The following is a 113,883-nucleotide window of genomic DNA, read 5'->3' on the forward strand; positions in this document are numbered from 1 at the left end:
CGGGTCCATCCCGCGCTCGCGGGCAATCCAGAGTTGCGCGAACGAAATGCCTGGATAGACCAGATGCGCCAGCACAAAACCGGCAACGGTGTAACGCACGACACGGTTGCTGCGCAGCTCACCGAACACAGCGGCCATCTGAGTCTTGAGCGGGGCTCCGCGCTCTTGCACCGTGTTGTTGCTGCGCTTGTCGCTCATCAGCATCAAAGGCAAGCCGATGACTAACCCGGCGACACCCAGGAAATAGAACGTGGTGCGCCAGCCATGGGCGGCGCCGAGAGTGCCCGCCAGCAAAAAGCTGCAGCCAATGCCCAGCGGAATACCAAGGAAGAACAGCCCCATCGCCGTGCCCCGGCGTTTCTCCGAAAACAGTTCCATCAGCAGCGCCGTGGCGGCGGGCACCAACGCCGCTTCACCGGTGGCCACCAGAAAACGCGCCGCCACCATTTGTTCGAAGTTCTGGACAAAACCGGAGGCCACCGTGCAGGCGCTCCAGACGAGCATGCCTGCACCGATTACCCGCGGCCGACTGTGACGGTCGGCCAGCGCACCGAGAAACACCGCCATCACGCCATAGCTCAGCACCCAGACCGCGCCGACGAGAAAGCCGTATTGCGCATTATTGATCGCCAGCTCGCCGGTGATTTGCGGTGCGAAGCCAAGCAGAATATTTCGATCCACTTGAGCTAACAGGTGAATCACCATCAGCGTTGCCAAAACGGCGCAAGGACTCTTTTTCCAGAACATCGTCTGTACCTTTGAGTTGTTTTTATGAAGGTAAGGCCGGATGCCGCTCGTCCTGTCAGGACTAGCGCATGGTCCGCCGCTTCGGCCCGAGGGAAAGTGCAGTGATGCGATACGCATCACCCACCCAGTTACACAGCAGCGGACGGGTACTGTCCGGCTCGATAATGTCGATCACGCCAAAGCGCTCGGCCGTGCGCAGCGGTGAAGCCAGGGCCTGGTAATGGGCCTCGAGCTCCTTGCGCCGCGCCAGCGGATCATCGGCGGCAGCGATTTCTTGCTTGTAGGCGGCGGCGACTCCACCTTCGATCGGAATCGAACCCCACTGCGCCGAAGGCCAGGCAAACCGATGCGGCAATGCGGTGCCCGTCGGACCGTGCCACGGACTGACCATGGCACCGGCGAGTCCGACACAGCGGCGCAGCACGATGGTGATGACGGGCACACTGGCCTGCTCGATCGCATGCACGGCCTGCATCGCGGCACTTAAGGTGCCCTGCATTTCTGCCTCCTGCCCGGTCATGACACCCGGCTGGTCCACGAGGTAGATGAGCGGCAAATGGAAGGTGTCGCACAGGTCGATGAATCGGGTTTGCTTGAGCGCCGCCGCACGGGTCAGCGCACCGCCGCCGACGCGCGGATTGTTGCAAATAATCCCCACCGAATAACCGTTGAGTCGGGCGAACGCGGTGATGGTCGACGCGCCGAAATCCGGGGACATCTCGAACAGACTGTCTTTATCGACCAGCGACTTGAGGATCTTGTGCGGGTTGAAGATCTTGCGCCGGTCATGGGGAATGGCATCGTTGAGCCAGGCGTCGCGCCGACCGGGAACGTCCGTCGATGTCGCCCGCGGCGGCTGCTCCCAGACATTGCCCGGCAGATAGGACAAGAAGCGCTTGGCCAGTTCCAGCGCCTCGGCGTCGGTGTTGGCGGCCAGATTGATCATGCCGCTGTGACGATGCACCTGGTCGTAACCGCCCAGATCATTCTTGTCGATATCGATGCCGAACGCCTGCTTCACAACCGGAGGGCCAGCCGCAAACACCTGGGCCTGGCCCCGCACCATGATCGCCAGGTGTGAGGCGGCAACACGCAGCGCACCAAGACCGGCGCAGGCACCGTGGGCAATGCCGACAACCGGCACAGCGCCCAATAGATTGGTGATCGGCAACAGGGCATAACCCGGAATCTTGGTATGACCGAGCTTATCGAGTAGCTTCACACTGCCGCCGGCGCTGTCGATCATACGAATGATCGGCAGCTTGTATTCCCAGGCATAGCGATCGGCATAGATCCACTTCTCAGCGACCGCTGCCTCCGACGAACCACCACGAATGGTGAAATCATCCCCCGCCACCACCGTGCGTCGCTGTTCGATCGTGCCCACGCCAACGACTGCTGTGCTTGGCGTGGCGGAGGCGATCTTGCCTTCCGGCGTGTACTTCACGGCGCCGGCCAGGATGCCGAATTCCTCAAAGCTGTCGCCGTCCAGCAGGTGACCGATGCGTTCACGTGCCGTGAGCTTGCCTTGGGCATGGTGTTTTTCCACCGCTTCCGGGCCACCCAATGCATAGGCGACTTCTCGACGCGCGCGGATGTCGGCGAGTTCCAGCGACCATTCAGGGGCGACAGGCGTGTTCATGATGATTTCCTCTCCAGGCGCGCAAGATAGTCATCGCGCAGAATGTTCTTCACTACTTTGCCGGCGTTGTTGCGCGGCAGAGCATCAACGAATTCGATGAGACGTGGCTTCTTGTAGCCAGCGATCAGTGAAACGCAATGGCTGCCAAGTGCCTCGCTGTCGACCGTTGCGCCTTCGCGTCTGACGACAAAGGCCGCGATACGCTCACCCCACTCCGAATCGGGTAAACCAAGAACCGCCACTTCGACGACCTGCGGATGGCTTTCCAGCGCATCCTCGACTTCCCGTGCGTAGACGTTGAAGCCACCGGAAATGATCATGTCCTTGTTGCGCCCGACGATATAAAGAAAGCCCTGCGCATCGAGGTAACCGAGATCGCCCGAGTAGTACCAGCCATCGCGGATGGCCTCGGCTTCCAGGTCAGGGCGACGCCAGAACGCCACTTCGCCGATACCGTCGGTGGCGATGGCGATCTCGCCGATTTCACCCGCTGCCAGCTCTTGACCGTAAACATCGCGCACGGTGATCTGCACATTCGCCGTCGGTTTGCCGCAAGAGCGCAGCACACCGTCTTCAGCGTGTTCGTGCGGATACAACACGGTCAGCGGCTGTACCGCCTCGGTCATTCCATACTGCTGGCGCATCACCGGACCGAACCGCGCAATCGCTCGGCGAATCAGGTCCACGGAGGTTGGCGCCGTTCCGTAATGGATGCACTTGAGCGACGACAGATCGGCTTCGATGCCGCTGTCGAGCGTGTCGAGCAGACGCGTAAGCATGGTCGGCACACACATCATTTGCGTGATGCGATGGCGCTCGATTTGCTGCAACGTTTCCAGCGGTTCGAATTTCTCCAGAATCACGTTGCGCGCACCTCGCAAGTAGCAGGGCAACAAGTGAACGCCGGCGGCATGGGTCAAGGGGCCGACGTGCAACATCGCATCGTTCACGCCCAGGCTGTATTCCATGGCGTAGAAGTGATTAGTCAGGCGTTCGTACCAGCGCTTGACGGTATAGGTCACGCCCTTGGGCTTGCCGGTGGTGCCCGAGGTATAGGCGATACGCAGCTGCGTATCCGCGGAGACCTGAACGCTGGGCGCATTGGTGGGCATTGAGGCGAGCACTTGCCGATAATCCAGAACCTGTGGTGCCTGCCAATCAAGCGCTATCACATGACGCAAACTGGCGATGCTATCGCGAACACCTTCGCCAATCTCACGAAACTCCGGCCCCACCACCAGCAGACACGCGTCGGCGTCGTTCAAGATGGCGATCTGTTCGGCCAGCGTATGCCGGGCATTCAGCGCGACATACACCAGGCCTGCTTTCTCGACAGCAAAAACACTCTCGATCGCCTCAGGCGAGTTGTTAAGCAAAACAGCCACACGCTCCCCGACCTGCAACCCGAGCGAGATCAAGGCGTGGGCCAGACGGTTACTACCGGCCTCAACGTCGTCATAGCTCAGACAGTCGTCCCCGAAAATCAGGGCGGTGCGGCCACGGTGCTGTCGGGCGGCCCAACTCAGCATTAATCCTGCGGTACGTTTCTTTGTCATGATCTTTTTTGTCTTATTGTCGACAATTTGACACAGCACTCGGGAGTGTTGTGCCCCCGTGTTAGTTATTCAAGCTGATTCAATGCGGCTTGATGGGAAGCACTGATCAGTTCAACCATCAGTTGCCCGGCGACCGTATTGCTGTTTTGCCTGAGTGCTTCGACCAATTCACGCCAATGAACGACGGAAATCTGCCGGCGCTCTGGCGAACGCAACCCCAACCGGGTGTAGCGTGCGGTCTGGATACCCAGCGCCCCCATCAGTTCTGCCAACTGCTTGTTGCCGCAGGACTGGAACAACAGTGTGGTCAGGCGATAACTGCCCTGCGCATATTCGTCCAGCGCATCCGATTGCGCAGCGATCAGCTCAAGCCGGGTGACGATGGCCTCCATCTGATTCACGACAGACGCATCAAGATCCACCAGGTACTTGGCCAACAGTCCGGCCAACACGGCGCGGATCTCGAACAGGTTGTCGATCTCCTGCCGGCTCAATGCAGTCACATGCGCGCCACGCTGCGGCACGATGGTCACAACGCCCACTTTCTCGAGAATGCGCAGGGCCTCGCGGATCGGACCCCGGCTAACCTGGAAGTGGTCAGCCAGTTCCTGCTCGCGCACCGAATCTCCCGGCCCGTATTCACCTCGCAGAATCGCAAGCGTAATGCTCTCGGCAATCTGCTCCGGCATCGTCAACACGCGCTGGCGACCAGCCCGCATGATGCCTATTGCACTACCGCCCTTGGCGGTCGACGCCGAACCTGCATTCATTGACATAGAATTCAATCGCACTCCATAAGCAAAACATCCTGGCCATCTTTCACGACGTCGCCCTCGGCAACGAGAACGCTCACCACTCGACCCGTTTCTACAGCCATCAAGGGGATTTCCATTTTCATGGACTCCATGATGATCAACGTCTGATCTTCTTCAACGGTATCGCCTTCGCGGACATGGATCTGCCACACCGTTCCAGCGACATCCGATTTAACCGCGATTGTACTCATTCTCGCCCCCTCCAAAACACTACTGTTTTCTGAAATCGCTGAGCCCCGGGCTGCCCGCACGCTACGCTTTTTTATCAAGACCTGCGCAAACGCCCTGGGTGATGATCAGTAAATTACATCATTGTCTGATTGTTGACAATCCTACGTTTCGATGTTTTTATTCGTCAAGGCAATTCGAACAACAAGAGGCCTGAGCCATGTCGCTCACACATAAAGAAGCACGAAGAATCCTTGAAATACTGGATCACACGACGCACCTGGACTTCCTTGAAATCCGCATCGGTGACACCACGCTGACTGCCAGCAAGTCCGGCACGATTCAACGGTCGCTGGAGCCAGTCCAAGGCGCCACGTCCGCAAAACCTGCACAACCCGTTCCTGCTGTAACGGCCGCGAGCGAACCCGAAGTCGCCGAGGGTCAAGTGGCCGTGCGAGCGACCATGATGGGCACCTTCTATCGCAAGCCCAGCCCCGACCAACCGTCCTTTGTGGTGGAGAACGACACTATCGAGGTGGGCGCTCCTCTATGCCTGGTCGAAGCCATGAAACTCTTCAACACCCTCGCCTCCCCGGTGACAGGCCGCGTCGTGCGCATCGTCGCCCAAGACCTGCAGATGGTTCAGCGGGACCAGTTATTGATGATTATCGAACCGGAGACTCGCTGATGAGCAGCATTCCCGTGGCAACCCGTGACATTCGCCGGGTATTGATCGCCAATCGTGGCGAAATCGCCGTACGCATCGTGCGCGCCTGCAAAACTTTAGGTATCGAATCGGTCGCGGCCGTCTCTGAAGCTGACCAGGATAGCCTGGCTGCACGTCTGGCCGACCAGTACGTCATCATTGGCCCACCGCCGGCTGCACAAAGTTATCTGTGCGCCGATCTGCTGGTGCGCACAGCGCTCGAACACCGCTGCGACGCCATTCACCCCGGGTATGGCTTTCTTTCCGAGCGCTCGCATTTCGCCCAAGCCTGCGAAGACGCGGGGTTGGTGTTCATCGGTCCCTCGGCCGAAATCATTGATTCGATGGGCGACAAAATCACTGCCGTCGGTCTGGCGGAAAAAGCCGAAGTGCCGCGTGTACCGGGCTCGGACGCCGTGGCCGATGCCGACACCGCACGCACCATCGCCAGCGAGATTGGCTATCCCGTGCTCTTCAAGGCAACAGCCGGAGGCGGCGGGCGTGGCATGCGGATCGTGCGCAGCGATGAAGAAGCCGAGGCGGCTTTCCGCTCGGCCTCCTCGGAAGCGCAAGCAGCCTTTGGCGATCCGACCCTTTATGTCGAGAAGTTCATCGAACTGGCGCGCCATATCGAAATCCAGATCATGGGTGATCGTCATGGCAACGTGGTGCACCTGGGCGAGCGGGAATGCTCGACCCAGCGCCGTCACCAGAAGCTGATCGAAGAAGCACCTTCCCCCAGCCTTGCCCCGCAAACTCGGGAGCAAATGGGTGAATGCGCCGTACGTCTGGCGAAAAATGTCGGCTACTTCGGCGCGGGTACGATCGAATTCGTGGTCGATGACCGCGACGGCAAATTCTATTTTCTGGAAATGAATACCCGCATCCAGGTCGAGCACCCGGTGACGGAGATGATCACCGGATTCGACCTGGTCGCCGAGCAGATTCGCATCGCCGCAGGCCTGCCACTGTCGTTCAGTCAGGACGACGTGAAACTCGTCGGCCATGCGATCGAATGCCGGATCAACGCCGAAGACCCGGACCGCAATTTCCTGCCGAGCCCGGGTCTGGTGAGCGAATGGCTGCCACCCAAAGGCAAAGGCGTCCGGGTCGATACCCACTGCTACAGCGGCGCGACTGTGCCGCCTTTTTATGACTCCCTGCTCGCGAAACTGATCGTGCATGCGCCGACGCGCAGCGAAGCCATCGTGCTGATGCGCAAGGCACTGGAGGACATGAAGGTCGTCGGACTGTCGACCACTGCCAGCTTCCATCATGCCGTGCTCGACCACCCGGACTTCGTCGCCGGCCTCGTCACCACACGTTGGGTTGAAGACGTCTTCGTACCGGCTCGCAAACAGGCGTTGAAACAAGCCAAGGAGCGCGCATGAACATGACAACATTGGTCGATGTCAGCCTGAGCGATGGTCAGACTGCCGCCTGGGGCGGTGCCGCCAGCACCGCGATGCTGTTGGGTACGATGAACTCGCTTGGGCACGCTCGGCTGGCTGCGATCGAGGTATTGAGCCCGGCCGTGATCGCGCAATGCATAAGCCGAGATGAAAACCCGCTGCAACGCGTCGCCGCGCTGCGCGAGCGCGCCAATGGCACGCCCCTGCGCGCAACGGTGAACCTGCTGCCTGCCCATGGCCATATCGATGTGCTTTCTGGCGAAGCACTGAACACTTGGCTGCGCCTGCTTGCCAGTCATGGCATTAGCGAGGTCGTATTGATCGATCCGCAGCTGGATTTCCAGCGCTTGGGTAACGCCGTGCAAATGGCATTGGCGAACCGCCTGACGGTAATCGCCGCCCTGCCCTATGTAGATGATCATGAGCATAGCGACGCCCACTATTCGGCTGTTGCTGCGCGGCTGGCCCAGACCGGTGCACAGCGCATCATGTTGCGCGACGAAGCCGGCCTGCTGCATGTCGATCGCCTGCCTGGATTGCTCTTGGCCCTGCGCAGTGGTGTTGATGGCAAACCTCTGGATCTGCACACACGCTGCCACACGGGCCTCGGCCCGCAGGTTGCGTTGGAGGCGATGCGACTCGGCATCGACCGCCTCGACGCTGCGCTGCCAGCTGTCGCCAACGGCGCATCGGCGCCTTCGCTGCCGCTGTTGGTCCGTTCTGCGGCTTTGCTTGAACTGCCTCTGCAAAACCCGAATCAGGATCGTTTAAAAGAAGCCCAGGCTCAGCTCGCTGCCGTGGCGGATCAAGAGGGTTTTGCCGAGAGCCTGCCCTGGGCCTTCGACCTGGCCCCTTACGAGCATCAGTTGCCAGGAGAAATCGCCGCCGAAGCTCTTCAAGCGTTGCGCGAGCGCGGACGTCTGGCTGATCTGTTCGAGTTTTCCCGCGAATGCACACGCATTCGCCAGGAACTGGGCAATCCGCCGATGCTGCAACCTTTCGCACAAGCCATCGCGCGACAGGCACTCGAACATCTCGATGCCGCCCCACGCTTCTCCACGTTGCAGCCCGCACTGCGCCGCTGGCTGCAAGGCTGTTACGGCCCAATCAACACGTCGCTGCTCGGCCTGCAACAACGCATCGGCGCTGTCGTGAACCCTTGCCGTCCGGTCAACTTGCCCGCCACTGAACAAGCACTGGCTGCACTGGTGTGTGGCTGCCCTGCGCTGCCACCGTTGCAGAAACTTCACTATGAAGTTCGCTCGCCTGAGCAAGCCCTGACACACGGGCTGCTGCAACGCTGGCCCGATTACACCGTATTGAGTGTCACAGGTCCCGGCCTGTCCATCCATCTCGAACACAGCAAGGGGTGACATGTGCTGAATCAACTACGCGAAAAAGTGAACGCGGAATTCGCCCGTACCGGCAAACGTCGTCGTATCCAGCTGGTCGATGCCACCCTGCGTGACGCGCACCAGTGCCTGTGGGCCACCCGCATGCGCACCGAGCACATGCTGCCGATGGCCGAGCGCCTGGATGCTTTGGGTTTCGACGTGATAGAAGCCATTGCCCTGGTGCAGTTCGACGCCAGCGTACTGTTCCTCAACCAGAATCCGTTGGAGCGGCTGCGCCTGTTGTCCGAGCGCATCCATCACACGCCGCTGCGGGGCGTCGTGCGCAGCAACATGCTGCGCAGTTTCTACCCCGAGCCGGACGACCTGAGCGAGCTGTACGTCGAACGCCTGGTCGCCAACGGTGCGCGCGACATCGCCTTTCTCGACTCCCTGCACTGCTGGGATAATCTCGTACCCGCGATCACCACGGCCAAGCGACTGGGCGCCACAACGACCCTGGCCATGATTTACAACCTGGCACCGGGCTACGACGCGCCGTTCTATGCCGCCAAGGCGCGCGAGGCCATCGAGCGCTTCGACATCGACGCCTTCGCCTTCGGCGATGCCGGCGGCAGCATGACGGTGGAACAGGTACGCAGCATTGTGCCGGCGATCAAGGCTGCGATCGGCAATCGGCCGCTCGAAGTACTCACCCATTGCCTTAACGCCACGGGTTCGCTGGTAGCGCTGGAAGCAGCAGTGCACGGAGCCGACCGTCTGCTGTGCTCGATCGATCCGCTGGCCAACGGCAATGCCGGGCCATCGGCACAGATGTTGGCGCGAAACCTGCGCGAGATCGGCTTCGAGGTTAGTTTCGACGACCGTGCGGCTGACGAAATCGGCGATTACCTCGCGGGAGTCGCCGAAGAGAACGGTTTCCCCGTGGGAGTCCCGGCGGAATACGACCCGGCTCACTTTGTCACCCAATACGCTGGCGGCGCCATGTCGAATTTGCAGTCGCAACTTCAACTGGCGGGGATCGCCGACAAGCTGCCGGTTGTGCTCGAGGAGATCGCCCGCATTCGCGTGGAGCTGGGCTCGCCGGTGATGGCTACGCCCTTCCCCGCCATGATCGCCGCACAGGCGGTGATGAATGTATTGAGCGGCGATCGTTACAAGGTGGTGCCGGACGAAGTGAAAAAGTACGTGTGCGGCTATTTCGGCGCCCTGCCGCTGCCGGTAGACCCCGACATAAAAGACCGCGTGCTCGCCAACGGCTCCCGTGAGATTGCCATCACACCGCCGGTGCTGGCGCCACGAGTTCCCGAACTGCGTCGCCGCTACCCCGGCCTGTCCGATGATGAACTGCTGCTGCGGGCCATGTACGGCGATGAAAAAATCACCGGGCTCGTGCCGACCGTGATCGACGACACCTTCAGTGTGCGCCGTCCGCTGCACGAACTGATCGCCGGCCTGGCCAGGCTCCCGGAACAACGTCATGTGCATATCGCCATGGCCGGTTTCGAATTGCGTACTCGCTGAGGCTGCCATGTCGACTCCTCTCTCTGCACGGCCACTGCCGCAACCCACCAGCGAAACGGCCGCCTATTGGGCGGCCGCGCAGGAACAGCGACTGGTGATTCAGCGTTGCGGCAGCTGCGGCCAATGCCAGTTTTATCCGCGGGCGTTCTGCATCAGCTGCCTGTCCGACAACATCGAATGGATCAATGCCAGCGGTCAGGGCCGCATCTACAGCTACACGGTCTGCCGGATCGCGCCCTCGCAGGTCTTCGAGGCTCGGCTGCCCTATGTCGTTGCGTTGATCGACCTCGATGAAGGCGTGCGCATGCTGGCCAACATCCTGGACGCCGACCTTGAGCACGTCACCATCGGCGCGCGCGTCAGCGTCTGTTTCGAGTCCGTCAGCGAATCCTGCACGCTGCCCCAGTTCACTCTTTTGGATTAGCCGTCACCATGGAAATGATTACCGACCACTTCGATGCCGGCGCCAATCGCCACCCGGATAATGTCTGCCTGCAAGGCACAGGTTTCAGCCTCACCTACGCCGAGGTGCAGGCCGACTCCCATGCCATCGGCCATGCCCTGTCGCTGCTGAACCTGAGTTCAGCCCATGTCGGCGTACTGGCGCCCAATCATCCGCTGAGCTTCGTCGCCATGCTGGGCGCCTTGCGCGCCGGCGCTACGTTCATTCCCCTGAATGCTCGTGACTCGATCGACAGCCTGATCTGGTTCATGAGTTTCACAAAGCTGTCTGTGCTGGTGCTGCACTCCCAGTACGCCGAGCATGCCGAGCGCATCCGCGCTGGTGTGCCGACGCTGACAACCCTGATTGGCCTGGATGAACCCATCGCCGGGCTGAGCATTGCCAATTGGTGCCGCGAACACACCGGCCGACGCTGCACAGTCCGCCAGTCCCTCGACGACACCGCCCTAATCAAGTCCTCGGGGGGCACGACGGGTCGGCCGAAGGCAATCATGCAAAGCCATCGCGCGCTGCTGGCCTGCTACCGCATCAGCAATCAGTTCATGCCGCCGGCGAAAAGTCCGGCGCATCTGGTCGTGGCACCGCTGACCCATGCTGCTGGTGCGACCGCCATGGCACTGTCGAGTTTCGGTACGCGCAACGTGATCGCGCCGTCCGCCGATCCGGGCGCCGTCCTCGAAACCATTGAACGGGAACGCATCACCCACCTGTTCCTGCCGCCGACCCTGATCTACCGACTGCTGTCGCATCCGGATGCCAGGACGCGCGACTGCTCGTCGCTTGAATACGTGATCTACGGCGCCGCGCCAATGTCCGTGGACAAACTCCGTGAAGGCATCGCGTTGTGGGGACCGGTGTTCGTTCAGGCCTACGGCCAATCCGAAGTGCCGGGCGTCATCACGATACTGACCCGCGAAGACCACATGTGTGACGGTAAGCATCTGGGTTCCGCCGGCCGTCCTACCGGTGCCTGCGAAGTGGTGCTGATGGATGAGGAAGGACGGATTGTCGAGTCCGGCGAGCGCGGGGAGATTGTCGTCCGCGGTGAGTTGGTCGCCCCGGGTTACTACGACAACCCGCAAGCCAACGAAGAGGCACGCCGGTTCGGCTGGCATCACACCGGTGACATCGGCGTGTTTGACGAAGGCGGTTACCTGTACATCGTCGATCGCACCAAGGACATGATCATCTCCGGCGGCTTCAACATCTATCCGAGCGAGATCGAGCAGGTGATCTGGGCACATCCGGCGGTCATGGATTGCGCCGTGGTCGGCATACCCGATCCCGACTGGGGCGAGAAAGTCATCGCCGTCATCGAACTCAAGGCTGGCGCAAGTGCCACCGCCGAAGAGTTCATCGCAATCTGCCGCGAAAAACTCGGCAGTCTGAAGACGCCCAAACACGTGTTGTTCTGGGACAGCCTGCCGCGCAGCCCGGTCGGCAAGGTGTTGAAGAAAGATGTACGTGCGCAGCTCATCGCCCAGGAGCCGCAACCATGACGCTCGACGCTTCCTGCCTCGCCGGCCGTTACGCCATCGTCGGCGTGGGCGAGGCCGGTCTTGGCAAGGCTCAGCCGGGAGACACCGCGTTATCACTGCAATGCCGATCGGCACGCGAGGCCTTGCTGGATGCCGGGCTGACGCTGGCCGACGTCGATGGGGTTTTCGCCCATTGGGACGACCGCGCCAACGCGCTGCTGGTGAGCGAGTACATGGGGATCACGCCGCGCTATGTCGACAGCACGGTGGTGGGCGGCGGTTCACCGCTCACCCACTTGATCCACGCCATGGCCGCGATCGATGCCGGCCTGTGCTCGGTGGCGCTGGTCACCTACGGCAGCACCCAGCGACTGGATCACAGCCGCAACCGTGGTGGCGCGATTACTGAGCCGCGCTCCCCGTCGGGGCAATTTGTTGCGCCTTACGGTGTACTGAGTCCGATCAGTTGGTACGCGATGCTCGCGCAGCAGTATTTGCATCGCTATCAGGCGAGCGCAGAGGACCTCGGCGAAGTAGCGATCAACGCCCGGCGCTGGGCGCAATTGAATCCCCAGGCCACGCTGCGCAAACCACTGACGATGGAGGAGTATCTGGCTTCGCCGCTGATCTCGGACCCTTTGCGCAAGGCCGATATCTGCCTGGTCAGCGACGGTGCCGGTGCGTTGATCCTCACCAAAGCCGAACACGCTCGCACGCTGGCCAAGCCCCCCGTCTTCATCCGCGGTTTCGCCGATACCTATCGGCACCACGTGACGCCGCTCAGCCCGACCGACTGGCTCGACCATGGCGTCATCGGCGGCTGCGCCGAGCGTGCGCTGCACATGTCCGGCATCGCGCGCAGCGAATTGAGCATGGTGCAGATCTATGACGCCTTCACCATCAACGTACTGGTCGCGCTTGAAGCCATGGGTTTCTGCCCGCCGGGCCAGGCGGGCTCGTTCCTGCGCAGCGGCATTGCCGCGCCCGGCGGCGCCTTACCGGTGAATACCTCCGGCGGTGGGCTGGCCTTCAATCACTCCGGTCAGTTCGGCATGCAGTTGATGATCGAATCGGTGCGCCAGCTGCGTGGCGAATGCGCTGAGCGTCAGGTCGCCAATGCCAGCAGCTGTCTGGTCCAGGCCAGCGGGCTCTTGATGTCGGCATTCATGTCCATGGTGCTGGCAAATGGACCCGGTGATTGAACATGAGTACGCCAATCCCCATACGCACCATGCAAGCCTTTCGCATGTTCGACTGGCACGACGGCGGTCGCCTGTGCGACGTGCCTGTGCCGATTCCCGGTCCCGGTGAAGTACGTCTGCGGGTCGGAGGCAATGGCCTCTGCCAGTCGGATCTGCATGCACTGGACGATCTGTGCTGCTCACCCCCGCACCTGGATGTGCAACTGCCGATGACCCTCGGCCACGAGATCGCCGGTTGGATCGACGTGCTCGGGCCGGGCGTCAGCTGTTGGGCGGTCGGTCAGGCGTGCGCCGTGAGCATTCCCGGCTGCGGTCATTGCCGTGCGTGCACTGACGGCTGGAACAACTATTGCTCCGCCTCGCGGCGCATCTACGGCGGCGGCTATGACGGCGGGCTCGCCGAATACGTCGTGGTCCACCAGGACTGCCTGGTCGATATCGGCACGCTCGAACCCTGGAAAGCCGCACCGCTGACCGATGCGGGGCTCAGTTCCTATCATGCGGTCAAGCGCGTCGCACCGCTACTGCGACCTGGCAGTAGCGTACTGGTCATTGGTGTCGGCGGCCTGGGGCATATCGCTATCGCCGCGCTGGGTGCGATCACTGCGGCCCAGGTTGTCGCCATTGATACCCGCGCCGAGGCCCTGGAGCTGGCTGTCAGCCAAGGGGGGGTTCAGGTGCTGGATGCCACCGGCCTAACACCCGAGCTATTTCTCAATCGTATCGGCCGGGTCGATGCGGTCCTGGATTTTGTCGGCAGCGGCGACACCCTCCGTCTGGCTGCCGGCGTGATTCGCCCCCTCGGGCACATCGTGGTGGTCGGGCGCGGACGTGGTGCGTTCGAGTTGCGCGATGGCTCACTGCCCTATGGCGCGATGATCAGCACCACCTTCGGTGGCAGCAAGTCCGAACTGATCGAACTCATCGCGCTGGCGTCCACCGGTCGACTACCGATCCACCTGAACCGTCATCGGCTGGATGAAGTGCCACACGTTCTACGCAAAATGCGCCGCGGCGAAATCGTCGGACGTGCCGTCATCGTTCCCAATGAGACTTACCAATGACTCGCGAACACACATCACCCGAACAAGAACTGCACTCGCGCCGCGCAAGCACCCTGAAAATGGGCGGTGAAGCCAAGCTTCAGGCACGCCGCGACGCTGGCGTGCTCAACGCACGGGAACGCCTGACGGGCCTGCTGGACGCCGAGTCGTTCAGCGAAATCGGCATGTTGGCCCACTCTTCCCGCCCCGAAGATCGGGACAGCACACCCGCCGACGGCAAGATCACCGGTTTCGGCCGCATCGACTCGCGCCGGGTAGCCGTCGTGTCCAACGACATGACGGTCAAAGGCGCGTCGTCCTCGTGGATCAATGCGCGCAAGATCGCTTACATGAAGGAATGTGCCACCCGCAACGGCATGCCGCTGATCTTCCTCGGCGAATCGTCGGGCCAGCGCATGCAAGACGCGATGGGCGCGGGCAGCATGGCCGGAGGCGGTCAGGATGCCCAGCAATACTGCCGGCGTCGCGAGACCCCGTGGGTCAGCGCGGTGCTCGGCGCCTGTTTTGGATCGGCGAGTTGGTACTCGTGCTTGTCCGACTTCACGGTGATGCGCAAAGGTGCATTGCTCGCCGTCTCCAGCCCCAAGGTCACCTCAGTGGCAATCGGTGAGTCTTCAGACACCGAAGAACTCGGCGGCTGGCGCATGCACGCCGAGATCACCGGGCTGGCCGACATGGTGGTCAACAATGACCAGGAAGCACTGACCGCTATCCGGCGTTTCCTCAGCTACCTTCCCTCCCATTCGAATGAGACGCCGGCCGTGCTGCCCTGTGGGCCCGAGGACCGCCCGGATGCCTCGGGACCTGAAAGCATCGTCCCGGTCGAGCGCACCAAGACCTACGACATGCGCAAACTGCTCGCTATGCTGGTCGATCGCGACAGTCTGTTTCCACTCAAGGACCGCTTCGGTCGCTCGGTAGTCACCGCCCTCGCCCGCCTTGAAGGCGCCAGCATTGGCATCGTCGCTTCCAACCCGCAATTCAAAGGCGGGGCGCTGGATGCCGATGCCTGCCGCAAGGCCACCGGCTTCATCGCCATGTGCGATTCATTCAACATCCCACTGGTGTTTCTTGTCGATACCCCCGGTTTCCTGGTGGGTATCGAAGGCGAGAAACGCAGCGCACCCGCACACATCATGAACATGATTCACGCCGTGCAACTCTGCTCGGTACCGAAGCTCTCGGTGATCGTGCGCAAGAGTTTCGGTCAGGCCTATCTGAATTTCGGCGGTGGCCGCAACAGCGACCAGTCGGCCGCCTGGTGCATGGCCGACGTCAGTTTCGTCGACCCCGGCGTTGCGGTCAGCGTCGTGCATGACGTGACACGCGAGTCCGACCCCGAGCGCTATGCCCAACTACACGCTGAATTCTCAAAAGACACGTCGGCCTTCGCACTGGCCGGTGCGATGGGCACGCACGAGGTGATTGCACCGGGAGAAACCCGACGCTTTCTCGTCGAGGCACTGGCGGCTCAACGGCGCGGCTTCAATAACGGCGTTGGACGCCATGAAATGCGTACGTGGCCGACGTACTTTTGATCAGCGCACACCTAGCACTGTCAGCAACTTAATGAGCACTGACATGTGGCGGGAGTTCCTCCCGCCCGAATGACATCGCCTGAATTTCAAGGAATCGCCATGAACGTTTTAATCGTGCATGCCCACCCCGAGCCAAAATCCTTTACCACTGCGCTACGCGACCGAGCGGTGGAGACCTTGCGAGCGCAAGGACATCAGGTCCAGGTCTCGGACCTGTATGCAATGAATTGGAACCCGGTGGCCAGTGCCGAGGATTTCTCCGCCAGGGAAAACCCCGAGTACCTCGTTTACGCACTTGAACAACGACGCAACAGCAAAGAACAGACACTCGCCGCCGATATACAGCAGGAGTTGGACAAGCTGTTGTGGTCGGACCTGCTGATTCTCAACTTCCCGATTTACTGGTTCTCGACGCCGGCCATCCTCAAGGGCTGGATTGATCGGGTGCTGATATCCGGCATCTGCTACGGCGGCAAACGTTTCTACGATCAAGGCGGCCTGCGCGGCAAGAAAGCACTGATGACAGTAACCCTGGGTGGGCGTGAACACATGCTCGGTGAAGGCGCCATCCACGGTCCTTTGGAGGATATGTTGCGCCCTCTCATGCGCGGGACATTGGCTTATGTCGGGTTGGAGGTGCTGCAGCCTTTCGTCGGTTGGCATGTACCATATATCAGTGCTGAAGCTCGACATGATTTCCTGGCAAGCTATCGCCAACGACTAGAAAATATTAGCGAGGATAAGCCCGTTGAGTTCCCACGTCTGAGTCAGTTCGATGATCGGTTTTATCCACTTGGACTCCCCCTGTAACACCGGACACAAACTTCCCGCGAAGAGCGATTTCAGTGCGCTGTGCGGGGGGTGGCAGAGAAGTCCAGGCCTAACACAAAACTGCAGAACCAGGCCGAACGGCATCCACTTCGCACCTCAAGGCCTGCTCGCCGAGGTCAGCTGCACAACAATCTGCTCAATTCATGACCAGAACGTTGCAAACCCTGTAATCCGCAGTCCCCGGGTCATTATCCACAGATATACCCACGCCTTTTGTGGATAGTTTTGACGTGGATACGCACACGCCTAAGAAAAGCAGAGGCACTCTGTGACTTGCGCAACTGTAATGGCCATGCGATCCCGGTATGGCCAAGCAGAACTATCGGCACACGGAAAGGCTTCGCTGGGCTTATAGAGACTACGTCGTCCTAAATACCGCTACAGAGTGCCAAAGCTGGCTTCAACCTCATATAAAAGCGATTAGGATTCCACCGAGAGCCAGTCGTTTTGTAGGGGTAAAAACGCCTAAAAATAAAAAGGGGTCGCGAGATAAAATCTCGCAACCCCTTGATTTATATGGTCGGGACGGAGTGATTCGAACACTCGACCCCTAGCACCCCATGCTAGTGCGCTACCGGACTGCGCTACGCCCCGACTAGGCGTTAAACCCGTTCCTCTTCTCGAAGAACGCTCAAGAATATATCGCAAGCTTTTGAAAACTGGAAGTATTTAAAAGCAGGAATTTATTTCTTGAGCACAACCAGTACATCTTCCAATTCAGCGATCATCTGCCGAATCATTTGCTTGTATTGAGTGGTGTCATCTTTGGCTTCATCGCCGGACAAACGCAGGCGTGCGCCGCCGATGGTGAATCCCTGATCGTAAAGAAGCGCGCGGATCTGCCGGATCATCAGCACGTCTTGTCGCTGATAATACCGGCGGTTTCCGCGGCGTTTGACGGGGTTGAGTTGAGGAAACTCCTGCTCCCAGTAACGCAGCACGTGTGGTTTTACCGCACACAGCTCGCTGACTTCACCAATGGTGAAGTAGCGTTTGCCTGGGATGACGGGTAGCTCGTCGTTATGACTTGGTTCCAGCATAAGCCTCAACTCGGGCCTTCAACTTCTGCCCTGGACGAAAGGTGACCACACGGCGAGCCGTGATCGGGATTTCTTCACCCGTTTTCGGATTGCGGCCAGGCCGCTGGCGTTTGTCCCGAAGGTCGAAATTGCCGAAACCGGACAATTTGACTTGTTCGTTGTCTTCAAGAGCGTGCCTGATTTCCTCAAAAAACAGTTCGACCAATTCCTTGGCCTCCCGTTTGTTCAGGCCCAGCTCTTCATACAGACGTTCCGCCATCTCAGCTTTCGTCAGAGCCCCCATACGTCACTTCCTTAACGTGGCGTTCAACCTTTGTTCGAGCGAGGTGAGGATGTTTTGCGTCGTGGTATTCACCTCATCGTCATTAAGAGTGCGCGATGGATGCTGCCAGGTCAAGCCAACGGCAAGGCTTTTTCTATCAGGATCAATGCCTTTACCCTGATACACGTCAAATAGCCTTAGGTCTGTCAGCCATTCGCCTGCATTTTCACGGATTACGTCCAGTACAGCACTGGCCGAGACGTCCTTGGCCGCAATCAGTGCCAGGTCACGACGCACTTCAGGAAAGCGCGATAACTCCTGGAATTTAGGCATTTTGCCCAACGCTACTTCGGCCAAAACCAGCTCGAATACGAAGACTGGACGGTCGAGACCGAGGGCTTTCGACAATTCAGGGTGAATAGCGCCGACGAAACCGACCAATCGACCTTCACGCTCGATGCGCGCGGTTTGACCCGGGTGCAGCGCTGGGTGTTTGCCCGGCACGAAAGTGAAAGAACCCAGTGCACCGGCGAAGCCCAACACAGCTTCCACGTCAGCTTTGACGTCGAAGAAGTCCACAACATCGCGACCTTGTGCCCAGCCTTCCGGCAGACGACTACCGCAAACAACACCCGCCAGCATCGGCTCTTGCTTCAGGCCTTCCAGCTGACCGACGAAACGCAGGCCGCTTTCGAACAAACGAACCCGATCCTGCTGACGGTTCAGGTTGTGCTGAAGCGCCTTGACCAGGCCTGGCCACAGGGACGAGCGCATGGCGGCCATGTCGTTCGAAATCGGGTTGGCCAACAACAGCGGTTCGACACCTGGATTAAACAGCTCAAACTGTTTCGGATCGATGAAGCTGTAGGTGATCGCTTCCTGATAGCCACGGGCTACCAGCAGACGGCGCAGCTCAGGCAGATCGCTCCGCGCCTCAGCCTTGGCCTGCGGCGCCAGACGAGCTTGCGGGTAACGAACCGGCAGACGGTTGTAACCATACAGACGAGCCAGTTCTTCGATCAGATCGACTTCCAGGCTGATGTCGAAGCGATGGCTTGGCACTTCAACGCGCCACTGCCCTGCCCCATCGGCAGAAATCTTCAGACCCAAGCCGCTGAGCAGACGCTCGACTTCGGCCGACTCCATTTCCATGCCCAGCATCTGGGTGATGCGTTGCGCACGCAGAGTAACTGGCGCAATCGACGGCAGGTGTTGTTCGCTGACGGTTTCGATGATCGGACCAGCTTCGCCGCCAGTGATTTCCAGCAGCAGGCCAGTGGCGCGCTCCATGGCTTCACGGGCCAGCTGCCAGTCCACGCCACGCTCGTAGCGGTGCGAAGCATCGGTGTGCAGGCCATAGGAACGGGCCTTGCCGGCTACAGCAATCTGGTCGAAGAACGCGCTTTCGAGGAAGACATCGCGAGTGGTCGCGGTGTTGACGCCGCTGTGCTCGCCACCCATGACGCCGGCGATTGCCAGGGCGCGGGTGTGGTCGGCAATCACCAGCGTATCGCTACGCAGGCTGACTTCCTGACCGTCAAGCAGAACCAGCTTCTCGCCTTCCTCAGCCATACGCACGCGAATGCCGCCATTGATTTCGGCGAGATCAAAAGCGTGCAGCGGTTGACCCAGCTCCAGCATCACGTAGTTGGTGATGTCGACGGCAGCATCGATGCTGCGCACATCGGCACGGCGTAGACGCTCAACCATCCACAACGGCGTAGGCTTGGACAGGTCGACGTTACGGATCACACGACCCAGGTAACGTGGGCAAGCGGCTGGTGCCAGCACTTCAACCGAACGCACTTCGTCGTGCGCGGCTGGAACGGTCGCAACGATCGGACGAGTGACTTCGGCGGCGTACAACGCGCCGACTTCACGGGCCAGACCGGCCAGGGACAGGCAGTCGCCGCGGTTCGGGGTCAGGTCGACCTCGATGCTGGCGTCGTCCAGGCTAAGGTATTCACGAATGTCCTGACCGACCGGCGCATCGGCCGGCAATTCCATCAGGCCATCGTTACCTTCACCAATTTGCAGCTCGGCTTGCGAGCACAACATGCCATTGGATTCAACGCCACGCAGCTTGGCTTTCTTGATTTTGAAGTCGCCCGGTAGTTCGGCACCGATCATGGCGAACGGGATCTTCAGGCCCGGGCGCACGTTGGGCGCACCGCAAACGACCTGGAAGGTCTCCGACCCATTGCTGACCTGGCAAACGCGCAGCTTGTCGGCATCCGGGTGCTGCTCGGTGCTCAGCACCTCGCCCACCACCACACCACTGAATTCACCGGCGGCCAGCGTAACGCTATCGACCTCAAGACCGGCCATCGACAGACGAGCAACCAGCTCGTCACGACTTACCTGCGGGCTTACCCAGCCACGCAGCCATTGTTCACTGAATTTCATCCTGCTCTCCTAAGAATTCGTTACGACTAGCGAAATTGCGCGAGGAACCGCAAGTCGTTGTCGAAGAACAGACGCAAGTCGTTCACGCCGTAACGCAGCATGGCCAAACGCTCAACACCCATGCCGAAGGCGAAGCCCGAAAACTCTTCCGGGTCGATCCCGGACATCCGCAGCACATTCGGGTGAACCATGCCGCAGCCCATGACTTCCAGCCAGCCAGTCTGTTTGCAGACACGGCAGCCTTTACCGCTGCACATCACGCATTCCATGTCGACTTCGGCGGATGGCTCGGTGAACGGGAAATACGAAGGGCGGAAACGCACGGCCAGTTCTTTTTCGAAGAACACGCGCAGGAACTCTTCGATAGTCCCTTTCAGGTCGGCGAAGTTGATATCGCGGTCGACCAGCAGGCCTTCGACCTGGTGGAACATCGGGGAGTGGGTGATATCGGAGTCGCTACGGTACACACGGCCTGGGCAGACGATGCGGATCGGCGGCTGTTTCGATTCCATGGTGCGGACCTGTACCGGCGAGGTATGGGTGCGTAGCAACATGTTGGCATTGAAATAGAAGGTGTCATGCATCGACCGGGCCGGGTGATGGCCTGGGATGTTGAGCGCTTCGAAGTTGTGGTAGTCGTCTTCGACCTCAGGGCCTTCGGCGATGCCGTAGCCAATGTGAGTGAAGAACTGTTCGATACGTTCCAGAGTGCGAGTAACCGGATGCAGACCACCCGAGGTCTGGCCACGGCCAGGCAGGGTCACGTCAATGGACTCGGCGGACAGTTTGGCGGCCAGGTCGGCCTCTTCAAACAGTGCCTTGCGCGCATTGAGAACCTCTGTGACACGCTCCTTGGCAACGTTGATCAGGGCGCCGACTTGCGGACGCTCTTCTGCCGGCAAATTCCCCAGGGTCTTCATCACCTGAGTCAATTCGCCCTTTTTGCCAAGGTAGTGAACCCGGATTTGCTCCAGGGCATTGATATCTTCAGCGCTTTGCACAGCCTCTAGTGCTTGAGAGACGAGCGCATCCAGGTTTTCCATGTACAGACTCCAGATACAAAATAGGGGAAGAGCTTGAAGGCTCTTCCCCTATTTATGACGTTTAACACCTGACCCCACAGAGGTGAGGCCGGGTGACTGTCGGGGGTACTTAAGCCAAGGTGGCTTTAGCTTTCTCGACAATCGCAGCAAACGCCGCTTTTTCGTTCACTGCCAGATCAGCCAGAACCTTACGGTCGATCTCGATGGACGCTTTTTTCAGGCCGGCGATGAAACGGCTGTAGGACAGACCGTTGATACGTGCACCAGCGTTGATACGAGCGATCCACAGAGCGCGGAACTGACGTTTTTTCTGACGACGGTCACGGTAGGCGTATTGGCCTGCCTTGATTACCGCTTGCTTGGCAACACGGAATACGCGCGAGCGAGCGCCGTAGTAGCCTTTAGCAAGTTTCAGAATTTTTTTGTGACGTTTACGGGCAATGACGCCACGCTTTACACGAGCCATGAGTTACTTCCTCTATTCTTGACTAAATTAACGAAGGCGCAGCATGCGCTCGACTTTTGCCACGTCACACGGTGCCAGCAAGCTGCTACCGCGCAGTTGACGCTTACGCTTGGTCGACATTTTAGTCAGGATGTGGCTCTTGAAAGCGTGCTTGTGCTTGATACCGTTAGCAGTTTTCAGAAACCGCTTAGCAGCACCACTTTTAGTTTTCATTTTTGGCATGTTCGGATACTCCGCATTCAGTTGATAAACATAATCAGAAGGCCTGCCGTGCCCTATTGATTACTTCTTCTTTTTCGGGGCGATGACCATGATCAGTTGGCGTCCTTCCATCTTAGGATGCTGTTCGACCGAACCGTACTCGAGCAAGTCACCTTCAACTCGCTTGAGGAGTTCCATCCCCAGCTCCTGGTGGGCCATCTCACGGCCGCGGAATCGCAAGGATACCTTGGCCCTGTCCCCATCACTCAGGAAACGTACCAGGTTGCGCAGTTTTACCTGGTAATCCCCTTCCTCCGTCCCTGGACGAAACTTGATTTCTTTAACCTGAATCTGCTTCTGGTTTTTCTTGGCCGCGGCAATCTGCTTCTTCTTTTCGAAGATCGATTTGCCGTAGTCCATCAGTTTGCAAACAGGGGGTACTGCATCGGCGGAAATCTCCACCAGATCCAGTTTGGCCTCTTCAGCCTTAAGAAGCGCGTCTTCAATTGACACAATCCCAAGCTGTTCACCTTCAGCTCCAATTAACCGAACCTCGCGTGCCGAGATATTCTCGTTGATCGGGGCCTTCGGTGCAGCTCGTTTATCTTGTCTCATTTCACGCTTAATAGTAATTACTCCGAATCTGGGCGACCACGCCGGGAAACCGCTTGAGCGAGGAACTCGGCGAACTGGGCGACGGGCATCGAGCCCAGGTCAGCACCTTCACGAGTACGCACAGCGACAGTCTGCATCTCGACTTCCCGATCTCCGATAACCAAGAGATAAGGAACCTTGAGCAAAGTATGCTCGCGGATTTTAAAGCCGATCTTTTCATTTCTCAAGTCAGACTTGGCACGAAATCCGCTTTCGTTGAGAGTTTTTTCAACCTCAGCGGCGAAATCAGCCTGTTTATCAGTGATATTCATGATCACTGCCTGGGTCGGAGCCAGCCACGCGGGGAATGCACCCTCGTAGTGCTCGATCAGGACTCCGACGAAACGTTCGAAGGAGCCAAGGATCGCCCGGTGCAACATCACCGGGTGCTTGCGACTGTTGTCTTCAGAGACGTATTCGGCTCCCAGACGGACAGGCAGGTTAAAATCGAGCTGAAGGGTACCACACTGCCAGACGCGGCCAAGGCAATCTTTCAGCGAGAACTCAATCTTCGGACCGTAGAACGCACCCTCGCCCGGCTGCAGATCGTACGGCAGGCCAGCGCTATCAAGGGCTGCAGCCAGGGCCGCTTCGGCGCGATCCCAAAGCTCGTCGGAACCGACGCGTTTTTCCGGACGAGTGGACAGCTTCATCTCGACGTCTTTAAAGCCGAAGTCGGCATAAACGTCCATGGTCAGCTTGATGAACGCAGCGGATTCAGCCTGCATCTGCTCTTCAGTGCAGAAGATGTGGGCGTCGTCCTGAGTGAACGCCCGCACACGCATGATGCCGTGCAGCGCACCCGATGGCTCGTTACGGTGGCAAGCACCGAATTCGGCCAAGCGCATTGGCAACTCACGGTAGCTTTTCAAGCCTTGGTTGAACACTTGCACGTGGCAAGGGCAGTTCATCGGCTTGATGGCGTAGTCGCGGTTTTCCGACTGCGTGGTGAACATGTTGTCGGCGTAGTTGGCCCAGTGCCCGGATTTCTCCCACAGGCTGCGGTCAACGACCTGCGGAGTTTTGATCTCCAGGTAACCGTTGTCGCGCTGAACCTTGCGCATGTATTGCTCGAGCACCTGGTACAGAGTCCAGCCGTTCGGGTGCCAGAACACCATGCCCGGCGACTCTTCCTGGGTGTGGAACAGGCCCAGACGCTTGCCGATCTTGCGGTGATCACGCTTTTCAGCTTCTTCGATGCGCTGGATGTAAGCCGCCAGCTGCTTTTTGTCTGCCCACGCCGTGCCGTAAACGCGCTGCAATTGCTCGTTCTTGGCATCGCCACGCCAGTAGGCGCCGGACAACTTGGTCAGCTTGAAGGATTTCAGGAAGCGCGTGTTCGGCACGTGCGGACCGCGGCACATGTCGACGTATTCTTCGTGATAGTACAGGCCCATGGCCTGTTCGTTCGGCATGTCTTCGACCAGGCGCAGTTTGTAGTCTTCACCGCGGGCCTTGAACACTTCGATCACTTCGGCGCGCGGAGTGACTTTCTTGATCACGTCGTAATCTTTTTCGATCAGCTGCTGCATGCGCTGTTCGATGGCGGCCAGGTCGTCCGGAGTGAAGGGACGTTCGAAGGCGATATCGTAATAGAAGCCTTCGTCGATGACCGGACCGATGACCATCTTGGCCGTCGGGTACAGTTGCTTGACCGCATGGCCAACCAGGTGGGCGCAAGAGTGGCGAATGATCTCCAGCCCCTCTTCATCCTTTGGCGTAATGATTTGCAGCGTAGCGTCGCTGCTGATGATGTCGCTGGCGTCGACCAGCTTGCCATCGACCTTGCCGGCTACGGTGGCTTTGGCCAGACCTGCACCAATGGATGCGGCGACCTCGGCTACGGATATCGGGTGATCGAATGAACGTTGACTGCCGTCGGGAAGAGTAATAGTTGGCATGGCGCCTCCTCTCCTAGTGGTGACCCCTACCAAAGGTCACGTGGGTTGGGATGAGCCAGTACAAGATCCGATCCAGGCCATTCAATGACGAACGCCTGCCTTACAGCGGCAGGAGCCTTGCGGCCAACCGGAAAACCGAACCAGAGTGACTGGGATTCAAATCAGGGTTATTCGCACATTTGCCGCCACCGGGACTGAAGGTCATCCGGAGCCTGCAAACGCCCGAGCCAGGCATGCTAGCACAGATGAACGGTCGTCGATGCACCGAGGCTTTGTCTTGGGGCAAATCGGGCAATTTTATGCCAGAGTGCTGAACTAGAACCCTGCTTTACCCCTCAGATAACAAGACATTGACCCACAAGGAGCATCCCAGCATGCATCTGAAACGTTTATTCGCAGTAGTCGCCCCCATCGTTCTGCTGCTGCCACTGGCCGCCCATGCCGATTGGCCGAAGGGCGAACGCGAAAAATACATGGCTCAGTGCACAGAAGCGGCCACTCCGCAGATCGGTGCTGCAGCAGCGAAGGCTCACTGCGCTTGCGGCGCCGATGCCATCAAATCGTACCCTGCCAAAGACATCCAGTCCCTGATGGACAACACTGCCAGTGATGCACTGAAACAAAAAGCACTGACCCAAATCTCGTCGTGCAAAGCCGATAACAAAGCGAAAAAATAAGCCCGACAGCGCGCTTTTTGCGCCTGCAACGACAGTAAAAAGCCTCTGAAAACCGCTTTTTTGTACAATTTGTGCAGGTTCTACAGGTTTTTTTATTGTCTTTACTTTTGCCTGAAAGCCTTTTAAAACGGGGCTTGCAGCCAAACAAAGCAGCAAACGGAACGCGACTGCAGGGCAAACAGCACGTCCGGGGGGCTCCCAAAGCGAACATTTCGACTATGATACCCCGGTGTGCCCAGTTGGCCTGAGCAGCACAGCACTACTGAAAATATATGTTTCTTGGAGATACACCATGTCTAATCGCCAAACCGGCACCGTTAAATGGTTCAACGATGAAAAAGGCTTCGGCTTCATCACTCCTCAAGGTGGCGGTGACGACCTGTTCGTACACTTCAAAGCTATCGAAAGCGACGGTTTCAAAAGCCTGAAAGAAGGCCAGACCGTTTCCTTCGTGGCTGAGAAAGGCCAAAAGGGTATGCAAGCTGCACAAGTCCGCGCTGAGTAATTTTCAGCCGCACTAAAAAAACCCCGTCCATGTGACGGGGTTTTTTATGGGCGAAACAAAAGCCTGAAGCGATCAGCCGCAGTTGACACGGGTGACGACCCGATTGGCATCGGTATTCAGGTTCAGGCGATCGGAGCGGTACTCCAGGGTCACCATGTCGGTGGGCAAGAGGAACCGAGCATTCTGCGCGCCTGCGCGAGTACGCGCCTGCTCCAGCAGTTCAGGCGAAGCCTTTTTGCCAATGGTGAATTCGGCAGCCTTTGCCTCACAACGGCTGTGACCCGTGTCAGTCGACGTGACAGGATCTGTTGTCGACTCGGTGGAGGTAGTGCTGCAACCGGCCAGCATGGCAACGGCCAACAAAGTACCCAATGACGCGAGCTTCCAAGGCATGAAGCCTCCTTTTTTCAATAGTTAAGCTGAGATCGTGCGACCGCCAATCTGGCGTTTGGTTTCACAGGGAGTACTAGCACCCTGCCCTCTATTCGGATATGCGGCGAGTTTGCCTGAGCATCGCCCTGCCGTTTACCACTCAATCGTGACTGAATATGAACAGCGTTCAATAGACGTCAATGTAGTCGAACGGCGGATTCGGCCAGTTCTCTTTCAGCGCATTGAAAATCTGCATGACCCAGACCTCGTCACTGGCCGCGACCAATCCGACATAACCGGAACCCTTGGCCCACGTCTCCAGACGAAACAACAGCCCGCAGATATCAGTGCCGCCCACAACGCCTGACGAAATGTAGGCGATGCCGCCCTTGGTGACTCGCAATTGAGTGTGCTCATCGTCGCTGGCAGAGGCCAGCAGCTGACGCACCGCCTCAAGGGTCAAGCCGTCAGGAGTGTTCAAATCGATCTGCACAGCACAGTCCTTGAAAATTCGTCAAAGACCAAGTGTCGCATAGCCCTCCCCTCATGCCTAAGTCGGAGTGCCAAAAGCCGCGCAAAATGGTTAACTCGACACTCAGACTTTCCCGACTTCACGAGCGCCATCATGACCACCGTAAGTATCGACGCCGACATCAAAGCCAAGTGGCCACAGGGCCACAGCTCTTACAGCCCGGGCAGCCCGGAAGAGTTGGCAATCATTGGTATCGATCTATTGGTCAAGGAGCTGGGCACTGAAGCGGCGCAATCCTTCATCGCGCAGGTATTTGAGAAATACCCGGCCGACTACAAGGGCGCTGAATATAACGAAAGGGAGTGAAACCCGCAGGCTGGCGCCTGCGGGTGTGAAGCTTACTTCAGACGAGCCAGACGCTCGGTCAGCAGGTCAAAGAAGCCCTGGGCGTCGCCGCTTTCCACCCAGAAAGCGTTCTTCGGCGCTTTCAGGCCGTCATACCAGTCGACGATGGTTTGGCCGAACGTCGGGCCTTCGCGGCTATCAACCACCACATTGACCGAACGACCGGTGAACAACTCAGGCTTGAGCAGATAGGCGATGACAGTAGCGTCATGCACCGGGCCACCCGGAATGCCGTAGTGCTCCATGTCGCCTTTGACGTATTCATTGAGAATATCGCCCACCAGCTTGCTGGCATTGTTGTTGATCGCTGCGATCTGCTTAAGACGCCCGTCACTGGTGAGGATCTTGTGGGTCACGTCCAGCGGGAGGTAGGTCAGCTTCACGCCGCTTTTCAATACCACTTCCGCAGCCTGCGGGTCGGCGAACAGGTTGAACTCGGCCACCGGGGTGATGTTGCCGCCATTGAAGTGCGCCCCGCCCATGATCACCACCTCCTTGATGCCCTGAACGATCTCAGGTTCCTGGATCAGCGCCAGGGCCAGGTTGGTCTGTGGACCGAGCATGGCGATGGTGATGCTGTGAGGCTTGGCGGCTTTCAAGGTATCGATCAGGTAGTTGACCGCATTGCCCTGGGCCAGGCCTTTCTTCGGCTCGTGTACGGTGACGCCCGACAGACCTTCCTTGCCATGGATGTTCTCGGCATAGATCGGCGTGCGCATCAGCGGCTTCGGAGCGCCCGCGTAGACCGGCACCTCCTCGCGCCCTGCCCACTCGCGGGCCAGCCGCGCATTACGCGACGTCTTGTCCAGACGCACATTGCCGGCGACGGTGGTCAGCGCACGAATGTTCAGCTCTTGCGGCGACGCCAGGGCAAACAGCAAGGCAACCACGTCGTCGGCACCCGGATCGGTGTCGATGATCAAGTCGATCTTTTCCGCCGCCTGGGCGCTTGTTGCGGTAATCAAGGACAAAAGCAGCAGACTCCGAAGCAGGTGGTGCAGTTTCTGAGCATAGCGGTGCATAGCGCACTCCTTGTGCGTGGGACAGCAGAAAGACAACAGCGAGTTAGAACGTAACCCCTGCCACCAGCACGATGTTGCAGTACGGCTGACATTCGCCTGTACGAACAATCGCCCGTGCCTGTCGGCTGAGGACTTTGAATTGGTCATGACTGAGCAGCTCACGTCGACCCAGCGCACCGTCGGCATTTAGCTCATCGAGTGTCGCCAATGCTGAAGGCTTTTTGTCCAGGATCTCCTGGGCCAATACATGGCTCTCGACCTGCATTTCGCTGAGCACAACCTTCAACGTGCTGACGAAATCCGGGATACCGTGAGTCAGGGCCAAGTCGATCAGTTCAACGCCAGGTGGCACCGGCAGACCTGCATCGCCGATCACCACGATGTCGCCATGACCCAGGGACGCGATTAGCCGCGACAGCGCGACGTTGAGCAAAGGTGTCTTTTTCATGGTGCTTTAAAGGCCTGTACGTCGGACAAAGTGGGAATCGAGGGTTGCGCGCCAGCACGGGTCACCGACAGCGCCGCGGCGACCTGGCCGAAACGGATCGCTTCGGCCTCGCTTTTGCCGGCCGCCAGTGCGGCGGCGAAACCACCGACGAAGGTGTCGCCAGCCGCCGTGGTATCGACAGCCTTCACCTTCGGCGCAGGGAAATGCTCGAAGCCTTTGCCGTTGGCAAACAGCGAACCTTGAGCACCGAGGGTGATGATGACCTTGCCGGCGCCCAAGGAGATCAACCGGGATGCAGCGGTTTCGGCAGATGCCAGAGAATCCACCGGCAAACCACTCAGCGCCGAGGCCTCGCTTTCGTTGGGTATCAGGTAATCGATGGACGCGTACCAGTCCGCCGGCAGCGGGCGGCTGGCCGGCGCTGGATTGAGGATCACGGTCTTGCCCAATTCACGGCCGCGCTTGAGCGCATGACCGACAGAGGCATCCGGCACTTCCAGCTGACAGATGATCACGCCCGCGGCCTGCAATACTGCATCGAAACGGTCGATCACCGCTGGCGTCAGCGCACCGTTGGCACCGGCAACGATCACGATGGCGTTCTGACTGTTGTCATCGACCACGATCAACGCTACGCCGCTGGAATCGTCGACGGTGCTGACGGCCTGGCAATCGATTTGTTCAGCCAGCAGCGCCCCGCGCAGCTCTTCGCCATAGGCATCGCTGCCCACGCAACCGACCATCGACACTTGCGCTCCCAGCCTCGCCGCGGCGACCGCCTGATTCGCGCCCTTGCCACCGGAAACCGTGGCAAACGACTCGCCAATCAGCGTTTCACCGCCACGGGGCAGCCGTGGCGCCCGGGTGACCAGGTCCATGTTCAGGCTGCCTATAACCACTACTTTTGCTGGCATACGTCACTACTCATCAATTCTGTTTCAGCGGTATTGAGCGAACACGCCGGCCAGCGGCGCAGTCGACTCCCGCAGGACAATACTGGGCGTCACGATCCGTTGATCGGTGGCCATATCCGGTGTGGCAATTCTTCTTAAAAGCACTTCGGCCGCCATCTCGCCGAGTTGCAGGATCGACTGCCCCACGGTGGTCAGCGCCGGGTACACATAGCGGCTCATCTGAATATCGTCGAAGCCGATCACCGACAGCTCTGTCGGTACACGAATGTTGCGCTCGGCCGCCGCTCGCAGCACACCGATGCCAATCATGTCGTTACCGGCGAAGATCGCGCTCGGCGGGTTCTTTTCCAGCAGTATCGCGGCGGCGTTGTAGCCGCCGGTGCTGGTGAAATCGCTTTCCAGCATGCGCTCGCGGGATACTTCGACACCCGCCTCTTTCAGGGCACGGCAATAACCGGCCAGACGCATCTGCGCCACGCTGGTACTCGCCGGACCGCCAATGGTGGCGATGTCCCGGTGCCCCAATTCCAGAAGGTGGCGGGTCGCCAGATGGGCGCCGTATTCGTGATCGATGCGCACCAGATCGGCATTCACACCTTCCAGTCCACGGTCGACGATCACCATCGGCGTACGCACGCCAGCCAGGCCTTCTGCCAGCCCCGCGTCACCGCCAGCCGAAGCGACGATCAGCCCGTCGATGCGCTTTTCCAGCAGTACGCGCAGGTAGCTGCGCTGCTTGTCCGGGTTGTCATCGGAGTTACAGAGAATCACGCAGTAGCCATTACGCTCGCAATAATCCTCGATGCCGCGCGCCAGTTCGGCGAAGTACGGGTTGAGACTGTTGGGCACCAGCAACCCGATGGTCGCCGTGGTTTTGGCCTTGAGGGACCGGGCCACGGCACTGGGCACATAGTCGAGGGTTTTGATCGCCGCCTCGACTTTGACTCGCACCTCTTCGCTCACCGGCCGGGTCTTGTTCACTACGTGGGAAACCGTGGTGTAGGAAATTCCCGCGAGCGCTGCCACATCCTTGATTGTTGCCATGACTCAGGTCCGCCGGCTTGCGCGCTGACTGCGATAAGTATCAAGCACCACCGCCACTACGATCACTGCGCCAGTGATGATGCGTTTGGTGGGTTCGGTCGCGCCGATCTGCGCGAGACCGGCCGCCAATACGGAAATGATCAGAACCCCGAAGAACGTACTGATGACCGAACCACGACCGCCCATCAGGCTGGTGCCGCCGATCACGACCGCGGCGATCACTTGCAACTCCAGCCCGGAGCCGGCATTCGGATCCGCCGCTTCCAGGCGAGAAATCTGAAACAGCGCTGCGATACCGGCCAGCAGTCCCATCAGACTGAATACCAGGATCTTGTAGGGCTTTGGATTGATCCCTGCCAGACGCACCGCCTCTTCGTTGGTGCCGATGCCGATCAGGTAACGACCGAACACGGTACGCGTCAGCACTGCCTGGGCAATGAAGATGATCAGCAAGGCAATGATGAACGACGGCGAGATGCCGAAGGCGATCGGGTTGGACAACCAGGCGAAGGCGTCGCCGATGTAGGCCGTGCGCGATCCGGTCATCTGATACGCCACACCGCGGGCCATTTCCAGCACGCCGAGGGACACGATGAACGACGGAATCCGCCACGCCACAGTAATCGAACCGGTGATGGTCCCGGCCAGTGCTGCCGCCGCCATTCCGAGTAGCGCCGCAGGCAACACGCTCCAGCCCCAACCGAGAATGGCCACGCTGACCGTTGACGCCGCGAGCGCGAGCACCGAGCCCACCGACAGGTCGATGCCGCCGATGATCAACACGAACGTCATGCCGACCGCCAGCACCATCAAGTCCGGAATCTGGTTGGCCAGGGTGCTGAAGGTGTCATAGGACAGGAAATGGCTGCTCAGAACCGAGAACAGCGCGACCATTGCCAGCAAGGCACCGGCCAGCCCCAGATAGGTACCGAGGCCGTAAAAGTTGCCACTACGTTTGCCGGCAGTCACTGCAGTATTCATGCGAGATCCCTAGGCGCTGCTTCATTGAGCAACGCATCACGTTTTTGGTAGCCGGCGAACGCGGCGGCAAGCAAATCATCCTGGGTCCAGCTGTCACGCTCAAAGGTGTCGATCAGACGTCCCGCCGAGAGCACGCCGATGCGGTCGCAGATCAACATCAGTTCACGCAGGTCGCTGGACACCACCACGAGCGCTTTGCCTTGACGGGTCAGCTCACCGAGCAAGGCATAAATGTCAAACTTGGCGCCGACGTCGATGCCTCGCGTTGGCTCGTCGAACAGCATCACCGAGCAATCACGCTCAAGCCACCGGCCGATCACGACTTTCTGCTGGTTGCCGCCGGACAGTTCCGACACAAGTTGCGTCGGGCTGGAGCTGCGGATGCGCATGGCGTCGATCTGACGCTGGGCCAGCGCCATCTCGTCACCATTGTTGACGAAGCCACCGCTGGAAATCACCGGCATATTGCCCAAGGCAATATTCGCGCTGATCGATTGGGTCAGCAGCAAGCCTTCGCCCTTGCGGTCTTCAGTGATCAGGGCGATGCCATGACCGACCGCGTCAGCCGGCGAGCGGATACTGACAACCTGTGCTGGCGAACCGAGCGCAACCGTGCCGCTGTCTGCTGGATCAGCACCGAAGATCAAGCGCAGCAACTCGGTGCGCCCTGCCCCTATCAATCCGGAAATCCCATAGATTTCGCCAGCACGCACTTCGAAGGACACGTCGCGAACCTTGTCGGAGCGGGTCAGCCCTTTGACCGTCAAGGCTGGAGCGCCGATCTTGCGCGGGCCCATGTCGATGTGTTCGCCGAGTTCACGACCGACCATCAGCGTCACCAGTTGCTCGCTGTTGTAATTGGCCATCGGCTCGACGCAAACCAGGTTGCCATCGCGCAGTACCGCAATACGCTGGGCGACCCGCGCCAGTTCTTCGAGACGGTGCGAGATATAGATGATCGACACGCCGCGAGCTTGCAGACGAGTGATCTGCTCGAACAGCATCTCGACTTCACGGTTCGTCAGCATTGCGGTCGGTTCGTCGAGGATCAGCACGTGGCAATCGCCGATCAGGTTGCGGGCGATCTCCACCATTTGCTGGTGACCGATGCCCAATTCGCCCACCAGTGTGTCCGGGTCAATCGCGTCGAGGCCGACCTGGGCCATGGCTTCGATCGCTGCCTTGCGCAATTGCCTGCGACTGATCCAGCCGCCCTTGCTGGGCAGGTTGTCGAGAAACAGGTTTTCCGCCACCGACAGGGTCGGCAACAGATTGAGTTCTTGCATCACCATGCGGATGCCGAGGTCTTCGGCCTGAGTGCGGCTTGCTGGGCGGTAATCCTGCCCCTGGAATTGCATGTGGCCGGTGGTCGGTGTGACCAGCCCGCCAATGATCTTCGACAGCGTGCTTTTTCCCGCGCCGTTTTCGCCGGTCAGCGCCAGCACTTCACCGCGCATCAGCGTCAGGTCGATGCCGGTCAGGACCGGTTGGGCGTAGGTCTTACCGATACCGCTGACCGAGAGGACAGCGTTCGGGGCGGAAACTGACATAAAAACTCTCCATGCGCTCGCCCCGACGGGCGAGCACCGTTGTGTCGCCAGAAGGACTACTTGGTGACCAGCTCTACCGGAGTTTCGATCACGCCATTGGTGCCGCTGTCGACTTTCTCACCTTTGATGATCTTCAGTGCTGTCTCGATGCCGAATACAGCTTGCTTGGCTGCAAACTGGTCAGCGGTGGCCAGAACACGGCCATCCTTGAGCATTGGCTTGATGGCGTTGATGTTGTCGTAACCGACCACTTGCACCTTGCCGGCCTTGCCCGCTGCACGCACGGCGGATACTGCGCCGACGGCCATGCTGTCGTTGCCGGCCAGCAGGGCTTTGACTTGCGGGTATTCGCTGAGGATCGAGGCAGCTACCTTGTTGCCTTTGTCGATTTCCCAGTCACCGGACTGCAAGGACACGACCTTGATCTGCGCCGCTTCCATTGCATCCTTGAAGCCGGCGGTTCTTTGCTGTGCGTTGGTGGTGGTTGAAACGCCTTCGATGATGCCGACTTCGTCTCCGGCCTTCAGTTGCTTGGCCAGGTACTCGCCCACCAGACGCGCGCCTTTGCGGTTATCCGGGCCTACGAACGGTACGGTGATATTTTTGCTTTTGACCACAGCCGGGTCCAGCTGGTTGTCGATGTTGATCACGGTGATACCGGAATCGATGGCTTTCTTGATCACAGGAACCATGGCCTTGGAGTCAGCCGGCGCGATGACCAGCGCATTGACCTTGGCCAGAATCATTTGCTCGACGATGCGTGTCTGGCCAGCCGTGTCGGTTTCGTCTTTGATGCCGTTGGAGATCAGCTCGAAATCGCCGGAGTGGTCTTTCTGATAGGCCTTGGCACCGTCTTCCATCGTCAGGAAGAATTCATTGGCCAGGGATTTCATGACCAGCGCGACTTTGGGTTTTTCAGTCTCGGCAAAGGCCGAAGAGACAGGTAACGCGACGGATGCGGCAGCCAGCATAGCGACAGCGAGAAGACGTCCAGCGAATGGCAGCTTCATGGGTTCACTCCGATCTTATGATTATTGTGAGCAACGCTTGCGCTGGCGTAGGCTTCATTGCGCTCACTGATGGATAACCACCGGGAGTAACGCGCAAACGTTTGCGTAGACCGAACTATGCGAACCCTGCCGACATTTGTCAACGAGCATAAACGACCATTTATTTGAACTGGCTGACAAAAGCCGGGCATTCAAGTCATGCCGTGGTGTTGACCACCGCTCCGGTGCTGGAACCCTTGGCCAGTTCCTTGACCAGGGCGGCGGACACTTCCAGCAAGGCGCTACTGGTGTCGGCGATCTGTCCTTGAACTGCCATGACCACAGTGGCCTTGGCTTCCGGTGTCGGATAAGACGCCGCCTGAGCTGCGGCTAATTGTTGCTGTTGCTCGCGCAGTTGCTGTTGTAGCTCTTGCATGCGTTTGAGCAGGACTTTCACTGCCACACTCTGGCTGCTCTCGTCTGGGGTTTCGGTCTGCGCGCCCGCGCTTTTATCCAGCCCCAAAGGGCCAGTCTTGACTTGGTTGTCGTCGCCTTCTTTCGTGCCCAGCGTCTTATCGGCAGCCTCTGCGGTGGCGTCGTTCAACGCCCGGATCGTAGCGGCGGACTTGCCACCAATGGTGACGCCTGCGGAGTTTGGGATACCAATGGATAACGACATGTGAACTCCTGAGTAGAAAGATCCTTTAAAGGAACATCGACCGAAGCACGGGTTTCTTTAGCACTGATTCGCAATCTTGCAAGGCGATTAGATCTACAGAGGTCGTAGTACTTTTCGGAGAGCCGAACACAAACGCTCAACGCGTTCGGAAACCCGGACAACAGACTGTGTAATCATTCTGGCCACTCAAATAAATACTGATACAAATCATCAGGTTAAAAGTTTTCCTCGTTCAAAGTACGACTGGTACAGATCCTGCTCTTCTTATTCACCCCAAGCGTTCAGATCCGCCTGGGGCGCATCTAGATGAACCTGCATCAGCACCGTCTCACTACTAGAGAGAAAAATAATGACATCTGCTTTCAAGACCTTCGTTCCGGGCGCTTTAGCCCTCTTGCTGCTCCTGCCTACTGCCCTTCAGGCAAAAGAAGTCGAAACCCAACAGAAACTGGCGAACGTGGTGATCCTGGCCACCGGCGGCACCATTGCCGGCGCGGGCGCCAGCGCCGCCAATAGCGCGACCTATCAAGCGGCAAAAGTCGGCATCGAACAATTGATCGCCGGGGTTCCGGAACTCAGCCAGCTGGCTAACGTTCGTGGCGAACAGGTCATGCAGATCGCGTCCGAAAGCATCACCAACGACAACCTGCTGCAACTGGGTCGTCGCGTGGCTGAACTGGCCGACAGCAAAGACGTCGACGGCATCGTTATCACCCACGGCACCGACACCCTGGAAGAAACCGCCTACTTCCTGAACCTGGTGGAAAAAACCGACAAGCCAATCATCGTTGTCGGCTCCATGCGCCCAGGCACCGCGATGTCGGCCGATGGCATGCTGAACCTGTACAACGCAGTGGCCGTGGCCAGCAGCAAAGAGGCACGCGGCAAAGGCGTACTGGTGACCATGAACGATGAAATCCAGTCGGGTCGCGATGTCAGCAAAATGATCAACATCAAGACCGAGGCGTTTAAAAGTGCCTGGGGTCCACTGGGCATGGTGGTCGAAGGTAAATCCTACTGGTTCCGTCTGCCGGCAAAGCGCCACACCATGGACTCGGAATTCGACATCAAAACCATCAAGAGCCTGCCTGACGTAGAAATCGCCTATTCCTACGGCAATGTCAGCGATACCGCCTACAAAGCGTTGGCTCAGTCTGGCGCCAAAGCCATCATTCACGCCGGTACCGGCAATGGCTCTGTCTCGTCCCGTGTAGTCCCATCGCTGCAAGCCCTGCGCAAGGACGGCGTGCAAATCATTCGTTCGTCCCACGTCAACGCCGGCGGTTTCGTACTGCGTAACGCCGAACAGCCAGACGACAAGTACGACTGGGTTGTGGCGAATGACTTGAACCCGCAAAAGGCCCGCATCCTGGCCATGGTCGCACTGACCAAGACCAACGACAGCAAAGAGCTGCAACGGATGTTCTGGGAATACTGATTCGCCCTCGCCCGACCGGTTCCGGTCGGGCACTGCTTTCACCACTCGCCAACCCAGGCGAGTGGCTCACACCCCCTTCCGATATTTCGATAAAAGTTTCCCTTCGTCCTACACCAAACGGAAAAAATTGCTGTCAGAGGATTTTCTTGAATTTTAAGCAGTTGCGAAAATGCCCACAGTTAAATACTGTATGCACGTACAGCTTAATAAGGATAATTCCGTGGCCAATACCTCTGCCTCTCCTGACTCCTATCAACGCATGGGCATGCGCGTTCAGAAAATCATCAATTCCCCCACCGCCCAAAAAGCCAAAGCCGCCTTGATCTTCCGTCTACCGGACGAGCCCGTGGATGAGTGGGAACAACTACTCGAAGAAATCGACGAGAACGACAACGTCACCCTCGCCTATCGCGACGATGGCGGTGTGCAGATTTTTTGGGTTGTGCCGAAGGAAGATTGAGTCAATGAGTGTCCGCTGGTTTGCTTTGCTGTTTTTGTTCATCACCCTCGGCGTCCAGGCTGGCGCCCCACGCACTTTCAACGAAGCCAAGAAAGTTGCCTGGAAGCTCTACGCACCGCAATCCACAGAGTTCTATTGCGGGTGCAAATACACCGGCAACAAGGTCAACCTCGCAGCCTGCGGTTATGTACCGCGTAAAAACGCCAAGCGCGCTTCCCGCATCGAGTGGGAGCACATTGTCCCGGCCTGGCAGATCGGCCATCAGCGTCAGTGCTGGCAAGAAGGTGGACGCAAGAACTGCACGCGTTACGATCCGACCTACCAGAAGGCCGAAGCCGACCTGCACAACCTGGTGCCGAGCATTGGTGAGGTGAATGGCGATCGTAGTAACTTCAGTTTTGGCTGGTTGCCGGTGCAGTCGGGCCAATATGGCTCGTGCCTGACCCAGGTCGACTTCAAGGCGAAGAAGGTCATGCCTCGCCCGTCCATACGCGGCATGATCGCTCGAACGTATTTCTACATGAGCAAGCAGTACGGTCTGCGCCTGTCGAAACAGGATCGACAACTGTACGAAGCCTGGAACAAAACCTATCCGGTAGAGGCCTGGGAACGACAGCGCAACCAAAGCGTGGCGTGCGTCATGGGACGCGGCAACGAGTTTGTCGGCCCGGTCGACATGAAAGCCTGCGGTTAAGCGCTCGCTGAAAACATAAAGGCCTCGGGTTTAACACCCGAGGCCTTTGTTCGTTTCTACCCGCCCACTTTGTTGTAGCGCCAGTAGCCCATCAGGTTGAGTGACTCCTTGGCAATGCCGCGTTCCTTGATCAAGTATTTGCGCAGACTCGTCACCGCAACCGTTTCCCCGGCGATCCAGCCGTAGAAGCCATCACGGGCAGCCTCGGATGTTTCCCAGAGCATGTCTTCGTCGACATCGACTTCCGCCAGTTCCACCGTTTCGAATGCCTTAGCAGATGATGGCAGAATTGCCCGGCGGACAGCGTCGACCATCAACGAACCCGCGCCAGTCGCGGTGGCGTGATCTCGAATCAGCCACTCCACCGAAAGTCCGGGCCAGTCAGGAACCGGCAACGCATCGTCCACGCTGTCTACTTCAAAAAACGCCTGGGTTATCGGTGGCACGGCAAGCGCTGCCAGCTCATCCAGAATGCCAAGCGCCGCGGGTAAAGCCGTGGCATCGGCGACCAACAACAGATGCTTGAGCTGTTGAGGCGGTTTCCATTCGAAACCTCCCGCGTCTTGCGCCGAAAACTGGCGATCAAGTGCGACGATCTGGATCGGCTCACCCGCTGCTGCATGGATTGCCCAACGGGATGCGGGGCCGGTTTCGCCGTGCAACACGAAGTCGATGTCCACTTCGCCCAGCTCGGCACGCAAATGTCGGATGGTGTAAGTACGCATCGCCGGGCGCTGGGCAACCGGCATCGAGCGGTAACGTGCGTACCAGCCATCGCCATGAGAGAGCCTGGCAGGCGAACCGTCCACAGCCGGAAAGAACAGCTTCACGCGCTGATCCGGTGCCCTGGTCGCCATTTCGGTAACCATCGGACCGGCCAGAGTGACGCGCATCAAATGAGGACTCAGCGCCTTTTTGCGCCGCAGGACTGCATCGAATATTTTGTAAGGGGTGGCGGAGGCCATGGGGGGAACTCCTAGTGGGAATCGACAGTGACTACGTTAGAAACGAGTCAATGTGGATCCCCTTTAAGGCGTTCCGTCGAAAGCTCCCTGGAAAAGACCGTTACTGGGTCACTGGATGTTCGACAACCAGTAACTCGATGTTCTGTTTCTTCGCCCGGGTGAGCGCCGCGCGCACTTCTGTCTGTTTGGCCTCGGCCTCGGCTTTCGAACTGAATGGCCCGAGCAGAATCCGGGTTTTTCCATTTTCCTTGACGATATTGGAAACAAAACTGTGCTCAATCAGCCAGCCGCTCAAATCGCTGACCGCCTGAGGTGTTTCGCCTCGAACTTCGAGATCCCATTGTGGTGCGGATACCACCGAAGGTGCAGCCACTGCTGCCGATTGCGGCTTTTGCGCCTCAACACTCTTGCCCTCACCGCATCCCGCCAGCGCCAGTACCGCGATTACCAAGAACATTTTGCGCACAACGCTTCCCTCAGAATGCTTAAAGCGGCGATTTTAGCATCCATGAATACTTCCCGAGTGCCGCAAAATGGGCTCAAAACAACGAGAATGATGGTTGCGGCCTCTGTATAGTTACGCCTTGGGAATTAATGCAGCATCTGCGCGTCAGAAAGAGGCACCCAAACCGTGAGACTTCGCACTAATCTATACATACCACCGACCTCTGCACTGTCCGAATCAGGTGCCCTACAAAGCAATCAAGGAGAAGACCATGCTGATACTCACCCGCAAAGTCGGTGAAAGCATAAATATTGGTGATGACATTACAATCACCATTCTGGGCGTTAGCGGCCAGCAAGTCAGAATTGGCATCAATGCCCCGAAAGACGTTGCGGTTCATCGCGAAGAAATCTATCAGCGCATTCAGGCTGGCCTCACCGCTCCAGACAAACCGCAGACCCCCTGAATCCTGCTGCAGTCAGTAGCCAGCCCGTTCGTTACAGCGCAATGGCTGGCTAAAGATTCATGCTCGGCATTTTGCTGGGCCCTCGCCTCCCCCCCACATTACGTGAAGCCGATGCTACCGGCTTCGGCCAGGCCGTGGCTGTCAGATCATTCGCTTTAACCCCGACGAATCACGCCGTTATTAGCCGAAGGTCACACCGCGCGCCATACCGGTGGCCGCAATCACCATCAACATCAACAACAGCGCTTCGATATGGCTGATGCGTGCAAACAGGCTGGCTCGGCCCTGGTCAATCGAAGCGCCCCTGCCCATGGCGATCCGCCACTTGATCAAGGTGATCATTGGTGCCACTTCAAGCAGCAGAATGATCACGAACAGCGTCATCTTCAGATGGAATAACGGCTGATGAAGGTAATAGTCGGTGCCTTTTTCGTACCCACCGAAGGCCCGCATCAAACCTGTGATCAGCAAAATACCCGCACAGATGCCCCATACGTTATCGGCAACCAGCACGCTGCGAACCTGCGCCGTTCCGGCGGCCAGGCGGCTTAACGCCGTCCCTCGGGTGAGCACCGCCCAGAGGCCCAAGGCAACAGCCAAGAGGTGGATCGCCGCAAGAAACCAGTGAAACAGCATAGGGATGCTCCTGACAGGGGTAAGGAAACGGGCTTGTCAGTAGTAGTCCAAAATCTGGAAATCTGCCTGCCAGACACCCACAGGCTGAGGGCGATTTTTCGAAGCATGCCTGCTCAGGCGGCAAGACATGACTGGCGAACAGCCAGCTATCTCCCTATCATGCCGCCCACTGGCCCTTGCGTAAGGAGCCAGAGGATAAACATTCAAAAGGGAATAGACGTGAAAGAGTTCGTAATTGGCGTAAACAACGTAGTTCTGTACGTCGCACTGGCCGTTATCTGGATCGCCGCAGTGGTCATGATCTTCGTTCAGGGCTTCTGGTCCGGAGCAGCCGTTTTCATTACCGGCACCCTGACGTGGTGCATCATCTCCGGCTTCTGGTTTGTACAGTCGGCGACTTATGAAGAACTGAAGAAGTTGAACGCCAGGTAAGATTGGTTTTAGTTGGTTGGACCTACCACGCAGGTCCGACGCTGTTGAGATGAATCACGCCAGTAGTGATTCATGCTCTTCATGCAACATTTGTAACGAGGGGGCAATCCCCTCGTTACTGTGCCTGAAGACATCCACCGCTGAATCGATGATGAAATTGGTGCGGGGGCTTTCGGGGCGGTATCGACGGCAGAATGACCGCTCCCCCAAGGACGGAACACATGAATCGATCAACTCCCACGCTGGTTCTGCTACCTGGAATGGATGGAACAGGTGAATTGTTCGCAACCTTTGCATCCATCATGGAGCGCGAATTCGATACGCTAATCATCACCTATCCCTCCAATACTCCGCTGAACTACACAGCGCTGGAGTCGCTCGTCCGAGAGTCGCTGCCAACCGACCGCCCATTCGTGCTGCTGGGTGAATCCTTCTCGGGACCGATCGCTATTTCTCTGAGCGCCAGGCAACTCCCCCAGCAGGTGGGACTCGTGCTGTGCAGCACATTCGCACGCAATCCAATCAGTCACTTGAGTTTTTTGCTAGGCGCACTGCCGTTCAGCCTTGCACCTGTCGGATGGATCAGCAAAGTATTACTCGGCCGGTTTTCCACGAGAGCCCTGCGCGCAGCTCTACGCCAGGCCATCACTCAAGTGAGCCCTTCGGTAATGCGCTCACGACTACGATCGGTTCTTACCGTAGACGTATCCGCCAAGCTCGCCCAAGTCAGCGTACCGACTATTTACCTTCGCGCTAAGCATGATTCGGTGGTTCCCGGGACAGCGTCTGCGCTTATCTCTTCAATGAACCGTGATACACGAATCATTGAAATCGAAGCACCGCACTGTCTACTTCAGGTTGCGCCTGAAGAGGCGGCCGGATACATCCGAAGTTTTTTGAAAACGCTGGAAAGTATTTGAGGTTCTCGGTGTTAAAGACGACCTAACCCATGCGTCTGCCCTGCCTGACTGCAAGCGCTGCACCGCTACCGAGCCCCAGATGTGAAGAGCCCAGCGCGATGGCTGGGCTCTGGTTATTTTCTGTTTTCCATCATCTTGTCGGCGAGAGCTTTGGCCCTTTCAATCAACAGGTTCTGCCTGTCTTCATGAGTAGCCCCTCCTACGACCGGTGCCGTCAAATTGCTTTCCGCAATCAACGCAGCGCAGAAGTATTGATCCCAAACAGCTCTGTCCACAGATACCTGCTTGTTCATTTGGTCGGCGATCATATGCGGCTCCTTTTGATGAGGTAGCACCGCTATCTTACGCCTGAATCACTGGCAATCCGTGCCGCTGAAGCTAATCGGCAAACCGGGTGATCATTGACCGGCCCGAGGAGAGCCTGTCACCGCCGTCTCTCGCTAGCCGATGGCCAGCGCATTCAGTCGTCTCTATCGTCACGATCACGATCACGATCACGATCACGACCGTAATTGCGTTCATACCCCTGATCATTGTCACGACGATCATATCTGCGGTCATACCCTCGATCATCGTCATAACCATGGTCGTATCCACGACGGTAATCATGACCTCGATCACGATCTCGACCGTACCTTTCTCCGTCGTCCCAGTGAGGCCCGCAGCCTCCCAGCAGGAGAGAGCCCGAAATGGCCATGAACATTATTACTGCACGCTTCATTTGAACGTCCTGAATGCAAAGGTCAGCAATATGACCGTGAGGCCGCTCAATGATTCACTGGTCAGATACAGCGAAGCCCAGAAGGCCGTAGCACAAAAAATGGTGGACATAGGCGAGGAGATGCCAAGCCGATGACCCCGGCTAGCACTGCCAAGCTAAGGGGGAAGTTTGATGCGGAGTGCAAGCCGTTAATGAAGGCTGCGTGGTGCGAAGTCTATGAAGATCCAACTACTTGTGAGGCGTAATGCCTTGGCGGTATCAATATAGGCATCCATTATCGAGTTCGGCCCAGAGTCGGGCTTTTCGTATCTGCCCTGTCACGCCTTCGTCACACCCACCCTGCACAATACAGCCAGCCAAAAGGATTTGGCCCCATCTACAGAGAGCCCGGCCAAGTGCCGGGTTTTTTCGTTCCTTCGACATGCTTTTCACGAAGCACTCACAGAACGCAGCGCAGATTGAGCAGACAAAAGGATTTGACCCCATACAGAGAGCCCGCCATGTGCGGGCTTTTTGTTGCCAGCCATTCCAGCTGCAAAGCTCCCCACTCCCTCGAATGGTTTACATGAAGGTGTAAACCTTATTCAGGACGGGACATTGGGTGTCAGGGTGCGCAAAGTGCAACGAAAGCGGTGAGAAATACAGCTACTCGGTTTGCGAATGCAAATACCCGCACTGCGCCACTGTCATGCACCTTGAGTCGGAGGACTACGGCGACAAGAGCATGGACTGCGATACATGCGGCGGCCAATTCGAATTGACCACCGAGTATTCCGTCACCTTCACCACCAAGGTGATCGGCGAACGCATCACCGCCTGACCCATCCTCACCTATTGCGCTGAGTACTGTTTTCAAGCCGAAAGATCAGGCCCAAGAGTCAAATCGATGTCTAGCCTCGCCAATGCTTTACCGCGGGCTAACGCCTCATTGAAGCTGTTGTACTTGGCATTTTCACGGATTGCTTCAACCTGCCTTTCTTTGATCTCAACAGCGATTCTAAGTCCTGTTGGCACAGAATCACTGTCGCTATCCCATTCGAAATCAATCTTCGCTTTAACGCCTCGATGCTCATAGACAACTGGGTACGGCCTATCCACTAACACCATTTCGATCTCCTTGATCCGGCTCCATGCCGGGCTGAACACAAATACCTCACTTCAACGAATCACGCCAGCCGGCGACAACTCAAAACCAGCCCGTACGACTGATCACGTTGATCAGGTGAATAACGGCAACTATCAGGTTTATCCACTCGGTGAGTCGTTTCATGCGATAGAGCTCCGGTCTGGTTGGTAGACCAAGGGTGTGGTTGGTTACTTCCTTGGGTTGGCCCTCACGATTCTCTGGACAATCAGTACCTGAGTAGTGGCGCCATCACCGCAGATCTTCCTACCGAAGCTTTTCTGCATCCTCTTGGGTTTTTTCCAAATCCCCCTCCACCGCCCGGGCATGACCCGGAATAAGACGCCCCATGCTCAATATCTTCTGGCGCCTGGTCGCCAAACTACTTGACCGCCCGGCCGTTGCCGCCTGGCTTATCGCCCGTGCCCAGCGCACTCCCTACCAACACATCATGCCCGCCGACGGCACCGAGATGGTTTTCTGGTCAACGGCATTAAGGTCCCTTGGCGCACCTACGCGGGAACGGACAATTGAAGAGGTATTTCAAAGTGAGCGAAGCCAAAAGTGATTTATCTCGGTCCGGCCTGCGAGGCTGATACTGGTGACGGCAGGACCTGGGCAGAGAACAACCCTTGATGGGGCATGCGGACGAGAAGATGACGAAGCACTATCAGGAGGGGCACGACGAAAAGAAGATCGAGTACTTGGAGGTGGGCGCCGAATTGGCGTTCTGAGGTGGGAGTTTTGCAAAAGTTTTGCAAATCGCAGGCAACAAAAAAGGGCCCACCTTTCGGTGAGCCCTTCTAGACCGCCCAGCAGAGCGGATTTTGTTTGGTAGGCGCGATTGGACTCGAACCAACGACCCCCACCATGTCAAGGTGGTGCTCTAACCAACTGAGCTACGTGCCTGCTGTGAGGCGGCATTCTACGGAATTCCGGAGGGGTGTCAACACCTTTTTTCGAGCTAACCCTATGAATATGCAAAATATTTAATTTTGCCGCTGCAAAGAAGATTTTGCGGTGGCTGGCGGTCGATTTTTATCTCGGGTAGGATCGATGCACTCGTAAAATATATTAAACAGAGGCTGCAGGATGGCGAACACCCCCTACCCGGAATCCTATTACGCCGCATCGGCCAATGCGGTTCCGCCGCGCCCGGCCTTGCAGGATGACGTAGAGACTGATGTCTGTGTGATCGGCGCCGGTTACACCGGTCTGTCCTCTGCCCTGTTTCTGCTGGAAAACGGTTTCCGGGTCACGGTGCTTGAAGCGGCGAAGGTAGGTTTTGGTGCGTCGGGGCGTAACGGTGGCCAGATCGTTAACAGTTATAGCCGTGACATCGATGTGATCGAGCGCAGTGTAGGTCCCAAGCAGGCTCAGTTGCTGGGGCAGATGGCGTTCGAAGGTGGGCGGATCATTCGTGAGCGGGTCGCCAAATATAATATCCAGTGCGACTTGAAGGACGGTGGTGTATTCGCCGCCATTACCGCCAAGCAGATGGGCCATCTGGAATCCCAGAAGCGTCTGTGGGAGCGCTTCGGTCACACGCAGCTCGAATTGATGGATCAGCGTCGCATCCGTGAAGTGGTCGCTTGCGATCAGTACATCGGCGGCATGCTCGACATGAGCGGCGGGCACATTCATCCGCTGAACCTGGTGTTGGGCGAAGCGGCAGCCGTCGAGTCGCTGGGCGGCACCATTTATGAGCAATCGCCGGCGGTGCGCATCGAGCGCGGCGCGAATCCGGTGGTGCATACGCCTCAGGGCAAGGTCAGGGCCAAGTTCATCATCGTGGCGGGCAACGCGTATCTCGGCAATCTGGTGCCGGAACTGGCCGCCAAATCGATGCCCTGCGGGACTCAGGTGATCACCACTGAACCCTTGGGCGACGCATTGGCCAAGAGCCTGTTGCCGCAGGATTACTGCGTCGAGGACTGTAACTACCTGCTCGACTACTACCGCTTGACCGGCGACAAGCGCCTGGTCTTCGGCGGTGGCGTGGTGTACGGCGCACGGGATCCGGCGAACATCGAGGCGATTATTCGGCCGAAAATGCTCAAGGCCTTCCCGCAGCTCAAGGACGTGAAGATCGATTACGCCTGGACCGGCAATTTCCTGCTGACCCTGTCGCGACTTCCTCAAGTCGGACGCCTGGGCGACAACATCTACTATTCCCAGGGTTGCAGCGGCCATGGCGTGACGTATACGCACCTGGCGGGCAAGGTGTTGGCCGAAGCGTTGCGTGGCCAGGCCGAGCGTTTCGACGCGTTTGCCGACCTGCCCCACTACCCGTTCCCCGGCGGACAACTGCTGCGGACACCGTTCGCTGCGTTGGGCGCCTGGTATTACGGACTGCGCGACAAACTCGGCTTCTGACGGAAAGATGCAAAAAAGGGGCAACTGCACAGCTGCCCCTTTTCATTTCAGCTCAGGAAGTCAGCTCTTTCGCTGATTGAGCCTCTGCAAGAACTCGGCCCTGCGCTGCTGGTCCATTTCCTCTTTGGCCAAGAGTTCGGGAAGCAGCTCGGCCGCACGCCGGGCATCGAGGATGAAGACACCGTTATCATCACCAATGGCCAGGTCCCCCGGCTGCACCTGAACCCCGCCCACATTGATCGACTGATTGACTTCCCCGCGGGCGCCAATGCCGCGAGTCGTGTACGCACTGACGTCTCGACAAAAGATCGGCAACCCATGGCGACGCAATGCGCTGACATCGGTGACGGCCCCCGACACCACCACCCCGGCCAATCCTTTGATCAGCCCGGCCAGGGTGCGCAGTTCACCCCAGCAGCCACACTCCTCGTCGCCCACACATTCGATCACCAACACGTCGCCCGGCTCACTCAATAGCAAGGCCTCGCGCAGAATGCTGCCATCAGGTGGGAAGACTTTGACGGTGACAACATTGCCGACCATGCGGATGTCGTTGAACAGCGGCTTGATCCCCCGCAGAAAGCCCCGATCGGAAAAATGGCCGATGGTTGACGAAGGGATCGACCGGTAGGCGTTGAGCAACTCCGGGTCGACGAGCTGCTGGCGAGGGTTGATCTGATAACTCATCGGCATTTCCCCGGACGCAGCAGTGGGCAGGTCGAACAATATTCAGCGGGCTCAGTCGCCAGGTAGTAGAAGCAGCACGTTCGCCGAAAGCGAATGCTGCGCTGCCCCTCGTCGAGCAGTGTCGGCGGTCGGCGGAAATGGCTCAGCGGGTTGTAATCGAGGCCGAACAGCGCAGGTTCTGCCTGGGTCATCAACCACCTGAAGTCCGCTTCATAGCGCTCGCGCACCGATGGCTCGTCGATTTTTGCCATGCGCTTTTCATACAACGAATACACGCGTACTGCGGAGTTTTCCCACAAGATGCGCCGTGAAACGCCACTCACACGGTTGAAGGTTTGCCACAGCGGCTTCAACAGCCCGGCAAACAGTGACTGCACCAGGGTTTCCCGCCAGGCCTCGCGCTCACCGGCCTCGTACGTCAGCGGCGGGGAATGAGCCAGCGGCATCGAAGACGTCCACAGTCCTTCATCGTGGCCGTATTCGATCACCGTGTTGTCCAGCGACAGCAGCAGTCCTTTGTCGTACACCGACATAGCGTACAAACAGGCGCCGGTGGCGAGAAACGACAGGCGCTTGCCCAGCAGCGAGGCGGTGATCGCCCGTGACGGTGAGCCAATGACCGGGCTCAATGCGTCCAGCAAACGCACACACACATCTTCCTGCAACAGGTCACGCGCCATCAGCGAGCGTAATGGGTCGCGCTCGGTGCAGTCCTTCAACCGCAACCCACCGCCCAACACGCTCCACTCTTGTGCGGTGAAGTGGTGAGCCAGACTCATTGCGGCAATTCCCGACCAAACGGGATGCACATCGGCGTACCAAAAAACGGGTCAGGAATAATCCTGCAGTTGAGGTCGAACACGGTTTTGACCAGCGCCTGAGTCAAGACGTCCTCAGGTCGGCCCTGGGCAAATGCCGTACGCTCATGCACCGCGACCATATGATCCGCATAACGACAGGCCAGGTTGAGGTCGTGAAGCACCATGATGATGGTTTTGTTTTCGAGCCGGTTGAGGTCGCGCAGCAGGTCCAGCACTTCAATCTGGTGAGCCAGGTCGAGGAAGGTCGTCGGCTCGTCCAGCAGCACAATGCCGGTGTCCTGGGCCAGGGTCATGGCGATCCACGCACGCTGGCGCTGCCCACCGGACAAGGCATCCACCGGCCGGTCCGCCAGCGCCTGCAGACTGGTCTGCGTCAGCGCGCGATTGACCATGGTTTCATCCTCGGTCGACCACTGCTGCATCCAGCTCTGATAAGGGTATCGGCCCAGTGCCACGAGCTGGCGAACGGTAATGCCCTCCGGCGCCGTCGGTGTCTGCGGCAGGATGGCCAACTCACGCGCTACCGCCGCCGTGGATTTTTGCTGGATATCCACGCCGTTGAGAATTACCGAGCCTTGCTGCGGTTTCAGCAGTCGGGCGAAGGATTTGAGCAAGGTGCTTTTGCCGCAGCCGTTACTGCCGATCAGCACCGAGATCTTGCCCTTGGGCAGTTGCATGTCCAGCGCGTCAATAATCACCTGGCGCTGATAACTCAGGGTCAGGCCGCGACTTGCAATCGACGTCATACGTTGAATTCCTTAATGACGCTGTTTAATCAATAAATAGAGAAAAAAGGGTGTGCCCAGTACCGCGACAAAGATCCCGGCCGGTAGATCAAGGGGCAAGAACAGCGTGCGCCCGACCAGGTCCGCCAGCATCACCAGATTTGCGCCAATCAGGGCCGCCATCACGGCCTGCCCAGCGAAACCGGGACCCACCAGGCGTTTGGCAATATGCGGCGCGATCAGCCCGACAAACGCGATTGCCCCACCCCAGGCAATGGCCGCACCGGCCAACGCCACACTCACCAGCAACAAGCCGGCCCGCAGCCATTGCACGCGCACGCCGATGCCCTGGGCCAGGTTGTCATCCAGCTGTTGCACCATCACCTGACGGGCCAGCAGCACCAGCAGCGGACAAATGCCCAACAACCAGCTCGCAAGTGCCAGCGGTTCGGGCCAACTGGCGCCGTATACGCTGCCGGTCAGCCAGACGTAGGCAGACAGGGTGGTGGTCAGCGGACTGAACACCAGAATGAAGGTGGTCGCGGCCGTCAACATCGCCGAAACGCCCACGCCGATCAGCACCAGCCGCAGCGGTGAGGCCCCCTGCTTCCAGGCCAGCAGATAAATGGCCAATGTTGCCAAAGCCGCACCGAGCATTGCGGCCAGGGGCAGAAACTGTTGCCCCAGCGTCGCGGACAAGAACGACAGGTAAAGCACGGCGGAGGCGCTGGCACCGCTGGTGATGCCCAGCAGGTCGGGCGAAGCCAGCGGGTTGCGGATGATGCTTTGCAGGATCAGCCCGGACACCGACAACGCAGCGCCCACCAGCGCCGCCAGCACAATGCGTGGAAAACGTAGTTGCTCGACGATCAACGTCAGGCTGGCGTCTTGGCTGGAAAACAGGATTCGCATCACTTCGAGGGGCGAGAGGTTGATTTTCCCCAGCGACAACGAGCCGAGCATCACCAGCACCGTCAGCACCAGCGCCGCCGCCAACCGCCACCACGTGGAAAGGTTGACCCGCCGGGAATACCCGCCCCGGCGCCAGGTCACCACCTTATCCATAACGACCTCCACGCCGGGCCAACATAATAAAAAACGGCGCGCCGAACAGCGCCGTCATCACCCCCACCGGTACTTCCTGCGGCAAGATCACAACCCGCGACAGCGTATCCGCCAACAGCAGGAGAATCGCACCAAGCAGCGCACAACCGGGCAGCAACCAGCGATGGTCGATGGACAACCCCTTGCGCACCATGTGTGGAACCAGAAGACCGATGAAACCAATGCTGCCGGCCAACGCCACCGCGCTGCCCGCGAGACAGATCACCAGCACGCTCATCAGCAGCCGGATCAGGCCGGTTCGCTGCCCCAGCCCCGTAGCAATCTCTTCCCCGGCGTTCAGCACGTTGACCTGTTCGGCCAACAACAGCGCCCCCGACAACCCGAGCACGCCACACAGCAACAAGGGGGCAGCGGTCGACAGGCTACGTTCGGACAACGAACCGGCCATCCAGAACAGCACCGTGTCCAGCCCATCCTGATTCACCACCAGCAGTGCCTGGCTGAAGGCGGAGAACAACGCGGCGATCGCCGCGCCCGCCAGCACGATGCGCAGCGGACTGAGACTGCCCTGCCCCATGTTGCCGATCAGCCACACCAGACAACCCGCCACGCCAGCGCCAATGAACGCCGACCATAACCAGGCATCCGGGGATGACAGCGAGAAGATCGAGGAAAACAGAATGATAAAAAAGGTCGCACCGGCATTGATCCCGAACAGTCCGGGTGACGCCAACGGATTGCGCGTCAGTGCCTGCATCAGGGCGCCCGCGACCGCCAGACTGGCGCCTACGGAAATCGCCATCAGGGTCCGTGACAGGCGCGTGGTGGTCACCAGTACATGACTGATACTCAGCGGGTCGGGATCGACAAACGCCGCGGCAATCTGTGGCAGTGGAATCCAGGTGGCACCGACCGCCAGGCTCAACACGCAGCACAGCAGCAACACAAGACCCGCGCTGCACAACTTTACTCCCGGGCTCATGAGGCCACCTGCGCGGCGGCCACGCGGGCCACGTCGTCGAGCATCAGGTTGGCCCCCAACATCCCGCCCGACAGACTCCACGCGACGCCATCGACCTGCCACACCTGTCCTTGCTGCGGGGCACGCATCTGCTTCCACAGCGGGTGTTGCACCAGGTTCTCGTAGTTGCGCTGCACCGCCGCGTTCTGCGCGCGCAGGAACACAAAAAAGATGTCGGCATTCACCACGGCAAGGCTTTCCTTGCTGGTGAGCTTGATCGATACCCCGCTCGCCTCCCGGCTGCTGTCACTCCAGTTGAATCCCAGTTCAGTGAGCACGGAGCCCGGAAAACTCGCCGGCAAGTAACTGCGGATGTGGTCTTCGCGGATGTCCAGAATCGACACCGTGGGTGGCCAGCGTCCGGCAAATGTCTGCCGCAGTTGCTGACACAGTTGTGCCACGCGTTGCTGCCATCGGTTCAGAATCTCGTCGGCCCGCTGTTGCTGGTGTAATGCAGCCCCCATCAGCGCCAGGGTCTTCTTGAATTCAAACACTTCCTCCAGCATCAGCACAGGGGCGATCTGCTTGAGTAACGGTGCAATGCGTTCATGGCGAAAGCGTGAGGCAACGATCAAGTCCGGCTTGAGCAGCGCGATGTCCTCAAGACTGGGCTGGGTCTCCAGCCCGACATGGGGCACAGCGCCGAGTGCCGTGCGCAAATACCGATAGGTCGGTTTTTCGCTCCAGGAATCGACCACACCACACGGGGTCACGCCCAACACCACGGCGCAGTCAGTGGCGCCCTGAAACAGGGTGATCACCCGCAACGGCGCGGCGCCAGCCTCGGCCCACGCCGGCGCGGAAAACCTGAGGGCGAGCGCCCCCAGGGACAGGCGCAACAGCGTACGCCTGGAGGGTTCACGTCGCGGTTCAGGCATTACGATCGAGCCTGTGGAACGGGTTGACCACCTGCCCTTTGCCAAACGGCATGCTGCCAGGGCCGCCCGCGCGTTCGATCATCGGGGTGAGCAGCAATTTCTGCGGCCAATGTGGCGCTTCGAATAACTGGTGCTTGATCATGATCCGCGCCTCGGGGTCAAACTCGATGGTATCGATCAGCTCGTTGAGCACCTCGCCCATCGCCTTCCACAACTGGGTGGCCGGCAATGCGTAGACCTCAGCCAGCGTATCGATGATGGCGCGGAGGTTGACCTGAATACCCAGGGTCTGCAACCAGAACAGCAGGTCTTCAGGGCGATCGTGGTACAGCGTGTTGGCGTGCCCCTTCTTCAGCCGGTAAGCCGGATCAGCCAGACCGTTGCGTTCCAGCCACGGCACAAAGATGCGCAACGAATCGTGATCGCGCAACAGCAAGCCCTGCGCATAACCGGCCTTCCACACCAGCACCGCGTTCTGCCCGTGAATTTCACCGAGCATGCCGATGCGGAACATCCGCAGGTTGATATCGAAGAAGCTGCGGCACAGCTCGCGGAACAGCGTCATCACTGACGCGGCATTGGCCGGCAGTTGGCGGCAGGCCATCCAGTCATCGAAGAAGTGCTGATTGCTGCCCGGCAACGGCGTGCCGAGGGCGGCCATGGGTACCAGTCGGGTGTCCGGGTCTTCGAGTAGCGCGGGTGGATAGCCGCGAACCATGGCCGACAGGTGACGCGGCGCTTCGTCGAACAGCGTGGCGTCCGGCGGCATGAACGCCCACCACTTGGTTTCATCGCACAGGTGCAGGGACTGTTGCAGGGTTTCATCCTTGCTCAGTGCCTGGTGCAGCAACGCCTCACTCAGGCCGCCATTGATCATTTTCACCGCCGGCAGATAACGCGAAGCACCCAGCGAATAGATCGCCATCGGCAACTTGAGGTAATCGGCGCTGTTGAAGCATGGGGTCATCGAACGCAACGACGAGGTGGCGAAGAAATCTCCGTCGGTGAAGTCCAGTCGATGGCAATCACCCTTGGCGAACGCGTCGCCGAGTTGCGCCTCCAGCACGTGTTCGAACTGCCACGGGTGCACCGGCAGCGCGATGTGGCTCTGGGCAATGCCCCGCTGCTGCAGCTCTTGTTGCAAGTTGGCCTGCAACAGCGGCGGCAACAGGTACTGGGCGGGATAACTCTGCGCCAGGTCCGTCACGCCGTCGCCGCACTGCAGCAACGTGCGGTCGACCGCGACCCAATTGAGCGCCACGGGACGGGCAAATTCCGCCTGATACTGCTGATATTCGGTCTCGCTCAAACCCTGCTTGGCTTTGGCCAGCGGGTGGTAAGGACGATCACGCAGCGAAGCCCACTGCTCCATGGTCAGGAAGAAGTCCGCGTTGCTCTTTTCCAGCAAGCGTTCGCTGTCAACCCGATGGGCCAGGGACAACTCGGTTTGCCGGACGCTGGTACGCAGCACATCCATAAACAGGGCGAAGCCTTTTTCATTGTCCGGGTAGCGTTCGGTCATCCCTGCCAACACCTGGGTCGTGAAGGCCTCGGGTGACAGCGCAGTCAGTTGGTCATTCTGTCGCGCCCATACCGGCGTGCCCGGTACTTTTTCCCATTGCTGGGTAATGCCGGGACGCAGGGCAATAACGATGCAACCCTGGGGATCGCTGGGCCATTCCCAGATCCGTTGTTCGGCGCTTAACCCGGTAAACGGCAGCTCGGCCGATGACGATGGCGCCACCAGATTCAGCGGCTCGGTCCCAAAAAAATGTTCGGCCAGCAAACAATCGACCAGATCCTGCATCACCTTGTCGGAGGCCATTGCGGTGAAGTTCATCCGATTATTTTCCTTCTGCTGAAGTGGCGGCCAATTTGGCCTGGAGGGCACGAAAAGCGATGCCACGCTCGTCACCCAAAACAAAACTTTTTACGCCCCGGCTCAACCACCGTTCGTGGTCGCCCGGCTGACGTGGAATCGCGCAATACGGCACGCCCGCGGCGCTGACTGCCTGCCAGCTGGAGAGCAGCGCTTGCTGCACCTCGGGCCGGTCGATCTGCCAGGGCAGGCCCATCGATTGCGACAAGTCGGCGGCCCCTTCGAGGATCATGTCCAGGCCTGGCACCGCGGCAATCTCTGCCGCGCGTCGCACACCTTCGGCACTCTCGATCATCGCCACGACCATGATTTGCTCGTTGGCCAGCGCGACGTACTCCGCCAGGCTGTGTTTGCCAAACGCACCGGGACGACCGGCATTCAGGCTGCGGGTGCCCTGCGGGTGGTATTTGCAGGCACGAATGCTTTCGGCCAAAGGCTCGGGGCCTTCGATCATCGGCAAGACAATGCCCTGGGCACCGCCATCGAGCAGGCGCAGCAGGGTTTTCGGATTGAGGTCGGCCACCCGCACCAGCGGGGTCAGCGCGTAACTCTCGGCGGTGCGGATCATGTTCTCCACAGTCTCGGGATTGATCAGCACGTGTTCCATATCGATGATCACGAAATCGAAACCGGCTTCGGCAATCAGTTCGATGGCCGCAGGTGACGGAATCGAGCTGATCAGGCCGTAGACCGGCTCACCTGTTCTGAGCTTCTGCTTGAGCAGATTGGTCCTCAGCATGATTGCGGCCGGAACGCGTGCAGCGGATTCGGCACCGATTTGAAACGACGTTCGCCGTCGCCCAGCAGGCGGCGCTTGGTCAGTTCTTCCACTTCATAGAACGGCGCGAAAACATCAAACGCTGCGTAACGCGGACGGTGTTGCGGATGTTCGACCTGGTAGGTGGTGATCACCTCGGCGGTCATTTTCCAGAACAGAGCCTCTTCGAGCTGATAGTGCTGATGCAGGAAGATCGCCATCTCGGCCAGGGCGATAAAAAAGAACGAATCACAGGAAAAATCCCGGACCGCATCCAGGTCGTCGGTGAGGATGAACGAGTTGCGGTTGAGCTTGGCGTGGCTGGCGGGCAGCGGCACCAGGGTCGGGCACAGCTCGGGGCGCCCCAGGTGCTGCGGTGAATAGCGCACGCCGTCGTGGAAGTCTTTCAGGGCAATACGTTGCGGCCAGCCCTGCTTCACGATCAGGACGATGTTCTGCCCATGGGATTCCATGCCGATGCCTTCGGCGTACAGCATGTGAATGATCGGCGACACTGCCACCTGCAACAGTTGACGGGTCCAGGCGTGCAGGCCGTACTGAGCAATCCACGCATCGATGAACGGGGTCTGTTCACCGCTGCCGTAGCGATTGTCCACGGAACTCAAACCATTGAACGGCACCGCTTGCTCGTCGTCTTGCAGGTACTGGTGAATGCTCTCGCGCCACAGCGTGCCCATCGTGCCGTAGGCCTGGGACATCCGCGTGGCGGGCAGGTGATCGTAGTCAAAGCTGACGCCGACCACTTCACCGAGAATCACAAAGCCAAGGTCACGGGCGGTGCTGTCGCTGCCGATCAACTGCTGCAACCAGTCGGTGATGATCGGGCCGTTCATCACCGTATGCCGAGCCAGAATTCGAGTGCTGGAGGTGTTGGTCATGCTCAGCGCGAGCTTGACGTAAGGCCGATTTTTCTCGGTGACATTGGCCAGGGTGCGGATCGACTGTTGCGCCTGATAACGGTCATCCGTCGTGCCCAAATAGATCACTTCACCGCTGACCAGTTCTGGGTAGAACACAGGAACGATGACGTTTTCCCACTGCCACGGGTGCACCGGCATCAGCCAGCAATCGCCCATCGACTTGCCTTGGTCGGTGAGGCTCTCAGCCAGTTGCTGCCAGCGCTGAAGCCCGAATTCCTGCTGAATAAATCCGTCGTAATCCAGGTGCTGCGAGATGTTCATCGCCCCGCAAGTTTTCGCAACCGCCAGCCAGACAATCGCGATGGGCGCGGCAAATTCAGGCCCGTAGCTGGCGTTGTCCTTGAGCGAGAAACCGATGCGCGATTTGTAGCAAGGGTGATAGCTGTGGGCGTCCATGAAGTGCTGTTCCAACGCATCCACATCCAGTTGATGGGTTGGCTTGGCCGCTTGATAACCCTGACTGCGCGATTGCAGATCCTTGAGCAGGGTCTGCTCCAGTTCATGGGTGAAGCGTGGCAGGTGCGGGCTGTCCTGAAGTTCGCTCAGCAGCTCTGCCAATGCTTGATGAAGGTGTGGCCGGCTGCGTACGCCCAACGCATTTACGCGCTCGAGACTGGCATAGTCGAGGCGGATCAGCTCGAAGCTTTCGCTGAGCAATCCGCTGCAGTGGTACTCGATTGGTTGTTGCTGCGCATCGATGCCGCGGACGACAAAACGGTACTGACCGCCATCGACGGGCGAATGGCGATACGGCAGGACGTTTTCATACAGCAGCGTTTGCAGCAGCTGGCCCACCACGCGCTGTTCCACTTGCTGATAGTGGCGCGGATCGGCCGTCGCCAGCCAGACGCCTGGCGCAGAATCCGCAGCCTGATGTGTTGCCTGTGAAGAAGTCGCCATAGTCATAACCTTGTCCGTGAAAGAATTAACGGTGTTCGAGGGCCGAGGGCAATGCCTCGGCCGGCTCGTCGGATGCGTGAACGGGAAAACGCCAGGCACAGGGCAATGCCAGCAGGATGAGGATGCCGGTGGCCAAGAAGACCTCGCTGATCGCCCCCGGGGTTGCCACCGAAACAATGCCGCCCGCCGAATCAGCGGCCAGGCGAAACTCCAGCCAGAGCGAGGCAATCACGATGGCCAGCGACGAGACGAGACGACGGGAAATGTTGTTCATCGCCGCGCCCTGAGTGACCATCGGTTCAGGCAGCGCATCAAGCCCGGCGGTGGTGATGGGGATATAGGACAGGCCCAGCCCGGCGCCGCGGACCATCATCAGGAAAAACACCACACCAATTGAAGCGCCAGCCCCCAGCACGCCCAATCCCAGCGTGGCGCCCCCGGTCAGCAGCAGCCCCCAGAGCACCACGCCACGCGGGCCGTGCCGGTCCAGCCACTTGCCGCCGAGATGCCCGAACAGGCTGGCGAACATCGCCGTGCACAGCAGCGACAGGCCGGTCCAGATAGCGCTGTAGCCCATCACCACTTGCACCAGCAGCGGCAGCAGGACCAGACATTCGAACATGCCGACCGACTGCACCACGGCGATGATCACGCTCAAGCGATAACCGCGCAGGGCAAAGATGCGCAAATTGAGCAGCGGCGAAGTCCGGTTCAGTTCCAGTCGCACGAACGCCACCAGGCACAGGATCGCCGCCAGCAGCATGCCGAGGTTGAGCGGATCAGTGAGGGCTCCGGCATGGCGCAGACGGCCAACAGCAATCATCAGCAGACCGATGCCCGTCGCGATCAACAGGTAACCCGCCAGGTCGAAAGGTTTGCGTTCCGATGCTTCAGAAGCCGGCAGCACGCCGACGCCCAGGATCAGCGCCAGCAGGCCAATCGGCACATTCATCAGGAACAGCGAGCGCCAACTGAACCACTCCAGCATCAGGCTCCCGCACAAGGGCCCCAATGCCGGCGCCAGCATGACCGCCGCGCCCCACAGGCCGGTGACCCTGCCCCGCTCGCCCTTGGCGTACACCGAAAAAATGATCGCCAGGGACAGCGGAATCATCAGCCCGCTGGCGATCCCTTGCACCACGCGCGCGGCAATCACCAGCGCGATGGAGTTGGCCAACGCCCCCAGCAGCGAACCGCAGACAAACAACGCCACGCCCCACAAGTAGAGGGATTTGCGCCCCACCCGCTGGCTGAGAAAACTGGTGAGGGGCATGGTCATGCCCATGCTCACCATGAACGCCGCCACAATCCAGGTGGCCAACAGCGGACCGATCTGAAAGGCCTCCATGAACGCGGGCAACGCCGGATTCAGCGAGCTGTTGTTCAGGCTGACCGTCAGCGTGCCCAACAACACATTGACCACCACCAACCAGCGCGGCACGGCAAACGTCAATCCCACAGTGCAACTCCGGCCTGTTGCACAAACACCTGCGGCGGTCGCGGATGACAGAGGAAATCGGCGTGGGAGATGTTGTAGCCATAGGCACCGGCCAGCGGCAGCACCAGCATGTCGCCGACTTCGACGCCAGTCAGCGGGCAATCGCGGCTCAGCACATCCTTGGGCGTGCAGAGCTGCCCCACGACGGTCCAGTACTGTTGTGTCGCCGTTGGCGTTACGCGATGCCGGGGCAGATGAATGACCGGGTGATCATGTCCCTGGGCAACCGGCAAACGGAACTGATGGGTACCGCCGCGACAGACCAGGAAGTGCTTGCCGTGACTGGTTTTCGTGTCCAGCACTTCAATGGCGTAATAGCCGCAGAAGGCGCTGATGAAACGACCGGGCTCAAAGCGCACGATGGGCGCATCGACACAGGCTGCCAGGCTCTGGCCCAAATGCGTACACAAGCGCTGCCAATCGAATTGCTGCGGCCCGAGGTAATTAACGCCGATGCCACCGCCCACATTGAGGTGGGTGATCGCCGCAGGATCGGCCGACAACGCCTTCCATTGCGGCCAGCGCTGCAGGTACAGATCGAGCAATTGCTCATGGCGCTCCACCAGCGACTGATGAGACATCGCATGCACATGGAAACCCTTGAGCCGCAGGTGGCTGGCGTTATCGACCCAACTCACCGCCTGGGCCAGTTCTGACTCATCAATCCCGAACGGTGTGGCCGTGCCGGCCATCGCCAGTTTGCTGGAGAGCGGCGACGGCAGTTCGGGGTTGATCCGCAGCAAGACGTCTTGCACGTGCCCCGCTTCCAGGGCCAGCCGTTGCAGGCGGACGATTTCATTCAGGCTTTCGATGTGAATCGCTTCGACCTGGTGGTGCAGCGCCGAACGCAAATCGGAGTCCAGTTTGCCGGGGCCGGAGAAGATGAACGGCTTGCGCGTCGGGCAGGCCTGAAGACGATCGATCTCGCCGCCAGAGGAGATCTCGAACCCGTGCACCAACGGCGCGATGGCGGCGAGGATCTGCGGTTCGCTGTTGGCCTTGATCGCGTAGTAAAGCTCTACGCCTTCGGGCAGCGCCGTCATCACCTGCGTCACGTGCTGTTTCAGCGCGTCCAGGTCATAAATGAACAGCGCCAGCGGGTCTTCGTGTTTTAGGCGGGCTTCGTCGATGGCGGCCAATACCGTTGCGGGCAGCTTATCCATGCTTGGCCTCCTTGCACCACGGCGACACCAGACTGACGTAGCTGGCCTGGCGATCGGCCTTGGCTGCCAGACGGACTTTCAGGTTGGTTTTGCAGGCAATCGGCTGACCGGCGATCAGCGCGTCCAGCTCCGGCGCAGCGCGGGTCAATTCGGCGCAGATGCTGATCAATTGCTGCTCCACCCGTTGCCACATCAGCGGCGCCAAATGCGGACGTTCCCAACTCAGGGCCAGCACAGCCTCGGACAAGTTGTTGACGAACAGGCAATAGACAATGCGGTTCCAGCCTTGCTGGCGGGAATAGAGCAGCGACTCACGCACCCGTGGATGAACGTCTGCGTCGATCCGCGAAGCTCCGAGTTCGTCGGTCAGTTTGACCCCTTCGAAATCCCGCAGCAGCAAGCGTTGTGGACGACCGTTGTCATGCACCAGCACGCTGTTCTGCAGGTGCGGTTCCATCACGATGCCGTGGTTGAAGAACAGCGCCAGCACCGGCCGTAGCAACAGCGCCTGATAGTCGTCGAACCAGCTCAACAGCTGTTGATCGTCGATGTCATTGCCGTTGAACCGGTTCAGGAACTCATGCACCAACGGCGGCAAATGCAGGCCACGAGCGAACAACGTACCGGCCATGATGCTGCAGTCGGTGCCGGTTTCGAGGCAGAAGTTCTCCCGCAGGATCGCCCCGGTCTGTTCGCGGAACCAGTGGTTATCGGCTTCGCTGGCCTGTTGCGGCGCCCAGCTCAGATTGCCCGGTTCGGCCACCACCGAGAGCCCGCCAAGGGTTTCGGGCCGGGTCAATTGGAGGTTACGAAAGACTCGGTCGATCATCAGTGCGCTTTCCAGTTCGTACCAGGCGTTTTTCCTGACGCAGTTGGTGATGCGCACGTTCAGCGAGCCCTTGATGAAGAATTCATGGCCCTCGATGTACCACGTTCGGATGGACGCAGTAGGGTTGGCCATCAGCCCTGTGGCGCCAAGATCGACGATGGCCGCGGATTTCAACAAACGCTGAACCCGACCATCCTGCATGAACAGCTGGGCCTGTACCGGATGCATGCAGATAACCGCGTGCCCCGGCCGCGCCTGCGCCTGATCGGCAAAACCGGCCAGCACTTGGGCTTTGCTCAGGCCGTTGGCTCCGACGTTCAATCCTTCCAGCGGCACCTCGAACAGATGCAACGGCGTGCGGGCCTGGAATTCCGGGGCATAGGTTTCCTGGGCCAGATGAGCTGGCCACAGGCGCGCCTTGGGTGCCGGGTGGTTCGGATGTCCGAACCACAAGCCCTGCTCACTGGCGAGATAACCGCTGAGTGGTGCCGGATGCTGGCCGTCCATGTTGTGGCCGACGATGGCCGCGGTCAGCAACTGGCTTTGCAACACCTGATCCAGCAACTCGTCGTTGCTGGCGCGGGTCATGTGTTCGCACGCCGCGAGCAACTGCTCGACGAACTCGGTAAACCTCAGGCACGACCAGTCGCCCTCGCCACGTCGGGCATAGACGTCCGACAGGTAACGGTGACTGCCAAGACCATCACGGCGGTCCACCATCACAAAGAACTGCTGCTGGTTGGGCAGGTTGATGGTCAGGGGAATTCCCTTCCATTCCAGCCCCTCGAGGTAACTGCCCGGGGCGATACCTTGCATCTGCGTCGGCCAACTGTAACTGAGGCAGTTTTCCGGCAAGGCGAACTCTTTGATCAAACAATTAAGCAACGCGCGCGTCGTCGCCAACTCACTGACCATATTCGATAAAACACTGCGATCTGGATGATTCATGGGTGCTCCACAGCAGCCCGCGAGGCCACTGGACACGTTATATGGCGAAAAAATTAGTTGCTGATCGGCCTGTTTAACGGCCGACGAAACCCCACGTAACGACATCACTTCACTGAACCTTTTTTTAAACAATCAGACAACCATCAAAGTTGCTTGCAGTAGCGTCATCAAACTGCAATTCGGTGGACTACCAACGTAACTTCGATTGATTCATTCAAGGACGCAACTGCAATAACGCTGCAGCCATCGCGTTATCAAAACGCTGGATAACTTGCTGGCATTGTTCATCGTCGATAATCAATGGCGGCAACAAGCGGATGACATTGCCCTTACGCCCGCCGCGTTCCAGCAACAGGCCTTGTTTGAAGCACTGTTGCTGGATGGCCACCGCCAGCGCCGGGTCCATCGGGAAATGCCCGTGGCGATCCGCCGGCTGGCGCTCGTCGACGATCTCGATGCCCAGCATCAGGCCGCGACCGCGCACTTGGCCGAGGGCCGGATAATGCGCCTGCAACTCGACCAGTCGGTCCTTGAGCCACTGGCCCTGGCGCTCGGCCTGGGCGGCGAGGTTTTGCAGTTGCAGCACCTGCAACGTGGCCAGCCCGGCGGCCATGGCCATCTGGTTGCCGCGGAAGGTGCCGGCGTGGTTGCCTGGCTCCCAGGCGTCGAACTCACGACGGATGCCCAGCACTGCCATGGGCAAACCGCCACCGACTGCTTTGGACATGACAATCAGGTCCGGCTCGATGTCGGCGTGTTCGAAGGCAAACATCTTGCCGGTGCGGCCGAAACCGGTCTGCACTTCGTCGAGGATCAGCAAGATGCCGTGCTTGCGCGTCACCTCGCGGATCGCCCGCAGCCAGCTCGCCGGGGCACAGTTGACCCTGCCCTCACCCTGCACTGCTTCAAGGATTACCGCCGCCGGCAGTGACACGCCGCTTTCGACGTCTTCGATGAACTGAGTGAAATAGTGGGTCAAGGCCTCGACCCCGGCCTCACCGCCAATGCCCAGCGGGCAACGGTATTCGTGGGGGTACGGCATGAACTGCACCCCGGGCATCAGGCTGGCGATGGCATTTTTCGGCGCGGTGTTGCCGGTCAGGGCCAGTGCGCCGTGGGTCATGCCATGGTAGGCCCCGGAAAAACTGATGATGTTGTTGCGCCCGGTGTAGGTCTTGGCCAGTTTCAGCGCCGCCTCCACCGCATCCGCCCCGGACGGCCCGCAAAATTGCAGGCAGTAATCACGACCCTGGTTCGGCAACAGGCTGAGCAGGGTTTCGCTGAAAGCGTCCTTGACTGCGGTCGTCAGGTCCAGGGTATGCATCGGCAGGCCTGAGGCGAGGAAGCTGTCGAGGCTGGCCATGACGGCCGGATGATTGTGCCCCAAGGCCAAAGTACCGGCGCCAGCCAGACAGTCGAGGTAAGTATTGCCCTCGACATCAGTAACCCAGAGCCCGTGCGCCTTGGCGATGGCCAGCGGCAACTTGCGTGGATAACTGCGGACATTAGATTCGAACTTGCTTTGTCGAGCCAAATAGTCGGCATTGGTTTTTTGCAAAGGATTAGAGTGCAATACGCCATCATTCAACATCGCTTCACCCTCGTTAAATTCGATATGCAACTTATTCTCATTAACAAGTTGTTGCAACTAATTCTTACAACCGATTTGGAAATTTACATATAGCGATTTGAACTACTTTAAAAACCATCAGACACGCAAAAGACCAAGTTAATAAACCTGGTATGAACTCCGGAAGTGCCATGATCTAGCCATGATCTTTTAATACAACTGACAACTTCGGTATAGGCTACCGACAGATAGCGACTTATACGCAAGTGTCTTGAATGTTAATTAACTGATGGGGTGCATATGTCCTTCCTCTATACGAATCAGGTCATGGTCCAACGAAGACGCCCCGGTCCCTGGGGCGCATGACACGGGTGAATCAGAAGTCGACGGTCGCCGAAAGGAGGTAGGTGCGCGGGGTCGACAGCGTCAAGCCAGGCTCGCTGTCATCCGAGGCACCGGCCGAACTCCAGTAGCGCTTGTCCGCCACGTTCTCGACATTGGCACGCAGGGTGATGTTCTTTTCCTCGACCTTGAACGCATAGCGTGCGCCCACGTCGAAACGTTCCCAGGAGTCGATTTCCTTGTTGTTGGACTGGTCCAGGTACTGCGAGCTGGAATAGATGCCGCGGCTGGTCAAGGTCAGGCCCTGTACGGTCGGCACATCCCACTCGGCGCCCAGGTTGACGTTGTATTTCGGCGTGGCCGGCGCCCGGTTGCCGTCGAAGGTGCCATTGGTGGTTTTGGTCAGCTCGCTGTCGATGTACATGACACCGCCAAGCAGGCGGAAACCATCGAGCGGTTCACCGAACACACTCAGTTCCACACCCGTGTTCTCACGCTTGCCGTTCGGGCCGAAGACGCGTGTCGTGGCGTTGGTCTCGTAGGCTGGCTGCTTGATCCGGAACACGGCAGCAGTGACGGCGAACGCACCGGCATCATACTTGGCACCGATCTCGACCTGGCGGCTGATGAACGGCGGGAAGATCTCGTCTTCGTTCACCGAGGTCGACGGCGCGATCTTGCCCTGGCTCAGGCCTTCCATGTAGTTGGCATACAGCGACAGCTTGTCGGTTGCCTTGAACAGGATGCCGCCTGACGGCGAAACCTTTTCCTCGTCGTAGGCAGTGTCGCCTCTGACGTTATCGGTCCAGTCGTCAACCTTCACGCGCTGCCAGCGGGCGCCGAGTGTCAACAGCAACCGGTCATCGAAGAAACCCAGGGTGTCGGACAACGCCACACCGGTGGAGCGGTTTTCGGTATAGACCTCCGAATCCTGTCGCGTGGGTCTGACAGGCGTTGGTGTTGTCACGGGGTTGTAGAGGTTGCTGTTGGCGGCAGCATAACGGGCGCCGCCATTTTCGAAGTCCATGTAGTAATAGCTGGCAGCCAGGTTGACTTCATGGCTCACCGGGCCGGTATGAAACCAGTTGCGCACCCCCGCCGTGGCCGTCCGGACATTTTCGTAGCGAGTGAAGTCACGCGGTTGAACGCTGAAATTGCCGGGGTTGTTGGTGACCGAAACCGCATGGCGGAGGAAGTCATGGTTACTTTTGCGCGCGCCCACACCGCCGTACAGCATGACGGAATCGTTGACATCGAATTCAGCGTTCACCGTGCCGAACGTGTCGTTGGTACTCGCCTTGCTCCAAGGCTGCGCATAGTTGCGGCGCACATCGCTGGCATGCGGAACCTGCGCGTTAGGGCCAACCTGTACGCGTTCCTGCGGTGCGTCGGTATCACGTTCGGTGCGCCCGATGTCCGTCGAGAGTCGCAGGCGTTCACCGCGAAAATCCAGGCCCAGCACGGCCATCTCGCGATCGACATTCTGGTGATCCCATTCGGTGTCGCCGGACTGCTTCACGCCGTTGAAACGAAGGCCAAACTTATTGTCTTCACCGAAGCGCCGGCCAACATCCACGGCACCGCCAACCTGGCTGTCGGAAGCGTAACTGCCGGTGAATGAAGTGATGGGCTTGTCGGTCGCGCGCTTGGGCACCACGTTGATCCCGCCACCCACGCTGCCACGCGGCGAGATGCCGTTGATGAGCTGGCTCGGGCCTTTGAGGACGTCGACGCGGTCGGCCATCTCCATGTCGATCGTATAGGTCGGCAAGACGCCGTAGAGACCGTTATAGGAAACATCACTGTTGAACAAGCTCAGCCCGCGAATGGTGAACTGCTCATAGCGCCCACCCGCCGGGTTGGTGGCGCGAACCGAAGGATCGTTGGCGATCAGGTCGCCCAAGGTACGCGCCTGCTGGTTTTTGACCACCTCACTGGTGTAGGTGGTCATGCTGAACGGCGTTTCCATAAAGTCTTTCGAGCCCAGCAGGCCCTGTGAACCGCGACGCGCGACCTGGCCGCCGGCATACGGATCGCCGTGCTCCGAGTCAATGGCACCGAGAATCGAGGTGGCGCCCAGTTGCAGGCTGCCGCCTTCTGGCGCCGGGGTCAGGATGTACGCCTCTTCGCCTACCGGCTGCAGTTGCAGACCGGAACCCTGCAACAGTCGGGCAAAGCCCTCCTCCACCGCGTACTCGCCGGAAAGTCCAGGGCTGGTGCGACTGCCCACCAGTGCCGGGTCCACTGACAGATTGACCCCGGCCAGCCCGGCGAAACGGGTCAGCGCTGCGCTGAGGCTTCCTGCCGGCACCTGGTAACTGCGTCGAGGCGCGTCTTCGGCCCAACCGGCAGTGATGAACAACGGACAGGCACTCAGACTCAACAACAGACTCAAGTGCAACAACGGGCGCAGCCTGGAAGAACCCAGACGCGTACTGCAGGGCATCACTACGGGCATTGAGAATCTCTCTGATTTCGTTTCGCTTGCCTTGAATGACAAGCGACGCGAAAAAAGGGGACACACCTCAAACACTATTTTTGCGCGGCAGTAACGTGACCCAGTAGCGGGTTCGCCTTTGCACCTCCAGCGGCAGGCTGGCCGCCAGTAACGTCAGGATGCGATCGGTGTCTTCCAGACGGAAACTGCCGGTGACGCGCAGGGATTCGAGCTCCGGCTCCCAGCGCAACAATCCAGGACGATAGGTGCTGAGTTCGCGCAGAAAATCGCCCAAGGGCTGGTTCTGTGCCATCAACACGCCGTCGCGCCAGCCTGGGGCAAGCACATCGAAAGGTTCGACGCGTCCGGCACCCATCGCCTGAAGGCTGACTTGCTGGCCTGCGCGCAATGAAAAGACCGGCCCGCGCAATGGCTGCAACTGCACGGCGCCTTTAAGCACTGACACCTTGCAACCCGTCTGCCCCTGACGAACGCACACTTCGCTCTGGCTAGCGACCACTTGCCCGAAGTGCGTCTGGATCGTCAGCGGCGAGGTGCCGGGCACATTCAGCGCTATTTCGCCTTCCACGAGTCTCAGCCGGCGATTCTTCAGGTCGATATCGACGGCACTTGCGGTATTCAATTGCAGCGAGCTGCCATCGGCCAACTGGACCTTTTTGCCCTCCCCGGCCGCGGTTCGCAGATCAGCGCGCCAGACATCCAGAGGTAGCTGCCGGCTGATCAGCCAGGCGGTTGGCACCAGTGCCACCACCCCGACGGCGCGCTTGAGCACCGTGCGCCGACTCGTCTGCGGCCGATCCAGGCTGGCCATGGCCAGTGCCGACGGCAGGTCGGCAAAGCGCTGGCGCAAGAGTTGGGCTTTCTGCCAGGCCTGTTCGTGACTGGGATGGCTGTCACGCCAGTGCTGCAGATTGGCACGATCGCGATCATTGGCGGCGCCTGACTCCATGAGTGCCAGCCATTGAGCGGCAGCCCGCACGACTTGCCGGGCTTCAGCTGAAGGTGTCGAACCGATCACAATTCCACCAGCAGGCAATGCTCATAGGCTTGCGCCATGTAGCGCTTGATCGTGCGCTCGGAGACTTGCAGGCGTTCGGCAATCTCGTGATAACCCAAGCCCTCCAACTGGCTCCAGAGAAACGCCCGCCGCACTGCGGTCGGCAACCCATCGAGCAATTCATCCAGGGCTTGCAGGGTTTCCAGCAGCAACCAGCGTTGCTCGGGCGACGGCACGCAGTCCTCGGGCAGCAGCGCCAAGGCGTCGAGGTAGGCCTGCTCCAGGCTGCGGCGCTTATAGAAGTTGCTCAGCAGTCGCTTGCCGACCGTCGCCAGATAGGCGCGGGGTTCTTGCAGGTCAGCCATGTGCTGGGAGCTGGCGAGTAAACGCACGAACGTATCCTGGCTCAAGTCCGCCGCATCATGGCCATTGCTCATGCGTCGCCTCAACCAGCTTTCGAGCCAGCCACGATGGTCACGGTACAGGTCGTGGAAGGTTTGCGCCGCCGGCATCGCTGCATCACTCATCTAAAGGAACCCTGCGCGAAGAAATATTTTAAATGCGACTCATTCTAATTAGTGTTGATACTTCAAACCAAGCGCTTTATGCGGTTCGCCCCCAGGAAAAACTTGAATACGCGAATGAAAGACAGGTGTTTCTGCCACGCAGCCACCGGTTAATCAGGGCTAAGCGTTATTGAGGGAAATCGTCGAGAGGAGTAACAATTCGACACACGGGCACATTTGGCCAGCAGATGCGAATACCCATGGTTGCGGGGACAAGGAGAAAAGCCAAATCGCAGACACAAAAAACCCCGGTCTTTCGACCAGGGTCTTTGCTATCGACTCGAAGTAGACACTGGCTTTTACCAGCAGCTTTCTTCGTAGCTCCAAGGCGTTCAGTGAGCCTTGAGGCAGATATGGCGCAGCGGACGGGACTCGAACCCGCGACCCCCGGCGTGACAGGCCGGTATTCTAACCGACTGAACTACCGCTGCGTATCGCTTTGGACTTGCGTCCAAGTAACTCGTCTGACTGGAAGCTTCGAGGCTTTCAATCTCGAACCAGAATAAATTCTGACTCGGAAAATATGGCGCAGCGGACGGGACTCGAACCCGCGACCCCCGGCGTGACAGGCCGGTATTCTAACCGACTGAACTACCGCTGCGCGTCGGTGGAGGCTTTTAAAAGCTTCCATCTTGCTTTCGCAAGACTCTCGGAAGTGGTGGGTGATGACGGGATCGAACCGCCGACATTCTGCTTGTAAGGCAGACGCTCTCCCAGCTGAGCTAATCACCCGTTTGCATCTCCGAGGCCGCGAAATTTACGCAGGTACCGAAGCTAAGTCAATACCCCGCTTGAAGTTTTTCTGAAAAAGACAAAATCATGTCATTTCCCGCAGCGCTGCCAACGGCTGCCTGCAACCTCAAACCGCCGCTGTCGCGGCCCCTGCTCGAATTACTCGCTGTAAATCATCTTCTTGGTCATGCCGCCATCGACCACGAACTCCTGACCCGTGACAAAACCGGCATTCTTCGATAACAGCCAGGCGACCATCGCCGCCACGTCCTCGACCGTCCCTACCCTGCCCGCCGGATGCTGGGCATGATCGGCATCGGTCAGAGGTTCGGCACGGCGCGCGGAGGGATCCCGCGCATCGATCCAGCCCGGGCTGACCGCATTGACGCGGATTTCTGGCCCGAGGCTGATCGCCAAGGCATGAGTCAGGGCCAGCAGGCCGCCCTTGCTCGCCGCATAAGCCTCGGTGTCGGGTTCCGACTGCCCGGCGCGGGTCGAGGCCAGGTTGACGATTGCGCCGCTGTGAGCGCGCAGGTACGGCGCACAGTGCTTGGCTAACAGCATTGGCCCACTGAGATTCACCGCCAGCACCCGATTCCAGTACGCCAGATCAAGGCTTTCAAGGGTGATGTTGTGCGGATCGGCAACCGCCGCGTTACACACCAGCGCATCCAGACGCCCGAACTGCCCCAGCACCTCGGCGACGCCCAACGCCACCTGCCCTTCGTTCGAGACGTCCATGGCGATGAACCAGGCGTTGTCGCCGAGCACCTTCGCCACTTTCGAACCGCGCACCCGATCTAGATCAGTCAGCACCACCTGCCAGCCTTCGCTGATCAGCCAGGCCGAGATCCCCAGACCAATGCCCCGCGCAGCACCCGTAACCAGTGCAACGCGGCCGTTGGTGCCAGTGCTTGGCGTGGACAACTCGATCACAAGGCAGCCAACCCGCGCGCCAGATCGGCTTGCAGGTCTGCCACGTCTTCCAGACCGACCGCGATGCGGATCAGGCTGTCACGAATGCCCGCTGCTTCACGCTCTTGCGGCGCCAGACGTCCGTGAGAGGTGGTGCTTGGGTGCGTAATGGTGGTTTTGCTATCACCGAGGTTGGCGGTGATGGAAATCAGACGGGTCGCATCGATAAAGCGCCAGGCGCCCTCTTTGCCACCCTTGACCTCGAAACTCACGACCGCACCAAAGCCTTTCTGCTGACGCTGGGCCAACTCGTGCTGCGGATGGCTTTTGAGGCCGGCGTAATGGACTTTCTCGATGCCGTCCTGCCGCTCCAGCCATTCGGCCAGTTGCTGGGCATTGGCACAGTGAGCCTTCATACGCAGGCTCAGCGTTTCCAGGCCCTTGAGGAAGATCCAGGCGTTGAACGGGCTCAGGGTCGGCCCGGCAGTGCGCAGGAAACCGACGACTTCTTTCATTTGTTCGCTGCGACCGGCCACAACACCGCCCATGCAACGGCCCTGGCCGTCGATGAACTTGGTCGCCGAGTGCACGACGATGTCCGCGCCCATCTTCAGCGGTTGCTGCAACGCTGGGGTGCAGAAGCAGTTGTCGACCACCAGCAACGCGCTTTTGGCGTGAGCGATTTTCGACAGCTCGGCGATGTCCACCAACTCAGCCAGTGGATTGGATGGCGATTCGACAAACAGCAATTTGGTATTGGCCTTGATCGCTGCATCCCAACCGGACAAGTCCGCCAGAGGCACGTAATCGACTTCGATGCCGAAGCGTTTGAAGTACTTCTCGAACAGACTGATGGTCGAACCGAATACGCTGCGTGACACCAGTACGTGATCGCCGGCGCTGCACAGGCTCATCACCACCGCCATGATTGCGGCCATGCCGGTCGCCGTGGCCACGGCTTGCTCGGCGCTTTCCAGGGCGGCGATGCGCTCTTCGAACGCGCGCACGGTCGGGTTGGTGTAGCGCGAGTAAACGTTGCCCGGCACTTCACCGGCAAACCGTGCGGCGGCGTCGGCGGCGGTACGGAATACGTAGCTGGAAGTGAAGAACATCGGATCACCGTGTTCGCCTTCCGGCGTGCGGTGCTGACCGGCGCGTACGGCCAGGGTATCGAACGCTACGCCATCGAGGTCGCTGTCCAGCCGACCGGCATCCCAATCCTGACTCATGCTGTCACTCCTTGCCTTGCTCTTCTAGTAGATACAAAACCGGCCCCTCAGGGCCGGTAGTTACTCAGTTGTTATACAGATCAATGATCGCGCTGACTGCCTGCGTCTTGACCTTGGAGGCATCGTTACGTGCCTGCTCGATCTTGTTCAGGTAAGCCTCGTCGACGTCGCCGGTGACGTACTGGCCGTCGAACACCGCGCAATCGAACTTCTCGATCTTGATCTTGCCGCCACCGACCGCTTCGATCAAGTCAGGCAGATCCTGATAGATCAACCAGTCAGCGCCGATCAGATCAGCCACGTCCTGGGTCGAACGGTTGTGCGCGATCAACTCGTGAGCGCTCGGCATGTCGATGCCGTAGACGTTCGGGTAGCGAACGGCCGGTGCTGCGGAGCAGAAGTAGACGTTTTTGGCGCCGGCTTCGCGGGCCATCTGGATGATCTGCTTGCAGGTAGTGCCGCGAACGATGGAGTCGTCCACCAGCATCACGTTCTTGCCGCGGAATTCCAGCTCGATGGCGTTGAGCTTCTGGCGTACGGATTTTTTCCGTGCGGCCTGGCCCGGCATGATGAAGGTCCGGCCGATGTAGCGGTTCTTCACGAAGCCTTCGCGGAACTTGACGCCCAGGTGGTTCGCCAACTCCAGGGCCGCGGTGCGGCTGGTATCCGGAATCGGGATGACCACGTCGATGTCGTGATCCGGACGCTCGCGCAGAATCTTCTCGGCGAGTTTCTCACCCATGCGCAGGCGTGCTTTATAGACCGACACGCCGTCGATGATCGAGTCCGGACGCGCCAGGTACACGTGTTCGAAGATGCACGGGGTCAGGGACGGGTTGGTCGCACACTGACGGGTGTGCAGCTTGCCGTCTTCAGTGATGTAGACCGCTTCGCCCGGTGCCAGATCGCGAATCAGGGTGAAACCGAGCACGTCCAGGGAGACGCTTTCGGAGGCGATCATGTACTCGACGCCTTCGTCGGTGTGACGCTGACCGAAGACGATCGGGCGGATGCCGTGCGGGTCACGGAAACCGACGATGCCGTAACCGGTCACCATCGCCACAACCGCGTAACCACCGACGCAACGGTTGTGCACGTCAGTGACGGCCGCGAACACGTCTTCTTCGGTTGGCTGCAACTTGCCGCGCTGGGCCAGTTCGTGTGCGAACACGTTGAGCAGCACTTCCGAATCGGAATTGGTGTTGACGTGGCGCAGGTCAGATTCGTAAATCTCCTTGGCCAGCTGTTCAACGTTGGTCAGGTTACCGTTGTGCGCCAGGGTGATGCCGTAAGGCGAGTTGACGTAAAACGGTTGGGCTTCGGCCGAAGTCGAGCTGCCCGCGGTCGGGTAACGCACATGACCAATACCCATGTGACCGACCAGGCGCTGCATGTGACGTTGATGGAACACGTCACGTACCAGGCCATTGTCCTTGCGCAGGAATAACCGGCCATCATGGCTGGTCACGATACCGGCAGCGTCCTGGCCGCGGTGCTGGAGGACGGTTAGCGCGTCATACAGCGCCTGATTGACGTTCGACTTACCGACGATACCGACGATGCCACACATGCGACGCAACCCCTACTTAATGGATCTGAACTGAACACAACTCACTGAGGCGTTTTGGCCATCGGCAAGAGGTGCTCCTTGAACGGTATCTCAGCGGGTACGCTGATACCGCTGGCAAGCCACTGACTGCTCCACCCGAGAATCAGGTTTTTAGACCAGTCTGCGACCAATAGAAATTTTGGCACGAGCTGTGACTCTTTCCACCACCCGTCCTGCTGTACCGGTCCCAGGCTCAACAGCCCGACCGCCACGACCACCAGCAACACGCCACGCGCGGCGCCGAAGGCCATGCCGAGGAATCGATCGGTCCCGGACAACCCGGTGACGCGAACCAATTCGCCGATAAGATAATTGATCATTGCGCCTACGATTAACGTGGCGACAAACATGATGGCACAGCCCGTGATCACACGGGCCGACGGCGTTTGGATGTATCCGGCGAGGTACTCGGACAATGAACCACCGAACATCCAGGCGACGACTCCTGCGATGATCCAGGTCACCAGCGATAGTGCTTCTTTGACGAAGCCGCGGCTCAGACTGATCAATGCGGAGATGGCGACGATTGCAACGATCGCCCAATCAACCCAGGTAAATGGCACAGTGCAGCCTACAGACGGATAAGGCGGCGCATTTTAGCAGAGCGCATGGCTATCGGTAAGCTGCGATTGTCAGTGCATTTCAAATCGGGGCGATAGTTTTAACCGCGCTCAGGCTGGAAACGCACCACGAAACCCTTGAGGTTCTGCTGGCGGCTCAACAAGTCACGCAGACGATCGGCTTCTGCCCGCTCGATCAGCGGTCCGACAAACACCCGATTCTTGCCGTCGGCAGTGCGGATGTAGGCGTTGTAACCCTGGCTGCGCAGGGATTTCTGCAGGCTTTCTGCACTAGCACGGCTCGACAGGCTGGCCAGTTGCACCGACCAGCTGACCGACAGGCCATTGGCATCGACGCGGCTTTGAGTCGTGTCCGGCTTGCCCGGTGCAGCCGTGATGGGCTGGCTAGGTGCAACCGTTGGCTTGTTGACTGGCGCAGGTGCCGGCGCCGGAGCTGGCGTGACCGGTTTGGCGGCAGGCGCAGGCGCCACCGGTACATTCGGGGCAATCACTGTCGACGGCGCTTCTTGCTGAGCGATTTCATCATCACTCGGCACGGGTTCCTGAGGCAGGGCTTGCGGCTCAGGCACCACCACCGGTTCGACCTGAACTTGCGGCACCGCAGGCGCTTGCGGCGCAGCCGGGGCCTCAACCGTCACTTGACGCTGCTCATCCTGACGGGAAAACAGCATCGGCAGGAAAATCACCGCCAGCGCCACCAGAACCAGGGCGCCAACCATGCGCTGTTTGTATGCCTTATCCAGCAATGCCATTTGCCGCTTCCTCCGTGGAGCGCCGGGCCAGCCATTCAAGGGCCTCGGCGACACAATAAAATGATCCGAACAACAGAATCTCGTCGTCGCCCGTCGCCAGCGCGCACTGCCCTTCCAGGGCGGCGGCTACGCTGTCATAGGACGTTACCGAGGCGCCAAGGTTCTGCAACGCCGCGTGCAAATCGGCAACGGGACGTGCTCGCGGCGAATCCAGCGGCGCGACGGCCCATTGCTGGACACTAGCATTCAATTCACCGACAACACCATCCAGATCCTTGTCCGCCAGCAATCCGAACACCGCCAGACGTTTGCCGGCCGGTGGACGGCTGGCCAAGCGGCGAGCCAGATACTCTGCCGCATGGGGGTTATGCCCCACGTCCAGCAACAGGTTCAGGCGCTTGCCCTGCCAGTCGAACTGACGGCGATCGAGGCGACCGACCACCCGAGTGGCTTTCAGCGCTTCAATAATTTGTGCATCCGCCCAAGGCAACCCGAGCAACAGGTAAGCCTGCAACGCCAGCGCGGCGTTTTCCATCGGCAAATCGAGCAACGGCAAATCGTGCAGCTCGACCGCACGCCCTTGAGCGTCAAGACCGCGCCATTGCCAGTTGTGATCGGTGATGCCGAGGTCGAAATCGCGTCCACGCAGGAAAAACGGGCAATTGAGCTCGCGCGCTTTATCCAGCAGAGGTTGTGGAGGATTCAGGTCGCCACACAGCGCAGGCGCGCCCTGGCGGAAGATGCCGGCCTTTTCGAACGCTACGGATTCACGGGTATCACCCAGATAATCCGCGTGATCGACACCGATGCTGGTGACCAGCGCCATATCGGCATCGACCACATTGACCGTGTCCAGACGCCCGCCCAGCCCGACTTCCAGCACCACTGCATCGAGACTGGCATGTTGAAACAGCCAGAACGCCGCCAGGGTGCCCATTTCGAAGTACGTCAACGAAGTGTCGCCACGGCCCGCCTCGACCGCTGCAAAGGCTTCGCACAGCTCGGTGTCAGTGGCTTCGACGCCATTGACCTGCACCCGCTCGTTGTAACGCAGCAGGTGCGGAGAATTGTAGACACCGACGCTCAGGCCCTGCGCCCGCAGCAACGAAGCCACGAATGCGCAGGTAGAACCTTTGCCGTTGGTGCCGGTGACCGTGATCACCCGAGGCGCCGGCTTGCCCAGTCCCATGCGGGACGCTACCTGTTGCGAGCGCTCCAGGCCCATGTCGATGGCCGAAGGGTGCAACTGCTCAAGGTAGGCGAGCCACTCGCCAAGGGTACGTTCGATCATATGTTGGCGGGTACCGGTGGAACCACGATTGGCTCGATTGGCGCGGCGACGAATTTCGGCGTCGGCAGGCCCATCATTTGTGCCAGCAGATTGCCCAGACGCGGGCGCAGTTCCTGACGGTGAATGATCATGTCGATCGCACCGTGTTCCAGCAGGAATTCGCTGCGCTGGAAGCCTTCCGGCAGTTTTTCACGCACGGTTTGTTCAATAACGCGCGGACCGGCGAAGCCGATCAGGGCTTTCGGCTCACCGACAATCACGTCGCCGAGCATCGCCAGACTGGCGGAAACACCGCCGTAGACCGGGTCGGTCAGTACGGAGATGAACGGAATGCCTTCTTCACGCAGACGCGCCAGCACCGCAGAGGTCTTGGCCATTTGCATCAGGGAGATCAGGGCTTCCTGCATCCGCGCACCGCCGGAAGCGGCGAAACAGATCATCGGGCAACGGTTTTCCAGCGCGTAGTTGGCGGCGCGAACAAAACGCTCACCAACGATGGCGCCCATCGAACCACCCATGAAGGAGAATTCGAAGGCCGACACCACTACCGGCATGCCCAACAGGGAGCCGCTCATGGAGATCAGTGCGTCTTTTTCGCCGGTCTGCTTCTGCGCAGCGGTCAGGCGATCCTTGTACTTCTTGCCGTCGCGGAACTTCAGACGGTCAACCGGCTCCAGGTCCGCGCCCAGTTCGGCACGACCTTCAGCGTCGAGGAAGATATCGATGCGGGCGCGGGCGCCGATACGCATGTGGTGGTTGCACTTGGGGCAAACGTCCAGGGTCTTTTCCAGCTCCGGACGATACAGCACAGCCTCGCAAGACGGGCATTTGTGCCACAGACCTTCAGGCACCGAGCTCTTCTTGACCTCGGAACGCATGATCGAAGGGATCAGTTTGTCTACTAACCAGTTGCTCATGCTTTCTTTCTCCAGTACCGGCGGCCCGAACGCTCTGGTTCGCAGCCCCGCGTATGCCCTTGAGCTAAATTCATGTGTGTGGCGATGATCGATGGGTTGCCGGATCAGCTAAACGTGACCTGCGTACACCCCAAAAACCCTCAGCCATGCCTGTGGACGGCGGCAGTGTGCCAGCCGTCACATCAGCTACTGCGTACCGCTTTAATGAATGCCTGAATCTTTGCGTGATCCTTGATGCCCTTGCTCGCCTCTACCCCACCGCTGACGTCCACGGCATAAGGCCGAACCCTTGTAATCGCCTCGGCGACGTTGTCCGGCGTCAAGCCACCCGCCAGGATGATCGGTTTGCTCAAGCCTTGCGGTATCAAAGACCAGTCAAACGCTTCACCGGTTCCGCCGGGTACGCCTTCAACGTAGGCGTCGAGCAGGATACCGCTGGCACTTGGAAACGCATCGCACGCAGCCGCGATATCGTCACCGGCCTTGACCCGCAGCGCCTTGATGTACGGACGGTGCCAGCCTTCGCAGTCGGCTGCGGTTTCGTCGCCATGGAACTGCAACAGGTCCAGCGGCACGGCGTCGAGGATTTCCCCCAACTCGCAGCGGCTGGCGTTGACAAACAACCCTACGGTGGTCACGAACGGCGGCAACGCCTCGATGATCGAGCGCGCCTGCTGAAACGTCACGGCCCGCGGGCTTTTTGCGTAGAACACAAATCCGATCGCATCAGCCCCGGCCTCGACGGCTGCCAACGCATCTTCTATGCGGGTAATCCCACAAATCTTGCTGCGAACGGCCGACATGTCGATAGAACCCCAAGGTAAATCCGAGAAAGTCCCGGATGGTAACAAAAGCGTTCGAGGGCGTCAGCCGTCAAGTTCCGAGAAGCCGGTCAGGAAGTGCGGCCCGATGTAACGCTCGGGCAATTCGAACTCGTCGCGGTACTCGACCTGCACCAGGTACAGGCCGTACGGATGCGCCGTCACCCCGCCGGACCGGCGAATGCGGCTCTCCAGCACCTCTTTCATCCACTCCACCGGACGCTCGCCGGCACCGATGGTCATCAGCACGCCCGCAATGTTGCGCACCATGTGGTGCAGGAAGGCGCTGGCGCGAATGTCCAGCACGATCATCTTGCCGTGACGCGTGACGCGCAGGTGATGCAATTCCTTGATCGGCGACTTGGCCTGACACTGGCCGGCACGGAAAGCGCTGAAGTCGTGGGTGCCGACCAGGTACTGCGCCGCCTCGGCCATGCGCTCGACGTCCAGTGGACGGTGGTTCCAGGTGATTTCTTCGTTCAGGTGCGCCGGTCGGATCTGATCGTTGTAGATCACGTAGCGATAGCGACGGGCAATGGCCTTGAACCGCGCATGAAAATGCGCCGGCATGACCTTGGCCCAGCTGACACTGACGTCGTGAGGCAAATTGATATTGGCGCCCATGACCCAGGCTTTCATCGAGCGCTCGACCTGGGTATCGAAATGCACCACCTGACCGCACGCATGCACACCTGCATCCGTACGCCCGGCGCAGAGCAGCGACACCGGTGAATCGGCGACTTTGGACAAGGCGTTTTCGAGGGTTTCCTGCACCGTGAGCACGCCAGAGGCCTGGCGCTGCCACCCGCGATAGCGCGAGCCTTTGTATTCAACGCCCAACGCGATCCGGAAAAAGCCCTCGGCCACCATTTCGGCAGCCGGATTATCTATATATGCCAAGGAGTGACAGCCTGCTGATGTACGCAAAGGCGGGCATTATAAGGCCGCCGGACCGGGACGCCAGAGGCGCGTGTGTTTTGTACCCTGCCCGGCGCCCAGGACAGAAACAAAAACGGCAGCCTCAATGGGCTGCCGTTTTGTTTACGCCTTACCGATCAATCAAGCCAGACGCGAAAGCATTTCCTTGGCTTCGCTCTTCTGACCTGCATCACCCTCGGTCACCACCTCGTTGAGGATGTCCCGGGCGCCATCGGCGTCGCCCATGTCGATGTAGGCCTGGGCCAGATCGAGTTTGGTCGCGACTTCGTCAGTGCCGGAAAGGAAATCGAATTCCGGCTCGTCAGCTGCGGAGGCCATGGCGTCTTCCGCCGTGAAGCTCGGCTCGCCAAAACTCTGGGACAGACGATCCAGCTCGGCGTTGACGTCTTCCAGTTCGGCTGCAAACGCGTCCGGAGCGTCCGGCGCGTCCATTTCGTCAGCCAGCGACAGGTCGAAATCGGCTGGCAGCTCCAGATCGTCCAGCGCAACCTCGGGAACAGCCGGCGCTTCAGCGGCAGGTAAATCCAGGTCCTTGACGCCTTCATCCAGACTCAGGAAGTCGTCTTCGGCCAGGGTCGCCGGCGAGGCATCCCCACCGAGATCCATATCCAGGTCGAAGTCCGACAGGTCATCGAGGTTTTCCTTGATGTCGGTCTGCCGCTGCAACACCGACTCGAAGCTCAGGTCGTCGTCCAGTGGGAACTCGTCCAGTTCAGCCGCAGACACTGGCTCTGCTGCTGGTACTGGTTCTGGTGCAACCACTGCCGGAGAGGCAGTTTCCAGATCATCCAGGCTCAAATCGAAAGCACTGTCGAGGTCATCGGACTCTGGTTCTGGTTCTGGTTCTGGTTCTGGTTCTGGTGCAACCACCGCCGGAGAGGCAGCTTCCAGATCATCCAGGCTCAAATCGAAGGCACTGTCGAGGTCATCGGACTCTGGTTCTGGCTCAACCACCGCCGGAGAGGCAGCTTCCAGATCATCCAGGCTCAAATCGAAGGCATTGTCGAAGTCATCGGGCACTGCCGGTGCCGGCGCTTCAGGCTCGTCCAGCAGCAGATCCTTGACGTATTGCGCGTCCAGTTCAGCGGCGATCGCAGCGGCTGCGATACCACCGGCTGCCGCAATCACCATCGCCGGGAAGCGGCTCTTGAGTTTTTCCACCTGTGCAAAGTTGTCACCGTTGGCCACCAGCTGGCGTTCCTGGGCAACGAATGCATCGCGGTCGCCTTGCTGACCGTAGACTTCCATCAGCTTGAGGCGCAGGTCACTGCGTTGCGGCTCTTGCTTGATCCCGTCTTCCAGCAAGGCAGCCGCCTGATTCAGACGACCGGCAGTGATGTGCGACTGCGCCTTGGTCAATACGTTGTCATCGCGTTCGCCAGCAGGCGATACCAGTGGCGCAGCGATCGGCGGCGTTACCACAACCGGATCAATTACCCGCGCCGGCGCGGGTGCAGGGGCTGGTGCAGGCGGTGGCGTCGGGGTTGGCGCGGTAGCGAGCTTCACGCTCGGCGGCGGCACGTCCAGGTCTTCGAAGATGCTTTTCGGCAGGTCGAGCTCAGCGGAGAACGCCTGCTCCTCGGCCAAGTCACGGGCCATGCGCAAATGCTTCTCGGCTTCTTGCTGGGCTTTGCGGCGACGCGCCAGCAATAGCAGCAGGAACAGCGCCACCACGGCACCGCCACCTGCCAGACCCAGCAGCCACGGATTGGTCAGCAGTTCTTTGAATTGCTGATCGTCGGATGCTGCCGGCGTCGGCTCAACAGGCTGCTCGACCGGAGCCGGCGTGGCCTCAGGCGCAGCAGCCTCTGGTGCAGGTGTTGCCGGAGCCGCTTCCGTAGGCGCTGCCGCAGGATTGGCCGCCAGTTCGGCTGACATTGCCGGAGCAGTCGCATCAGGTGTCGGCGCACCCGCCGCGCCTTCAGCCTGCAACTTGGCCAGTTGATTGTTCTTCAGCTCGATCAGGCGTTGCAGCTTGTCCATCTGACTTTGCAGATCGGTCATGCGGCTTTTCAGTTCAGCGTTGTCACGACGGCTCGTGTCGAGGCTTTCCTTGGTCACGGCCAGCTTGTTGCTCAAGTTCTTGGCGTCGCCCGCGGCGCCTTTGCCACCGGCCTTGCCGGACTCGGCGGAAACCAGGCTCAGCTTGTCTGTCGCCGTTTGCGACGAAGGGCCTTCGCCGCGAGCGCGTTTGGTGGCATCGAGCTGCTGCTGTCCGGTCCCAGGCTTCGCCACATAGCGACGACCCTGACGCCACGCGGTGTTCTGCGCGGAGACTTCAGCAATGGCTTTCGGTTGCGGCAGGCTGGTGCTCTGCGCCTGATCCGGCAGACGCAGCACCTGACCGGCTTTCAACCGGTTGATGTTGCCGTCGATAAAGGCATCCGGGTTCAACGCCTGGATGGCCAGCATGGTTTGCTGGACCGAGCCGCCAGTGTGCGTCTTCGCAGCGATTTCCCACAGGGTATCGCGCGGCGCGGTGGTGTATTGGGTTGGTTTGGTGCCACCGGTCACCGGTGCGGTGACGGTTTGCATCGGTGCAGGCTGCGCAGCCGCATCAGCGGTTTGCGGCGAGAATTTGGACGGATCGAGCAGCACGCTGTAATCGCGCTGCAGGCGACCGTTGGGCCACATCACCTGAACCAGGAATTTCACCATGGGTTCGGAGAGGGGTTTGCTGGATGTCACACGCAGGATGCTTTTGCCGCTGGCGTTGAGCACCGGGGTAAAGGTCAGGTCATTGAGAAACGCCTGGCGGTCGATACCGGCCTTGGCGAAATCTTCGGGCGAAGCCAGGCTCGGTACCAATTCGGCAGCGGTGAGGTCCTTGACGTCGAGCAACTCGATTTCCGCCACCAAGGGCTGGTTCAGCGTCGACTTCAGGGTCAATTCCCCAAGCCCGAGGGCATGCGCCATACCGGAGGACAGCGCCGAGGCGGCCGCTATTGCTAACACCAGTTTGCGAACTTGAACCATAGCCTCATCCTTTGTTTGAACATTCCTCGGCCAGCGAGAAGGTGTTGATAGTCGCTGCCGTAAGGCATTGCGAGCGGCGGCGAAGAGTCGTCGCGCGCGATCATTTCATTCATGCCACGCAACGCCCCGGAGGGAGCCTGCCTTCAGCAGTCCGGCCAAGCATAGCGCCCGGCTGGATTCATTCGACAAATTGTTGCCAAGTATCTTTTACAGGAGGTCTTTTATCAACAATTCAGCCACCTGCACAGCATTGAGCGCTGCGCCTTTGCGTACGTTATCTGACGTCAGCCACAAATTAAGTTCCGACAGGTCGTCGATCCCGTTGCGAACCCGACCAACGTAGACCACGTCCTGCCCTACCGCATCGCCTACCGGTGTCGGGTAATCGCCGGCTTCCACCAGCTCTATACCGGGCGCGTCTTCCAGGGCGGCGTTGACTTTTGCCAGGTCGATGTCGCTCGACGACTGCAAGGTCACGTTAAAGCTATCGCCAAAAAACACCGGGGCTTGAATGCAAGTGACGGAAATCTTTAATAAAGGTAGCGCCATGACCTGACGCAGCTCGCGTACCAGGCGCTTTTCCAGCAGCGTGTGACCCTGCTCATCAGGCTTGCCCACTTGCGCCAGTAGGTTGAAGGCCATCTGCCGATCGAAGAAGGTCGGCTCCAGCGGACGCACGTTGAGCAGCTCGGCCGTTTGCCGTGCCAGCTCGGTGACGGCTTCGCGACCCTGGGCGGAGACGGCCAGACTGGCGGTCAAATTGATGCGTTGCAGATCGAGCAAACCGAGCAACGGCGCGAGCACGACCGCCAGTGTGGTGGCCGAAGGGCTTGGACTGCTGACCAGGAACGGCTTTTTCAAACCGGCCAGCACCTGCGCGTTGGCTTCAGGCACGACGTGTGGCGCCTGATCAGCCGGCAAGGCTCCGGACAGGTCGATCAGCGAACAACCGGCGGCTGTGGCGCGCGAAGCGAAACTCAGGGTTACCGCCGGGCCGGCAGCGAAGAACACCAGCTGGACCTTGCTGAAGTCGAACTCATCGACCTCCCGCACCCGCACGTTCTTGCCGCGAAACGGCACCGAATGGCCGGCCGATTCACTGCTGGCGAGCAGGTGCAGATTGCCGACCGGGAAGTCGCGCTCTTCGAGAATCTGCACGAGCGTTTCGCCGACAGTACCGGTGGCGCCGATCACGGCAATATCAAAGGACTGGCTCATGGTTCTACCTCTGGCGAAACGGGGGGGAGCGGCACTTTACCGGGTGGTTGGGATGCAGGCAATTCGCGCCCACCCCGATCGTTCCCACGCTCTGCGTGGGAATGCCACCATGGACGCTCTGCGTCCGCCCTTGAAACTGTGACGCGGAGCGTCACGGGATGCATCCCTTTGCTGCGCGTGGGAACGATCTGTGGGCATAAAAAAACCCGCACCTCTTTCAAGGCGCGGGTTCTTTTATTACTTCAATCGATCAACGCTCAAGCAGGATCCGCAGCATGCGACGCAGCGGTTCAGCCGCGCCCCACAGCAGTTGGTCGCCGACGGTGAACGCGCCGAGGTACTGCGTGCCCATGTTCAGCTTGCGCAGACGGCCAACCGGTACGTTCAGGGTGCCGGTGACTTTCGTCGGGCTCAGTTCCTGAATGCTGGCTTCGCGGCTGTTCGGCACCAGTTTGACCCAAGGGTTGTGCTGGCTGATCAGCCCTTCGATGTCGGCGATCGGCACGTCTTTGTTCAGTTTGATGGTCAGCGCCTGGCTGTGGCAGCGCATGGCGCCGATGCGCACGCAGATGCCATCGACCGGGATCGGGCTCTTGAAGCGACCGAGAATCTTGTTGGTCTCTGCCTGGGCTTTCCACTCTTCGCGGCTCTGACCGTTCGGCAGTTCCTTGTCGATCCACGGGATCAGGCTGCCGGCCAATGGTACGCCGAAGTTTTCGGTCGGGTACGCGTCGCTGCGCATGGCCTCGGCCACACGGCGGTCGATGTCGAGGATCGCGCTGGCCGGGTCGGCCAGTTGATCGGCGACAGCGGCGTGGGTCGCGCCCATTTGCTTGATCAGTTCACGCATGTTCTGCGCGCCGGCACCGGAGGCCGCCTGATAGGTCATGGCGCTCATCCACTCGACCAGACCGGCTTCGAACAGACCGCCCAGGCCCATCAGCATCAGGCTGACGGTGCAGTTGCCGCCGATGTAGTTCTTGGTGCCCGCGTCGAGCTGCTGGTCGATGACCTTGCGGTTCACCGGGTCCAGCACGATCACTGCGTCATCCTGCATGCGCAGGCTGGAAGCGGCGTCGATCCAGTAACCCTGCCAGCCAGCTTCGCGCAGCTTCGGGAAGACTTCGCTGGTGTAGTCGCCACCCTGGCAGGTCAGAATCACGTCAAGGGTTTTCAGCTCTTCAATGCTGTAAGCGTCCTTGAGCGGAGCAATGTCCTTGCCCACGGACGGGCCTTGGCCACCGACATTGGAAGTGGTGAAAAACACCGGCTCAATAAGATCGAAATCCTGCTCTTCCAGCATCCGCTGCATGAGCACGGAACCGACCATACCGCGCCAACCGATCAGACCTACACGTTTCATCGCAACTACACCTTCTTTAAAAAGTGGGCCGCTGCTTTCAAAGTGAAAGTTGCAGCGGGCCCGAGAGATTACAGATTCCGCAGCGCGGCGACTACTGCGTCGCCCATTTCCTGCGTACCGACTTTAGTGCAACCGGCCGACCAGATGTCGCCAGTACGCAGGCCTTGGTCCAATACCAGACTGACGGCCTTCTCGATCGCATCGGCCGCATCCTGCAGATTGAAGCTGTAACGCAGCATCATCGACACCGACAAAATGGTCGCCAACGGGTTGGCAATACCTTTGCCTGCGATGTCCGGCGCCGAACCGTGGCACGGCTCGTACATGCCCTTGTTGTTGGTATCCAACGATGCCGACGGCAGCATGCCGATGGAACCGGTAAGCATCGACGCCTGGTCGGAAAGAATGTCGCCGAACAGGTTGTCAGTGACGATCACGTCGAATTGCTTTGGTGCCCGCACCAGTTGCATGGCGGCGTTGTCGACGTACATGTGGCTCAGTTCGACTTCAGGGTAATCCTCGGCCACTTGCTCGACGATTTCACGCCACAGTTGGCTGGAAGCCAGTACGTTGGCCTTGTCCACCGAGCACAGCTTCTTGCCGCGTACCATGGCCATGTCGAAACCGACGCGGGCGATGCGACGGATTTCGCTTTCGCTGTACGGCAGGGTGTCGTACGCCTGACGCTCGCCGTTTTCCAGGGTGCGGGTACCGCGTGGCGCGCCGAAGTAGATACCGCCGGTCAGTTCACGGACGATCAGGATGTCCAGGCCAGCCACGATTTCAGGCTTCAGGCTCGAAGCCTCGGCCAATTGCGGGTACAGGATCGCCGGACGCAGGTTGCCGAACAGGCCCAGTTGCGCACGAATCTTCAGCAGGCCGCGCTCAGGGCGAATGTCACGCTCGATGGTGTCCCATTTCGGGCCGCCCACGGCGCCCAGCAATACAGCGTCGGCCGCGCGAGCACGGTCCAGGGTTTCGTCAGCCAGCGGCACGCCGTGTTTGTCGATGGCAGCGCCACCGATCACGTCATGGCTCAGCTCGAAGCCCAGGCTGTACTTGTCGTTCGCCAGCTCCAGCACCTTGACCGCTTCGGCCATGATTTCCGGGCCAATACCGTCACCTGGGAGAATCAGAATCTGCTTGCTCATGCTTTCCTCATGTCATCAGTCGGTGCGCCCGTGGGCGCGCCCGGAAAAAGTCTATCGCTCTGCCCACAGCACCAGTACATCTGTACTGAACGAACCATCGGCCTCAATCTCAAAATATTCGCGTACTTCATTACCCATCGACTGCTGCAACTCGAGGATTGCCGCGCGCATCACCTCTGGTGTGCGCATGCGCTCGACCCACGAGGTGTACTCCAGTCGCAGCCGTTGACGGGTGGTGCCACGGGTATGCAACCCCGCTTCGCTGACCTGACGCAACCACTCGCCGGCGGAATAATCGCGCACATGGCTGGTATCGCGAAGCACTTCGACGCTTTGCAGGTAAGTGTCGAACAACGGACTGCCCGGTGACAATACGTCGATGAACGCCGCCACGCCGCCCGGCTTCAGCACCCGGCGAACCTCTCGCAGGGCCAGGCCGAGATCGCTCCAATGGTGCGCCGAATAACGGCTGAAGACGAAATCGAACTCACCATCGGCGAACGGCAGGCGCTCGGCGGCGCCCAGCACGGTGGAGACGTTGGTCAGACCGCGATCGACGGCGGCACCGGCCACCACGTCGAGCATCTGCTGCGACAAATCGTAGGCCACCACTTCTTTCACCAGCGAGGCCACGTGAAAACTCACGTGACCGGCGCCGCAGCCCAGGTCCAGCACACGAGCATCGCCCTGCCCTGCCAGTTCAGCCTGTAGCAACGCGAATTCGGTGCCCTGAGCGTGTACGGCGCTGCTCAGATAGGCCGAGGCCTGTTCACCGAATTGCTTTTGTACGACTTGGCTGTGCTGGGCGGTGCTGGTCATATGGACTTCCTTTTTGGGGTTTAGCCTTGTGGTGTTTGTCCGGACCTCATCGCGGGCAAGCCCGCTCCCACAGGTTTTGTGAACACTGAAAATCCCTGTGGGAGCGGGCTTGCCCGCGAAGAGGCCCACCCTGTCTACATCAATTTCGGATCAATCACGCGTCGCGAAACAACCAAGGCTGGCTCGCACGGTGCTTGGCTTCAAACGCCGCAATCGCTTCGTGGTCCTGCAAGGTCAGGCCGATGTCGTCCAGGCCGTTGACCAGGCAATGCTTGCGGAACTCGTCAAGTTCAAAGCTGTAGACCTTGCCATCAGGTCGGGTCACGGTCTGGGCTTGCAGGTCGATCTTCAACTCGTAGCCAGGATTCGCCTCGACTTGCTGGAACAGCTCATCTACTTCAGCGTCGCTCAAGATGATCGGCAGCAAGCCGTTCTTGAAGCTGTTGTTGTAGAAGATATCGGCGAAGCTCGGCGCGATGATGCTGCGAAAACCGTACTCTTCCAGCGCCCACGGCGCGTGTTCACGGCTGGAGCCGCAACCGAAGTTTTCGCGGGCCAGCAGCACGCTGGCACCTTGATAACGCTCGGCGTTGAGCACGAAATCCTTGTTCAGCGGACGTTTGGAGTTGTCCTGGTAGGCATAGCCCACGTCCAGATAACGCCATTCGTCGAACAGGTTCGGACCAAAACCGGTGCGTTTGATCGACTTCAAGAACTGCTTCGGAATGATCTGGTCGGTGTCGACGTTGGCACGGTCCAATGGCGCGACCAAACCGGTGTGTTGGGTAAAAGCTCTCATGTGCGGTTCCTCAGATCAGTTCGCGAACGTCGATGAAACGACCGTGGACGGCAGCCGCCGCGGCCATGGCCGGGCTGACCAGGTGCGTACGGCCACCGGCGCCCTGACGCCCTTCGAAGTTGCGGTTGGAGGTCGAGGCGCAATGCTCGCCCGACTCCAAACGGTCCGGGTTCATCGCCAGGCACATCGAGCAACCCGGTTCACGCCACTCGAAACCGGCTTCGAGGAAAATCTTGTCCAGGCCTTCGGCCTCGGCTTGCGCCTTCACCAGGCCCGAGCCCGGCACCACGATGGCTTGCTTGATGGTCGAAGCGACTTTACGGCCCTTGGCGATCACCGCCGCAGCGCGCAAGTCTTCGATCCGCGAGTTGGTGCAGGAACCAATGAAGACGCGGTCCAGTTGAATGTCGGTGATCGCCTGGTTGGCGCTCAAACCCATGTATTTCAAGGCGCGTTCGATGGAACCGCGTTTGACCAGGTCCATTTCCTTCGCCGGGTCCGGCACGTTCTGATCAACCGCCAGGACCATCTCGGGCGAAGTGCCCCAGCTGACTTGCGGCTTGATCTGAGTGGCGTCGAGTTCGACGACGGTGTCGAACACCGCATCGGCGTCGGACACCAGGTCTTTCCAGGCTTCGACCGCCATGTCCCATTCCGCGCCTTTCGGGGCAAATGGACGGCCCTTGACGTAAGCCACGGTTTTTTCGTCCGCAGCCACCAGACCGACACGAGCGCCGGCTTCAATGGACATGTTGCAGATGGTCATGCGGCCTTCGACGGACAAATCGCGAATGGCGCTGCCGGCGAACTCGATGGCGTGGCCGTTACCGCCGGCGGTGCCGATCTTGCCGATCACCGCGAGCACGATGTCCTTGGCGGTCACGCCGAACGGCAACTTGCCCTCGACCGACACCAGCATGTTTTTCATTTTCTTGGCGACCAGGCACTGCGTGGCGAACACGTGCTCGACCTCGGAAGTCCCGATGCCGTGGGCCAATGCACCAAACGCGCCGTGGGTCGAGGTGTGCGAGTCGCCGCAGACCACGGTCATGCCCGGCAAGGTGGCACCCTGCTCCGGACCGATCACGTGAACGATGCCCTGACGCACGTCATTCATTTTGAATTCAGTGATGCCATATTCGTCGCAGTAGTCATCGAGGGTCTGAACCTGCAAGCGCGAGACCTGATCGGTAATCGCTTCAATGCCGCCCTTGCGATCCGGAGTGGTCGGTACGTTGTGGTCCGGGGTGGCGATGATCGAGTCGACGCGCCAAGGCTTGCGCCCGGCCAGACGCAGGCCTTCGAAAGCTTGGGGCGAAGTCACTTCATGGATGATGTGGCGGTCGATATAGATCAGCGACGACCCATCGTCGCGCCGTTTCACTTCATGGGAATCCCAAAGCTTGTCGTAAAGCGTTTTGCCGGCCATCAGACGGTCCTCATCAGCTTGTTTCTATGCCGTGGATCTTGAAAAACTCAATAACCCCTTGGCTTGTGAGGTCGATCCTAGGGGGTTACATTAAATAACTCAAATTCATATTTTTTATGCTTTGGATAACCAACTGGAATACTGCAATGGACCTCGCCAACCTCAATGCATTTATCGCGATTGCCGAGACCGGTAGCTTCTCCGGCGCTGGCGAACGGTTGCACCTCACGCAACCGGCCATCAGCAAGCGTATCGCCGGGCTGGAACAGCAATTGAAGGTGCGCCTGTTCGATCGCCTGGGCCGTGAAGTCGGCCTGACGGAGGCCGGGCGCGCCTTGCTGCCGCGGGCCTATCAGATTCTGAATGTGCTGGACGACACTCGCCGCGCCTTGACCAACCTGACCGGCGAAGTGACCGGCCGCCTGACCCTGGCCACCAGTCACCACATCGGCCTGCACCGCTTGCCCCCCTTATTAAGGGAGTTCACCCGACGTTACCCGCAAGTGGCGCTGGATATTCAGTTCCTCGATTCGGAAGTGGCCTACGAAGAAATCCTCCATGGCCGCGCTGAACTGGCGGTCATTACCCTGGCGCCGGAGCCCCACGCACTGGTCAAGGCCACGCCGGTGTGGGACGACCCGCTGGACTTCGTGGTCGCCCCGGAGCACTCGCTGATCAGCCACGGCCCGGTCAGCCTGGCGGACATTGCGCTGCACCCGGCGGTTTTCCCTGGCGGCAACACCTTTACTCACCACATCGTCCGGCGCCTGTTCGAAGCTCAAGACCTGACGCCGAACATCGCCATGAGCACGAATTATCTGGAAACCATCAAGATGATGGTCTCGATCGGCCTGGCCTGGAGCGTGTTGCCGCGCACCATGCTGGATGATCAGGTTGCGCGAATACCTTTACCAGGCATACAACTCACTCGCCAGCTAGGCTATATCCTGCACACAGAAAGGACGTTGTCGAATGCGGCACGGGCCTTCATGGCCTTGCTGGATGCACAAATCGATCTGCCAGGGACTCTCGGCTAAGCTGTGCTACGTCTATAGAGCCTCGAGTCACTGAAACTGACATCCCACCAGCCAAGGCTTGCCAATGCCGAAATCTGTTGACCGTATTCCGCCAATGCCGCGTATACAGGCGCTTGACCCAAAACGGTCCGAGCAGAGCTGGGAAAGCGCCCCACAATTGCTGGCTGCCCTCAACGGCGCACATTTGGGCGCCTGGTATTGGGACATCGAACGTGGGCAGATCAGCTGGTCGCGGGGTACCCAGGCGCTGTTCGGCTTCGATCCCCGGCAACCGCTGCCGGCGGATCTGGAATACCTCGACTTGCTGCCGCCAGAGGATCGGGCGAAAACCATTCGCGCCTTCGACGCGGTGATCGCCGGCGCCCCGCTGGAACAGGCGATGCATCACCGCATCCGCTGGCCCGACGGCAGCCTGCACTGGCTGGAGATCAACGGCAGCCTGCTGCCGGACAAACACGGTCGACCACGCATGATTGGCGTCATCCGTGAAATCACCCACCAGCGCCAGCGCGAACAGGCGTTGAGCAGCTCGGAAAAACGCTTCGCCACGCTGTTCCACCTGTGTCCGAACATGGTGCTGCTGACTCGCCAGGAAGACGGCCTGATCAGCGAAGCCAACCAGTATTTCGAAAGCCTGTTTGGCTGGCCAGTACAGAACGCTATTGGTCGCACCACCCTGGAACTGGGCCTCTGGGTGCATCCGGAGCAACGGGCGCAACTCGTCGCAGCCACCAAGGCCAAGGGCGAACTGATCAACATGGAGGTGCAATTTCGTGCCAGCAACGGCCAGATCCACGACGGCATCCTCAGCGCGCAAAAGGTCGAGCTCGAAGGCCAGCCTTATCTGCTGAGTACGTTCCTTGACACTACCGAACGCAAAGCCGCCGAACATGCCCTGAAAGACAGCCAGGAGCGCCTCGACCTGGCGCTGGATTCAGCGCAACTCGGCACTTGGGACTGGCACATTCCCAGTGGCATGCTGTACGGCTCGGCACGCGCCGCCCAGCTGCACGGGCTGGACCCCATACCTTTCCATGAATCCTTCGACGATTTTTTTGAAGGCGTGCCCGGTGAAGAGCGCGACTCCATGCGCGATGCCTATCGCAGCCTGCGAGAAGGCCCTGCCGGCAATTATCAACTGACCTACCGCGTGCAACTGCCGGACGGTAGCTCGCGCTACCTGGAAAGCCGCGCCCGACTCTATCGCGATGAAAACGGTGTCCCGGTGCGCATGGCCGGTACGCTGCTCGACATCACCGACCAGGTGGAGCGGGAGCAGCTTCTGGTGGCGTCCGAAGAGAAGTTCGCCACCCTGTTCCAGGTCAGCCCGGACCCGATTTGCGTGACCCGTCAGGACACCGGCCAATTCATCGAGATCAACTCCAGCTTCACCCAGACCTTCGGCTGGAGCGCCGCCGACGTGATTGGCCGCAGCGCCGACGAAATCGGTCTATGGGACGCTTCGGCGCAAAGCCTGCGACGGATCGAGCAGGTCATCCGCGAACAGGGTCTGAACAACGTGGCGATCCTCGTTCAGCACAAAGACGGGCAAGCCCTGACCTGTGTGATTTCCAGCCGCCAGATCAGCGTCGGCGACCAGCCGTGCATCGTCACCACCCTGCGCGATATTACTCAGCAGCAACGCTCGGAAGCCGCGCTCAAGGCCAGCGAAGAGAAGTTCGCCAAGGCCTTCCACTCAAGCCCCGACGCCATCACCATCACCGAGCGCGACACCGGGCGTTATCTGGAAGTTAACGATGGCTTCTGCCGCCTGACCGGCTACCGCGCCGATGAAGTGGTCGGTCGCACGGTGTATCAGGTCGGCATCTGGGCCGAGGAAAAACAACGTTCGGCACTGCTCGCCGAACTCCAGATCAAAGGCCGGGTGCATCACCAGGAAATGCTCGGGCGCAATAAACGCGGCGAGTTGCTGACCGTCGAAGTTTCGGTAGAACCGATCACCCTCAACGAAACCGCCTGCCTGCTGCTAACCGCGCGGGACGTCAGCCTGCTGAAAAACGCTGAAGCTCAGATCCGTCACCTGGCCTACCACGACCCACTGACCAACCTGCCCAACCGCGCCCTGCTGATGGATCGCCTGAGTCAGCAGATTGCCCTGCTCAAGCGCCACAACCTGCGCGGCGCCCTGATGTTTCTCGACCTTGATCACTTCAAGCACATCAATGATTCGCTCGGTCATCCGGTGGGCGATACCGTGCTGAAAATCATCACCGCGCGCCTCGAAGCCAGCGTGCGCATGGAAGACACCGTCGCGCGTTTGGGCGGTGATGAATTTGTGGTGCTGCTCAGCGGGCTCGAAGGCTCGCGCAACGAGGTCAGCGAGCAAGTCCTGCAACTGGCGGACACCTTGCGTGAACTGCTGTCGGAGCCGATGTTCCTCGACGGACAACGCCTGCAAGTAACCCCCAGCATCGGCATCGCGCTGATTCCCGATCACGGCTCGACCCCGACCGACCTGCTCAAACGCGCCGACATCGCCCTCTACCGGGCCAAGGATTCGGGCCGCAACACCACGCAGATGTACCACAACACCATGCAGAAGGCGGCGAGCGAACGCCTGCGCATGGAAACCGACCTGCGCCTGGCCCTTTCCCGGGGCGAATTCCGCGTGCACTACCAGCCTCAGGTGGACGCCCGGAATGACCGCATCGTCGGCGCCGAGGCGCTGGTGCGCTGGAACCACCCGGACCTCGGCGCGCAATCGCCCACCGAGTTCATCAAGGTGCTGGAGGACAGCGGGCTGATTCTGGAAGTCGGCACCTGGATCGTCGACGAAGCCTGCAGTGCCTTCAAACAACTGATCGCCAAAGGCCTGGTCGATCCGCTGGACTTCAGCCTGTGCGTGAATATCAGCCCGCGGCAATTTCGCCAAAACGACTTCGTCGAACGCATTGAACACAGCCTCCTCAGCCACGGTCTGCCCTGCTCGCTGCTGAAACTGGAAATCACCGAAGGCATCGTGATTCAGAACCTGGAAGACACCATCAATAAAATGCGTAGCCTGAAAAAACTCGGTGTGAGTTTCGCCATGGACGATTTCGGCACCGGTTATTCGTCACTGACCTACCTCAAGCGTCTGCCGGTCGACACCCTGAAAATCGACCAATCGTTCATCCGCGACGCCACCACCGACCCCAACGACGCCGAGATCATCCGAGCCATCGTTGCCATGGCCCGCAGCCTGGAATTGAAAGTGATTGCCGAAGGGGTAGAGACGCCGGAGCAGCTGGAATTCTTGCAGGGGCTGGGCTGTCATTTTTATCAGGGGTATTTGCACAGCCCGCCGCTGCCAGTGGAGGATTTTCAGAAGTTGCTCAAGTGAGCGCGGCGTACACACAATTTTGTAGCAGCTGCCGAGCCCGCGAGGCTGCGTTCGGCTGCGTAGCAGTCGTAGAACCTATGCACTCGGTTCTACTGACACACCGCATCGCCTGATTTCACGACTGCTTCGCAGCCGAACGCAGCCTCGCGGGCTCGGCAGCTGCTACAGGGACGAGTGGCGCCGTGCAATTGCCAGTTTTTCTCTCAACCTGTAGGGTCGCGATTTTTTACACCGCCTCAAAGAGATCAATCATGCAGGATGCAACCCTCCCCCGCCCGGCCTTGCTGGGTATCGATCTTGGGACCACCAATAGCCTGATCGCCGTTTGGCAGGAAGGTCGGGCACAGTTGATTCCCAACGCCCTCGGCGAATTCCTCACCCCTTCCGTAGTCAGCCTCGATGAGGACGACAGCATTCTGGTTGGCAATGCGGCACGCGCCCGCCTGACGACCCATCCGGAACGCACGGTGGCGGCGTTCAAGCGTTTCATGGGCAGTGACAAGCAGTTCGAATTGGGCGGTCGGCAATTCAGTCCGGAAGAGCTGTCGGCCCTGGTGATCGGCTCGCTCAAGCAGGATGCCGAAGCCTGGCTGGGCCACCCGGTGCACGAGGCGGTGATCTCGGTGCCGGCCTACTTCAGTGACGAGCAACGCAAGCGCACGCTGTTTGCCGCTGAACTGGCGGGCCTGGCAGTGTCGCGCTTGATCAATGAACCTACCGCCGCCGCCATGGCCTATGGGCTGCACGAGCAAAAATTCGAGCGCACGCTGATTTTCGATCTGGGCGGTGGCACCTTTGATGTCACGGTACTGGAATACGCATTGCCGCTGATTGAGGTCCATGCCTCCACCGGCGACAACTTCCTCGGCGGCGAAGACTTTACCGCGGCGTTGATGCAGGCCTGCCTGAAAGACTGGCAACTCACTGCACAGATGATTGATGCCCAGGCCTTGGCCAGCCTCGGCGACGCCCTTGAGCAACTCAAATGCAAGCTCACAGAAGGCGCGCAGCAACTGAGCTGGAACGGTGCCGGCGAGTTGCGCGAATGGTCACTGGATGAAGCGGCGGCGCTGAAAATCTGGGAACCGCTGTTGGCCCGCTTGCGCGCCCCCATCGAACAGGCCCTGCGCGATGCCCGACTGAAGCCCAGGGACCTCGACAGCCTGGTGCTGGTCGGTGGCGCCACGCGGATGCCCGCGGTGCAGCAAATGGTTGCCACACTCTTCGGGCGCCTGCCTTATCGCCACCTCGACCCGGACACGATTGTCGCGCTGGGGGCGGCCACCCAAGCCGCGTGCAAGGCCCGCGATGGCGCCATCGAGGAACTGATCCTGACCGACGTCTGCCCCTACACGCTGGGCATCTCGACGAATCGCGGTGAAGACGTCAGCGGCGCTTTCTCTCCTATCATTGAGCGCAACACCGTGATCCCGACCTCCCGGGTGCAACGCTTCTACACGACGCATCCACAGCAGGCATTTATCCGCATCGCGGTCTATCAGGGTGAACGGCCGTGGGTACGGGACAATATTTTCATCGATGCCTTCGACGTACCCGTGACACCCGGCGACCAGACGCAAGCCCTGGATGTACGCTTCAGCTATGACATCAATGGCTTGCTCGAAGTCGATGTGACCTTGCTGGCCAGCGGTGAACGTCACAGCCACAGCATCGACCGCAGCCCTACCGGGCTTGATCAGCAATCACGGCAAAACAGCCATGAACGGCTCACTGCCCTGAAAATTCACCCGCGCGATGCGCTGCCCAATCGCACCCTGCTGGCGCGACTGGAGCGTGCCTGGATGCAAAGCCTGGGCGATGAGCGTGAACAAATTGCCGGCTGGCTGGATGCTTTTACCTCCGTGCTCGGTGGCCAGCAATCGGTGGAGATTGCCAGCCATCGCTCACAACTCAATAAGGCGCTGGACCAACTCCGCCTTTAACCATTGAGCCGCCGCAGGGTGGCCTGCAAACCACCGGGCAGTGTGTCCTCACCCGCGCCGTCCGGTGGTACGCCATAGCGGTTGGGCAGTTTGTCGCCGGGAAAGCCGAACAACACCAGCGGCAGAAACGGCAACACCGGCGCCAGGCAGCAGCAAATCAGCAACGTGGGAATTCCGCGACCGAGGTCATGCAGGCGCCTTAATACGGCACTGAGTAGAAACGCAACGCCCAGCAACAGCACGGCTGGGGTGCCGCTGAAAATCGCCGCCACAAGGGTGATCAGCATGCACCCCAGCACCTGTCCGATAAATGCCGTGCGCCCCAGTCGCGTGCCTAAACGCCAGAAAGCAGCGGATGACGCGGGACGGCTGTCGCTTTTGGCCAGCAGCAGGCGTTCGCTCCAGGACAGCAATGCACTGAAGGCAAACCGCAGACCCAACCCGTGAGCCGGATCATCCTTGGCTCGCTGCATGCGCTGCAAAATCTTCCCGCGCGGCACGCCGGCACTGCCATAGCGCGCCAAGCTCTTGAGCGCATCGAGCGCGAGGTAAAACGCCTCGCTGTCGATCCCTTCGCTGTCTTCCAGCGACGAGCGTGGTGGCCGCTGCGGCTCTCCTTTGATCAGACCGTCGCGAAACCCGTCGAACCAGTCCTCGGGATTGGTGACGGCGGAAATTCTGCCAAGTAAATAGCCACGCTGCTCGGCATCGAGCAGCGGGTCCTGATACAGCACGCCACACAACAACATCCGGCCCAGCAGATCGTCGTCGAACGCGCGGATGTCGCTGCGCATGCACTCGAACAAACGGTCATTGGACAGCAACTGTGTGCTGTCGAGTGCCTCCTGGACGCCAAGCAGTTGCCGGGCAAGCAAGGCATGAACCGGATCCGCCGCTTGCAGCCAGCCGAGCAAACCGTTCAGGCTACCCTGCTCGCGACTCAATCGGCGCAACAGCGGCTGTAAACGAGCCAGCGGATGATCGCGCGGAACATCCATCAAATCCACGCAGGCCGCCGATTGCGCGCCCAGCCAACGCTGTGGTTGATCGAGGGTTGCCAACAGGTACAGCGCTTGGCGATGCCATTCCCACACATCAAGCTGAGTCGCCATCGCGGGCAGCAGCAGGCCCTGCTCGGCCAATTGGGCTTGCAGGTACACGCCGCTTAATACCGGGTCTTGCTTGCCCAGCGCGAACGCCTCATCCAGCCGTGCCATTGCTCGAGCGTCGTAGGACCGCAAACGACGCAGCCACAGCAGGCTGAGCTCACGCGGCTCGCCCTTCTGCAGTTCCGATGCGAGCACCGGGTCCGCGGATTGGCTGTCGAGAAATGCGTTCAGCGCCAACGGGATCGGCGCTTGAGTCAGCCAGCAGATTTGCTGTTCGGCCTGATACTTGAACCCTTGCAATACCAACGCGTCGAGCACGTCGAGGCTTTCAGGCGCGTCCAGCACCCGTTGCAGCAAGAGCACGTCGCCACGGTGCAACGCCCACGCATGCTGGTACAGCGTCTGCAGCTGCGGGTCATCGATCTCTTCGAGCAGCCACGCCAGCAAAGGCAATTCGTCGCCACTGATGCGCCATCCGACGAAGGCCCCCGCAATGCCGGCCAGGTCAAGTTGCCGGGCGTGGAACCAGCGCGCCAGCGTCTCCGGACGTTGAGACGGGCTGCCGTATTCCTGGGTGACATCGCTGAGGTCATGGGACCAGTCGCGGAAATTTTCCAGTCGATCAAAGGCCTGTATCAGCAACGGCAAACGCAACGGCTGATGGCGAGCACAGAGCTCCAGCAACCAGGTCGCGGCTTTCGGATGCTGATGCTCGTTCCAGAGCCGCACCCAGGCTTGCAAGGCCAGCTCCTCAAGCCCTAGCACGCTGCGCTGGCGAGCCACCAAATAAAGCCAGTCGACATCCTGCGGAGCCAGACGATGCTGCTCGCTCACAATGTCGAGAAAGTCCTTGTTGGCGATTCCGGCCTGACTGAATTGCACGGCCAAACGTTGTAGCAGGCTGTCGTCAGCGGGCAGCGGTAGACAGGTGTGAAGGCTTGCGAAATGTTTGTAATCGGCCAGCGGTTCGTTGTGGTGCAGGTAGTTGAGGGTGCGCACGTACCAGAGGGTTTCCAGTTGCGCGGACGCCGACCAATGGGCCATCAGCGATGTGTCGAACGGATCCGGTGCATCGATTCGCTGGAGAAACTCATCGACCTGCTGTGCGTTCTCGAACGCCAGGTCCAACATCCGGCTTGCCCACCCCATGCGTTGCGCCAGCAAACGTGCACAGGTGTGAGAAATCGGCCCGGCGTCGATCAAATGCCTCAGCAAGGCCCAGCACACTTCGTCCAGTGTCTCCAGCGACAGCCGATCAAGGTCGAGATTGAACGCTTGCCAGGCCTGCGGATTGAAGCGTCGCGTCGAGTCGAGCAGCAACGCTTCGAAGCTTGCTAACACTTGCTCGGCAGCACTTTGTCCGGCAACGACCGGTGCTTCGGTATCGAGGTCTTCCTCGCGAGCAAAGCGCAAAGCCACTTCATAGGCCTCACGCAGGGCTTGAAAGCCTTCCGGATCGGTCTCGGGGTGATGCTGCGGCAAGCGCGCGCGATAGGCACCGCGAATGGCGTCGTTGTCTTTGGTAGGCTCAATGCCCAAGCGAATCCAGCAACTCATGACCAGTCGAACTCCCCTAAAGTATCCGGGCGTTCCGGCAGGTGCAGCGGCATGTCCCAAGGCAGTTGCGCGAAAAGCGCCCGGGCATCGCGGTCGATTTTTTCAGGGATGACTGTGTTGCCCGGGTAGTCGCCCTGGCGGTCGTATTCGTGGGCCAGTTGCTCGTCGGCATTCCCCAGGCAACTCCAGAAAGCCTTGCCGACCATAAAAGCGTTCAGGTAGGTGGTCCAGCTGTCGTAGTAATACCGTGCGCGCGCCGCCATCCGGCCATGCAGCCAAAGGCTTTCGGTCAAATCGATCCAGCCATGGAGCACCGCACTACGGAGCAGAAAGCCCATGCGTCCGATGTCCCAAGCGCGTATGCCACCCGGCCCACATTCTCCGAACGTGCGACTGGCCAGTTCATAAAAGGCCCGCTGACGGGTATCGAGTGTCTCGATCAACGCTTGCCACTCGGATGGCAGACACCGTTCCCACTGGCGATAGGCTTCGTTCAGCTGTGTGGCGTGGCCGCTATCGGCCGTGCGCAGCATTTCCAGCAGTTCTGGCCGCGTGGTAATGCCCCAACCGCCTTCGACATCAACGTGCTTGAGGTCGAAGCAATACGTGGCGGCGGTGTAATCGGCATCGGGATTAAGGGCAACCAAAGGCGCAGAAAGCGCGTACAGCCAACGCTGTTGTATCTCGTCCATGAAAAAAAGCTCCGGGCCGACCAGGCAGAATGGGAGTCGGCAAACTGGCGTGGATTGTAGAGAAACCGTTGCAAGGCGGCAAAGCTCGCATGCCTGTTTTTCGCCGTAACAAAAAGGCCCCGACGAGTCGGGGCCTTCATTCAGCGGATTACAGCCTGCTCAGACGAATGTGTGTCTTCGAATGACTCAGTGCTGCAGCGCTGGCTTTTGCGTCCCGTTGATCGGGATGCGTTTGGCTTTCGCCTCTTCCGGAATCACCCGCAACAGGTCGATGCTCAACAAACCGTTGCTCAGACCGGCGGCCTTGATTTCGATATGGTCCGCCAGACGGAAGGACAGTTTGAAGGCACGCTGTGCGATGCCTTGGTACAGATAAGTGACGTCTTCGTTCGCGTCACGCTTGCCGCCACTGATGGTCAGCACACCTTTTTCCACTTGCAACTCCAGGTCTTCTTCCTGGAAGCCGGCGGCCGCTACGACGATGCGGTATTGGTCGTCGCCGTGTTTTTCCACGTTGTAGGGTGGGTAGGTGCTGCCTGGCTCGTTGCGCAGGGCGGTTTCGAACAGGTCATTAAAACGGTCGAAACCTACCGAGGAACGGAACAGTGGTGCCATCGAAAATGCAGTACTCATGGTTCAAATCTCCTGAAAACAGATCAGCAAGTTTTTTTGTCTCCGCGACCCGAATTCGGCATCGCGTAATCCTTAAATAAGGACCGCTGATTGCTTTTCAAGAGATTATTTGCAGATTTTTTTCAGGCTGCTTCGGACACCTGAAGACCCAGTAAACGCGAGACCTGATCCAGTTCGGTCTCGCGACGCAGCACGGTGAACAGCTCGACCGCTTCAGGGTAATTGCGGGTCAGCATCGCCAGCCACTGCTTCAAGCGACCCGGCGATTGGCGTGGCGTCATTTGCGCCTTGGCTTGCAGCCAGAAGTCCTGAATCAGCGGCAACAGCTCGGCCCAGGTCATCTCGACGACGTCCTCGCCGGCCCGCGCCATTGCGATTTGCCGCGCCAGGTCCGGGCGCGACACCAGGCCGCGGCCGAGCATGATGTCCTCGACGCCGCTGATTTCGCGGCAACGACGCCAGTCTTCGACGCTCCAGATGTCGCCGTTGGCGAACACTGGAACCTTGACCACATCCTGCACCCGGGGGATCCACTCCCAATGGGCCGGCGGCTTGTAGCCGTCAGTTTTGGTCCGCGCGTGAACCACGATGTGCGCCGCGCCCCCTTCGGCCAAGGCCGTGGCGCAGACCAGAGCACCGTCCGGACTGTCGAAACCGAGGCGCATCTTGGCAGTCACCGGAATGTGCGCCGGAACGGCACGACGGACATGTTCGACGATCTGGTTCAGCAGCTCAGGTTCTTTGAGCAGCACCGCACCGCCACGGGACTTGTTCACGGTCTTGGCCGGGCAGCCGAAGTTCAGGTCGATGACCTCGGAACCCAGCTCGCAGGCCAGCGCGGCGTTTTCCGCCAGGCATACCGGATCGGAACCGAGCAGCTGCACCCGCAGCGGCACGCCGGATGCGGTGCGGGCGCCGGTCAGCAGTTCCGGGCCGAACTTGTGGTAATAGGCAGGCGTAAGCAACTGATCGTTGATCCGAATGAACTCGGTCACGCACCAATCGATACCGCCCACACGGGTCAGCACGTCCCGCAGGATGTTGTCGACCAACCCCTCCATGGGCGCCAAAGCAATTTGCATGAAAAACACACTCAACGAAAAACGTGCGGCAGTTTACTCGAAAGCGTCGATGAGATCGCGACTTGCAGCGCAGGGCCGTAACCCTCGATGAATTCCGCCGGCATACGCTTGGGTTTGCCGGTCGACAGTTCGATGCAGACGAAGGTGGTTTGGGCGCGCAGCAACGTGGTGTTGTCGCTGGGGCGCTTCAACTGGAAGTGTCGGGTCATTTTCAGGCGTTGGTCCCAATCGACGATCCACGTCGCCAATTGCAACTCATCGCCTTCATAGGCGGCCGCCAGGTAATCGATCTCGTGCCGCACCACCGCCATCGCCCGATCCAGCCGACGATACTCGACCAAGTCCAGGCCAAGGCGCTGGGAGTGGCGCCAGGCACAGCGTTCGAGCCAGGTCACGTATACCGCGTTGTTCGCGTGACCCAGCCCATCGATGTCCTCTGCGCCGACTTCCAGATCAATGATAAATGGCGTTGCCCGATCCCAGCCCATGCCCCACTCCCGGTCAGAAAATTTTCACCGGGGCAGTGTAACGGATGCTCAGGCCGATTGGCGCGATTGCAGACTGCGACCGGCCAGCAGTGACAGCACGCCATCAATCACCCGAGGATCTGCCAGCACCCGCTGATGACCACCCTCTTTCAGGCGCAGTAAACGGCTGTCGAACCAGGCTTCGTTGATCAGCTGCGATTCCTTGACCGGAACATAGCAGTCATCTTCGGCATGAACGATCAGGCCGGGCATGTCGAGTTGATAGTGCGCGACATCCAGTGCCGCAGCGCGCATGCCGACGTCTTTCTCGACCTGACGAATGAACGCCGAGCGGGCTTTCGGTGGCAGCCGTACATAGCGTGCGAAACCGCGCAACACGCCGAGAATCCGCGCCGGGGCAGCAATAGTGACCAGGGTTTCGGTACGCAAGCCCAACTGAACGGCGAGCATGGCACTGGCGCCGCCCATGGAGTGACCGATGACGGCTTGCAGCGGCGGCAACTCGGCAGCGGCTTCAAGCATGGCTCGGGCAAACAGCACGACGTTCGCTTCGTTGCCCGGAGAGCGACCGTGAGCCGGGCCGTCCAGCGCAACCACGGTGTAACCGGCATCGACCAGCGCAGTGATGAGGCTGGCAAACTGCGTCGGCCGGCCTTCCCAGCCGTGCATCAGCAACACCGCAGGGCCTTGCCCCCAACGCAGAGCCGAGAGGCCGAAGCGCAGGGTAATTCGCTCGGACTTCGCCAGCAGCGGCAATTCCCAATCACGCGGCGGCAGATCCCGCGGCGTCATGAAAGCCAGTCGCATTTTGCTCGCGACCAGTTTCGGTGCGAACCAGCCCAAGGTGCCATTAACGCCACGAACCCACTTTAACGTGCTCATCGCTCTCACTCCTCAAGCTAATGCCTTTAGGTCACAGCACCGCAGACTTGGCGGCGCGCAGCAATCGATCGGACAATTCTCCTGGCCCCAACGCGCGAGCCAAAGCCAAACCACCGACCATCAAGGCCATGTCGGCCAAGGCTTTGTCGGTGTCTTCCGGGCTGGCCGCCAACTGCGCGACCATCATTTCCACATGCTCATTCAATGCCACGCGAAACGCGTCCGGCAGGCGCCCCAGTTCACCGACAGAAGCCGGAATCGGGCAGGCTGAATCAGAGGAATCACGGTGTTTGCGTGACAGATAAAACGCAGCAACCAACGCGCGACGCTCTTCGCCGGTCAATTCGGCGTCCATGTCGGCGATCAAGCCACGGCGATGACCGAGCAGTTGCTTGAACGCTTCCAGCATCATCGCGTCCTTGCTTTCGAAGTGCGCATAGAAGCCGCCGACGGTCAGGCCGGCCGCGCCCATCACTTCGCCCACGCTCGGCTCGGCCGGGCCGCGCTGAATCAGCGCTGCGCTGGCAGCCTTGAGGATGCGTTCGCGGGTTTGAGCTTTTTTATCGTTCATCGTTGCCTCCGAATATTACGACTAGAATATTATTCTCATAATAATTTTCCGCAAGTCGTGGATGTGACCGCTGGTCTGAAGAACAGTTTGAAAGAAATAGGGGGATTTGGCCAAACGCCAGACAAACAAAAGGGCCATTCAATAATTGAATGACCCTTATAAAATCCCGCAGAGCGGGTAATCGTGGCGTCCCCTAGGGGACTCGAACCCCTGTTACCGCCGTGAAAGGGCGGTGTCCTAGGCCACTAGACGAAGGGGACGCAAAACCTTCTATACAACTGATCAGTGCTGAGAGCTGATCGATTCAAGGCCGGTGTGGCCAGACCTTGAACTGTAAAATTGGTGGAGCTAAGCGGGATCGAACCGCTGACCTCCTGCATGCCATGCAGGCGCTCTCCCAGCTGAGCTATAGCCCCGGATTTTTCGCCTCGCGGCGGAGCGACATCTTGCAACATCGCTTCTGTAAAACTGGCGTCCCCTAGGGGACTCGAACCCCTGTTACCGCCGTGAAAGGGCGGTGTCCTAGGCCACTAGACGAAGGGGACGCAAACCCTTCTATACAACAGATCAACGCTGAGTGTTGATCGCTTCAAGGCCGGTGTGGCCAGACCTTGAAGTGTAAATTGGTGGAGCTAGACGGGATCGAACCGTCGACCTCTTGCATGCCATGCAAGCGCTCTCCCAGCTGAGCTATAGCCCCTCATCGCTGAGGACGGGGCGAATCTTAATGGCGCATCGGAAGGCTGTCAAACTTATTTTTAAAATATTTCAAAGTTTTTTGCCGACATAACAATCACTTACCGCCCTCCCCCGTAAATCCGGGGGTGTATCCGCTCTTGTAGCAGCTGCCGCAGGCTGCGTTCGAGTGCGTAGCACTCGCGATTCGGCCACCCTGCCCTTTCAGACAGATTGTGTTGCTGCCATAAGGGGCTGCTGCGCAGCCCAACGCAGCCTTCGGCAGCTGCTACAGAGAACAGTGGGAATCAGGCGATGTTGCCCAAGAGTTTTTCCCACTCCTTGTTTTCCTTCTTCGACACGCCGCCCAGCAAGTCGATCGCCTGGCGCAGACGGAAACGGGTCAGGTCCGGACCAAGGATTTCCATCGCATCGAGTACCGATACCGAACTGGCCTGGCCAGTGATCGAGGCGAACATCAGCGGCATGGCGTCACGCAGCTTCAGCTCCAGGGATTCGACCACCGCTTGAATCGTTGCGGTGATGCTGTCCTTCTCCCACTGACGCAGGCTTTCCAGCTTCCACAAAATCAACTGCATCAACTGACGGACCTGATCGCCCGACAGCTTCTTGGATTCAAACAGCTTGGCGTCCGGGTTCACGCCACCGGCGAAGAAGAAACCGGCCAGCGGTGCGACCTGGCTGAAGGTTTCAACCCGACCCTGCACGTGCGGCGCGATCTTCATCATGTATTCCGGGTTCAGCGCCCACGTTTGCAGGCGCGAAGCAAACTCTTCCACCGGCAAGTCACGCAGCCATTGGCCGTTGAGCCACGACAGCTTCTCGATGTCGAAAATCGGCCCGCCGAGGGAGACGCGGCTCAGATCGAAGTTATCGACCATTTCCTGCAGCGAGAACTTCTCGCGCTCGTCCGGCATCGACCAGCCCATGCGACCGAGATAGTTGAGCATCGCTTCCGGCATGAAGCCCATGCGCTCGTAGAACGTCACCGAGGTCGGGTTCTTGCGTTTGGACAGCTTGCTCTTGTCCGGGTTACGCAGCAGCGGCATGTAGCACAGCTCTGGCTGTTCCCAGCCGAAGTACTCGTACAGCAGAATCAGTTTCGGCGCCGATGGCAGCCACTCTTCGCCGCGCAGAACGTGGGTGATGCCCATCAGGTGGTCATCGACAACGTTGGCCAGGAAGTACGTCGGCAGACCGTCGGTCTTCATCAGTACTTGCATGTCCATGCGATCCCACGGGATCTCGACGTCGCCACGCAGCATGTCCGGCACCACGCAAACGCCTTCGCTCGGCACTTTCATGCGGATCACGTGTGGCTCGCCAGCGGCCAGGCGACGCGCAACTTCTTCCTTCGAAAGCAGCAGCGCACGACCGTCGTAACGCGGGGTTTCGCCGCGGGCCATTTGCTCGGCGCGCATCTGGTCCAGCTCTTCGGCGGTGCAGAAGCACGGGAAAGCGTGGCCCATTTCGACCAACTGCTGGCAGTATTTCTGATAGATGTCGCCACGCTCGCTCTGACGGTAAGGACCGTGCGGGCCGCCAACATCCGGACCTTCGCTCCAGTCGATACCCAACCAGCGCAGGGCGTCGAAAATCTGTTGTTCGGACTCGCGGGTCGAACGCAATTGGTCAGTGTCTTCGATCCGCAGGATGAACTCACCGCCGTGCTGCTTGGCAAAGCAGTAGTTGAACAAAGCGATGTAAGCGGTACCTACGTGGGGATCCCCGGTAGGCGATGGCGCGATGCGAGTGCGGACGGTGGTCATGGCAAGTCTCGAAATGAAGATAAAACAAAGGGCGAATGGTAACAGGCGTTGCCCGCTCGGCTCCAGTGAACAGGGCATTTAAGCCAAGGTTGCGTCTACAACGCGCTCTAGCCTCGGTGAATGGCTGATTATCAGCCGATGGCATTTACCCATCATTCGCTGTATGCCAGATTTGACCGCTGATAACTTTCCTTACAGCTCTCGACTACAGTCTGCCCATGCCTGCCCAACTCAAGCGTCGCCTGTCTATTTTCCTGCTGCTCGTCCTGCTGATTGCCGGGGGCTTTTTCGCCCAGTGGTTCTTCAAGGGGCGATTCTATGAAAGCACCGACAACGCTTATGTCCAGGGCGAGATCACCCGCGTGTCGAGCCAATTGGGCGCGCGAATCGATCAGGTGTTGGTGCAGGACAACCAGCACGTCGAGAAAGGTCAGCTGCTGATCAAGCTCGAAGGCGATGACTTCCACCTCGCCGTCGACCGCGCCAATGCCGCCCTCGCCACCCGTGAAGCCGAACGCCTGCAAGCCCGAAGCAAACTGACTCAGCAAGCCAGTCTGATCGCTGCCAGCGAGGCGCAAGTCGCGTCCAGCCAGGCCAGCCTCGGTCGTTCGCAGATCGACTTGTCTCGCGCGCAAACCCTGCGCAAACCCGGCTATGTCTCGGAAGAACGGGTGACCACCCTCTCCGCCGACAACCACATCGCCCGCTCGCAAGTGACCAAGGCCCAGGCGGACGCCCAAAGTCAGCGCCAACAAATCAACTCCCTGGCCGCCGAGATCAAACGCCTCGACGCGATGATCGCCAACGCCAAAACCGATCTGGCCCAGGCCGAACTGAACCTGACCCGCAGCGAAATCCACGCCCCCATCAGCGGCCTGGTCGGCCAGCGCGCCGCCCGCGAAGGCCAGTATGTGCAGGCGGGTGCTTACCTGATGTCGATCGTCCCGGATCAGGACATCTGGATTCAGGCCAACTTCAAGGAAACCCAGATCGGCCGCATGCAGCCCGGCCAAAAAGCCGAACTGATCTTTGACGCCTACAGCGACATGCCAATCGATGCGCGAGTCGACAGCCTGTTCGCCGCCTCGGGTGCGCAGTTCAGCCTGTTGCCGCCGGACAATGCCACCGGCAACTTCACCAAAGTCGTACAACGGATTCCGGTAAAACTGACCTTCGCCGCGAACAACCCGCTGCAAGGCAAGATTCGTCCGGGCATGTCAGTCACCGCCAAAGTGAACATCAAAGACGCCCCTGACGATGGCCGGTGATCAACTGATCCGCCCGGTCGGCGAACCGACCCGGCGGGACTGGATCGCAGTAATGAGCGTGATGCTCGGCGCCTTCATGGCGGTGCTCGACATCCAGATCACCAACTCATCGCTCAAGGATATTCAGGGCGCGCTGTCGGCCACCCTGGAAGAAGGCTCGTGGATTTCCACCTCGTACCTGGTGGCGGAAATCATCATGATCCCGCTGACGGCGTGGCTGGTGCAGTTGCTCTCGGCGCGGCGGCTGGCGGTGTGGGTGTCCCTCGGGTTTCTCGCTGCTTCCCTGCTCTGCTCCATGGCCTGGAGCCTGGAGAGCATGATTGTCTTCCGTGCCTTGCAGGGCTTCACCGGCGGCGCGCTGATACCGCTGGCGTTCACCCTCACCCTGATCAAACTCCCCGAACACCACCGCGCCAAAGGCATGGCGATGTTCGCCATGACCGCGACGTTCGCGCCCTCCATCGGCCCGACCCTCGGTGGCTGGCTGACCGAGAATTGGGGCTGGGAATACATCTTCTACATCAATATTCCTCCAGGGCTGATCATGATCGCCGGCCTGATGTACGGCCTGGAGAAGAAAGAAGCTCACTGGGAACTGCTGAAAAGCACCGACTACCTGGGCATTCTCACGCTGGGCGTCGGCCTCGGTTGTTTGCAGGTGTTTCTGGAGGAAGGCCATCGCAAGGACTGGCTGGAATCGAGCCTGATCGTAACCCTGGGCAGCGTCGCGCTAGTCAGCCTGATCACCTTTGTGATCGTGCAGACGTCCAAGCCCAATCCACTGATCAACCTCGGCATCCTGCGTAATCGCAACTTCGGTTTATCGAGTATTTCCAGTGTCGGAATGGGTGTCGGACTGTATGGCTCGATCTATCTGTTGCCGCTGTACCTGGCACAGATCCAGAACTACAACGCCCTGCAAATCGGCGAAGTGATCATGTGGATGGGCGTGCCGCAGCTGTTTCTGATTCCGCTGGTGCCGAAGCTGATGAAGTACGTCTCGCCGAAATGGCTGTGCACGTTGGGTTTCGGGCTATTTGGATTGGCGAGTTTTTCATCGGGGGTGTTGAACCCGGACTTCGCCGGGCCGCAGTTCAATCAAATCCAGATCATCCGCGCGCTGGGCCAGCCGCTGATCATGGTGACCATCTCGTTGATCGCTACTGCCTACATCCTGCCGCAGGACGCGGGGTCGGCGTCGAGCCTGTTCAACATCCTGCGCAACCTCGGCGGCGCGATTGGCATCGCCCTCCTCGCCACGTTGCTGGATGCGCGAACCAAGACTTACTTTGATTATTTACGTGAAGCGATTGTGCCGACCAACCCGCAGGTAGCCGAGCGCATGACGTCGCTGACGGATCGGTTTGGCAGTGAGACGGCAGCGCTGGGTAAGCTCAGTGAAATCGCGCATCAGCAGGCATCGATCATGGCTTACAACGATGCGTTTCACTTTGTCGGGATTGCGCTGGGGATCAGCATGCTGGCGGTGTTGCTGACCAAGGCGTTGCCGGCGGGATTGAAGGCTGGGGAAGCGCATTAATTTCGAGTCATGCACGAACCTGTGGCGAGGGGGCTTGCCCCCTCGCCACAGGGACCGCGTTTCGCCATCAGACGGTGATCAACCGCTCACGCAACTTGCCAATCTCGTCGCGCATCTGCGCCGCTGCTTCGAACTCCAGGTCGCGGGCGAGTTGGTACATTTTCTCTTCCAGCGCCTTGATACGCTTGGCGATCTCGCCCGGCGAGCGCAATTCGGCTTCGTACTTGGCGCTCTCCTCGGCGGCCTTGGCCATGCCTTTGCGCTTCTTGCTGCGCGACCCCGGCACGGTGGCACCTTCCATGATGTCGGCAACGTCCTTGAACACGCCTTTGGGCGTGATGCCATTGGCCAGGTTAAAGGCGATCTGCTTGTCGCGACGACGCTCGGTTTCGCCGATCGCCCGCTCCATAGATCCAGTGATGCGATCCGCATAGAGAATCGCCCGACCATTGAGGTTGCGCGCCGCCCGGCCGATGGTCTGGATCAGCGAGCGTTCGGAACGCAGGAAGCCTTCCTTGTCCGCATCGAGGATCGCCACCAGCGAGACTTCCGGCATGTCCAGACCTTCACGCAGCAGGTTGATCCCCACCAGCACATCGAAGGTGCCCAAACGCAGATCGCGAATGATTTCGACCCGCTCAACGGTGTCGATGTCCGAGTGCAGATAACGCACCCGCACGCCGTGGTCGGCCAGGTAATCGGTCAAGTCTTCAGACATGCGCTTGGTCAGCGTGGTGACCAGCACCCGCTCTTCCAGCGCCACGCGCTTGCCGATTTCCGAGAGCAGATCGTCGACCTGAGTCAGCGCCGGGCGGATTTCGATTTGCGGGTCTACAAGGCCAGTCGGGCGGACCAGTTGCTCGACCACGCGACCGGCGTGCTCCGCCTCGTAATTGCCCGGTGTGGCCGAGACAAAGATTGTCTGCGGGCTGATGTTTTCGAACTCGTCGAAACGCATCGGCCGGTTATCCAGCGCAGACGGCAGACGGAAACCGTATTCCACCAGCGTCTCTTTACGCGAACGGTCGCCCTTATACATGGCGCCGACCTGCGGCACGCTGACGTGGGATTCGTCGATCACCAGCAAGGCGTCAGCCGGCAGGTAGTCAAACAAAGTTGGCGGCGCCTGGCCGGATTCACGGCCCGACAGGTAGCGCGAGTAGTTTTCGATGCCGTTGCAGTAACCCAGTTCGAGGATCATCTCCAGATCAAAACGGGTGCGCTGCTCCAGGCGCTGAGCCTCAACGAGCTTATTGTTGGAGCGCAGGTAGTCCAAGCGCTCCTGCAACTCGACTTTGATCCCTTCGACGGCACCCAGCAGGGTTTCTCGCGGGGTTACGTAGTGGCTTTTCGGATAGAACGTGAACCGCGGCAGCTTGCGAATCACTTCGCCGGTCAGCGGATCGAAGGCGGACAGACTTTCAACTTCGTCATCGAACAGCTCGATGCGGATCGCTTCGAAATCGGATTCCGCCGGGTGGATATCGATCACATCGCCGCGGACCCGGAAGGTTGCACGGGCAAACTCCATGTCGTTGCGGGTGTATTGCAGATCTGCCAGGCGACGCAGCAACGCACGCTGATCGAGCTTGTCGCCACGATCCACGTGCAGCACCATCTTCAAATAGGTTTCCGGACTGCCCAGACCGTAGATGCACGACACCGTGGTGACGATGATCGCGTCCTTGCGCTCCAGCAGTGCCTTGGTCGCCGACAATCGCATCTGCTCGATGTGATCGTTGATCGAGGCGTCTTTTTCGATGAACGTATCCGACGACGGCACGTAGGCTTCGGGCTGGTAATAGTCGTAGTACGAAACGAAGTATTCGACGGCGTTGTTCGGGAAGAACGCCTTGAACTCGCCATACAACTGCGCGGCCAGGGTCTTGTTCGGCGCCAGCACCAGGGTCGGACGCTGAACCTGGGCGATCACATTGGCGATGCTGAAGGTCTTGCCCGAGCCGGTCACACCGAGCAACGTCTGGTGCGCCAGCCCGGCTTCGATGCCCTCGACCATCAGGCGGATGGCTTCCGGCTGATCGCCGGCGGGCTCGAAGCGGGTGACTAGCTGGAATTCAGACATGAAAAACCTCTGGGTTCGCGCCTGTCCGGGCGAACCGGGCAGCAACGGGAAAGACCGCAAACGACCGATGTCGCCCGAGGAAAAAACTGGATTGTGCTCAATGTGGAGCCGATTGCCCGCGCTTTCAAGGCAATCGTCCTACATCGGGTAAAACCTTTGACGATGCCAATCGACTAACGGTCGAGAAATAATCGGAAAAACTTACCGTAAAAGCCGAATCGTCTGTCGCCATCAATCGCAGATGGCCTCTATACTAGCTCCCCGTTTGTGCACCGCTCTAGTGCATTCGGCTGGAGCGCGACACGTCCCTCCACTTTCCATTCAGAGCCGCCGCAAAATGAGCCTGTTCTCCGCTGTCGAAATGGCACCTCGTGATCCAATCCTGGGCCTCAACGAAGCATTCAACGCCGATACCCGTACCAACAAGGTCAACCTGGGGGTCGGTGTTTACTGCAACGAGGAGGGGCGAATTCCACTCCTGCGCGCCGTTGTCGAAGCCGAGACGATTCGCGTCGCTCAACACGCTTCCCGTGGCTACTTGCCAATCGACGGCATTGCCGCCTACGACCAGGCCGTGCAGAAATTGCTGTTTGGCAATGACTCGCCACTGATCGCCGCTGGCCGCGTCATCACCACCCAAGCCGTTGGCGGTACTGGCGCACTGAAAATCGGTGCCGACTTCCTCAAGCAACTGCTGCCGAACGCTGTCGTGGCGATCAGCGACCCGAGCTGGGAAAACCACCGCGCGCTGTTCGAAACGGCCGGTTTCCCGGTGCAGAACTATCGCTACTACGACGCCGCGACCCACGACGTGAACCGTGTTGGCTTGCTGGAAGACTTGAACGCCCTGCCATCCGGCTCCATCGTTGTCCTGCACGCTTGCTGCCATAACCCGACCGGCGTGGACCTGAGCCCGGCGGACTGGAAAAACGTTCTGGACGTGGTGAAAGCCAAAGGTCACGTACCGTTCCTCGACATGGCCTACCAAGGCTTTGGCGATGGTATCGACGAAGACGCCGCTGCCGTGCGTCTGTTCGCTGAATCGGGCCTGACCTTCTTCGTCTCCAGCTCGTTCTCCAAATCCTTCTCGTTGTACGGCGAGCGCGTTGGCGCCCTGTCGATCGTCAGCGAATCGAAAGAAGAAAGCGCGCGCGTGCTGTCGCAAGTCAAACGCGTGATCCGCACCAACTACTCCAACCCGCCGACCCACGGTGCAAGCATCGTCGCCGCTGTACTGAACAGCCCGGAACTGCGTGCTCAGTGGGAAGAAGAACTGGCTGAAATGCGCCTGCGGATTCGCGGCATGCGCATCCAGATGGTTGAGCAGCTGGCGAAGCAAGCTCCACAGCGTGATTTCAGCTTCGTCGGTCGTCAGCGCGGCATGTTCTCCTACTCCGGCCTGACGGTTGAGCAAGTGACCCGCCTGCGCAGCGAGTTCGGTATCTACGCCCTGGACACTGGCCGCATCTGCGTTGCCGCGCTGAACCAGAGCAACATCGACGTTGTGACCAAGGCCATCGTTGCGGTGATCTGAGTCGTGCGGTGATACGAAAAACGGGAAGCCAAATGGCCTCCCGTTTTTTATTTGTCTCAGATAAATCCCAGCGCAGCAAACGACCACTCTAGACTGCACACATATTAAATGTGGGAGCTGCGGTGCGGCGATCCGACTTGCCTGCGATAGCGGCCGGCCAGCCAACATCAATGTTGAATGTGATGACCTCATCGTCGGAACGCCGCCCGGACCAAGCTCGCTCCCACAGGTTTTATGTACACCCAAGAATTCTTACGAGAGCCGATATGAAAAACGATGACCTACGCGCCGACCGCGATGAGCTGGACCACTTTGTGCCCCGCACCCCGGCCAAACGCAGTAACAACCTGGTGATGCAAGTCGCTGCCGGCGTGTTTCTCGGTGGCCTGGCCTTGTGGCTGGTGCAGTTGGCCGCAACGATGCTGTACGCCAAACTGATGCTCGCCACTGTCACCTTCGGCGGTTAGGCCAGTTCGGTTGCGCGCTGGCTGGCAGCGTCGTCATAGGCGACGTAGAGCGATTCGGCGACCTGGCTTTTGATGGCCTTGGCGCTTTCCAGGCCCAATACAAAACCTTCCGCCTTGCCGCCGGCACGGTTCAATTCGTCAGCGGTGCTGGCCTGAGTGATTGCGTCGAACAGTTTTTCGGCGTGCGGGCCGACGCCTTTGGGCAGGCTGATCTGAGCGATGCTCATGCGAACACCCCGTTGTGACGAGGTGTGGTGATTGGGTGATTCATGGCGCGTACCTTTTCGGCGAATGGCCGGCAGCGCGTGTAACCACTTCCGGGCGGCCATGGTAGACCTCTGAAGCGATTCTGGTAACCGCCCACGGTCGATAAACCACCGTCCGTCCCCATGAACCTGCCAATTTGCTAACAGGTGCTTGACTTCTCTTTTTGAATCAGTAACATACACGCCATTCCGCGATAGCTCAGTTGGTAGAGCAAGTGACTGTTAATCACTGGGTCCCTGGTTCGAGTCCAGGTCGTGGAGCCAGACAAGGTTCCAGAGAAGGCTTTCAAAATCTCTGACCTCCCCGAAAAACCCGCCTTATGGCGGGTTTTTTCGTTTTGGCGTTCTGTTGGATTCCGGTAAGTACCAGCCATTTTAAGGGTAGAGTTTGGGATAAAGATCAGTTCGATAAAAGGGAGTACCCTTATGTCGCGCACCACTGCTCCACTCTCCGACGCCGCTTGCCGTTCGGCCAAGCCCACAGACCGCGCCTACAAGCTTTTCGACGGCGACGGCCTTTACCTTCTAGTCCAACCCAATGGCCGCAAAGGCTGGCGTCTCAGATACGTCAAACCTGATGGCCGGGAAGGACTGACCTCATTCGGTAACTACCCCATCGTTGGCCTCGCCGATGCGCGCCGCAAGCGCTTGGAGGTCAAGCGAATGCTGGCGGATGGCACTGACCCTATAGGAGCCAAGAACCAAGCCAAGACGGACGCTCTGATCAAAGGCCGCACCTTTGAAAGCGTTGCCCTCGGCTGGCACACGGAAATGTCAGCCAAGTGGGCACCGGACTATTCCAAGACAGTGATGAGTCGCCTCAAAACTCACCTCTTCCCGCTGATCGGCGCTCGCTCTATTGTCGATCTGGACACCCATGATCTGATGCAACCTCTGGAAGCGATCCAGAAACGCGGCACGATTGACGTCGCTTTAAGGGTACAAAACCACCTACAAAGCATCATGCGCGAGGCGAAACGTGCTCGACAGATCGCGGCAAACCCTGCCTCCGACCTTGAAGGTTTGATCAAAGCCCCGAGGGTGATTCACCGCCCTGCTTTACCCTTATCGCGTCTGCCTGAATTGCAGGAGCGTATCGACACCTACAGAGGTCGCGCACTTACCCGGCTGACGGTCTTGCTGTCGCTGCACGTGTTTGTACGCTCCAGCGAGCTGCGCTTCGCCCGCTGGAGCGAGTTCGACCTCAAACGTGGCGTCTGGGAAATACCCGACACGCGACCAGCGTTGGAAGGCGTACCCTTTTCCACAAGGGGTACGAAGATGGCAGGCGATATCCATCTTGTACCCTTATCGCCGCAAGCGATCGCCCTGCTCGAGCAGATCCACGCAATCACAGGCAAATTTGACTTGGTGTTCGCAGGCGATACCAAGTCTTGGAAACCAATGTCCGAACACACGGTGAACAGCGCGCTTCGGAAGATGGGGTACGACACCAAATCCGAGATCTGTGGGCATGGGTTTCGTTCGATGGCCTGCAGCGCACTGATCGAGTCAGGTTTGTGGACGGACACAGCCATCGAGCGGCAGATGAGCCACAAGGAACGCAACAACGTCCGCGCCGCTTACATCCACAAGGCCGAGTTCATCGAGGAGCGCAGGCTGATCATGAACTGGTGGAGTCGCTACCTTGAGACTAATCAGCAGAAGCATGTCAGCCCACGCGAATTCGCCAATCAGACGGGTGCGAATGTCACTCGCCTAAAAGCAAAACGTGGCGCAACTGAGTAAGCGCTCGGTTCTCATACCTCAGTGATCCGCTTGTCCACGCGGGCCCATCCAAACAGGGCTGCAAAGCCGCCCTGCTTGGATGGACCTCACTTGAAAAATCTAAAAATCGGCGCAACCGTCTTATGGAAACCAATGATTTCCATAGACAGCTGATGTCATTCTCAGCCGCAGAATTCTCGGAAAAACGAGCCTTGACCCTGTTTATCCGTGGGCGTAGAAAAGACCGTGCAAGCGCTGTCGTTGACAGCAACCCAGGTAGCCAGAACCTTTAAGGCTACGCCACACCGTGGTGGTTCTCCCAAAGTGCGATTAGCGTCCGGCGGCTCGCACGCTCACAGCGATGTGATGGATGCCTACTTTTACCAGTGTGCCCACTGCGGCAACTTCCCCCTTTCATAGCTGCCTTGCAGCAACCTATTCGCTTGGCCATTTTATTGCGCCAACCTGCGCCCGTCTCTTTCTCCCGGAAAGAGACGGGCGCTCCTACCACTGCTGCAGCCCACCTCGTACAAGGCTTTGCGGCATTCCCCCTCGTGACAATCGGCGTGACAAACACCGAAGTCACCAGCAACAGCGATGCAGATGATGGTGCCGCAGCCCACGGAATGGACTGCACCTGACTGACAGTCAGGCATGCCCCGGTCATTGCCTCGCTGCCTTCACCCGACTCAGGATCTCGCGGCATTGGTCTCGTCAGCCAGCGCAGCCTCCACCCGCCCACTTCTTCGGAAGTGTTCAGGAGGCCAGATCATGAGATGCCCAAGCTCCCGGTCGTAAAGAGCCGCCAGTCCCGCGTTAGTGGACACCCCTCACAGGTCGCAGGGGCCTTGATCCCTGATAACACTCAACATCCTTGGCGGGATGACGTGGGGAAAGTTTCAAAGGTTTGGCTTCGAGAGGAGTTCGATCATGGCACCAGCGGGCAGGCGAGATAGACGCAATTTTGGCTATGGCCGGCAACTGAGCTATGCCGGGCCGCAGGCATTGTGCGATCTATTTGGCGGCGGGCATTACGGCACGGTGCAGGCGCACAGTGATCGCTGGTAGGCGTTTGTTCGGTGGTGTCGCTTGGAGAATGGACCAGGGTTTAACGATGCGCGACAAATTGATCGGCAGGCCTTGCTGGACTACGCCGGACATCTGCGTCAGCAAGTTGAATAAGTGCGATATCGGCATCGCCACCGCGCAAAACCGGTTGTCCAGTGTGAATCGAACCATGACGGCGCTCCGCGGCGATCAGTATGTGAGCGTCTCGACGATGCCTGACAGCAAGCGGTGCTGACAATCAACAGTCCAGTAATTGTCATCCCTATGAAGCGATTTCCTATTGTTCGGGACCAAATTATCAATACCTTCGATTGCGTTGATAGTGAAAATCAGCACGAACACATTGTACGCCTACCAACTGGATGGTAGCTTATTAGCAAGTTTTTAGATAACTGTAATTAACACCATCCCTGTGAGAATCCCATGCAAGATTGGAAGCAAACCCGCAAAGACATCAATACTCGCTTGGTAGAACTAAACGGCCTGTCTCCGGAAACAATGAAAGGCATGGCGGCGCTCGGCGCTGCCGGCGGCAAGACCAATCACCTGGACGCGAAGACCCGCGAACTGATTTCCCTCGCCGTGGCCGTGACCACCCGCTGCGACGGTTGCATCGCCTTCCACGCCGCCGAAGCCAAGAAACTTGGCGTCACCAGTGAAGAAGTCGCCGAAGCACTGGGCGTGGCAATCAACATGAACGCCGGTGCCGCGTTGGTGTACAGCACACATGTGCTGGACGCATTCGATAAGTCGTAAATCAAACGCTAACTTTCAACCTGTTAACGACTTCGAGACTAATCATGAATAAGCTGTTCACCCCTTACGATCTGTCCGGTACTGCGCTAAAAAACCGGGTCGTTATGGCCCCCATGACCCGCACCCGGACACTAGACAACATCCCTAACGAGTTCACCGCGCTGTATTACGCACAGCGTGCTTCTGCTGGTCTGCTGATCACCGAAGGCCTGCCGATTTCCGACGAAGCCCGTGGCTACCTGTACACCCCAGGTATTTATGCCGACGAACACTTGCCAGGCTGGCGTCAGGTCACCGACGCGGTGCATGCCAAGGGCGGGAAGATCTTCGCGCAGTTATGGCACGTTGGCCGTATGTCCCATATTTCGGTGCATGGCATGGTTCCGGTTTCTTCGGGTACTCAGCCGGCGGTCGATACCACGGTGTATGCCTGGATCGAGCCTGGTGAATCCGGCGCTGTGCAACCCAGCGTGCCCCGTTCGCTGGAAACGGAAGAAGTGAAACGTGTCATCGCTGACTTTGTGAAGTCTGCGCGTATGGCGATGGAGGCCGGTTTTGACGGTATCGAAATCATGGCTGCCAACGGGTTCCTGTTCGATCAGTTCCTCAGCAGCGCTTTGAACACCCGTACCGACCAGTACGGTGGCTCGATCGCCAATCGCCAGCGCTTTCTGCTGGAAACCATTGACGCGATTTCTGCCGAAATCGGCGGCTCGAAGATTGGCGTACGGTTCTCGCCGTTTGGCCGCCTGTATGACTTTGGTGTGTACGAAGGTGAAGCAGAAACCTGGATGAGCATGGCGGCAGCGCTTAATGAACGCGAACTGGCCTACGTCCACCTGAACTACCAACCGACCATCGTCGCCGCTGAAACGCCGCCGGGGTTCGGCGCCGCGTTCCGTGAAGTCTACAAGGGTACCTTGATGGCCGCCGGTGGGTTTAACCAAGCCCTCGCTGAGTCGGAACTGGTTAAAGGTGAACTCGACTTGATCGCCTTCGGTACGGCCTACATCGCCAACCCCGATTTGGTGGAGCGCATGCGGAACGGCTGGCCACTGGCAGAGGGTGATCGCGCGACTTACTACGGTGTCAGCGATCGCATTGCCAAGGGTTACACCGACTACCCGGAATACATTGCAGCCAAAGCCTGATTATTCGCTGTTTCATCACTGTCCACTTCAGACGTTAAGGAGCACACCATGCCTCTCGTTACCATCAAAGGCATTGAAGGCGTTTTTACCGACAAGCAGAAAGCCGAAGTCATCCAGAAAGTGACGGACGCCATGGTGTCTGTAGAAGGTGAAAACATGCGCGCCCTCACCTGGATCATCTTCGAAGAGGTCAAAAGCGGAGATTGGGGAATCGCTGGCGAACCCGTGACTGCGCAGGACATATTGAAACTGCAAGTAGGTAAATAAGGGTTCCATCCCCAAGAAGCGACTCTCTGGTCGCTGGGCATCTTTATGCCCACCGACCAGAGAGTTTTTTCGTTCTGAATGAACTCGCGATTTGTCGTGGAATGCTCCCAATGATTCTGATCATTACGCTCACCTAGAACAGGCAGAGCTTCTAGCATTGGTCGCTACAAAGCCCGCGAACGAGCGGATCGATTCCGTCGCCTGAACCTGGAGATGCTGGAAGAAATGGCCGCGCAGCCGGTAGATGATACCGAGTTCAAGTATGACGCCTACAAACGGGCCAACGAGCTGTTAACGGAAATCTTCAACGAAGACCGCGCTCATCCCATCGATAACTGGTCCGGAGCAAATCCACACCCGAGGGATGAAAAAGAACGCCAGGCTGATCAGCCTGACCGCTGATGGAGGAGGTTCGGTTAAATCGCCTCTTCCAACTCCGCAAGAATGGCTTTTTTCATTGTTCCAACTGAACGGGATCCGGGTATGACCCGCAGCAGCCGCCCCTCATGGAACACTGCCAAGGATGGCACCGCCCGGATACCGTACATTTGCGCGATCGTCGGAGACACCGCCACATCAATCTTTGCAAAAGCCGCCAGGGAGTGAAGCTTTTCTTCCAAAGCATGAAAGACCGGCTTCATCTCCTGACAAGGCTTGCACCAGGACGCTGAAAACAGCACGACGCTGCTGCCTTTGGCCACAAAGCGGGCGAACTGCTGAGCACTCAACTCAACGATACGGCTCATTTGGATCTCGCTCTCAATATGGATGAAGGGCGGCACAACCCAGTGCCGCACCGCTTCTGCTGATCAAATTTTGCAGCCATCTATGCCGCAGACTTGACTGCTGAATGCGTCATCTTCGACTTTCGACTTCTCCTGCATCTTGTTCAGCGCTTCAAGAAAAGCAGCCTCAGGCTGAGCACCGGACAATGAGAAGGCATTATCAAATACAAACAAAGGCACGCCCGAACCTAGTTGCGCGGCGATATGTTCGTCTTCCTCCATCTCTACGCGCAATTCAACGGATGACCACGCCCGTTGGATTAACGCGTCCGAAACACCTACGGCCTTGGCTATGGCCTCCAGGCTGCCGCGATCAAACAGCGACTGACCATGGGAGGTGCTTTGCTCATACAGCGCCTCGACCAAGCGTTTTTTAA

At 59.3% G+C, this 113,883-nt stretch carries 106 protein-coding genes, 10 tRNA genes and 2 pseudogenes (2 of these 118 running past the window's edge); 36 read left to right on the forward strand and 82 right to left on the reverse strand.

Annotated features, from left to right (window positions below; all coding sequences use genetic code 11):
- The 5 genes from ACMXYI_RS27150 to ACMXYI_RS27170 form a co-directional block, all read right to left on the reverse strand.
- Positions 1–747: the 5' portion of an MFS transporter gene (locus tag ACMXYI_RS27150; RefSeq protein WP_415770033.1), read on the reverse strand. 528 nt of this gene lie to the left of the window's left edge; 747 of the gene's 1,275 nt are visible here — the first part of the coding sequence; its start codon is at positions 745–747; its stop codon lies beyond the left edge, outside the window.
- 61 nt (positions 748–808) lie between these two features.
- Positions 809–2,389, reverse strand: a complete 1,581-nt coding sequence (locus ACMXYI_RS27155; protein WP_415770035.1) for an acyl-CoA carboxylase subunit beta — start codon at positions 2,387–2,389, stop codon at positions 809–811.
- Complete coding sequence (locus ACMXYI_RS27160; RefSeq protein WP_415770036.1) at positions 2,386–3,945, reverse strand: class I adenylate-forming enzyme family protein; 1,560 nt, start codon at positions 3,943–3,945, stop codon at positions 2,386–2,388. The genes ACMXYI_RS27155 and ACMXYI_RS27160 overlap by 4 nt, the downstream gene beginning before the upstream one ends.
- 65 nt (positions 3,946–4,010) lie before the next feature.
- Positions 4,011–4,721, reverse strand: coding sequence for a GntR family transcriptional regulator (locus tag ACMXYI_RS27165; RefSeq protein ID WP_415770038.1), 711 nt, complete (start codon positions 4,719–4,721; stop codon positions 4,011–4,013).
- Between the two features lie 5 nt (positions 4,722–4,726).
- Positions 4,727–4,951, reverse strand: coding sequence for an acetyl-CoA carboxylase biotin carboxyl carrier protein subunit (locus tag ACMXYI_RS27170; RefSeq protein ID WP_415770040.1), 225 nt, complete (start codon positions 4,949–4,951; stop codon positions 4,727–4,729).
- Between the two features lie 197 nt (positions 4,952–5,148).
- Between ACMXYI_RS27170 and ACMXYI_RS27175 the strand changes: the two genes are divergently transcribed.
- From ACMXYI_RS27175 to ACMXYI_RS27220, 10 genes are all read left to right on the forward strand, one after another.
- Positions 5,149–5,616, forward strand: coding sequence for an acetyl-CoA carboxylase biotin carboxyl carrier protein (locus ACMXYI_RS27175; protein WP_415770042.1), 468 nt, complete (start codon positions 5,149–5,151; stop codon positions 5,614–5,616).
- Positions 5,616–7,025, forward strand: a complete 1,410-nt coding sequence (gene accC / locus ACMXYI_RS27180) for an acetyl-CoA carboxylase biotin carboxylase subunit (protein WP_415770044.1) — start codon at positions 5,616–5,618, stop codon at positions 7,023–7,025. Before ACMXYI_RS27175 ends, accC begins: the two co-directional genes overlap by 1 nt.
- Positions 7,022–8,419: a hypothetical protein gene (locus ACMXYI_RS27185; protein ID WP_415770046.1), complete on the forward strand. Its 1,398-nt coding sequence runs from the start codon at positions 7,022–7,024 to the stop codon at positions 8,417–8,419. Before accC ends, ACMXYI_RS27185 begins: the two co-directional genes overlap by 4 nt.
- Positions 8,420–8,422: 3 nt before the next feature.
- On the forward strand, positions 8,423–9,922 hold the full coding sequence (locus ACMXYI_RS27190; RefSeq protein ID WP_415770047.1) for a hypothetical protein: 1,500 nt from the start codon (positions 8,423–8,425) through the stop codon (positions 9,920–9,922).
- 7 nt (positions 9,923–9,929) lie between these two features.
- On the forward strand, positions 9,930–10,346 hold the full coding sequence (locus tag ACMXYI_RS27195) for a Zn-ribbon domain-containing OB-fold protein (RefSeq protein WP_415770049.1): 417 nt from the start codon (positions 9,930–9,932) through the stop codon (positions 10,344–10,346).
- A gap of 8 nt (positions 10,347–10,354) precedes the next feature.
- Positions 10,355–11,884 carry an AMP-binding protein gene (locus tag ACMXYI_RS27200; protein WP_415770050.1) on the forward strand — a complete coding sequence of 510 codons (1,530 nt, stop codon included), beginning with the start codon at positions 10,355–10,357 and terminating at the stop codon, positions 11,882–11,884.
- Positions 11,881–13,065, forward strand: coding sequence for a thiolase C-terminal domain-containing protein (locus tag ACMXYI_RS27205; RefSeq protein WP_415770052.1), 1,185 nt, complete (start codon positions 11,881–11,883; stop codon positions 13,063–13,065). Before ACMXYI_RS27200 ends, ACMXYI_RS27205 begins: the two co-directional genes overlap by 4 nt.
- Before the next feature lie 2 nt (positions 13,066–13,067).
- Positions 13,068–14,129, forward strand: coding sequence for an alcohol dehydrogenase catalytic domain-containing protein (locus tag ACMXYI_RS27210; RefSeq protein ID WP_415770054.1), 1,062 nt, complete (start codon positions 13,068–13,070; stop codon positions 14,127–14,129).
- Positions 14,126–15,667: an acyl-CoA carboxylase subunit beta gene (locus ACMXYI_RS27215; RefSeq protein ID WP_415770055.1), complete on the forward strand. Its 1,542-nt coding sequence runs from the start codon at positions 14,126–14,128 to the stop codon at positions 15,665–15,667. The genes ACMXYI_RS27210 and ACMXYI_RS27215 overlap by 4 nt, the downstream gene beginning before the upstream one ends.
- Before the next feature lie 99 nt (positions 15,668–15,766).
- Positions 15,767–16,477: an NAD(P)H-dependent oxidoreductase gene (locus ACMXYI_RS27220; RefSeq protein WP_415770056.1), complete on the forward strand. Its 711-nt coding sequence runs from the start codon at positions 15,767–15,769 to the stop codon at positions 16,475–16,477.
- Between the two features lie 538 nt (positions 16,478–17,015).
- Here ACMXYI_RS27220 and ACMXYI_RS27225 read toward each other — a convergent pair.
- From ACMXYI_RS27225 to thrS, 9 genes are all read right to left on the reverse strand, one after another.
- Positions 17,016–17,092, reverse strand: a tRNA-Pro gene (locus tag ACMXYI_RS27225).
- 89 nt (positions 17,093–17,181) lie between these two features.
- The gene (locus ACMXYI_RS27230) at positions 17,182–17,538 is read right to left on the reverse strand and encodes a MerR family transcriptional regulator (RefSeq protein WP_003179985.1); all 357 of its coding nucleotides are present in this window, start codon (positions 17,536–17,538) and stop codon (positions 17,182–17,184) included.
- Positions 17,519–17,821, reverse strand: a complete 303-nt coding sequence (ihfA, locus tag ACMXYI_RS27235) for an integration host factor subunit alpha (protein ID WP_002553164.1) — start codon at positions 17,819–17,821, stop codon at positions 17,519–17,521. The genes ACMXYI_RS27230 and ihfA overlap by 20 nt, the downstream gene beginning before the upstream one ends.
- A gap of 3 nt (positions 17,822–17,824) precedes the next feature.
- The gene (gene pheT, locus ACMXYI_RS27240) at positions 17,825–20,206 is read right to left on the reverse strand and encodes a phenylalanine--tRNA ligase subunit beta (protein ID WP_415770057.1); all 2,382 of its coding nucleotides are present in this window, start codon (positions 20,204–20,206) and stop codon (positions 17,825–17,827) included.
- Positions 20,207–20,232: 26 nt separating this feature from the next.
- Positions 20,233–21,249, reverse strand: coding sequence for a phenylalanine--tRNA ligase subunit alpha (pheS, locus tag ACMXYI_RS27245; RefSeq protein WP_007905876.1), 1,017 nt, complete (start codon positions 21,247–21,249; stop codon positions 20,233–20,235).
- Positions 21,250–21,358: 109 nt separating this feature from the next.
- On the reverse strand, positions 21,359–21,715 hold the full coding sequence (gene rplT, locus ACMXYI_RS27250) for a 50S ribosomal protein L20 (RefSeq protein ID WP_007905879.1): 357 nt from the start codon (positions 21,713–21,715) through the stop codon (positions 21,359–21,361).
- A 27-nt stretch (positions 21,716–21,742) separates the two neighbouring features.
- Positions 21,743–21,937 (reverse strand): 50S ribosomal protein L35, encoded by a 195-nt coding sequence (rpmI, locus tag ACMXYI_RS27255; RefSeq protein WP_008145659.1) that lies wholly within the window; start codon positions 21,935–21,937, stop codon positions 21,743–21,745.
- A 60-nt stretch (positions 21,938–21,997) separates the two neighbouring features.
- The gene (infC, locus tag ACMXYI_RS27260) at positions 21,998–22,549 is read right to left on the reverse strand and encodes a translation initiation factor IF-3 (RefSeq protein WP_169857083.1); all 552 of its coding nucleotides are present in this window, start codon (positions 22,547–22,549) and stop codon (positions 21,998–22,000) included.
- On the reverse strand, positions 22,549–24,471 hold the full coding sequence (gene thrS / locus ACMXYI_RS27265) for a threonine--tRNA ligase (protein WP_415770059.1): 1,923 nt from the start codon (positions 24,469–24,471) through the stop codon (positions 22,549–22,551). The genes infC and thrS overlap by 1 nt, the downstream gene beginning before the upstream one ends.
- A 374-nt stretch (positions 24,472–24,845) precedes the next feature.
- On the opposite strand from thrS, the gene ACMXYI_RS27270 reads away from it, so the two are divergent.
- Both ACMXYI_RS27270 and ACMXYI_RS27275 read left to right on the forward strand, forming a co-directional pair.
- Entirely contained in the window at positions 24,846–25,148 is a 303-nt protein-coding gene (locus tag ACMXYI_RS27270) for a hypothetical protein (RefSeq protein ID WP_347802706.1), read from the forward strand.
- Positions 25,149–25,440: 292 nt separating this feature from the next.
- Positions 25,441–25,653 (forward strand): cold-shock protein, encoded by a 213-nt coding sequence (locus tag ACMXYI_RS27275; protein WP_007905882.1) that lies wholly within the window; start codon positions 25,441–25,443, stop codon positions 25,651–25,653.
- A gap of 72 nt (positions 25,654–25,725) precedes the next feature.
- Here the strand turns inward: ACMXYI_RS27275 and ACMXYI_RS27280 are convergent, their stop codons facing one another.
- Complete coding sequence (locus tag ACMXYI_RS27280; protein WP_415770060.1) at positions 25,726–26,046, reverse strand: I78 family peptidase inhibitor; 321 nt, start codon at positions 26,044–26,046, stop codon at positions 25,726–25,728.
- 166 nt (positions 26,047–26,212) lie between these two features.
- Positions 26,213–26,518 (reverse strand): hypothetical protein, encoded by a 306-nt coding sequence (locus ACMXYI_RS27285; RefSeq protein ID WP_415770061.1) that lies wholly within the window; start codon positions 26,516–26,518, stop codon positions 26,213–26,215.
- A gap of 132 nt (positions 26,519–26,650) precedes the next feature.
- Here ACMXYI_RS27285 and ACMXYI_RS27290 point away from each other — a divergent pair, with 132 nt between their 5' ends.
- Complete coding sequence (locus ACMXYI_RS27290) at positions 26,651–26,863, forward strand: hypothetical protein (RefSeq protein ID WP_033061806.1); 213 nt, start codon at positions 26,651–26,653, stop codon at positions 26,861–26,863.
- A 32-nt stretch (positions 26,864–26,895) separates the two neighbouring features.
- Here the strand turns inward: ACMXYI_RS27290 and ACMXYI_RS27295 are convergent, their stop codons facing one another.
- From ACMXYI_RS27295 to ACMXYI_RS27330, 8 genes are all read right to left on the reverse strand, one after another.
- Positions 26,896–27,924, reverse strand: a complete 1,029-nt coding sequence (locus tag ACMXYI_RS27295) for a nucleoside hydrolase (RefSeq protein WP_415770062.1) — start codon at positions 27,922–27,924, stop codon at positions 26,896–26,898.
- A gap of 43 nt (positions 27,925–27,967) precedes the next feature.
- Complete coding sequence (gene rbsD / locus ACMXYI_RS27300; protein ID WP_415770064.1) at positions 27,968–28,372, reverse strand: D-ribose pyranase; 405 nt, start codon at positions 28,370–28,372, stop codon at positions 27,968–27,970.
- Complete coding sequence (gene rbsK, locus ACMXYI_RS27305; protein ID WP_415770065.1) at positions 28,369–29,286, reverse strand: ribokinase; 918 nt, start codon at positions 29,284–29,286, stop codon at positions 28,369–28,371. The genes rbsD and rbsK overlap by 4 nt, the downstream gene beginning before the upstream one ends.
- A gap of 24 nt (positions 29,287–29,310) precedes the next feature.
- Entirely contained in the window at positions 29,311–30,330 is a 1,020-nt protein-coding gene (locus ACMXYI_RS27310) for a LacI family DNA-binding transcriptional regulator (protein WP_415770067.1), read from the reverse strand.
- Positions 30,331–30,333: 3 nt separating this feature from the next.
- Entirely contained in the window at positions 30,334–31,311 is a 978-nt protein-coding gene (locus tag ACMXYI_RS27315; RefSeq protein WP_008145645.1) for an ABC transporter permease, read from the reverse strand.
- A complete protein-coding gene (locus ACMXYI_RS27320; RefSeq protein WP_415770069.1) occupies positions 31,308–32,861 on the reverse strand; it encodes a sugar ABC transporter ATP-binding protein in 1,554 nt (517 codons plus the stop codon). Before ACMXYI_RS27320 ends, ACMXYI_RS27315 begins: the two co-directional genes overlap by 4 nt.
- Before the next feature lie 56 nt (positions 32,862–32,917).
- A complete protein-coding gene (locus tag ACMXYI_RS27325; RefSeq protein ID WP_415770071.1) occupies positions 32,918–33,871 on the reverse strand; it encodes a sugar ABC transporter substrate-binding protein in 954 nt (317 codons plus the stop codon).
- Positions 33,872–34,067: 196 nt separating this feature from the next.
- Positions 34,068–34,529 (reverse strand): hypothetical protein, encoded by a 462-nt coding sequence (locus ACMXYI_RS27330; RefSeq protein WP_415770072.1) that lies wholly within the window; start codon positions 34,527–34,529, stop codon positions 34,068–34,070.
- Positions 34,530–34,878: 349 nt separating this feature from the next.
- On the opposite strand from ACMXYI_RS27330, the gene ACMXYI_RS27335 reads away from it, so the two are divergent.
- The 3 genes from ACMXYI_RS27335 to ACMXYI_RS27345 all read left to right on the forward strand — a co-directional run bounded on the left by ACMXYI_RS27335 (position 34,879) and on the right by ACMXYI_RS27345 (position 37,121).
- Positions 34,879–35,967, forward strand: a complete 1,089-nt coding sequence (locus ACMXYI_RS27335) for an asparaginase (RefSeq protein WP_415770074.1) — start codon at positions 34,879–34,881, stop codon at positions 35,965–35,967.
- Between the two features lie 169 nt (positions 35,968–36,136).
- Positions 36,137–36,427: a DUF1654 domain-containing protein gene (locus ACMXYI_RS27340; protein WP_415770076.1), complete on the forward strand. Its 291-nt coding sequence runs from the start codon at positions 36,137–36,139 to the stop codon at positions 36,425–36,427.
- A gap of 4 nt (positions 36,428–36,431) precedes the next feature.
- Positions 36,432–37,121, forward strand: coding sequence for an endonuclease (locus ACMXYI_RS27345; protein ID WP_415770078.1), 690 nt, complete (start codon positions 36,432–36,434; stop codon positions 37,119–37,121).
- 56 nt (positions 37,122–37,177) lie between these two features.
- Here ACMXYI_RS27345 and ACMXYI_RS27350 read toward each other — a convergent pair whose 3' ends face one another.
- A complete protein-coding gene (locus tag ACMXYI_RS27350; RefSeq protein ID WP_415770080.1) occupies positions 37,178–38,086 on the reverse strand; it encodes a siderophore-interacting protein in 909 nt (302 codons plus the stop codon).
- Between the two features lie 100 nt (positions 38,087–38,186).
- Positions 38,187–38,552, reverse strand: coding sequence for an SPOR domain-containing protein (locus ACMXYI_RS27355; protein ID WP_415770081.1), 366 nt, complete (start codon positions 38,550–38,552; stop codon positions 38,187–38,189).
- A 250-nt stretch (positions 38,553–38,802) separates the two neighbouring features.
- On the opposite strand from ACMXYI_RS27355, the gene csrA reads away from it, so the two are divergent.
- Entirely contained in the window at positions 38,803–38,997 is a 195-nt protein-coding gene (csrA, locus tag ACMXYI_RS27360; protein WP_007938114.1) for a carbon storage regulator CsrA, read from the forward strand.
- Positions 38,998–39,177: 180 nt separating this feature from the next.
- On the opposite strand, the gene ACMXYI_RS27365 is transcribed toward csrA, so the two are convergent.
- Positions 39,178–39,633 (reverse strand): DUF2214 family protein, encoded by a 456-nt coding sequence (locus tag ACMXYI_RS27365; RefSeq protein ID WP_415770083.1) that lies wholly within the window; start codon positions 39,631–39,633, stop codon positions 39,178–39,180.
- A gap of 219 nt (positions 39,634–39,852) precedes the next feature.
- Between ACMXYI_RS27365 and ACMXYI_RS27370 the strand changes: the two genes are divergently transcribed.
- Positions 39,853–40,065 (forward strand): hypothetical protein, encoded by a 213-nt coding sequence (locus ACMXYI_RS27370; protein WP_403138848.1) that lies wholly within the window; start codon positions 39,853–39,855, stop codon positions 40,063–40,065.
- A gap of 221 nt (positions 40,066–40,286) precedes the next feature.
- Positions 40,287–40,985 carry an alpha/beta fold hydrolase gene (locus ACMXYI_RS27375; RefSeq protein ID WP_415770085.1) on the forward strand — a complete coding sequence of 233 codons (699 nt, stop codon included), beginning with the start codon at positions 40,287–40,289 and terminating at the stop codon, positions 40,983–40,985.
- Positions 40,986–41,098: 113 nt separating this feature from the next.
- Here ACMXYI_RS27375 and ACMXYI_RS27380 read toward each other — a convergent pair whose 3' ends face one another.
- Together ACMXYI_RS27380 and ACMXYI_RS27385 are read right to left on the reverse strand one after the other, a co-directional pair.
- Positions 41,099–41,293 carry a hypothetical protein gene (locus tag ACMXYI_RS27380; protein ID WP_129443068.1) on the reverse strand — a complete coding sequence of 65 codons (195 nt, stop codon included), beginning with the start codon at positions 41,291–41,293 and terminating at the stop codon, positions 41,099–41,101.
- 152 nt (positions 41,294–41,445) lie between these two features.
- On the reverse strand, positions 41,446–41,706 hold the full coding sequence (locus ACMXYI_RS27385; protein WP_415770086.1) for a hypothetical protein: 261 nt from the start codon (positions 41,704–41,706) through the stop codon (positions 41,446–41,448).
- A 688-nt stretch (positions 41,707–42,394) separates the two neighbouring features.
- Between ACMXYI_RS27385 and ACMXYI_RS27390 the strand changes: the two genes are divergently transcribed.
- Positions 42,395–42,526, forward strand: coding sequence for a hypothetical protein (locus tag ACMXYI_RS27390; protein ID WP_415770087.1), 132 nt, complete (start codon positions 42,395–42,397; stop codon positions 42,524–42,526).
- A gap of 32 nt (positions 42,527–42,558) precedes the next feature.
- Here the strand turns inward: ACMXYI_RS27390 and ACMXYI_RS27395 are convergent, their stop codons facing one another.
- The gene (locus tag ACMXYI_RS27395) at positions 42,559–42,852 is read right to left on the reverse strand and encodes a hypothetical protein (RefSeq protein WP_415770088.1); all 294 of its coding nucleotides are present in this window, start codon (positions 42,850–42,852) and stop codon (positions 42,559–42,561) included.
- 326 nt (positions 42,853–43,178) lie between these two features.
- Between ACMXYI_RS27395 and ACMXYI_RS27400 the strand changes: the two genes are divergently transcribed.
- Positions 43,179–43,397 (forward strand): hypothetical protein, encoded by a 219-nt coding sequence (locus tag ACMXYI_RS27400; RefSeq protein ID WP_415774013.1) that lies wholly within the window; start codon positions 43,179–43,181, stop codon positions 43,395–43,397.
- 264 nt (positions 43,398–43,661) lie between these two features.
- Here ACMXYI_RS27400 and ACMXYI_RS27405 read toward each other — a convergent pair.
- Positions 43,662–43,738: transfer RNA gene (locus ACMXYI_RS27405), tRNA-Val, on the reverse strand.
- A 183-nt stretch (positions 43,739–43,921) separates the two neighbouring features.
- On the opposite strand from ACMXYI_RS27405, the gene ACMXYI_RS27410 reads away from it, so the two are divergent.
- Positions 43,922–45,205 (forward strand): NAD(P)/FAD-dependent oxidoreductase, encoded by a 1,284-nt coding sequence (locus ACMXYI_RS27410; RefSeq protein ID WP_102615208.1) that lies wholly within the window; start codon positions 43,922–43,924, stop codon positions 45,203–45,205.
- A gap of 60 nt (positions 45,206–45,265) precedes the next feature.
- Here the strand turns inward: ACMXYI_RS27410 and ACMXYI_RS27415 are convergent, their stop codons facing one another.
- From ACMXYI_RS27415 to leuC, 35 genes are all read right to left on the reverse strand, one after another.
- Complete coding sequence (locus tag ACMXYI_RS27415) at positions 45,266–45,898, reverse strand: RraA family protein (RefSeq protein WP_415773987.1); 633 nt, start codon at positions 45,896–45,898, stop codon at positions 45,266–45,268.
- Complete coding sequence (locus tag ACMXYI_RS27420) at positions 45,889–46,671, reverse strand: IucA/IucC family C-terminal-domain containing protein (protein ID WP_415770090.1); 783 nt, start codon at positions 46,669–46,671, stop codon at positions 45,889–45,891. Before ACMXYI_RS27420 ends, ACMXYI_RS27415 begins: the two co-directional genes overlap by 10 nt.
- Complete coding sequence (locus ACMXYI_RS27425) at positions 46,668–47,459, reverse strand: ABC transporter ATP-binding protein (protein ID WP_033061828.1); 792 nt, start codon at positions 47,457–47,459, stop codon at positions 46,668–46,670. Before ACMXYI_RS27425 ends, ACMXYI_RS27420 begins: the two co-directional genes overlap by 4 nt.
- A 12-nt stretch (positions 47,460–47,471) precedes the next feature.
- Positions 47,472–48,503: a FecCD family ABC transporter permease gene (locus ACMXYI_RS27430; RefSeq protein ID WP_415770092.1), complete on the reverse strand. Its 1,032-nt coding sequence runs from the start codon at positions 48,501–48,503 to the stop codon at positions 47,472–47,474.
- The gene (locus ACMXYI_RS27435; RefSeq protein ID WP_415770094.1) at positions 48,496–49,485 is read right to left on the reverse strand and encodes a FecCD family ABC transporter permease; all 990 of its coding nucleotides are present in this window, start codon (positions 49,483–49,485) and stop codon (positions 48,496–48,498) included. The genes ACMXYI_RS27430 and ACMXYI_RS27435 overlap by 8 nt, the downstream gene beginning before the upstream one ends.
- Positions 49,482–50,402, reverse strand: coding sequence for an ABC transporter substrate-binding protein (locus tag ACMXYI_RS27440; RefSeq protein WP_415770096.1), 921 nt, complete (start codon positions 50,400–50,402; stop codon positions 49,482–49,484). The genes ACMXYI_RS27435 and ACMXYI_RS27440 overlap by 4 nt, the downstream gene beginning before the upstream one ends.
- Positions 50,395–52,242: an IucA/IucC family protein gene (locus ACMXYI_RS27445; RefSeq protein WP_415770098.1), complete on the reverse strand. Its 1,848-nt coding sequence runs from the start codon at positions 52,240–52,242 to the stop codon at positions 50,395–50,397. The genes ACMXYI_RS27440 and ACMXYI_RS27445 overlap by 8 nt, the downstream gene beginning before the upstream one ends.
- Positions 52,243–52,246: 4 nt before the next feature.
- Positions 52,247–53,020: an HpcH/HpaI aldolase family protein gene (locus ACMXYI_RS27450; RefSeq protein WP_415770099.1), complete on the reverse strand. Its 774-nt coding sequence runs from the start codon at positions 53,018–53,020 to the stop codon at positions 52,247–52,249.
- Positions 53,014–54,885, reverse strand: coding sequence for an IucA/IucC family protein (locus ACMXYI_RS27455; RefSeq protein ID WP_415770101.1), 1,872 nt, complete (start codon positions 54,883–54,885; stop codon positions 53,014–53,016). Before ACMXYI_RS27455 ends, ACMXYI_RS27450 begins: the two co-directional genes overlap by 7 nt.
- A 19-nt stretch (positions 54,886–54,904) precedes the next feature.
- On the reverse strand, positions 54,905–56,332 hold the full coding sequence (locus ACMXYI_RS27460; protein ID WP_415773988.1) for a DHA2 family efflux MFS transporter permease subunit: 1,428 nt from the start codon (positions 56,330–56,332) through the stop codon (positions 54,905–54,907).
- A complete protein-coding gene (locus ACMXYI_RS27465) occupies positions 56,329–57,540 on the reverse strand; it encodes a type III PLP-dependent enzyme (RefSeq protein ID WP_415770102.1) in 1,212 nt (403 codons plus the stop codon). Before ACMXYI_RS27465 ends, ACMXYI_RS27460 begins: the two co-directional genes overlap by 4 nt.
- Positions 57,533–59,317: an IucA/IucC family protein gene (locus tag ACMXYI_RS27470; RefSeq protein WP_415770103.1), complete on the reverse strand. Its 1,785-nt coding sequence runs from the start codon at positions 59,315–59,317 to the stop codon at positions 57,533–57,535. The genes ACMXYI_RS27465 and ACMXYI_RS27470 overlap by 8 nt, the downstream gene beginning before the upstream one ends.
- 214 nt (positions 59,318–59,531) lie before the next feature.
- On the reverse strand, positions 59,532–60,908 hold the full coding sequence (locus tag ACMXYI_RS27475; RefSeq protein ID WP_415773989.1) for a diaminobutyrate--2-oxoglutarate transaminase: 1,377 nt from the start codon (positions 60,906–60,908) through the stop codon (positions 59,532–59,534).
- Positions 60,909–61,263: 355 nt separating this feature from the next.
- Entirely contained in the window at positions 61,264–63,687 is a 2,424-nt protein-coding gene (locus tag ACMXYI_RS27480) for a TonB-dependent siderophore receptor (protein ID WP_415770104.1), read from the reverse strand.
- Between the two features lie 67 nt (positions 63,688–63,754).
- Positions 63,755–64,705 carry a FecR domain-containing protein gene (locus tag ACMXYI_RS27485; RefSeq protein WP_415770105.1) on the reverse strand — a complete coding sequence of 317 codons (951 nt, stop codon included), beginning with the start codon at positions 64,703–64,705 and terminating at the stop codon, positions 63,755–63,757.
- Positions 64,702–65,211 (reverse strand): sigma-70 family RNA polymerase sigma factor, encoded by a 510-nt coding sequence (locus tag ACMXYI_RS27490; RefSeq protein WP_415770107.1) that lies wholly within the window; start codon positions 65,209–65,211, stop codon positions 64,702–64,704. Before ACMXYI_RS27490 ends, ACMXYI_RS27485 begins: the two co-directional genes overlap by 4 nt.
- A 393-nt stretch (positions 65,212–65,604) precedes the next feature.
- A tRNA-Asp gene (locus ACMXYI_RS27495) sits at positions 65,605–65,681 on the reverse strand.
- Positions 65,682–65,774: 93 nt separating this feature from the next.
- Positions 65,775–65,851 (reverse strand) — tRNA-Asp (locus ACMXYI_RS27500).
- 55 nt (positions 65,852–65,906) lie between these two features.
- Positions 65,907–65,982: transfer RNA gene (locus ACMXYI_RS27505), tRNA-Val, on the reverse strand.
- 159 nt (positions 65,983–66,141) lie between these two features.
- The gene (locus ACMXYI_RS27510; RefSeq protein WP_415770108.1) at positions 66,142–66,918 is read right to left on the reverse strand and encodes an SDR family oxidoreductase; all 777 of its coding nucleotides are present in this window, start codon (positions 66,916–66,918) and stop codon (positions 66,142–66,144) included.
- Positions 66,915–68,126 (reverse strand): O-succinylhomoserine sulfhydrylase, encoded by a 1,212-nt coding sequence (locus ACMXYI_RS27515; protein WP_415770109.1) that lies wholly within the window; start codon positions 68,124–68,126, stop codon positions 66,915–66,917. The genes ACMXYI_RS27510 and ACMXYI_RS27515 overlap by 4 nt, the downstream gene beginning before the upstream one ends.
- Positions 68,127–68,190: 64 nt before the next feature.
- Positions 68,191–69,696: an amidophosphoribosyltransferase gene (purF, locus tag ACMXYI_RS27520; RefSeq protein WP_007905939.1), complete on the reverse strand. Its 1,506-nt coding sequence runs from the start codon at positions 69,694–69,696 to the stop codon at positions 68,191–68,193.
- A gap of 41 nt (positions 69,697–69,737) precedes the next feature.
- Positions 69,738–70,298, reverse strand: a complete 561-nt coding sequence (locus tag ACMXYI_RS27525; RefSeq protein WP_008145596.1) for a CvpA family protein — start codon at positions 70,296–70,298, stop codon at positions 69,738–69,740.
- A 98-nt stretch (positions 70,299–70,396) separates the two neighbouring features.
- The gene (locus ACMXYI_RS27530; RefSeq protein WP_415770111.1) at positions 70,397–71,068 is read right to left on the reverse strand and encodes an SPOR domain-containing protein; all 672 of its coding nucleotides are present in this window, start codon (positions 71,066–71,068) and stop codon (positions 70,397–70,399) included.
- Positions 71,052–72,359, reverse strand: coding sequence for a bifunctional tetrahydrofolate synthase/dihydrofolate synthase (folC, locus tag ACMXYI_RS27535; RefSeq protein ID WP_415770113.1), 1,308 nt, complete (start codon positions 72,357–72,359; stop codon positions 71,052–71,054). The genes ACMXYI_RS27530 and folC overlap by 17 nt, the downstream gene beginning before the upstream one ends.
- Positions 72,356–73,276 (reverse strand): acetyl-CoA carboxylase, carboxyltransferase subunit beta, encoded by a 921-nt coding sequence (accD, locus tag ACMXYI_RS27540; protein ID WP_033061847.1) that lies wholly within the window; start codon positions 73,274–73,276, stop codon positions 72,356–72,358. The genes folC and accD overlap by 4 nt, the downstream gene beginning before the upstream one ends.
- Before the next feature lie 182 nt (positions 73,277–73,458).
- Positions 73,459–74,079 carry a phosphoribosylanthranilate isomerase gene (locus tag ACMXYI_RS27545; protein ID WP_415770115.1) on the reverse strand — a complete coding sequence of 207 codons (621 nt, stop codon included), beginning with the start codon at positions 74,077–74,079 and terminating at the stop codon, positions 73,459–73,461.
- 63 nt (positions 74,080–74,142) lie between these two features.
- Positions 74,143–74,967: a tRNA pseudouridine(38-40) synthase TruA gene (gene truA, locus ACMXYI_RS27550; RefSeq protein WP_415773990.1), complete on the reverse strand. Its 825-nt coding sequence runs from the start codon at positions 74,965–74,967 to the stop codon at positions 74,143–74,145.
- Between the two features lie 189 nt (positions 74,968–75,156).
- Positions 75,157–78,012, reverse strand: coding sequence for a FimV/HubP family polar landmark protein (locus ACMXYI_RS27555; protein ID WP_415770117.1), 2,856 nt, complete (start codon positions 78,010–78,012; stop codon positions 75,157–75,159).
- 207 nt (positions 78,013–78,219) lie between these two features.
- Complete coding sequence (locus ACMXYI_RS27560) at positions 78,220–79,230, reverse strand: aspartate-semialdehyde dehydrogenase (RefSeq protein WP_415770119.1); 1,011 nt, start codon at positions 79,228–79,230, stop codon at positions 78,220–78,222.
- A gap of 250 nt (positions 79,231–79,480) precedes the next feature.
- Positions 79,481–80,593: an aspartate-semialdehyde dehydrogenase gene (asd, locus tag ACMXYI_RS27565; RefSeq protein WP_149658895.1), complete on the reverse strand. Its 1,113-nt coding sequence runs from the start codon at positions 80,591–80,593 to the stop codon at positions 79,481–79,483.
- 68 nt (positions 80,594–80,661) lie between these two features.
- Positions 80,662–81,744: a 3-isopropylmalate dehydrogenase gene (gene leuB / locus ACMXYI_RS27570; protein WP_415770121.1), complete on the reverse strand. Its 1,083-nt coding sequence runs from the start codon at positions 81,742–81,744 to the stop codon at positions 80,662–80,664.
- Positions 81,745–81,795: 51 nt separating this feature from the next.
- Positions 81,796–82,563 carry a class I SAM-dependent methyltransferase gene (locus ACMXYI_RS27575; RefSeq protein ID WP_415770123.1) on the reverse strand — a complete coding sequence of 256 codons (768 nt, stop codon included), beginning with the start codon at positions 82,561–82,563 and terminating at the stop codon, positions 81,796–81,798.
- A gap of 154 nt (positions 82,564–82,717) precedes the next feature.
- Entirely contained in the window at positions 82,718–83,362 is a 645-nt protein-coding gene (gene leuD, locus ACMXYI_RS27580; RefSeq protein WP_415770125.1) for a 3-isopropylmalate dehydratase small subunit, read from the reverse strand.
- Positions 83,363–83,372: 10 nt separating this feature from the next.
- Positions 83,373–84,791 (reverse strand): 3-isopropylmalate dehydratase large subunit, encoded by a 1,419-nt coding sequence (gene leuC / locus ACMXYI_RS27585; RefSeq protein WP_008151269.1) that lies wholly within the window; start codon positions 84,789–84,791, stop codon positions 83,373–83,375.
- A 146-nt stretch (positions 84,792–84,937) separates the two neighbouring features.
- On the opposite strand from leuC, the gene ACMXYI_RS27590 reads away from it, so the two are divergent.
- The 3 genes from ACMXYI_RS27590 to ACMXYI_RS27600 all read left to right on the forward strand — a co-directional run bounded on the left by ACMXYI_RS27590 (position 84,938) and on the right by ACMXYI_RS27600 (position 91,114).
- Positions 84,938–85,828 (forward strand): LysR family transcriptional regulator, encoded by an 891-nt coding sequence (locus ACMXYI_RS27590; protein ID WP_415770127.1) that lies wholly within the window; start codon positions 84,938–84,940, stop codon positions 85,826–85,828.
- Positions 85,829–85,892: 64 nt separating this feature from the next.
- On the forward strand, positions 85,893–89,171 hold the full coding sequence (locus ACMXYI_RS27595) for an EAL domain-containing protein (protein WP_415770129.1): 3,279 nt from the start codon (positions 85,893–85,895) through the stop codon (positions 89,169–89,171).
- Positions 89,172–89,422: 251 nt separating this feature from the next.
- On the forward strand, positions 89,423–91,114 hold the full coding sequence (locus ACMXYI_RS27600) for an Hsp70 family protein (protein WP_415770131.1): 1,692 nt from the start codon (positions 89,423–89,425) through the stop codon (positions 91,112–91,114).
- On the opposite strand, the gene ACMXYI_RS27605 is transcribed toward ACMXYI_RS27600, so the two are convergent.
- The 12 genes from ACMXYI_RS27605 to gltX all read right to left on the reverse strand — a co-directional run bounded on the left by ACMXYI_RS27605 (position 91,111) and on the right by gltX (position 100,593).
- Positions 91,111–93,780 (reverse strand): DUF805 domain-containing protein, encoded by a 2,670-nt coding sequence (locus ACMXYI_RS27605; protein WP_415770133.1) that lies wholly within the window; start codon positions 93,778–93,780, stop codon positions 91,111–91,113. The genes ACMXYI_RS27600 and ACMXYI_RS27605 overlap by 4 nt on opposite strands.
- Positions 93,777–94,472: a DUF1266 domain-containing protein gene (locus tag ACMXYI_RS27610; protein ID WP_415770134.1), complete on the reverse strand. Its 696-nt coding sequence runs from the start codon at positions 94,470–94,472 to the stop codon at positions 93,777–93,779. The genes ACMXYI_RS27605 and ACMXYI_RS27610 overlap by 4 nt, the downstream gene beginning before the upstream one ends.
- Positions 94,473–94,658: 186 nt before the next feature.
- A complete protein-coding gene (locus ACMXYI_RS27615; protein WP_140893592.1) occupies positions 94,659–95,105 on the reverse strand; it encodes an Hsp20 family protein in 447 nt (148 codons plus the stop codon).
- A 122-nt stretch (positions 95,106–95,227) separates the two neighbouring features.
- Positions 95,228–96,187 carry a tRNA dihydrouridine synthase gene (locus ACMXYI_RS27620; protein WP_046054225.1) on the reverse strand — a complete coding sequence of 320 codons (960 nt, stop codon included), beginning with the start codon at positions 96,185–96,187 and terminating at the stop codon, positions 95,228–95,230.
- 11 nt (positions 96,188–96,198) lie between these two features.
- The gene (locus ACMXYI_RS27625; protein ID WP_415770137.1) at positions 96,199–96,675 is read right to left on the reverse strand and encodes an acyl-CoA thioesterase; all 477 of its coding nucleotides are present in this window, start codon (positions 96,673–96,675) and stop codon (positions 96,199–96,201) included.
- A gap of 48 nt (positions 96,676–96,723) precedes the next feature.
- The gene (locus ACMXYI_RS27630; protein WP_415770139.1) at positions 96,724–97,557 is read right to left on the reverse strand and encodes an alpha/beta fold hydrolase; all 834 of its coding nucleotides are present in this window, start codon (positions 97,555–97,557) and stop codon (positions 96,724–96,726) included.
- 31 nt (positions 97,558–97,588) lie between these two features.
- The gene (locus tag ACMXYI_RS27635; RefSeq protein WP_008151286.1) at positions 97,589–98,128 is read right to left on the reverse strand and encodes a TetR/AcrR family transcriptional regulator; all 540 of its coding nucleotides are present in this window, start codon (positions 98,126–98,128) and stop codon (positions 97,589–97,591) included.
- A gap of 184 nt (positions 98,129–98,312) precedes the next feature.
- A tRNA-Glu gene (locus tag ACMXYI_RS27640) sits at positions 98,313–98,388 on the reverse strand.
- A gap of 80 nt (positions 98,389–98,468) precedes the next feature.
- Positions 98,469–98,544 (reverse strand) — tRNA-Ala (locus ACMXYI_RS27645).
- A 53-nt stretch (positions 98,545–98,597) separates the two neighbouring features.
- Positions 98,598–98,673: transfer RNA gene (locus ACMXYI_RS27650), tRNA-Glu, on the reverse strand.
- A gap of 79 nt (positions 98,674–98,752) precedes the next feature.
- A tRNA-Ala gene (locus ACMXYI_RS27655) sits at positions 98,753–98,828 on the reverse strand.
- Between the two features lie 283 nt (positions 98,829–99,111).
- The gene (gene gltX, locus ACMXYI_RS27660; protein WP_008151288.1) at positions 99,112–100,593 is read right to left on the reverse strand and encodes a glutamate--tRNA ligase; all 1,482 of its coding nucleotides are present in this window, start codon (positions 100,591–100,593) and stop codon (positions 99,112–99,114) included.
- Between the two features lie 218 nt (positions 100,594–100,811).
- On the opposite strand from gltX, the gene ACMXYI_RS27665 reads away from it, so the two are divergent.
- Together ACMXYI_RS27665 and ACMXYI_RS27670 are read left to right on the forward strand one after the other, a co-directional pair.
- Positions 100,812–101,861 carry an HlyD family secretion protein gene (locus ACMXYI_RS27665; protein ID WP_415770141.1) on the forward strand — a complete coding sequence of 350 codons (1,050 nt, stop codon included), beginning with the start codon at positions 100,812–100,814 and terminating at the stop codon, positions 101,859–101,861.
- On the forward strand, positions 101,851–103,401 hold the full coding sequence (locus ACMXYI_RS27670; protein ID WP_415770143.1) for an MDR family MFS transporter: 1,551 nt from the start codon (positions 101,851–101,853) through the stop codon (positions 103,399–103,401). Before ACMXYI_RS27665 ends, ACMXYI_RS27670 begins: the two co-directional genes overlap by 11 nt.
- Positions 103,402–103,468: 67 nt before the next feature.
- Here the strand turns inward: ACMXYI_RS27670 and uvrB are convergent, their stop codons facing one another.
- Positions 103,469–105,484, reverse strand: coding sequence for an excinuclease ABC subunit UvrB (gene uvrB / locus ACMXYI_RS27675; RefSeq protein WP_415770145.1), 2,016 nt, complete (start codon positions 105,482–105,484; stop codon positions 103,469–103,471).
- A 337-nt stretch (positions 105,485–105,821) separates the two neighbouring features.
- Between uvrB and ACMXYI_RS27680 the strand changes: the two genes are divergently transcribed.
- Positions 105,822–107,018 (forward strand): amino acid aminotransferase, encoded by a 1,197-nt coding sequence (locus tag ACMXYI_RS27680; protein WP_415770147.1) that lies wholly within the window; start codon positions 105,822–105,824, stop codon positions 107,016–107,018.
- Between the two features lie 266 nt (positions 107,019–107,284).
- The gene (locus ACMXYI_RS27685) at positions 107,285–107,485 is read left to right on the forward strand and encodes a hypothetical protein (RefSeq protein WP_095128607.1); all 201 of its coding nucleotides are present in this window, start codon (positions 107,285–107,287) and stop codon (positions 107,483–107,485) included.
- On the opposite strand, the gene ACMXYI_RS27690 is transcribed toward ACMXYI_RS27685, so the two are convergent.
- Positions 107,482–107,712, reverse strand: a complete 231-nt coding sequence (locus ACMXYI_RS27690) for a hypothetical protein (protein WP_033061947.1) — start codon at positions 107,710–107,712, stop codon at positions 107,482–107,484. The two genes, ACMXYI_RS27685 and ACMXYI_RS27690, sit on opposite strands and share 4 nt — an antisense overlap.
- Before the next feature lie 227 nt (positions 107,713–107,939).
- Between ACMXYI_RS27690 and ACMXYI_RS27695 the strand changes: the two genes are divergently transcribed.
- The 7 genes and pseudogenes from ACMXYI_RS27695 to ACMXYI_RS27725 all read left to right on the forward strand — a co-directional run.
- Positions 107,940–108,015 (forward strand) — tRNA-Asn (locus ACMXYI_RS27695).
- 162 nt (positions 108,016–108,177) lie between these two features.
- Positions 108,178–109,500 carry a tyrosine-type recombinase/integrase gene (locus ACMXYI_RS27700; RefSeq protein ID WP_415770148.1) on the forward strand — a complete coding sequence of 441 codons (1,323 nt, stop codon included), beginning with the start codon at positions 108,178–108,180 and terminating at the stop codon, positions 109,498–109,500.
- A 909-nt stretch (positions 109,501–110,409) separates the two neighbouring features.
- A pseudogene (locus tag ACMXYI_RS27705) lies at positions 110,410–110,752 on the forward strand (integrase domain-containing protein); the annotation flags it as partial.
- 218 nt (positions 110,753–110,970) lie between these two features.
- The gene (locus tag ACMXYI_RS27710; RefSeq protein ID WP_014860758.1) at positions 110,971–111,303 is read left to right on the forward strand and encodes a carboxymuconolactone decarboxylase family protein; all 333 of its coding nucleotides are present in this window, start codon (positions 110,971–110,973) and stop codon (positions 111,301–111,303) included.
- A gap of 44 nt (positions 111,304–111,347) precedes the next feature.
- Positions 111,348–112,454 carry an alkene reductase gene (locus ACMXYI_RS27715; RefSeq protein ID WP_415770150.1) on the forward strand — a complete coding sequence of 369 codons (1,107 nt, stop codon included), beginning with the start codon at positions 111,348–111,350 and terminating at the stop codon, positions 112,452–112,454.
- Between the two features lie 48 nt (positions 112,455–112,502).
- Positions 112,503–112,721: a tautomerase family protein gene (locus ACMXYI_RS27720; RefSeq protein WP_415770152.1), complete on the forward strand. Its 219-nt coding sequence runs from the start codon at positions 112,503–112,505 to the stop codon at positions 112,719–112,721.
- A 156-nt stretch (positions 112,722–112,877) separates the two neighbouring features.
- Positions 112,878–113,123, forward strand: a pseudogene (locus tag ACMXYI_RS27725) (glutathione-regulated potassium-efflux system protein KefC); the annotation flags it as partial.
- A 14-nt stretch (positions 113,124–113,137) separates the two neighbouring features.
- Here ACMXYI_RS27725 and ACMXYI_RS27730 read toward each other — a convergent pair.
- Together ACMXYI_RS27730 and ACMXYI_RS27735 are read right to left on the reverse strand one after the other, a co-directional pair.
- Positions 113,138–113,467, reverse strand: a complete 330-nt coding sequence (locus ACMXYI_RS27730; RefSeq protein WP_415770154.1) for a thioredoxin family protein — start codon at positions 113,465–113,467, stop codon at positions 113,138–113,140.
- A gap of 63 nt (positions 113,468–113,530) precedes the next feature.
- A protein-coding gene (locus tag ACMXYI_RS27735) for a DsbA family oxidoreductase (protein ID WP_415770156.1) crosses the window boundary here: on the reverse strand, positions 113,531–113,883 show its 3' portion. The gene runs 346 nt beyond the window's last position; the window shows 353 of its 699 coding nt (coding positions 347–699); its start codon lies off the right edge, out of view; its stop codon occupies positions 113,531–113,533.

The sequence above is a fragment of the Pseudomonas lyxosi genome, from assembly GCF_047758685.1.
GTDB classification, from domain to species: domain Bacteria; phylum Pseudomonadota; class Gammaproteobacteria; order Pseudomonadales; family Pseudomonadaceae; genus Aquipseudomonas; species Aquipseudomonas lyxosi.

Bases quoted from the DNA above. Each gene is read 5' to 3' on its own strand.
- ACMXYI_RS27625 (WP_415770137.1), bottom strand. From the start codon at position 96,675: ATGGGCTGGGATCGGGCAACGCCATTTATCATTGATCTGGAAGTCGGC.
- ACMXYI_RS27715 (WP_415770150.1), top strand. From the start codon at position 111,348: ATGAATAAGCTGTTCACCCCTTACGATCTGTCCGGTACTGCGCTAAAA.
- rbsD (WP_415770064.1), bottom strand. From the start codon at position 28,372: ATGAAAAAGACACCTTTGCTCAACGTCGCGCTGTCGCGGCTAATCGCG.
- ACMXYI_RS27600 (WP_415770131.1), top strand. From the start codon at position 89,423: ATGCAGGATGCAACCCTCCCCCGCCCGGCCTTGCTGGGTATCGATCTT.
- thrS (WP_415770059.1), bottom strand. From the start codon at position 24,471: ATGCCAACTATTACTCTTCCCGACGGCAGTCAACGTTCATTCGATCAC.
- ACMXYI_RS27415 (WP_415773987.1), bottom strand. From the start codon at position 45,898: ATGCCGATGAGTTATCAGATCAACCCTCGCCAGCAGCTCGTCGACCCG.
- ACMXYI_RS27275 (WP_007905882.1), top strand. From the start codon at position 25,441: ATGTCTAATCGCCAAACCGGCACCGTTAAATGGTTCAACGATGAAAAA.
- ACMXYI_RS27315 (WP_008145645.1), bottom strand. From the start codon at position 31,311: ATGAATACTGCAGTGACTGCCGGCAAACGTAGTGGCAACTTTTACGGC.
- ACMXYI_RS27160 (WP_415770036.1), bottom strand. From the start codon at position 3,945: ATGACAAAGAAACGTACCGCAGGATTAATGCTGAGTTGGGCCGCCCGA.
- ACMXYI_RS27530 (WP_415770111.1), bottom strand. From the start codon at position 71,068: ATGGCATTGCTGGATAAGGCATACAAACAGCGCATGGTTGGCGCCCTG.
- ACMXYI_RS27590 (WP_415770127.1), top strand. From the start codon at position 84,938: ATGGACCTCGCCAACCTCAATGCATTTATCGCGATTGCCGAGACCGGT.
- rpmI (WP_008145659.1), bottom strand. From the start codon at position 21,937: ATGCCAAAAATGAAAACTAAAAGTGGTGCTGCTAAGCGGTTTCTGAAA.
- ACMXYI_RS27445 (WP_415770098.1), bottom strand. From the start codon at position 52,242: ATGAACTTCACCGCAATGGCCTCCGACAAGGTGATGCAGGATCTGGTC.
- ACMXYI_RS27195 (WP_415770049.1), top strand. From the start codon at position 9,930: ATGTCGACTCCTCTCTCTGCACGGCCACTGCCGCAACCCACCAGCGAA.
- purF (WP_007905939.1), bottom strand. From the start codon at position 69,696: ATGTGTGGCATCGTCGGTATCGTCGGTAAGTCGAACGTCAATCAGGCG.
- folC (WP_415770113.1), bottom strand. From the start codon at position 72,359: ATGATCGAACGTACCCTTGGCGAGTGGCTCGCCTACCTTGAGCAGTTG.
- ACMXYI_RS27280 (WP_415770060.1), bottom strand. From the start codon at position 26,046: ATGCCTTGGAAGCTCGCGTCATTGGGTACTTTGTTGGCCGTTGCCATG.
- ACMXYI_RS27475 (WP_415773989.1), bottom strand. From the start codon at position 60,908: ATGTTGAATGATGGCGTATTGCACTCTAATCCTTTGCAAAAAACCAAT.
- ACMXYI_RS27230 (WP_003179985.1), bottom strand. From the start codon at position 17,538: ATGCTGGAACCAAGTCATAACGACGAGCTACCCGTCATCCCAGGCAAA.
- ACMXYI_RS27665 (WP_415770141.1), top strand. From the start codon at position 100,812: ATGCCTGCCCAACTCAAGCGTCGCCTGTCTATTTTCCTGCTGCTCGTC.
- asd (WP_149658895.1), bottom strand. From the start codon at position 80,593: ATGAAACGTGTAGGTCTGATCGGTTGGCGCGGTATGGTCGGTTCCGTG.
- rbsK (WP_415770065.1), bottom strand. From the start codon at position 29,286: ATGCCAGCAAAAGTAGTGGTTATAGGCAGCCTGAACATGGACCTGGTC.
- ACMXYI_RS27455 (WP_415770101.1), bottom strand. From the start codon at position 54,885: ATGACTATGGCGACTTCTTCACAGGCAACACATCAGGCTGCGGATTCT.
- ACMXYI_RS27700 (WP_415770148.1), top strand. From the start codon at position 108,178: ATGTCGCGCACCACTGCTCCACTCTCCGACGCCGCTTGCCGTTCGGCC.
- ACMXYI_RS27325 (WP_415770071.1), bottom strand. From the start codon at position 33,871: ATGAAGCTGCCATTCGCTGGACGTCTTCTCGCTGTCGCTATGCTGGCT.
- ACMXYI_RS27635 (WP_008151286.1), bottom strand. From the start codon at position 98,128: ATGAACGATAAAAAAGCTCAAACCCGCGAACGCATCCTCAAGGCTGCC.
- ACMXYI_RS27425 (WP_033061828.1), bottom strand. From the start codon at position 47,459: ATGACGTCGATTGCAAGTCGCGGCCTGACCCTGAGTTATCAGCGCCAG.
- ACMXYI_RS27210 (WP_415770054.1), top strand. From the start codon at position 13,068: ATGAGTACGCCAATCCCCATACGCACCATGCAAGCCTTTCGCATGTTC.
- rplT (WP_007905879.1), bottom strand. From the start codon at position 21,715: ATGGCTCGTGTAAAGCGTGGCGTCATTGCCCGTAAACGTCACAAAAAA.
- ACMXYI_RS27470 (WP_415770103.1), bottom strand. From the start codon at position 59,317: ATGAATCATCCAGATCGCAGTGTTTTATCGAATATGGTCAGTGAGTTG.
- ACMXYI_RS27205 (WP_415770052.1), top strand. From the start codon at position 11,881: ATGACGCTCGACGCTTCCTGCCTCGCCGGCCGTTACGCCATCGTCGGC.
- csrA (WP_007938114.1), top strand. From the start codon at position 38,803: ATGCTGATACTCACCCGCAAAGTCGGTGAAAGCATAAATATTGGTGAT.
- ACMXYI_RS27690 (WP_033061947.1), bottom strand. From the start codon at position 107,712: ATGAGCATCGCTCAGATCAGCCTGCCCAAAGGCGTCGGCCCGCACGCC.
- ACMXYI_RS27320 (WP_415770069.1), bottom strand. From the start codon at position 32,861: ATGTCAGTTTCCGCCCCGAACGCTGTCCTCTCGGTCAGCGGTATCGGT.
- ACMXYI_RS27575 (WP_415770123.1), bottom strand. From the start codon at position 82,563: ATGACCAGCACCGCCCAGCACAGCCAAGTCGTACAAAAGCAATTCGGT.
- leuD (WP_415770125.1), bottom strand. From the start codon at position 83,362: ATGAGAGCTTTTACCCAACACACCGGTTTGGTCGCGCCATTGGACCGT.
- truA (WP_415773990.1), bottom strand. From the start codon at position 74,967: ATGGTGGCCGAGGGCTTTTTCCGGATCGCGTTGGGCGTTGAATACAAA.
- ACMXYI_RS27185 (WP_415770046.1), top strand. From the start codon at position 7,022: ATGAACATGACAACATTGGTCGATGTCAGCCTGAGCGATGGTCAGACT.
- ACMXYI_RS27670 (WP_415770143.1), top strand. From the start codon at position 101,851: ATGGCCGGTGATCAACTGATCCGCCCGGTCGGCGAACCGACCCGGCGG.
- pheT (WP_415770057.1), bottom strand. From the start codon at position 20,206: ATGAAATTCAGTGAACAATGGCTGCGTGGCTGGGTAAGCCCGCAGGTA.
- ACMXYI_RS27330 (WP_415770072.1), bottom strand. From the start codon at position 34,529: ATGTCGTTATCCATTGGTATCCCAAACTCCGCAGGCGTCACCATTGGT.
- ACMXYI_RS27400 (WP_415774013.1), top strand. From the start codon at position 43,179: ATGCTCAATATCTTCTGGCGCCTGGTCGCCAAACTACTTGACCGCCCG.
- ACMXYI_RS27630 (WP_415770139.1), bottom strand. From the start codon at position 97,557: ATGAGCACGTTAAAGTGGGTTCGTGGCGTTAATGGCACCTTGGGCTGG.
- ACMXYI_RS27615 (WP_140893592.1), bottom strand. From the start codon at position 95,105: ATGAGTACTGCATTTTCGATGGCACCACTGTTCCGTTCCTCGGTAGGT.
- ACMXYI_RS27335 (WP_415770074.1), top strand. From the start codon at position 34,879: ATGACATCTGCTTTCAAGACCTTCGTTCCGGGCGCTTTAGCCCTCTTG.
- ACMXYI_RS27155 (WP_415770035.1), bottom strand. From the start codon at position 2,389: ATGAACACGCCTGTCGCCCCTGAATGGTCGCTGGAACTCGCCGACATC.
- ACMXYI_RS27620 (WP_046054225.1), bottom strand. From the start codon at position 96,187: ATGCAAATTGCTTTGGCGCCCATGGAGGGGTTGGTCGACAACATCCTG.
- ACMXYI_RS27175 (WP_415770042.1), top strand. From the start codon at position 5,149: ATGTCGCTCACACATAAAGAAGCACGAAGAATCCTTGAAATACTGGAT.
- ACMXYI_RS27385 (WP_415770086.1), bottom strand. From the start codon at position 41,706: ATGAAGCGTGCAGTAATAATGTTCATGGCCATTTCGGGCTCTCTCCTG.
- accC (WP_415770044.1), top strand. From the start codon at position 5,616: ATGAGCAGCATTCCCGTGGCAACCCGTGACATTCGCCGGGTATTGATC.
- ihfA (WP_002553164.1), bottom strand. From the start codon at position 17,821: ATGGGGGCTCTGACGAAAGCTGAGATGGCGGAACGTCTGTATGAAGAG.
- ACMXYI_RS27435 (WP_415770094.1), bottom strand. From the start codon at position 49,485: ATGAGCCCGGGAGTAAAGTTGTGCAGCGCGGGTCTTGTGTTGCTGCTG.
- ACMXYI_RS27410 (WP_102615208.1), top strand. From the start codon at position 43,922: ATGGCGAACACCCCCTACCCGGAATCCTATTACGCCGCATCGGCCAAT.
- ACMXYI_RS27270 (WP_347802706.1), top strand. From the start codon at position 24,846: ATGCATCTGAAACGTTTATTCGCAGTAGTCGCCCCCATCGTTCTGCTG.
- ACMXYI_RS27680 (WP_415770147.1), top strand. From the start codon at position 105,822: ATGAGCCTGTTCTCCGCTGTCGAAATGGCACCTCGTGATCCAATCCTG.
- ACMXYI_RS27450 (WP_415770099.1), bottom strand. From the start codon at position 53,020: ATGCTGAGGACCAATCTGCTCAAGCAGAAGCTCAGAACAGGTGAGCCG.
- ACMXYI_RS27560 (WP_415770119.1), bottom strand. From the start codon at position 79,230: ATGAGCCAGTCCTTTGATATTGCCGTGATCGGCGCCACCGGTACTGTC.
- leuC (WP_008151269.1), bottom strand. From the start codon at position 84,791: ATGGCCGGCAAAACGCTTTACGACAAGCTTTGGGATTCCCATGAAGTG.
- ACMXYI_RS27465 (WP_415770102.1), bottom strand. From the start codon at position 57,540: ATGGATAAGCTGCCCGCAACGGTATTGGCCGCCATCGACGAAGCCCGC.
- ACMXYI_RS27710 (WP_014860758.1), top strand. From the start codon at position 110,971: ATGCAAGATTGGAAGCAAACCCGCAAAGACATCAATACTCGCTTGGTA.
- ACMXYI_RS27165 (WP_415770038.1), bottom strand. From the start codon at position 4,721: ATGTCAATGAATGCAGGTTCGGCGTCGACCGCCAAGGGCGGTAGTGCA.
- leuB (WP_415770121.1), bottom strand. From the start codon at position 81,744: ATGAGCAAGCAGATTCTGATTCTCCCAGGTGACGGTATTGGCCCGGAA.
- ACMXYI_RS27345 (WP_415770078.1), top strand. From the start codon at position 36,432: ATGAGTGTCCGCTGGTTTGCTTTGCTGTTTTTGTTCATCACCCTCGGC.
- ACMXYI_RS27215 (WP_415770055.1), top strand. From the start codon at position 14,126: ATGACTCGCGAACACACATCACCCGAACAAGAACTGCACTCGCGCCGC.
- ACMXYI_RS27350 (WP_415770080.1), bottom strand. From the start codon at position 38,086: ATGGCCTCCGCCACCCCTTACAAAATATTCGATGCAGTCCTGCGGCGC.
- ACMXYI_RS27685 (WP_095128607.1), top strand. From the start codon at position 107,285: ATGAAAAACGATGACCTACGCGCCGACCGCGATGAGCTGGACCACTTT.
- ACMXYI_RS27295 (WP_415770062.1), bottom strand. From the start codon at position 27,924: ATGCACCGCTATGCTCAGAAACTGCACCACCTGCTTCGGAGTCTGCTG.
- ACMXYI_RS27440 (WP_415770096.1), bottom strand. From the start codon at position 50,402: ATGCCTGAACCGCGACGTGAACCCTCCAGGCGTACGCTGTTGCGCCTG.
- ACMXYI_RS27310 (WP_415770067.1), bottom strand. From the start codon at position 30,330: ATGGCAACAATCAAGGATGTGGCAGCGCTCGCGGGAATTTCCTACACC.
- ACMXYI_RS27595 (WP_415770129.1), top strand. From the start codon at position 85,893: ATGCCGAAATCTGTTGACCGTATTCCGCCAATGCCGCGTATACAGGCG.
- ACMXYI_RS27515 (WP_415770109.1), bottom strand. From the start codon at position 68,126: ATGAGTCAGGATTGGGATGCCGGTCGGCTGGACAGCGACCTCGATGGC.
- gltX (WP_008151288.1), bottom strand. From the start codon at position 100,593: ATGACCACCGTCCGCACTCGCATCGCGCCATCGCCTACCGGGGATCCC.
- ACMXYI_RS27390 (WP_415770087.1), top strand. From the start codon at position 42,395: ATGCACCTTGAGTCGGAGGACTACGGCGACAAGAGCATGGACTGCGAT.
- ACMXYI_RS27430 (WP_415770092.1), bottom strand. From the start codon at position 48,503: ATGGATAAGGTGGTGACCTGGCGCCGGGGCGGGTATTCCCGGCGGGTC.
- ACMXYI_RS27170 (WP_415770040.1), bottom strand. From the start codon at position 4,951: ATGAGTACAATCGCGGTTAAATCGGATGTCGCTGGAACGGTGTGGCAG.
- ACMXYI_RS27555 (WP_415770117.1), bottom strand. From the start codon at position 78,012: ATGGTTCAAGTTCGCAAACTGGTGTTAGCAATAGCGGCCGCCTCGGCG.
- ACMXYI_RS27375 (WP_415770085.1), top strand. From the start codon at position 40,287: ATGAATCGATCAACTCCCACGCTGGTTCTGCTACCTGGAATGGATGGA.
- ACMXYI_RS27730 (WP_415770154.1), bottom strand. From the start codon at position 113,467: ATGAGCCGTATCGTTGAGTTGAGTGCTCAGCAGTTCGCCCGCTTTGTG.
- ACMXYI_RS27380 (WP_129443068.1), bottom strand. From the start codon at position 41,293: ATGATCGCCGACCAAATGAACAAGCAGGTATCTGTGGACAGAGCTGTT.
- ACMXYI_RS27365 (WP_415770083.1), bottom strand. From the start codon at position 39,633: ATGCTGTTTCACTGGTTTCTTGCGGCGATCCACCTCTTGGCTGTTGCC.
- ACMXYI_RS27605 (WP_415770133.1), bottom strand. From the start codon at position 93,780: ATGAGTTGCTGGATTCGCTTGGGCATTGAGCCTACCAAAGACAACGAC.
- pheS (WP_007905876.1), bottom strand. From the start codon at position 21,249: ATGGAAAACCTGGATGCGCTCGTCTCTCAAGCACTAGAGGCTGTGCAA.
- ACMXYI_RS27490 (WP_415770107.1), bottom strand. From the start codon at position 65,211: ATGAGTGATGCAGCGATGCCGGCGGCGCAAACCTTCCACGACCTGTAC.
- ACMXYI_RS27545 (WP_415770115.1), bottom strand. From the start codon at position 74,079: ATGTCGGCCGTTCGCAGCAAGATTTGTGGGATTACCCGCATAGAAGAT.
- ACMXYI_RS27480 (WP_415770104.1), bottom strand. From the start codon at position 63,687: ATGCCCGTAGTGATGCCCTGCAGTACGCGTCTGGGTTCTTCCAGGCTG.
- ACMXYI_RS27420 (WP_415770090.1), bottom strand. From the start codon at position 46,671: ATGAGTCTGGCTCACCACTTCACCGCACAAGAGTGGAGCGTGTTGGGC.
- ACMXYI_RS27220 (WP_415770056.1), top strand. From the start codon at position 15,767: ATGAACGTTTTAATCGTGCATGCCCACCCCGAGCCAAAATCCTTTACC.
- ACMXYI_RS27720 (WP_415770152.1), top strand. From the start codon at position 112,503: ATGCCTCTCGTTACCATCAAAGGCATTGAAGGCGTTTTTACCGACAAG.
- ACMXYI_RS27200 (WP_415770050.1), top strand. From the start codon at position 10,355: ATGGAAATGATTACCGACCACTTCGATGCCGGCGCCAATCGCCACCCG.
- ACMXYI_RS27610 (WP_415770134.1), bottom strand. From the start codon at position 94,472: ATGGACGAGATACAACAGCGTTGGCTGTACGCGCTTTCTGCGCCTTTG.
- uvrB (WP_415770145.1), bottom strand. From the start codon at position 105,484: ATGTCTGAATTCCAGCTAGTCACCCGCTTCGAGCCCGCCGGCGATCAG.
- ACMXYI_RS27290 (WP_033061806.1), top strand. From the start codon at position 26,651: ATGACCACCGTAAGTATCGACGCCGACATCAAAGCCAAGTGGCCACAG.
- accD (WP_033061847.1), bottom strand. From the start codon at position 73,276: ATGAGCAACTGGTTAGTAGACAAACTGATCCCTTCGATCATGCGTTCC.
- ACMXYI_RS27340 (WP_415770076.1), top strand. From the start codon at position 36,137: ATGCCCACAGTTAAATACTGTATGCACGTACAGCTTAATAAGGATAAT.